Source organism: Ruegeria sp. CDSA034 (assembly GCF_059612275.1).
Genome location: NZ_JBXWQH010000006.1, coordinates 1 through 111,869, shown reverse-complemented (window position 1 = coordinate 111,869; position 111,869 = coordinate 1). Strand labels below are relative to the sequence as shown.

At 56.4% G+C, this 111,869-nt stretch carries 110 protein-coding genes, 2 tRNA genes and 1 pseudogene (1 of these 113 running past the window's edge); 74 read left to right on the top strand and 39 right to left on the bottom strand.

What is annotated here, in order from left to right:
- Positions 1-402, bottom strand: the 5' end (the start) of a protein-coding gene (locus tag AC2FLJ_RS12395; RefSeq protein WP_496698840.1) for an MORN repeat-containing protein. 1,056 nt of this gene lie to the left of the window's left edge; only the first 402 of its 1,458 coding nucleotides appear in the window; the start codon lies at positions 400-402; its stop codon lies beyond the left edge, outside the window.
- 147 nt (positions 403-549) lie between these two features.
- On the opposite strand from AC2FLJ_RS12395, the gene AC2FLJ_RS12390 reads away from it, so the two are divergent.
- The 3 genes from AC2FLJ_RS12390 to AC2FLJ_RS12380 all read left to right on the top strand — a co-directional run bounded on the left by AC2FLJ_RS12390 (position 550) and on the right by AC2FLJ_RS12380 (position 4,260).
- Positions 550-2,208 (top strand): NAD+ synthase, encoded by a 1,659-nt coding sequence (locus AC2FLJ_RS12390; protein WP_496698842.1) that lies wholly within the window; start codon positions 550-552, stop codon positions 2,206-2,208.
- Positions 2,209-2,543: 335 nt separating this feature from the next.
- Positions 2,544-2,777 (top strand): hypothetical protein, encoded by a 234-nt coding sequence (locus AC2FLJ_RS12385; RefSeq protein ID WP_282120158.1) that lies wholly within the window; start codon positions 2,544-2,546, stop codon positions 2,775-2,777.
- Between the two features lie 154 nt (positions 2,778-2,931).
- A complete protein-coding gene (locus AC2FLJ_RS12380) occupies positions 2,932-4,260 on the top strand; it encodes an NAD(P)/FAD-dependent oxidoreductase (RefSeq protein ID WP_496706050.1) in 1,329 nt (442 codons plus the stop codon).
- Positions 4,261-4,264: 4 nt separating this feature from the next.
- Here the strand turns inward: AC2FLJ_RS12380 and AC2FLJ_RS12375 are convergent, their stop codons facing one another.
- Complete coding sequence (locus AC2FLJ_RS12375) at positions 4,265-5,197, bottom strand: MBL fold metallo-hydrolase (RefSeq protein ID WP_496698848.1); 933 nt, start codon at positions 5,195-5,197, stop codon at positions 4,265-4,267.
- Between the two features lie 117 nt (positions 5,198-5,314).
- On the opposite strand from AC2FLJ_RS12375, the gene AC2FLJ_RS12370 reads away from it, so the two are divergent.
- Positions 5,315-5,749 (top strand): DUF1801 domain-containing protein, encoded by a 435-nt coding sequence (locus AC2FLJ_RS12370; protein ID WP_496706048.1) that lies wholly within the window; start codon positions 5,315-5,317, stop codon positions 5,747-5,749.
- 60 nt (positions 5,750-5,809) lie between these two features.
- Positions 5,810-7,135 (top strand): glutamate--tRNA ligase, encoded by a 1,326-nt coding sequence (gene gltX / locus AC2FLJ_RS12365; RefSeq protein ID WP_496706046.1) that lies wholly within the window; start codon positions 5,810-5,812, stop codon positions 7,133-7,135.
- A gap of 51 nt (positions 7,136-7,186) precedes the next feature.
- Here the strand turns inward: gltX and AC2FLJ_RS12360 are convergent, their stop codons facing one another.
- A complete protein-coding gene (locus AC2FLJ_RS12360; RefSeq protein WP_496706044.1) occupies positions 7,187-7,756 on the bottom strand; it encodes a gamma-glutamylcyclotransferase family protein in 570 nt (189 codons plus the stop codon).
- A 95-nt stretch (positions 7,757-7,851) separates the two neighbouring features.
- Here AC2FLJ_RS12360 and AC2FLJ_RS12355 point away from each other — a divergent pair, with 95 nt between their 5' ends.
- On the top strand, positions 7,852-8,304 hold the full coding sequence (locus AC2FLJ_RS12355; RefSeq protein WP_282169762.1) for an RrF2 family transcriptional regulator: 453 nt from the start codon (positions 7,852-7,854) through the stop codon (positions 8,302-8,304).
- Here the strand turns inward: AC2FLJ_RS12355 and AC2FLJ_RS12350 are convergent.
- Positions 8,301-10,829: an ABC transporter permease gene (locus tag AC2FLJ_RS12350; protein WP_496706042.1), complete on the bottom strand. Its 2,529-nt coding sequence runs from the start codon at positions 10,827-10,829 to the stop codon at positions 8,301-8,303. The genes AC2FLJ_RS12355 and AC2FLJ_RS12350 overlap by 4 nt on opposite strands.
- The gene (locus AC2FLJ_RS12345; RefSeq protein ID WP_496706040.1) at positions 10,826-11,521 is read right to left on the bottom strand and encodes an ABC transporter ATP-binding protein; all 696 of its coding nucleotides are present in this window, start codon (positions 11,519-11,521) and stop codon (positions 10,826-10,828) included. The genes AC2FLJ_RS12350 and AC2FLJ_RS12345 overlap by 4 nt, the downstream gene beginning before the upstream one ends.
- 51 nt (positions 11,522-11,572) lie before the next feature.
- Here AC2FLJ_RS12345 and AC2FLJ_RS12340 point away from each other — a divergent pair, with 51 nt between their 5' ends.
- Both AC2FLJ_RS12340 and AC2FLJ_RS12335 read left to right on the top strand, forming a co-directional pair.
- Positions 11,573-12,214, top strand: coding sequence for an arylesterase (locus AC2FLJ_RS12340; protein WP_496706038.1), 642 nt, complete (start codon positions 11,573-11,575; stop codon positions 12,212-12,214).
- A 4-nt stretch (positions 12,215-12,218) separates the two neighbouring features.
- The gene (locus AC2FLJ_RS12335; RefSeq protein ID WP_282169759.1) at positions 12,219-12,833 is read left to right on the top strand and encodes an SOS response-associated peptidase; all 615 of its coding nucleotides are present in this window, start codon (positions 12,219-12,221) and stop codon (positions 12,831-12,833) included.
- Between the two features lie 5 nt (positions 12,834-12,838).
- On the opposite strand, the gene AC2FLJ_RS12330 is transcribed toward AC2FLJ_RS12335, so the two are convergent.
- A complete protein-coding gene (locus AC2FLJ_RS12330) occupies positions 12,839-13,399 on the bottom strand; it encodes a L,D-transpeptidase (protein WP_282169758.1) in 561 nt (186 codons plus the stop codon).
- 178 nt (positions 13,400-13,577) lie between these two features.
- Positions 13,578-13,784: a cold-shock protein gene (locus AC2FLJ_RS12325; RefSeq protein WP_282169757.1), complete on the bottom strand. Its 207-nt coding sequence runs from the start codon at positions 13,782-13,784 to the stop codon at positions 13,578-13,580.
- 326 nt (positions 13,785-14,110) lie between these two features.
- Here AC2FLJ_RS12325 and AC2FLJ_RS12320 point away from each other — a divergent pair, with 326 nt between their 5' ends.
- Entirely contained in the window at positions 14,111-14,572 is a 462-nt protein-coding gene (locus AC2FLJ_RS12320; RefSeq protein WP_432653523.1) for an REP-associated tyrosine transposase, read from the top strand.
- Between the two features lie 479 nt (positions 14,573-15,051).
- Positions 15,052-15,258, top strand: a complete 207-nt coding sequence (locus AC2FLJ_RS12315) for a hypothetical protein (protein WP_282169756.1) — start codon at positions 15,052-15,054, stop codon at positions 15,256-15,258.
- A gap of 240 nt (positions 15,259-15,498) precedes the next feature.
- Here the strand turns inward: AC2FLJ_RS12315 and ettA are convergent, their stop codons facing one another.
- Entirely contained in the window at positions 15,499-17,154 is a 1,656-nt protein-coding gene (gene ettA, locus AC2FLJ_RS12310; RefSeq protein WP_496706035.1) for an energy-dependent translational throttle protein EttA, read from the bottom strand.
- Between the two features lie 217 nt (positions 17,155-17,371).
- Between ettA and AC2FLJ_RS12305 the strand changes: the two genes are divergently transcribed.
- From AC2FLJ_RS12305 to dacB, 4 genes are all read left to right on the top strand, one after another.
- Complete coding sequence (locus tag AC2FLJ_RS12305; protein ID WP_496706033.1) at positions 17,372-17,950, top strand: hypothetical protein; 579 nt, start codon at positions 17,372-17,374, stop codon at positions 17,948-17,950.
- A 12-nt stretch (positions 17,951-17,962) separates the two neighbouring features.
- Positions 17,963-18,430, top strand: coding sequence for an MOSC domain-containing protein (locus tag AC2FLJ_RS12300; RefSeq protein ID WP_496706031.1), 468 nt, complete (start codon positions 17,963-17,965; stop codon positions 18,428-18,430).
- Positions 18,431-18,462: 32 nt separating this feature from the next.
- On the top strand, positions 18,463-19,083 hold the full coding sequence (locus tag AC2FLJ_RS12295) for a nicotinate-nucleotide adenylyltransferase (protein WP_496706029.1): 621 nt from the start codon (positions 18,463-18,465) through the stop codon (positions 19,081-19,083).
- 65 nt (positions 19,084-19,148) lie between these two features.
- Complete coding sequence (dacB, locus tag AC2FLJ_RS12290; protein WP_496706027.1) at positions 19,149-20,627, top strand: D-alanyl-D-alanine carboxypeptidase/D-alanyl-D-alanine endopeptidase; 1,479 nt, start codon at positions 19,149-19,151, stop codon at positions 20,625-20,627.
- A gap of 2 nt (positions 20,628-20,629) precedes the next feature.
- On the opposite strand, the gene AC2FLJ_RS12285 is transcribed toward dacB, so the two are convergent.
- Complete coding sequence (locus AC2FLJ_RS12285; RefSeq protein WP_058273455.1) at positions 20,630-21,052, bottom strand: tellurite resistance TerB family protein; 423 nt, start codon at positions 21,050-21,052, stop codon at positions 20,630-20,632.
- An 81-nt stretch (positions 21,053-21,133) separates the two neighbouring features.
- A complete protein-coding gene (locus AC2FLJ_RS12280) occupies positions 21,134-21,601 on the bottom strand; it encodes an Lrp/AsnC family transcriptional regulator (protein ID WP_496706025.1) in 468 nt (155 codons plus the stop codon).
- A gap of 108 nt (positions 21,602-21,709) precedes the next feature.
- Between AC2FLJ_RS12280 and phhA the strand changes: the two genes are divergently transcribed.
- The 5 genes from phhA to AC2FLJ_RS12255 all read left to right on the top strand — a co-directional run bounded on the left by phhA (position 21,710) and on the right by AC2FLJ_RS12255 (position 27,441).
- Entirely contained in the window at positions 21,710-22,510 is an 801-nt protein-coding gene (gene phhA, locus AC2FLJ_RS12275; RefSeq protein WP_496706023.1) for a phenylalanine 4-monooxygenase, read from the top strand.
- Between the two features lie 7 nt (positions 22,511-22,517).
- Entirely contained in the window at positions 22,518-22,871 is a 354-nt protein-coding gene (locus AC2FLJ_RS12270) for a 4a-hydroxytetrahydrobiopterin dehydratase (RefSeq protein ID WP_496698874.1), read from the top strand.
- 121 nt (positions 22,872-22,992) lie between these two features.
- A complete protein-coding gene (locus AC2FLJ_RS12265; protein WP_496698875.1) occupies positions 22,993-24,567 on the top strand; it encodes a lysine--tRNA ligase in 1,575 nt (524 codons plus the stop codon).
- 48 nt (positions 24,568-24,615) lie between these two features.
- Entirely contained in the window at positions 24,616-25,017 is a 402-nt protein-coding gene (locus AC2FLJ_RS12260; protein WP_282169750.1) for a DUF4864 domain-containing protein, read from the top strand.
- A 135-nt stretch (positions 25,018-25,152) separates the two neighbouring features.
- Positions 25,153-27,441, top strand: a complete 2,289-nt coding sequence (locus AC2FLJ_RS12255) for a glycosyl hydrolase family 28-related protein (protein ID WP_496706021.1) — start codon at positions 25,153-25,155, stop codon at positions 27,439-27,441.
- Between the two features lie 21 nt (positions 27,442-27,462).
- Here the strand turns inward: AC2FLJ_RS12255 and AC2FLJ_RS12250 are convergent, their stop codons facing one another.
- Positions 27,463-28,146: a hypothetical protein gene (locus AC2FLJ_RS12250; RefSeq protein WP_496698878.1), complete on the bottom strand. Its 684-nt coding sequence runs from the start codon at positions 28,144-28,146 to the stop codon at positions 27,463-27,465.
- A gap of 122 nt (positions 28,147-28,268) precedes the next feature.
- On the opposite strand from AC2FLJ_RS12250, the gene AC2FLJ_RS12245 reads away from it, so the two are divergent.
- Both AC2FLJ_RS12245 and AC2FLJ_RS12240 read left to right on the top strand, forming a co-directional pair.
- Positions 28,269-28,595, top strand: a complete 327-nt coding sequence (locus AC2FLJ_RS12245; RefSeq protein WP_058273448.1) for an antibiotic biosynthesis monooxygenase family protein — start codon at positions 28,269-28,271, stop codon at positions 28,593-28,595.
- Positions 28,596-28,660: 65 nt separating this feature from the next.
- Positions 28,661-29,068: a universal stress protein gene (locus tag AC2FLJ_RS12240; RefSeq protein ID WP_108860159.1), complete on the top strand. Its 408-nt coding sequence runs from the start codon at positions 28,661-28,663 to the stop codon at positions 29,066-29,068.
- On the opposite strand, the gene AC2FLJ_RS12235 is transcribed toward AC2FLJ_RS12240, so the two are convergent.
- Entirely contained in the window at positions 29,053-29,556 is a 504-nt protein-coding gene (locus AC2FLJ_RS12235; protein ID WP_496698880.1) for a HugZ family pyridoxamine 5'-phosphate oxidase, read from the bottom strand. The genes AC2FLJ_RS12240 and AC2FLJ_RS12235 overlap by 16 nt on opposite strands.
- Positions 29,557-29,786: 230 nt before the next feature.
- Between AC2FLJ_RS12235 and AC2FLJ_RS12230 the strand changes: the two genes are divergently transcribed.
- From AC2FLJ_RS12230 to AC2FLJ_RS12220, 3 genes are all read left to right on the top strand, one after another.
- Complete coding sequence (locus tag AC2FLJ_RS12230) at positions 29,787-30,101, top strand: excalibur calcium-binding domain-containing protein (RefSeq protein WP_370737422.1); 315 nt, start codon at positions 29,787-29,789, stop codon at positions 30,099-30,101.
- Positions 30,102-30,198: 97 nt separating this feature from the next.
- Positions 30,199-30,489, top strand: coding sequence for a hypothetical protein (locus AC2FLJ_RS12225; protein WP_058273445.1), 291 nt, complete (start codon positions 30,199-30,201; stop codon positions 30,487-30,489).
- A gap of 50 nt (positions 30,490-30,539) precedes the next feature.
- A complete protein-coding gene (locus tag AC2FLJ_RS12220; protein ID WP_496706018.1) occupies positions 30,540-30,893 on the top strand; it encodes an MmcQ/YjbR family DNA-binding protein in 354 nt (117 codons plus the stop codon).
- On the opposite strand, the gene AC2FLJ_RS12215 is transcribed toward AC2FLJ_RS12220, so the two are convergent.
- The 4 genes from AC2FLJ_RS12215 to AC2FLJ_RS12200 all read right to left on the bottom strand — a co-directional run bounded on the left by AC2FLJ_RS12215 (position 30,890) and on the right by AC2FLJ_RS12200 (position 35,646).
- Positions 30,890-31,597: an ORF6N domain-containing protein gene (locus AC2FLJ_RS12215; RefSeq protein ID WP_496706016.1), complete on the bottom strand. Its 708-nt coding sequence runs from the start codon at positions 31,595-31,597 to the stop codon at positions 30,890-30,892. The genes AC2FLJ_RS12220 and AC2FLJ_RS12215 overlap by 4 nt on opposite strands.
- A 203-nt stretch (positions 31,598-31,800) precedes the next feature.
- Positions 31,801-32,721, bottom strand: a complete 921-nt coding sequence (locus AC2FLJ_RS12210; protein WP_496706014.1) for a methyltransferase domain-containing protein — start codon at positions 32,719-32,721, stop codon at positions 31,801-31,803.
- 175 nt (positions 32,722-32,896) lie between these two features.
- Complete coding sequence (gene uvrB / locus AC2FLJ_RS12205; protein WP_496706012.1) at positions 32,897-35,086, bottom strand: excinuclease ABC subunit UvrB; 2,190 nt, start codon at positions 35,084-35,086, stop codon at positions 32,897-32,899.
- An 80-nt stretch (positions 35,087-35,166) separates the two neighbouring features.
- The gene (locus AC2FLJ_RS12200; RefSeq protein ID WP_108860189.1) at positions 35,167-35,646 is read right to left on the bottom strand and encodes an SRPBCC family protein; all 480 of its coding nucleotides are present in this window, start codon (positions 35,644-35,646) and stop codon (positions 35,167-35,169) included.
- A 154-nt stretch (positions 35,647-35,800) separates the two neighbouring features.
- Between AC2FLJ_RS12200 and AC2FLJ_RS12195 the strand changes: the two genes are divergently transcribed.
- The 4 genes from AC2FLJ_RS12195 (at position 35,801) to AC2FLJ_RS12180 (ending at position 38,365) form a co-directional block, all read left to right on the top strand.
- The gene (locus tag AC2FLJ_RS12195; RefSeq protein WP_109312827.1) at positions 35,801-36,112 is read left to right on the top strand and encodes an ETC complex I subunit; all 312 of its coding nucleotides are present in this window, start codon (positions 35,801-35,803) and stop codon (positions 36,110-36,112) included.
- Entirely contained in the window at positions 36,113-36,589 is a 477-nt protein-coding gene (locus AC2FLJ_RS12190) for a GNAT family N-acetyltransferase (RefSeq protein ID WP_282120187.1), read from the top strand.
- 21 nt (positions 36,590-36,610) lie between these two features.
- Positions 36,611-36,687 (top strand) — tRNA-Arg (locus AC2FLJ_RS12185).
- A 238-nt stretch (positions 36,688-36,925) separates the two neighbouring features.
- Complete coding sequence (locus AC2FLJ_RS12180; protein ID WP_496706010.1) at positions 36,926-38,365, top strand: CAP domain-containing protein; 1,440 nt, start codon at positions 36,926-36,928, stop codon at positions 38,363-38,365.
- A 464-nt stretch (positions 38,366-38,829) separates the two neighbouring features.
- Here the strand turns inward: AC2FLJ_RS12180 and xylB are convergent, their stop codons facing one another.
- Complete coding sequence (gene xylB, locus AC2FLJ_RS12175) at positions 38,830-40,266, bottom strand: xylulokinase (RefSeq protein WP_496698895.1); 1,437 nt, start codon at positions 40,264-40,266, stop codon at positions 38,830-38,832.
- A 120-nt stretch (positions 40,267-40,386) separates the two neighbouring features.
- On the opposite strand from xylB, the gene AC2FLJ_RS12170 reads away from it, so the two are divergent.
- The 7 genes from AC2FLJ_RS12170 (at position 40,387) to AC2FLJ_RS12140 (ending at position 47,923) form a co-directional block, all read left to right on the top strand.
- Entirely contained in the window at positions 40,387-41,412 is a 1,026-nt protein-coding gene (locus AC2FLJ_RS12170) for a LacI family DNA-binding transcriptional regulator (protein WP_282120190.1), read from the top strand.
- Between the two features lie 94 nt (positions 41,413-41,506).
- Entirely contained in the window at positions 41,507-42,808 is a 1,302-nt protein-coding gene (locus AC2FLJ_RS12165) for an ABC transporter substrate-binding protein (RefSeq protein ID WP_282120191.1), read from the top strand.
- Positions 42,809-42,915: 107 nt separating this feature from the next.
- Positions 42,916-43,782, top strand: a complete 867-nt coding sequence (locus tag AC2FLJ_RS12160) for a carbohydrate ABC transporter permease (protein WP_109310933.1) — start codon at positions 42,916-42,918, stop codon at positions 43,780-43,782.
- A gap of 12 nt (positions 43,783-43,794) precedes the next feature.
- On the top strand, positions 43,795-44,625 hold the full coding sequence (locus AC2FLJ_RS12155; protein WP_109310934.1) for a carbohydrate ABC transporter permease: 831 nt from the start codon (positions 43,795-43,797) through the stop codon (positions 44,623-44,625).
- Between the two features lie 12 nt (positions 44,626-44,637).
- Complete coding sequence (locus AC2FLJ_RS12150; protein WP_108859808.1) at positions 44,638-45,642, top strand: ABC transporter ATP-binding protein; 1,005 nt, start codon at positions 44,638-44,640, stop codon at positions 45,640-45,642.
- Complete coding sequence (locus tag AC2FLJ_RS12145) at positions 45,639-46,412, top strand: L-iditol 2-dehydrogenase (RefSeq protein ID WP_496706006.1); 774 nt, start codon at positions 45,639-45,641, stop codon at positions 46,410-46,412. The genes AC2FLJ_RS12150 and AC2FLJ_RS12145 overlap by 4 nt, the downstream gene beginning before the upstream one ends.
- A complete protein-coding gene (locus tag AC2FLJ_RS12140) occupies positions 46,412-47,923 on the top strand; it encodes a mannitol dehydrogenase family protein (RefSeq protein ID WP_496706004.1) in 1,512 nt (503 codons plus the stop codon). The genes AC2FLJ_RS12145 and AC2FLJ_RS12140 overlap by 1 nt, the downstream gene beginning before the upstream one ends.
- 228 nt (positions 47,924-48,151) lie before the next feature.
- Here the strand turns inward: AC2FLJ_RS12140 and AC2FLJ_RS12135 are convergent, their stop codons facing one another.
- The gene (locus AC2FLJ_RS12135; protein ID WP_496706002.1) at positions 48,152-49,747 is read right to left on the bottom strand and encodes a GMC family oxidoreductase; all 1,596 of its coding nucleotides are present in this window, start codon (positions 49,745-49,747) and stop codon (positions 48,152-48,154) included.
- Between the two features lie 109 nt (positions 49,748-49,856).
- Between AC2FLJ_RS12135 and AC2FLJ_RS12130 the strand changes: the two genes are divergently transcribed.
- From AC2FLJ_RS12130 to AC2FLJ_RS12115, 4 genes are all read left to right on the top strand, one after another.
- A complete protein-coding gene (locus AC2FLJ_RS12130) occupies positions 49,857-51,095 on the top strand; it encodes a TRAP transporter substrate-binding protein (protein ID WP_058273422.1) in 1,239 nt (412 codons plus the stop codon).
- Positions 51,096-51,160: 65 nt separating this feature from the next.
- Entirely contained in the window at positions 51,161-51,826 is a 666-nt protein-coding gene (locus AC2FLJ_RS12125; protein WP_058276699.1) for a TRAP transporter small permease, read from the top strand.
- Positions 51,826-53,184 carry a TRAP transporter large permease gene (locus AC2FLJ_RS12120; protein WP_058276698.1) on the top strand — a complete coding sequence of 453 codons (1,359 nt, stop codon included), beginning with the start codon at positions 51,826-51,828 and terminating at the stop codon, positions 53,182-53,184. The genes AC2FLJ_RS12125 and AC2FLJ_RS12120 overlap by 1 nt, the downstream gene beginning before the upstream one ends.
- 11 nt (positions 53,185-53,195) lie before the next feature.
- Positions 53,196-53,975 (top strand): IclR family transcriptional regulator, encoded by a 780-nt coding sequence (locus AC2FLJ_RS12115; protein ID WP_496705998.1) that lies wholly within the window; start codon positions 53,196-53,198, stop codon positions 53,973-53,975.
- Between the two features lie 123 nt (positions 53,976-54,098).
- On the opposite strand, the pseudogene AC2FLJ_RS12110 reads toward AC2FLJ_RS12115, so the two are convergent.
- A pseudogene (locus AC2FLJ_RS12110) lies at positions 54,099-54,254 on the bottom strand (IS5/IS1182 family transposase); the annotation flags it as partial.
- Between the two features lie 140 nt (positions 54,255-54,394).
- Complete coding sequence (locus tag AC2FLJ_RS12105) at positions 54,395-55,270, bottom strand: LysR family transcriptional regulator (RefSeq protein ID WP_496705996.1); 876 nt, start codon at positions 55,268-55,270, stop codon at positions 54,395-54,397.
- Positions 55,271-55,382: 112 nt separating this feature from the next.
- Between AC2FLJ_RS12105 and AC2FLJ_RS12100 the strand changes: the two genes are divergently transcribed.
- The 3 genes from AC2FLJ_RS12100 (at position 55,383) to AC2FLJ_RS12090 (ending at position 58,360) form a co-directional block, all read left to right on the top strand.
- Complete coding sequence (locus AC2FLJ_RS12100; protein WP_282120198.1) at positions 55,383-56,369, top strand: NAD(P)-dependent oxidoreductase; 987 nt, start codon at positions 55,383-55,385, stop codon at positions 56,367-56,369.
- A gap of 15 nt (positions 56,370-56,384) precedes the next feature.
- Positions 56,385-57,221, top strand: coding sequence for a 3-methyl-2-oxobutanoate hydroxymethyltransferase (locus tag AC2FLJ_RS12095; protein WP_496705994.1), 837 nt, complete (start codon positions 56,385-56,387; stop codon positions 57,219-57,221).
- A gap of 161 nt (positions 57,222-57,382) precedes the next feature.
- Positions 57,383-58,360: a sterol desaturase family protein gene (locus AC2FLJ_RS12090; RefSeq protein WP_496698911.1), complete on the top strand. Its 978-nt coding sequence runs from the start codon at positions 57,383-57,385 to the stop codon at positions 58,358-58,360.
- 110 nt (positions 58,361-58,470) lie between these two features.
- Here the strand turns inward: AC2FLJ_RS12090 and AC2FLJ_RS12085 are convergent, their stop codons facing one another.
- Together AC2FLJ_RS12085 and AC2FLJ_RS12080 are read right to left on the bottom strand one after the other, a co-directional pair.
- Positions 58,471-59,343 carry an amidohydrolase family protein gene (locus AC2FLJ_RS12085; RefSeq protein ID WP_496698913.1) on the bottom strand — a complete coding sequence of 291 codons (873 nt, stop codon included), beginning with the start codon at positions 59,341-59,343 and terminating at the stop codon, positions 58,471-58,473.
- Positions 59,340-60,353: a nuclear transport factor 2 family protein gene (locus AC2FLJ_RS12080; protein ID WP_496698915.1), complete on the bottom strand. Its 1,014-nt coding sequence runs from the start codon at positions 60,351-60,353 to the stop codon at positions 59,340-59,342. The genes AC2FLJ_RS12085 and AC2FLJ_RS12080 overlap by 4 nt, the downstream gene beginning before the upstream one ends.
- Before the next feature lie 152 nt (positions 60,354-60,505).
- Here AC2FLJ_RS12080 and AC2FLJ_RS12075 point away from each other — a divergent pair, with 152 nt between their 5' ends.
- From AC2FLJ_RS12075 to AC2FLJ_RS12005, 15 genes are all read left to right on the top strand, one after another.
- The gene (locus AC2FLJ_RS12075) at positions 60,506-61,579 is read left to right on the top strand and encodes an ABC transporter ATP-binding protein (protein WP_282120203.1); all 1,074 of its coding nucleotides are present in this window, start codon (positions 60,506-60,508) and stop codon (positions 61,577-61,579) included.
- 48 nt (positions 61,580-61,627) lie between these two features.
- On the top strand, positions 61,628-62,839 hold the full coding sequence (locus AC2FLJ_RS12070; protein ID WP_496698917.1) for an ABC transporter substrate-binding protein: 1,212 nt from the start codon (positions 61,628-61,630) through the stop codon (positions 62,837-62,839).
- A 66-nt stretch (positions 62,840-62,905) separates the two neighbouring features.
- Positions 62,906-63,928, top strand: coding sequence for a carbohydrate ABC transporter permease (locus AC2FLJ_RS12065; protein WP_496698919.1), 1,023 nt, complete (start codon positions 62,906-62,908; stop codon positions 63,926-63,928).
- Position 63,929: 1 nt separating this feature from the next.
- The gene (locus AC2FLJ_RS12060) at positions 63,930-65,084 is read left to right on the top strand and encodes a carbohydrate ABC transporter permease (protein WP_109312349.1); all 1,155 of its coding nucleotides are present in this window, start codon (positions 63,930-63,932) and stop codon (positions 65,082-65,084) included.
- Between the two features lie 127 nt (positions 65,085-65,211).
- A complete protein-coding gene (locus AC2FLJ_RS12055) occupies positions 65,212-65,742 on the top strand; it encodes an ester cyclase (protein WP_496698921.1) in 531 nt (176 codons plus the stop codon).
- An 11-nt stretch (positions 65,743-65,753) separates the two neighbouring features.
- Positions 65,754-67,085, top strand: coding sequence for a histidinol dehydrogenase (gene hisD, locus AC2FLJ_RS12050; protein ID WP_496698923.1), 1,332 nt, complete (start codon positions 65,754-65,756; stop codon positions 67,083-67,085).
- The gene (locus AC2FLJ_RS12045; protein WP_496698925.1) at positions 67,082-68,134 is read left to right on the top strand and encodes an ester cyclase; all 1,053 of its coding nucleotides are present in this window, start codon (positions 67,082-67,084) and stop codon (positions 68,132-68,134) included. Before hisD ends, AC2FLJ_RS12045 begins: the two co-directional genes overlap by 4 nt.
- Positions 68,134-68,898: an SDR family NAD(P)-dependent oxidoreductase gene (locus AC2FLJ_RS12040; RefSeq protein WP_496698927.1), complete on the top strand. Its 765-nt coding sequence runs from the start codon at positions 68,134-68,136 to the stop codon at positions 68,896-68,898. The genes AC2FLJ_RS12045 and AC2FLJ_RS12040 overlap by 1 nt, the downstream gene beginning before the upstream one ends.
- Entirely contained in the window at positions 68,898-69,941 is a 1,044-nt protein-coding gene (locus AC2FLJ_RS12035; RefSeq protein WP_282120208.1) for a LacI family DNA-binding transcriptional regulator, read from the top strand. The genes AC2FLJ_RS12040 and AC2FLJ_RS12035 overlap by 1 nt, the downstream gene beginning before the upstream one ends.
- Positions 69,938-70,927: a nuclear transport factor 2 family protein gene (locus AC2FLJ_RS12030; RefSeq protein WP_496705989.1), complete on the top strand. Its 990-nt coding sequence runs from the start codon at positions 69,938-69,940 to the stop codon at positions 70,925-70,927. The genes AC2FLJ_RS12035 and AC2FLJ_RS12030 overlap by 4 nt, the downstream gene beginning before the upstream one ends.
- A 192-nt stretch (positions 70,928-71,119) precedes the next feature.
- A complete protein-coding gene (locus AC2FLJ_RS12025; RefSeq protein ID WP_496705987.1) occupies positions 71,120-72,085 on the top strand; it encodes a cupin domain-containing protein in 966 nt (321 codons plus the stop codon).
- Entirely contained in the window at positions 72,082-72,684 is a 603-nt protein-coding gene (locus AC2FLJ_RS12020) for a class I SAM-dependent DNA methyltransferase (RefSeq protein WP_496705985.1), read from the top strand. The genes AC2FLJ_RS12025 and AC2FLJ_RS12020 overlap by 4 nt, the downstream gene beginning before the upstream one ends.
- A 10-nt stretch (positions 72,685-72,694) precedes the next feature.
- Complete coding sequence (locus AC2FLJ_RS12015; protein ID WP_496705983.1) at positions 72,695-73,819, top strand: cobalamin-independent methionine synthase II family protein; 1,125 nt, start codon at positions 72,695-72,697, stop codon at positions 73,817-73,819.
- Complete coding sequence (locus tag AC2FLJ_RS12010) at positions 73,816-74,511, top strand: alpha/beta fold hydrolase (RefSeq protein WP_496705981.1); 696 nt, start codon at positions 73,816-73,818, stop codon at positions 74,509-74,511. Before AC2FLJ_RS12015 ends, AC2FLJ_RS12010 begins: the two co-directional genes overlap by 4 nt.
- Positions 74,508-75,203: an RraA family protein gene (locus AC2FLJ_RS12005; protein WP_472722927.1), complete on the top strand. Its 696-nt coding sequence runs from the start codon at positions 74,508-74,510 to the stop codon at positions 75,201-75,203. Before AC2FLJ_RS12010 ends, AC2FLJ_RS12005 begins: the two co-directional genes overlap by 4 nt.
- A 34-nt stretch (positions 75,204-75,237) precedes the next feature.
- Here the strand turns inward: AC2FLJ_RS12005 and AC2FLJ_RS12000 are convergent, their stop codons facing one another.
- Entirely contained in the window at positions 75,238-76,380 is a 1,143-nt protein-coding gene (locus AC2FLJ_RS12000) for an adenylate/guanylate cyclase domain-containing protein (protein WP_496705979.1), read from the bottom strand.
- Between the two features lie 312 nt (positions 76,381-76,692).
- Positions 76,693-77,562: a LysR family transcriptional regulator gene (locus AC2FLJ_RS11995; protein WP_496698940.1), complete on the bottom strand. Its 870-nt coding sequence runs from the start codon at positions 77,560-77,562 to the stop codon at positions 76,693-76,695.
- Positions 77,563-77,681: 119 nt separating this feature from the next.
- On the opposite strand from AC2FLJ_RS11995, the gene AC2FLJ_RS11990 reads away from it, so the two are divergent.
- From AC2FLJ_RS11990 to AC2FLJ_RS11980, 3 genes are read left to right on the top strand one after another with little or no spacing between them, the layout of a single operon-like run.
- A complete protein-coding gene (locus AC2FLJ_RS11990) occupies positions 77,682-78,548 on the top strand; it encodes a HalD/BesD family halogenase (protein WP_496705977.1) in 867 nt (288 codons plus the stop codon).
- A gap of 11 nt (positions 78,549-78,559) precedes the next feature.
- Positions 78,560-79,108, top strand: coding sequence for an isochorismatase family protein (locus tag AC2FLJ_RS11985; RefSeq protein ID WP_282169715.1), 549 nt, complete (start codon positions 78,560-78,562; stop codon positions 79,106-79,108).
- Positions 79,109-79,138: 30 nt separating this feature from the next.
- Positions 79,139-80,050, top strand: coding sequence for an NAD(P)-dependent oxidoreductase (locus AC2FLJ_RS11980; RefSeq protein WP_496705975.1), 912 nt, complete (start codon positions 79,139-79,141; stop codon positions 80,048-80,050).
- Positions 80,051-80,170: 120 nt separating this feature from the next.
- Here AC2FLJ_RS11980 and AC2FLJ_RS11975 read toward each other — a convergent pair whose 3' ends face one another.
- Positions 80,171-80,647, bottom strand: coding sequence for an Lrp/AsnC family transcriptional regulator (locus AC2FLJ_RS11975; RefSeq protein ID WP_496705973.1), 477 nt, complete (start codon positions 80,645-80,647; stop codon positions 80,171-80,173).
- Between the two features lie 87 nt (positions 80,648-80,734).
- Between AC2FLJ_RS11975 and AC2FLJ_RS11970 the strand changes: the two genes are divergently transcribed.
- The 4 genes from AC2FLJ_RS11970 to AC2FLJ_RS11955 all read left to right on the top strand — a co-directional run bounded on the left by AC2FLJ_RS11970 (position 80,735) and on the right by AC2FLJ_RS11955 (position 84,744).
- Positions 80,735-81,745, top strand: coding sequence for a pyridoxal-phosphate dependent enzyme (locus AC2FLJ_RS11970; protein WP_496705971.1), 1,011 nt, complete (start codon positions 80,735-80,737; stop codon positions 81,743-81,745).
- Complete coding sequence (locus AC2FLJ_RS11965; protein WP_496705969.1) at positions 81,738-82,862, top strand: M20 aminoacylase family protein; 1,125 nt, start codon at positions 81,738-81,740, stop codon at positions 82,860-82,862. The genes AC2FLJ_RS11970 and AC2FLJ_RS11965 overlap by 8 nt, the downstream gene beginning before the upstream one ends.
- Before the next feature lie 473 nt (positions 82,863-83,335).
- Positions 83,336-83,812, top strand: a complete 477-nt coding sequence (locus tag AC2FLJ_RS11960) for a hypothetical protein (protein ID WP_058273394.1) — start codon at positions 83,336-83,338, stop codon at positions 83,810-83,812.
- The gene (locus tag AC2FLJ_RS11955; RefSeq protein WP_496705967.1) at positions 83,809-84,744 is read left to right on the top strand and encodes a polyprenyl synthetase family protein; all 936 of its coding nucleotides are present in this window, start codon (positions 83,809-83,811) and stop codon (positions 84,742-84,744) included. Before AC2FLJ_RS11960 ends, AC2FLJ_RS11955 begins: the two co-directional genes overlap by 4 nt.
- On the opposite strand, the gene AC2FLJ_RS11950 is transcribed toward AC2FLJ_RS11955, so the two are convergent.
- From AC2FLJ_RS11950 to AC2FLJ_RS11940, 3 genes are all read right to left on the bottom strand, one after another.
- Entirely contained in the window at positions 84,745-88,026 is a 3,282-nt protein-coding gene (locus AC2FLJ_RS11950; RefSeq protein ID WP_496705965.1) for an adenylate/guanylate cyclase domain-containing protein, read from the bottom strand.
- Between the two features lie 33 nt (positions 88,027-88,059).
- Entirely contained in the window at positions 88,060-89,847 is a 1,788-nt protein-coding gene (locus AC2FLJ_RS11945; RefSeq protein ID WP_496705963.1) for an FAD-dependent oxidoreductase, read from the bottom strand.
- Positions 89,848-90,460: 613 nt separating this feature from the next.
- Positions 90,461-91,465 carry an AraC family transcriptional regulator gene (locus tag AC2FLJ_RS11940; RefSeq protein ID WP_496705961.1) on the bottom strand — a complete coding sequence of 335 codons (1,005 nt, stop codon included), beginning with the start codon at positions 91,463-91,465 and terminating at the stop codon, positions 90,461-90,463.
- Between AC2FLJ_RS11940 and AC2FLJ_RS11935 the strand changes: the two genes are divergently transcribed.
- The 4 genes from AC2FLJ_RS11935 to AC2FLJ_RS11920 all read left to right on the top strand — a co-directional run bounded on the left by AC2FLJ_RS11935 (position 91,455) and on the right by AC2FLJ_RS11920 (position 96,891).
- On the top strand, positions 91,455-93,005 hold the full coding sequence (locus AC2FLJ_RS11935) for an amidohydrolase family protein (RefSeq protein WP_496705959.1): 1,551 nt from the start codon (positions 91,455-91,457) through the stop codon (positions 93,003-93,005). The two genes, AC2FLJ_RS11940 and AC2FLJ_RS11935, sit on opposite strands and share 11 nt — an antisense overlap.
- Positions 93,006-93,031: 26 nt before the next feature.
- Positions 93,032-93,796 (top strand): DUF3299 domain-containing protein, encoded by a 765-nt coding sequence (locus AC2FLJ_RS11930; protein ID WP_496705957.1) that lies wholly within the window; start codon positions 93,032-93,034, stop codon positions 93,794-93,796.
- Entirely contained in the window at positions 93,793-94,971 is a 1,179-nt protein-coding gene (locus tag AC2FLJ_RS11925) for a carbohydrate porin (protein WP_496698957.1), read from the top strand. The genes AC2FLJ_RS11930 and AC2FLJ_RS11925 overlap by 4 nt, the downstream gene beginning before the upstream one ends.
- A 69-nt stretch (positions 94,972-95,040) precedes the next feature.
- Positions 95,041-96,891 carry an amidohydrolase family protein gene (locus AC2FLJ_RS11920; RefSeq protein WP_496698959.1) on the top strand — a complete coding sequence of 617 codons (1,851 nt, stop codon included), beginning with the start codon at positions 95,041-95,043 and terminating at the stop codon, positions 96,889-96,891.
- A 134-nt stretch (positions 96,892-97,025) separates the two neighbouring features.
- Here the strand turns inward: AC2FLJ_RS11920 and AC2FLJ_RS11915 are convergent.
- Positions 97,026-97,101, bottom strand: a tRNA-Val gene (locus AC2FLJ_RS11915).
- Positions 97,102-97,363: 262 nt separating this feature from the next.
- Between AC2FLJ_RS11915 and modA the strand changes: the two genes are divergently transcribed.
- Genes modA through modC form a run of 3 tightly spaced genes read left to right on the top strand, consistent with a single transcriptional unit; the run spans position 97,364 to position 99,928 of the window.
- Positions 97,364-98,137, top strand: coding sequence for a molybdate ABC transporter substrate-binding protein (gene modA, locus AC2FLJ_RS11910; RefSeq protein WP_432653452.1), 774 nt, complete (start codon positions 97,364-97,366; stop codon positions 98,135-98,137).
- A gap of 4 nt (positions 98,138-98,141) precedes the next feature.
- A complete protein-coding gene (gene modB, locus AC2FLJ_RS11905) occupies positions 98,142-98,834 on the top strand; it encodes a molybdate ABC transporter permease subunit (protein ID WP_058278495.1) in 693 nt (230 codons plus the stop codon).
- Entirely contained in the window at positions 98,831-99,928 is a 1,098-nt protein-coding gene (gene modC, locus AC2FLJ_RS11900) for a molybdenum ABC transporter ATP-binding protein (protein WP_496705954.1), read from the top strand. The genes modB and modC overlap by 4 nt, the downstream gene beginning before the upstream one ends.
- Here modC and AC2FLJ_RS11895 read toward each other — a convergent pair.
- On the bottom strand, positions 99,925-100,830 hold the full coding sequence (locus AC2FLJ_RS11895) for a Hint domain-containing protein (RefSeq protein WP_496698963.1): 906 nt from the start codon (positions 100,828-100,830) through the stop codon (positions 99,925-99,927). The two genes, modC and AC2FLJ_RS11895, sit on opposite strands and share 4 nt — an antisense overlap.
- Before the next feature lies 1 nt (position 100,831).
- Complete coding sequence (locus tag AC2FLJ_RS11890; RefSeq protein ID WP_496698965.1) at positions 100,832-101,344, bottom strand: toxin-activating lysine-acyltransferase; 513 nt, start codon at positions 101,342-101,344, stop codon at positions 100,832-100,834.
- A gap of 294 nt (positions 101,345-101,638) precedes the next feature.
- Between AC2FLJ_RS11890 and AC2FLJ_RS11885 the strand changes: the two genes are divergently transcribed.
- Positions 101,639-101,935: a hypothetical protein gene (locus tag AC2FLJ_RS11885; protein WP_496698967.1), complete on the top strand. Its 297-nt coding sequence runs from the start codon at positions 101,639-101,641 to the stop codon at positions 101,933-101,935.
- A gap of 4 nt (positions 101,936-101,939) precedes the next feature.
- On the opposite strand, the gene hemF is transcribed toward AC2FLJ_RS11885, so the two are convergent.
- From hemF to clpS, 4 genes are read right to left on the bottom strand one after another with little or no spacing between them, the layout of a single operon-like run.
- On the bottom strand, positions 101,940-102,824 hold the full coding sequence (hemF, locus tag AC2FLJ_RS11880; protein ID WP_496698969.1) for an oxygen-dependent coproporphyrinogen oxidase: 885 nt from the start codon (positions 102,822-102,824) through the stop codon (positions 101,940-101,942).
- A 5-nt stretch (positions 102,825-102,829) separates the two neighbouring features.
- Entirely contained in the window at positions 102,830-103,630 is an 801-nt protein-coding gene (locus tag AC2FLJ_RS11875; protein ID WP_058271963.1) for an SDR family NAD(P)-dependent oxidoreductase, read from the bottom strand.
- 37 nt (positions 103,631-103,667) lie between these two features.
- Positions 103,668-104,633 carry a class I SAM-dependent methyltransferase gene (locus tag AC2FLJ_RS11870; protein WP_282169698.1) on the bottom strand — a complete coding sequence of 322 codons (966 nt, stop codon included), beginning with the start codon at positions 104,631-104,633 and terminating at the stop codon, positions 103,668-103,670.
- Positions 104,634-104,665: 32 nt separating this feature from the next.
- Entirely contained in the window at positions 104,666-105,007 is a 342-nt protein-coding gene (gene clpS, locus AC2FLJ_RS11865; RefSeq protein WP_496705951.1) for an ATP-dependent Clp protease adapter ClpS, read from the bottom strand.
- A 91-nt stretch (positions 105,008-105,098) separates the two neighbouring features.
- Here clpS and AC2FLJ_RS11860 point away from each other — a divergent pair, with 91 nt between their 5' ends.
- Positions 105,099-105,800 carry an HAD family hydrolase gene (locus AC2FLJ_RS11860; RefSeq protein ID WP_108862207.1) on the top strand — a complete coding sequence of 234 codons (702 nt, stop codon included), beginning with the start codon at positions 105,099-105,101 and terminating at the stop codon, positions 105,798-105,800.
- Positions 105,801-106,081: 281 nt separating this feature from the next.
- Positions 106,082-107,467: a D-alanyl-D-alanine carboxypeptidase family protein gene (locus AC2FLJ_RS11855; RefSeq protein WP_058271959.1), complete on the top strand. Its 1,386-nt coding sequence runs from the start codon at positions 106,082-106,084 to the stop codon at positions 107,465-107,467.
- A gap of 59 nt (positions 107,468-107,526) precedes the next feature.
- Here the strand turns inward: AC2FLJ_RS11855 and AC2FLJ_RS11850 are convergent, their stop codons facing one another.
- From AC2FLJ_RS11850 to AC2FLJ_RS11835, 4 genes are all read right to left on the bottom strand, one after another.
- Complete coding sequence (locus AC2FLJ_RS11850; protein WP_496698973.1) at positions 107,527-108,774, bottom strand: hypothetical protein; 1,248 nt, start codon at positions 108,772-108,774, stop codon at positions 107,527-107,529.
- Between the two features lie 145 nt (positions 108,775-108,919).
- The gene (locus tag AC2FLJ_RS11845; protein WP_496705948.1) at positions 108,920-109,681 is read right to left on the bottom strand and encodes a LamB/YcsF family protein; all 762 of its coding nucleotides are present in this window, start codon (positions 109,679-109,681) and stop codon (positions 108,920-108,922) included.
- Positions 109,682-109,693: 12 nt separating this feature from the next.
- A complete protein-coding gene (locus AC2FLJ_RS11840) occupies positions 109,694-110,692 on the bottom strand; it encodes a 5-oxoprolinase subunit C family protein (RefSeq protein WP_496698977.1) in 999 nt (332 codons plus the stop codon).
- Positions 110,689-111,444, bottom strand: a complete 756-nt coding sequence (locus AC2FLJ_RS11835) for a 5-oxoprolinase subunit B family protein (protein ID WP_496698979.1) — start codon at positions 111,442-111,444, stop codon at positions 110,689-110,691. The genes AC2FLJ_RS11840 and AC2FLJ_RS11835 overlap by 4 nt, the downstream gene beginning before the upstream one ends.
- Between the last annotated feature and the right edge of the window lie 425 nt (positions 111,445-111,869).

Below are 111,869 nucleotides of genomic sequence, written 5' to 3'. Positions count from 1 at the left end.
GAAGCTGCCCTCGTAACGGACGCCGTTGGTGTATTTTGCAATTCCGGTTCCGTTGATTGACCCTTCGGCCCAGTCCCCCTCATAGCTGCCGCCGTCGGGGTAGATGATCTTGCCCTGCCCCTCGGGTTGCCCCTTCGCGAACATCCCCTCATAGACCGAGCCGTTGACATAGCGCGCTATGCCATTGCCCTGAATTTCGCCTTCGACCCATTCGCCGACATATTCGAACCCGTTCGGCAGGCGGTAAGTGCCCTCGCCGTGTCGCAGGCCGTTCAGGAAAGTGCCCTCGTACACGCCGCCAACATCATCATCCGCAACGATAACCTGTCCGTCCTGCGCGAAGGCGGATGTAGCCAGCAAAGCCATCGCCGTGGCGGCCAAAGAAATGCGGATAGCGTTCATGGTTTTTCCTGCCTTGCCCGGTTGTCACGTTTTAAAGCAAAACTAAGATACCCGTGCGGACAGAGCAACGTGTTTTGCCGCATTTGACTTTCACTCGCGGTGCGATCTGCTAAATGGCATTAGGACTGACGAGGGCAAGAGGGCAGCATGGCCAACCGTTTCCGCATTACTCTGGCACAACTCAATCCCGTTGTTGGGGACATCCAAGGCAATTTGGACAAGGCGCTTGCGGCGTGGGAGCAGGGGCGCGAAGCTGGTGCCGACCTTGTGGCTTTCCCCGAAATGTTCATTACCGGTTACAACACTCAGGATCTGGTGATGAAGCCAGTGTTCCATCAAGCGGCCATGGCGGCGGTTCAGTCGCTGGCTGCGCAATGTGCCGATGGACCCGCCATAGCAATTGGTGGTCCGTGGACGGAAGACGGTAAGCTTTTCAACGCCTACCTGATCCTCAAGGGCGGTCGCATCGGCACCAAGGTGCTGAAACATCACTTGCCGAATGAAACCGTGTTCGACGAGGTGCGCCTGTACGACGCGGGCCCGTTGGGGGGGCCGTACTCGGTTGGCAACTCGCGGATCGGTAGCCCGATTTGCGAAGACAGCTGGCACCCGGATGTTTCGGAAACACTGGAAGAGACCGGGGCCGAGTTTCTGCTGATCCCCAATGGTTCACCTTACTTCCGCAACAAATATGATGTGCGCCTGAACCATATGGTCGCCCGTGTGGTCGAGACCGGTTTACCGCTGATCTATCTGAACATGGTGGGCGGTCAGGACGATCAGGTCTTTGATGGCGCGACTTTCGGCCTTAACCCGGGCGGAGAACTGGCTTTTCGAATGCCGGTCTTCGATGAGGCCGTAACACATGTCGATTTGGAGCGCGGTGATGAGGGTTGGCGTATTTTGCCTGCTGAAGTTGTGCCGCAGCCGGATGAATGGGAGCAGGACTATCGTGCCATGGTCCAATCCCTGCGCGATTACATGGGCAAGACCGGGTTCAAAAAGGCGTTGTTGGGGCTGTCGGGTGGAGTGGACTCTGCGTTGGTCGCGGCAATTGCTGTTGATGCAATCGGCGCGGAAAACGTCCGTTGCGTGATGCTGCCGTCGGAATACACCAGCCAGGCCTCGCTAGATGACGCTGAAGCCGTCGCCAAGGCGCTGGGCGTGCATTACGACTATGTTCCGATCTCGGACAGTCGGGCGGCGGTGACAGACACTCTGGCCCCGTTGTTTGCGGGCCGCGAGGCGGATTTGACTGAGGAAAACGTCCAATCCCGCCTGCGCGGTTTGCTGCTGATGGCGATCTCGAACAAGTTTGGCGAACTGCTGCTGACCACGGGCAACAAGTCCGAGGTGGCTGTGGGTTACGCGACCATCTATGGCGACATGAATGGCGGTTATAACCCGATCAAGGATCTGTATAAAACGCGCGTGTTCGAAACATGCCGCTGGCGCAATGCCAATCACCGTGACTGGATGATGGGCCCCGAAGGTGAGGTGATCCGACCGTCGGTCATTGATAAACCCCCCAGTGCTGAGCTGCGCGAAGACCAGAAAGACAGTGACAGCCTGCCGGACTACCCGGAACTGGACGCGATCCTAGAAATCCTGGTCGACCGCGATGGCTCGATCGCTGATTGCGAAGCAGCAGGATTCGAAGCAGATGTCGCCCGTCGCGTAGAGCATCTGATCTATATCAGCGAATATAAGCGGTTTCAGTCCGCACCAGGTACGCGCTTGACCAAGCGAGCCTTCTGGCTGGACCGCAGATACCCGATTGTGAATCGTTGGCGTGAACGGTCTTGAGCTGAAACCACGCGTATTTTTTTAAGTCTCCGATCGTTTCCAAAAAGGGTGCTTGAGGGCGCGCTTTTATTCATTGTCCCTGTGGTGGGGACAGTGCATATCTAGATTCGGCTTAGGCCGTTTAACGCGCTTGAAATCAGGACATTTTTCTGACACATTTTAGCTTAATTGCCGCCTCATGTGGGGCAGATGCGGCGCATTCTTAAGTGGCTCGATGTTTATGATCGAGTTTTGTTTGTTACGCATCGTGAATTGCGTGTCTGTGTTAACGATTTGGTGTGAAAATGCGTGAGCAATACGATAGACCACTCCACTCGCCACCTCCGTGGCGTTCGATGGAAACCAAGGGTCATGAACTAGACGAAGATCAGGTTGATTCTGCCATTGCCGACCTTTTGGGGGCTGAGATGTCGTCAGAGCAAAAATCGGAACCAGCGGAATCTGTGGCCTCTTCGGTTCTGCCTGAACTGCCTTCACAAGAAAGCATGGGCGAAGATTTGGCCGGCAACGATGCCGGATTGACAGCCACATTGCGTCAGAAGTGGGCTGAACTCTGCGGCGCGGCTTAACGGCCTGGACCTGTTGAATCCAACAGTGCCAGAGATCAATCTGGCACTATAACCACAGCTTGTGAAAATTGTGATCCATGCATCAGGCGGTATGTTGCCTATTGCCTGATACCGCGCATTCATTGCAGTCCGAGCAATGAAGTAAGAGCGGCGGATGCCCGGTCCAAAACCAACTCCTGTAGAACCTGATCTGCATCTGCCCAAGTCTGTTGACGTTGTGGTCATAGGCGGCGGAATCATCGGCGCATCAACAGCTTTAGAGCTGTCAGAGCGGGGCGCGTCAGTCTTGCTGTGCGAAAAAGGCCATATTGCGGGCGAACAAAGTTCGCGAAACTGGGGATGGGTGCGTTTGGGGCTGCGGGACCCTCGGGAAATCCCGCTCATGCTAGAAGCGCAGCAGATCTGGCAGGATCTGGATCAACGCACAGGGCGCCAAACCGGATTTGCGCGTTCCGGCATCCTTTTTGGCGCCTCGGGGAAGCGGGATCATGCAAATCTTGAACGCTGGATGCGCCATGTTGAAGGTCTGCACACTGGCGCTGAGATGGTTTCGGGTGCTGAACTGGATGGCTTGCTGCCCTACAATCAATCGGGGTTGAAAGTTGCCCTGCACATGCCATGGGATGGACGGGCTGAACCGCAATGGGCCGCCCCTGCGATCGCTGAAGCCGCACGAGACAAAGGGGCGTGCCTGATGACCAACTGCGCAGTGCGCAGCGTTGATGTCGAGAACGGTTATGTCTCAGGTGTGTTTACCGAACGTGGTCGGGTGGCTTGTGCACGGGTGGTTCTTGCCGGAGGCGCGTGGTCGCGGCTGTTTGCGGGCAATGCGGGGATTGACCTGCCACAGCTTAAGGTTCTCAACACGGTCCTACGCACTTCACTGGTGAATGGGCCGGAAACAGCAATATGGTCAGATGACTTCGCGATGCGAAAAAGGGCCGATGGCGGTTATACAATTGCATCCGGGCACGAGAATACGGTTGATATTGTCCCGGATAGTTTTCGGCTTGCGCTGCAGTTTGTTCCGGCGTTCCGACAGGAATGGCGATCCTTGCGTTTCAGGCTGTCCAAACGCTGGGCGGCAGAGGCCGGTGAGGACCGAACATGGTTGCACACCGACGTCACGCCATTCGAACATTGCCGTGTGCTGGATCCTGAGCCCTCGGCCAAGGTCCTGAGGCGGACATGGGCGCGCGCGCGCAAAGGGTTCCCGGTGCTGGAGCAAGCAGAGATCGTTCAAAGCTGGGCAGGTTTGATCGACGTCACCCCGGACGCCATTCCGGTAATATCTTCAGTCGATACCATGCCAGGGATGTTCATCGCCACGGGGTTTTCAGGTCATGGATTTGGGATCGGCCCCGGAGCGGGGCGTTTAATGGCCGATCTGGTTTGTGAAACCACGCCATGCGTTGATCCGGCCGCCTTTCGCCTGTCCCGATTTACGGATGGTTCAAAGGTGCGGCCGGACCCGGGATACTAGGGTACTATCCCATCATCTGGTAGCTGACCGGCACAAAGCGGAACCCGTCGCCACGTGGTTCAACGAAGCCAGCTGCCGGGAATGGCATGTGATAGCCGATCATCGGAACCTTGTCGGCGGCCAGCATGCCCAGCACGTCGCGGCGCGATGCCGTGGCGGCTGCTTTGTCCATGTCAAAACGGACTTCCCATTCCGGATGGGCAAAGGACCAGACATAGTGGTTTGCCAGATCGGCGGTCAGAACCAGACGCTGCCCATTGCTTTCTAGATGATACACCGTGTGGCCAGGTGTATGGCCATAAGCTGCAACAGCGGTGATACCCGACGAGACTTCGCCGCCATTTTCAACAAAGGTCATCTTCTCGGCCAAAGGTGTGACCTTGGCCGCGACCAGATCTCCGACACGATTGCCCGCGTCCTGCGCCGCCCAGAAGTCATATTCCGGAGAGGAGGTAACATAGCGCGCGTTCGGGAAGGTTGGCGCGTCATTGGTTGTCATGCCGCCGATATGATCGGGGTGCATATGGGTGATGACGACGACATTGATTTGATCCGGGGTAACACCCGCATCAGCTAGTGCCGCTTGAATACCACCTTGTCCCAGCCCTGTGTCGAACAAGACCAACTCCGACCCGGTATTGACCAAAGTCGGGGTAAAGAAGAATTGCGCGACATCTGGTGAGATGAAATTGTCTGCTGAGACTTTCGCGAAGTCTTCATCTGACGCTCCGCCGCCAAAGATTTCTTGGGCGCCATCGCGCGGCAGGCTGCCATCCAGCAATGTCGTTACGGTAAAATCGCCCAACGCAAAGGATTTGGCGACGGTTGAATTTGCCTTGGTCTCGGCCCCAGCCGCCAGAACCGGCGCTGCAGCTGCGGCAAAGGGCAAAGCTGCCGCGGTTCCTAGTGCCGCGCGGCGGGTCAATTTGATGGTCATATTGGTTCTCCCTGTCAGAACAGCATTCAGTGAGTTTAGGTCGGCGCGAGTCTCTTGCCAGTGTATACCCTTTTCAAATGGGCTGCGTGGATGAACATTACGTGTTAATTTTTGTTTATGGCGCGATCTGAAAACAAAACCGTTCCCACAGGTCAAAGTGTCGAGGGCTTTTTGGCGGCTGTTCAACCGGCGAAGAAGGCAGATGATGCGCGGGCGTTGGATGCCCTCTTTCGGGACGCGACCGGGTTTGAACCCGTTATGTGGGGGGCGTCGATTGTGGGCTATGGTCGTTACCATTATCGCTACAAATCCGGGCGCGAAGGAGAGTTTCTGGCAACCGGGTTTTCCCCGCGCAAAACGGCTTTGTCGATCTACATCATGCCCGGCTACGCGGATTTCGGGGATATTCTGTCACGACTTGGTAAACACAAACTGGGCAAGTCCTGTCTCTATGTGAACAAGTTGGCGGATATTGACACGAATGTTCTGTCTGAACTGATCTGCGCCGGGTTAAAGGACTTGGATCGGCACTGGCCGGTCCAGCCGACCTGAACGCCTTTGCTGGACAATTGGCCAATCCTGTGACAAGAGCCGCGCCAACAGGAGACACCTATGACAACCACCCGTTTTGCCCCGTCGCCCACCGGTTACATCCACGTGGGCAACCTGCGCACCGCCCTGATGAACTATCTGATCGCCCGCAAGGCCGGCGGCACGTTCATCTTGCGGATCGACGACACCGATCCTGAGCGGTCGAAAGAAGAATATGTCGACGCCATCAAACAGGACATGGAGTGGCTGGGCCTGCATTGGGACCGGGTTGAACGTCAGTCGGATCGTCTGGACCGTTATGCCGAAGCTGCAGATAAACTGCGCGAGATGGGGCGGTTCTATGAGGCGTTCGAGACGCCCACCGAGCTGGACCTGAAGCGCAAGAAGCAACTGAACATGGGCAAGCCGCCGGTTTACGATCGCGCTGCGCTGAACCTCAGCGATGCTGAGAAAGAGGCGCTGCGGGCCGAGCGTGGCAGCGGCGTCTGGCGCTTCAAGCTGGATCATGAGCGGATCGAGTGGAATGACGGCATTCTGGGCGACATCTCGATCGATGCGGCATCCGTGTCCGATCCGGTTCTGATCCGGGGCGATGGTCAGGTTCTCTATACGATTGCGTCGGTGGTGGATGACACAGAAATGGGCGTCACCAATGTGGTACGCGGCTCGGACCATGTGACCAACACCGCGACCCAGATTCAGATCATCGAGGCGCTGGGCGGTACCTGCCCGCGCTTTGCGCATCACTCGTTGTTGACCGGCCCTCAAGGAGAGGCCCTGTCAAAACGGTTGGGCACGCTTGCCCTGCGTGATCTGCGTGAACAGGGCGTGCAGCCGATGGCGTTGCTGAGCCTGATGGCGCGTCTTGGATCGTCTGATCCGGTTGAGCTGCGCTCGGAAATGGCGGAACTGATTGAAGGCTTCGATGTGAACCGTTTTGGGGCCGCGCCAACCAAGTTCGATGTGCAGGACCTGTTCCCGCTGACGGCAAAGCATCTGCAGTCCCTGCCTTTGGCCGACGTGGCCGAGGCTGTGGCTGATGCTGGTGTTCCTGCCGATCTGGCCGAACCCTTCTGGGCGATGGCACGCGAGAACATCACCACTTTGGCTGATCTCAAGGGCTGGTGGGAGCTGTGTCGCGATGGGGCTGAGCCGCTGATCGCGGATGAGGACCGTGAGTTTATCGCCGAGGCTATGGCGCTGCTGCCTGAAGGTTCGTTCGATGGCGAAACCTGGGGCAAATGGACCAGCACGGTTAAAGAAGCGACCGGCCGTAAGGGCAAAGGGCTGTTCATGCCGCTGCGCAAGGCGCTGACCGGCATGGAGCGGGGGCCTGAGATGGCCACTCTGTTGCCACTTCTGCAGGTGATCCGCGCAAAAGCTTGAACGTATTGTAGAGAATGAGGAAAGGCGGGGTCATTCGATCCCGCCTTTTTTCTATGCGTTCTGCACAATCCGGGCTGAGAGACGGCTGAGACGATCATCCACGAATTCGGTCTCAACCGATTTCAACTGTTGATGGCGCGGGTATCGGGGCTCGGCCCGGTCGTTCAGGATTGGCGCATCCCATCCATCTGTGGTGGCAAAGAAACGATCTGCGCCGTCTTCACCAAATGCGCGCAGGTATCCCTGCACGACCACATCAATGTAACTCAGTAGCAATGGGTGGTGATTGCTTGGAGCATTGTGCCGGTCAAGAGGCACAGCGTAGACGGCAATCTCGACCTCATGCTTTACCGGGTGCGTGACGGATTGTGTGGCGGGAATTCGTTTATAGGCCCATTCCCGTTTGTCTAGGGCGATCCAATCATTTTTCGGCACATGCGCAATCATGCCTTCGATTTCGGACGCAGGGTCCGAAACTGCCGTCAGAAAGGCGACCGGTCGCAGGTCAGTGTGTCGCCACGCGCGCCGCCAGCCTTTTAGCCGGGCAGGATGCGGATCGGGAAAGTCGTGCGTCGAAAGGTTCACAAGGCTGCCGTAGCCAAAGAAATAGGGATCTGCCATGGGCCTGTGCGTCCTTTCCTGACGATTGATGTATGTCAAACCGCTTTTATGCCGGACATGCAATAAGTCTGCATCTTGAAACTTGGGAGGTCACGATGCGGATAACCAAACGGACGAACATTGCGGTACGGCTGCTGATGTATTGTGCAGCTCATCAGGATAGGCTGGTTACCAAGTCCGAGATTGCCGAAGTCTGCAATATTTCCGAGAACCATCTTGCGCAGGTCATCAATCAGCTAAGCCAGTTGGACTATCTTAGCACCCAACGCGGTCGTAACGGTGGTATGGTTCTGGCGCGTTCGGCCGAACAGATCCGGATCGGATCGGTGTTTCGTGATGTCGAAGGCAACCTGCCGCTGGCCGAGTGTTTTGCGGATGCCGACAACACCTGCCCATTGACGGATGCATGTCGATTGCGGATGGCGCTTCAGGACGCGGCTGAGGTCTTCTATGCCTCACTGGACGAGATCACGCTCGACGCCCTGATCTGCGACAACGATCCTTTGCTGCAGATCCTGCAACCGGTTGCCTGCGCGCGCGCCGGTTAATCGCTGGCACGCAGGATGCGGGCAGGGCGGACGGCCAGGGGACGCAGGGCAAAGATCAGCCCCGCGCCAAGCGTCACGATGATGCCCGCCAGAACAATTCCGATTGCGGACGGCCAGATCACCGAGAATTTCGTGTCGAAAATATAGGTGGCAACGGCCCACCCACCTAGGATGCCGGTCAGTAGCGCAACGCCACCAGCAGCCGCGCCCAACAGCGCGGCGCGCAGGGCAAAGCTGAACAGGATGCGCCGCCGGTCCGCGCCCAGTGTTTTGAGGATGGCGGCCTCATATCGGCGCGCGGGTTCCCCGGCCGCGGCAGCACCGATGAGGACCAAGAAGCCGGTCAGCAGAGAAATACCCGCGCCATAAGACGTGGCTGCTGCGATGCCCGCCAGCAGGCCCGAGACGCGGTCAATCGCATCGCGCACCCGGATCGCCGTTATGTTGGGGAACTTCCCGGCCAAATCGCGCAGAATTGCAGTTTCGGCCTTTTCTTCGGCATAGACCGTCGCGATGAAACTGTGCGGGGCACCTGCAAGGGCCGATGGGTTCATGGACATGATAAAGCCCATACCTGCGTTTGAAAAATCAACCTCGCGCGTTGATGTAAGTTCTGCGGTAATGTCCCGGCCCAAAATATTCACGGTCAATTGGTCGCCGAGTTTAAGGCCCATTTCTTCCGCCTCCTCGGCTGCGAAACTCACCTGCGGGGTACCGGTATAGTCTTCGGCCCACCATTCGCCCGAGGTTATGCGCGCGTTATCAGGTGGCCGGACGGAATAGGTGATGCCCCGGTCGCCATCCAGTACCCAATGATCGCCTGCCACTTCGCGGGCGGGCTTGTCGTTGATCTGCGTTATGATCCCGCGCAGCATCGGTGCGCTTTCGATCCGGCTGACGCCGGGGTCGGTGGTTAACCTGTCGTTAAAACCCGGCATTTGGTCCTTCTGGATGTCGACGAAAAAGTAAGACGGGGCAACGTCCGGCAAGTTGCCGGAAATTGCATTGCGCAAGGTGCCGTCGATCTGCCCAACGGCCGCCAGAACCGAAAGCCCAAGACCCAGAGACAGTACAACGGATGCAGCGCCCTCGCGAGGGTCGGAAATGGCCGACAAGGCCCACCGAAGGGCCGGACGCCCGCGCGCTGATGGGGCGCTAAGCCGAGCCAGCCGGCGCACCGCATAGGCCGCAGCGGACAGCAGCAGCAACGCGCCCACCAACCCTCCGGCGGTCCAGAACGTCAGGCGCGCCGAGCCGCTGAACCAGGCAGCTGACGCGATCAGCAGCGCGAGGCCGGAACCAGTTGCGATGAGGTATACCCCTCGTGGAACCGCACGTGCCGAGGTCAGAGCATCCCGAAACAGGGTCGCTGCGCGGACGTCTTCGGTGCGGGCAAGGGGCCAGAGCGTGAACAGAAAGGCCGTCAGTAAACCGTACAACGCTGCTTCGGCAAGCGGTGCCGGATAAAATGAGAAAACCGCGGGTACAGGCAACCGGGCTTCAATCAAGGGGGCCAGCAGCAGCGGCAGCAACCCGCCCAAGGCAAGGCCCAGCAAGATCCCGATCCCCGACAGGACACCGATCTGGATCATATAAGTTTGGAAAATTGTCGCCCTGTCAGCGCCCAGAGTGCGCAATGTCGCGATAGTCTCGGTCTTTTGCGACAGATAGGCGCGCACAGCCGCCGATACTCCGATACCGCCGACTGCAAGGCCCGACAACCCGACCAGAACCAGAAATGCGCTGAGCCGCCCGACAAACTCGGCAATCCCCGGCGCACCGTTGCGCGCGTCGGTCCAGCGCATACCGGTACCCTCAAAGTTCTGACGCGCTTCTACCGCTAGATATTGCAGCTCGGTTCCTGATGGCAGGGCTAGGCGGTATTTGGTGGAAAACAGGGTTCCCGGTGCCAACAGGCCGGATGCTTGCAAGTCTTCGGTCCGCACCAGCGTGCGAGGGCCCAGACCAAAGCCATCTGCCGCCCCGTCCGGTTCATGGATCAATGCGGCGGTCAGGATGAATTCTTGCGTCCCCAGTGCAAAGCGATCTCCGACGGAAAGACCCAACCGGTCAATTAGCGACGGATCCATAACTGCGCCCGGAAGTCCTTGATGCGTCCCTAAAGCCGCCGGCAGGGGCAGTACAGGCTGCAAAACTGGAGATCCCAATAACGGGTACGTGTCGTCGACCGATTTGACCTGTGTCAGCGCGCGTTGCGTTTCAGCGCCCTGATCAGCAACAGCCATAGAGCGAAAATCGACCACTTCAGAGACAGCTGTCCCGGTCTGGTCCATCCAGGCGCGTTCGTCATCTGTGGCAAATCGGTAGGTGAATTCCAGTTGCGCATCCCCGCCCAACAGGGCCGCGCCTTCTTCGGCCAATCCAGCTTGGATCGCGTGGCGCACCGATCCAACTGCTGCGATTGCGGCGACACCCAGCGCAAGACACGCGAGGAAAACGCGAAACCCATGCAGCCCGCCCCGAAGTTCACGGCGTGCCAGACGCCCGGCCAGCCGAAAGCTCATTCCGCAGCCTTTTGCTGGCTGTCTTCCGAAATTCGCCCGTCGCGCAAGCGTACAACCCGATCGCACTTGCGCGCCAGACTATGACTGTGGGTTACAAGCACCAGAGTGGCGCCGTGTTTGTCGCGCAGGCCGAACAATAAATCGACGATAGCCGCGCCGTTCGTTTCGTCCAGATTTCCTGTCGGTTCATCCGCCAGCAAAATTTGCGGACGCGGCGCGGCGGCCCGGGCCAGCGCAACGCGTTGTTGTTCGCCGCCCGACAATTGCGCCGGATAATGATCGCGGCGGTGCGACAGGCCAACCGCGTCAAGTTCTGCCGCAGCGCGTTGAAACGCATCCTTGTGTCCGGCCAATTCCAGCGGCGTGGCCACATTTTCCAGGGCGGTCATTGTTGGGATCAGATGAAAGTTCTGAAAGACGACCCCCATCGCATTGCGTCTGAAACGGGCCAGAGAATCCTCATCCATGCCAGTCAGATCCTGGCCAAGGGCTGTGATCTTGCCCGCGCTTGCCTGTTCCAACCCGCCCATCAGCATCAACAGCGAGGATTTGCCGGACCCGGACGGTCCGACAAGCCCAAGCGTTTCGCCTTTGGCGACGGTCAGGGTAATATCGTGCAGGATATTGACCCGGCCGGCATTGCCATCCAGCGACAAAGCGGCATTTTGGAGCGAAAGAACTGGTGTCGTCATAAGTACGTCCAAAAGGAGACGGTCATTTTGGGATATGGAGTTGTTCAAAAAATGCGCAAGGCTCTGATGGCTTTACTGTTTGCGTGTTGCGGCTTTGCCGCCACAGCGGAACCGTTGGTCATCGCGGCCCTCGGGGACTCGCTGACACAAGGATACGGGCTGCCGGAACAGGACGGGTTCGTACCACAGTTGGATCAATGGCTGAAGGATCAGGGCGCAGACGTGCAATTGATCAATGCCGGAGTTTCCGGGGATACGACAGCTGGCGGCGCGGCCCGTGTGGATTGGACGCTTACACCTGACGTGGACGCGATGATCGTAGCGCTGGGCGGCAACGATCTGCTGCGCGGTATCGACCCGGCTGTCTCGCGCGCGAACCTTGAGACAATCGTAACCTCCGCCCGGGCGGCGGAGGTAGAGGTTTTGCTGATCGGAATGCAGGCACCGGGGAATTACGGGGTCGATTACAAGCAGGCCTTTGACGCGATGTACCCGGATCTGGCCAAGGCATATCAACTTGTGTTTGCAGAAAGTTTTTTTGAAGGGTTGCAGCCAAACAGCGACCCGAACGCAGTCCGGCAGTTCATGCAACCGGATGGAATTCACCCCAACAAAGAAGGCGTGACGCGGATCGTAGCAGCGCTTGGGCCTTATGTGTTGGAGTTGGTCGAAACCTCGGCCAAGCAGGATTGAGAAGATGCCCGGGCGATTTTTTCTGACACGGCCAATGTCTGAGGTCGCGCAGGCACTGAACGTCCGATGTGATGTGGACCTGCAGCCGCCGCGAAAAAACATTCAACCGGGTCAGGAATTGATCGTCCTGACTGCCCACGGCCTGACACCCATGCGATGGGGCATGATCCCGGTTGGGCGCGTCAATGCGCGCGGTCGGCCTGTGATGGAAACTATAATCAACGCCCGGTCCGAAACCGTCTTTGACAAAACCGCCTTCGACGGCGTTGGCCGGGCCGTGGTTCCGGTGGACGGGTGGTACGAGTGGACGGGTGAAAAACGTCGAAAAACCGCATGGCGCATCACCTCAGCGAACGGTTCACCTCTGTTCTTCGCTGCGATCACCGACAGTTGGCAGGCTCCGGGCGGTCTGCGGGTTGACCAGTTTGCAGCTGTGACCTGCCCACCTAATGCTGATCTGGAGCCGATACACCATCGAATGGGCGTCCTGCTGGACCCTGCCGACATTCAGACGTGGGTTACAGGAACCGAGGACGACGCCAAGGCGCTGGCGCAGCCTTGGCCTGACGGGTTGTTGCAGATCGAAGAGGCGACGGACGTCGACTGGTCCGGGCCGTGACTGCCTCAGACCACCGTGACCACAGTTCCGACCGGTACACGCTCATACAAGTCGATGACATGGGCGTTCAGCATCCGAATGCATCCGTTTGAGGCCGCGCGCCCGATGGTTTGCGGCTGCGTCGTGCCGTGGATACGGAAATAGGTGTCGACCCCATTCTGAAACAGGTAGAGCGCGCGTGCCCCCAGAGGGTTACCATCACCGCCCGGTTGAACATAATCATTGTCCTTGAATTTAGCGTAAGTCAGCGGTTCACGTTCGATCATCTCGTTCGTGGGGCGCCAAGTCGGCCACTCTTTCTTGACGTCGATCGTGGCTGTGCCGGTGAATTCCAGACCTGCCTTGCCAACGCCGCACCCATAGCGGATCGCCTTGCGCGGTTCTGTGATGAGATACAGGTAGAAGGACCGTGGCGCGACCAGAAGCTGCCCCGGCAGAAATTGTTTCTTGACCCGAACGAACTGGGGCATGGGGTCGTATTCAACGGCTTTCTTCTTGGCCGAAGCAATACCGGGTGTCAGGCCAGCGGCAGCAGATGCTGCAAGGAAAGTGCGACGTGTGAACATATCGGTTCTCTTAAGGACAACAGGAAAATCGTAAACCAGTGTCGGAATGATAACCGATCTGGTCAATCATCTGCCAAGAGTAACCGTATTGTGATGTAATCGCAGAGACACACTTATGTTGCAGTTTTGTCCCGCGTGATGTGAAAAGGGCAGAGGTGACCTCTGCCCTTTCATGGCCTTAGACCAGTGCGATATCGTCGGCGCTTTCGCGGCCGTCACGACCAGCGCGCAGCTCGTACGTGACTTTCTGGTTGTCGGCCAGACCGGTCAGGCCCGAACGCTCGACAGCCGAGATGTGAACGAAGATGTCTTTGCCGCCATCTTCAGGTGCGATAAAGCCAAAACCTTTGGTGGTGTTGAACCATTTTACGGTGCCTGTGGGCATATCCGTTGTCTCCTGTTTAGTGCTGCCCACGGAGTTGCGGCAGCCCGGCGTCGTTGTCTGTATCGATAGACTGAGCGCCGGAAACGGTGACAGTGGGTCGAAATAGAAAAACGTAAGCCCCATTGATATGGCATCGGGGTGGGCGTGTGACAAGGGATTTTGTGCGTTTCGTACAAGGGTTTGAGGGCCAGTTTCCCGATTTGCACAAGAATCCGCCGACGGGTTTGGTTATTGGCTCAGCGGCCATTGATAAGGTAAAGCTATGCGATCGGGGCGCTGGATGGGCATTTAGAAACCTTTGACCAAGCCTGTGATCAGGTTGCGGCATGACGAGTTACTGCCGCATCCGAATGCCCGGAGCCAGGTACTTTCCCACCGTGTCTCTGGCTGATCGGTCATCGGAGCAGTTAGTGCACGAGGTGGCACATTTGCGGGCGGCCGTTCTGGTGTGGCGCGTTTGTTGTGTCGCCGGATCATCTGCAGCGGTTTGGACCTTAGCGCCAGGAGATGCCGATTATTCCACACGGTGGCGGTTAATAAAAAGTCGGTTTGTGTGGGGCGTCGGCGCGTTCGGTCCGCGGAGTGGGTCGAAAGTTGTCAAACAGGAACGTGGGATTTGGCAACGCAGGTTTTGGGAGCACTGGATCCGTGATGGACGAGATTATCGCAATCACATGGCATATTGCTGGGTTAATCCCGTCAAACACGGATTCGTAAACCATCCAACCCATTGGCCATGTTCGCCGATGTACCGCGATATTCGTGCGGGTCGGGTTGATCTGGAATGAAGAGGCTGCGTCACCAAAAGGAAGCTTGGGGGACCGTAGGGTCGGTGAATTCACCCATCCTTTTTATAGTTGGGTTCTTTAAAACTGAGGAATGAAAGTTGCGAGCACCCATCCCGCGCTGCCGAAAAACCTCAGTTTAGAATCCAGACAATCCGCAAAAGAAGCACCCAAAACTATCAGCAATAAATAGTGTCGTAACGTCACAATTGGGGCAGTGGCATGAGCTTTAGCTCGCAAAGCCGCATCACAAAATGACTTTTTGACGGGCTATTCAAAAATGATGCGGAGCGCGGTTTTCTTCCCCGTTGGCGCTTGATCTTTCTTTCATATGTACGCTGCACCGCTGCGGGTGGCCACTCACGGAAACACGGTCCTTGAGCCGACGTCCACCGCACGCTCGGATCGGCCCGCAGCGGAACATTGCAACGAATATTCAGTTTCAAACAATTTCGAGAAACCCAACACGCACGGGGAAAGATATGTTTTTCAAGTCGATCCTAGACCATATTTTCAAGTCAGCGGAGCAGGCAAATTCGATGCCCAAAGAGCTTGCCGGGAAAACGCAAATTGCAAATTCTGGAGCGGTTAACAAAAAAGAACTGACTGTGCTTTTTGGAGATGTTCTGAACGAGAAACAGGTTGGGATTGGTGAAAACCAACAGCCAGTCGGCCAGTCGCGAAAGTAACTGATTTCCGCCGGCTGTTGTAAGGCACAGATCGAGAATGCGCGGACAACCTGACTTATGTTGTGAGAGGCTGAACTCTGACCGGCTGCTTGAGGCTCACAAGTGGTCTGGAGAAGCTGAGAAAGATAGCAGCACGCACCGGTCAAACCGTATTACCGATATCTACGCTGCTACTCACTCCAAACAGGCTATTTGAGGCCCGGAATCACATCCGTTGGTTCCAGGCTTCAAACAAAGTTTTTACCGCGCAAACTTCTTATGCTTCAACCGCTTGGGCTCCAGCGCGTCCGGTCCCAGGCGGCGCTTTTTGTCCTCTTCGTAGTCTTCGAAGTTGCCCTCGAACCATTCCACATGGGCATCGCCCTCGAACGCCAGAATATGCGTACAAATACGGTCCAGGAAAAAGCGGTCGTGTGAGATGACGACGGCGCAGCCGGCGAAATCGACCAACGCGTCTTCTAGCGCGCGCAGGGTTTCGACGTCCAGATCGTTGGTGGGTTCGTCGAGCAGCAGGACGTTGCCGCCCTCTTTCAGAAGACGGGCCATGTGGACGCGGTTGCGCTCACCACCTGACAGAAGCGAGACCTTTTTCTGCTGGTCGCCGCCCTTGAAGTTGAAGGACGAGCAATAGGCGCGGGAATTGACCTGTGCGTCGCCCAGCTGGATGATCTCGGCGCCGCCGGTGATCGCCTCCCACACGGTGTCGTTGTCTTTCAGGTCGTCGCGGGACTGGTCGACATAAGACAGTTCGACCGTGTCGCCCAGAGTGATGGTGCCGCTGTCGGGCTGTTCCTGACCGGTGAGCATCTTGAACAGCGTCGATTTACCGGCACCGTTGGGGCCGATGACGCCGACGATGCCGCCAGGGGGCAGGGCAAAATCGAGGTTTTCGATCAGTTGCTTGTCGCCCATGTGCTTGGCCAAACCCTCAACCTCGATCACCTTGCCGCCAAGGCGCTGGCCGTTGGGAATGACGATCTGGGCGCGGGTCAGCTTTTCGCGCTCGGACTGGTCTGCCAGCTCGTTATAGGCGTTGATCCGGGCCTTGGATTTGGCCTGACGGGCCTTCTGGCCCTGACGCATCCAGTCCAGTTCACGCTGCAGGGTTTTCTGCTTGGACTTGTCCTCGCGGGCTTCCTGCTCCAGCCGTTTGGCCTTTTGTTCCAGCCATGCGGAATAGTTGCCCTCGTAAGGCAGACCCCGACCACGGTCGAGTTCAAGGATCCAGCCGGTGATGCTGTCCAGGAAATAGCGGTCGTGGGTGACGATTAGGATGGTGCCCTTGTAGTCGATCAGGTGTTGTTGCAGCCAGGCGATGGTTTCGGCGTCCAGGTGGTTGGTCGGTTCATCGAGCAGCAGCATGTCGGGGGCCTGCAGCAGCAGTTTGCAGAGCGCGACGCGGCGTTTCTCACCGCCCGAAAGGTTGGCGATGTTGGCGTCGTCGGCCGGGCAGCGCAGCGCCTCCATCGAGACGTCGATCTGGCTGTCGAGGTCCCACAGGTTCCGGCTGTCGATCTCGTCCTGCAGCTTCGCCATCTCATCAGCGGTTTCGTCGCTGTAGTTCATCGCCAGTTCGTTATAGCGATCAAGGATCGCCTTCTTTTCGGCCACGCCCAGCATGACGTTTTCACGAACGCTGAGGGTTTCATCCAGTTTCGGTTCCTGCGGCAGATAGCCGACCTTGGCACCCTCTGCGGCCCAGGCCTCGCCGGTGAAGTCCTTGTCGAGGCCCGCCATGATCTTCATCAGCGTCGATTTACCGGCGCCGTTGACGCCGACAACACCGATTTTCACACCGGGCAGAAAGCTCAGGTGGATGTTTTCAAAGCACTTTTTGCCACCGGGATAGGTCTTGGAGACACCCTGCATGTGGTAGACATATTGATAGGCGGCCATGTCGCGTCCTCTGGGTCGGGGAAATCAAGTTGGGCGGTGTGATAGCGGATGGTTGGGATGGGGGCAATCATGAACAATCAGGCCGGATGAAGCCGTCTGCACAGTTTGCAGGGACGTAGTGCCCAGTGGTTAAAACCAGCGGGTTCCGGGTGCTGGGGATTTCCTCTGTAAGGATTGCTGTATACACACAACCCAAACGGGAGATTGGTAAAAGAAGATGAGCAGTTATGTGATAATTTCGATGGCTTTTTTTGCTTTCGGCGCGATCAGTTCAATGGCGGCTCGTGCTGAAAATTTGACGGACTGTAAGGCGTACAAAGACGCAACTTATTGCTCAACATACAATGTGGCGCAGATGTCGACGTCTCAAATCGAAGGGGGTGATTTTGCTTCTGCAGGTATTTTGACTATGCTTAGTGTTTCGAATGCGTCAGATCACGATATCAGGTACTATGTTACCTTTAAGTTCATTCAATCACTTGCAAATATCGAGGAAAAGTTCGCACTGACCGAAGACTACCGACAGCTCAAAAAGTCACTTTTGCACCAGATGCTTAAATATGTAGCCTTGACTGGTGATGAGATCAGAGCTCAAGTCTATTTGGCATACTTGGAATTTTTCATCGAACCGAAGTTGGAATTGCCAAAGAGCGTTAATTATCCTCAGATTGAATGGAAGCAGCAGTCAGCGGATTCCAAGCTTCATATTAAGTGTATTATCGAAAGCGATGTTCCGTTTTTGCCGCTGAAAGAGATTGCTGAATCCGCCGAATTCAAAACATGTATGAACGGATAAACCGGAGGTTATTTGTCCCTGAGTGTATTGATATCCAACTGGTGCAAACCTGGCCGTATTGACTGGATCGGTCTGCGACCTGAGCGTCGTGCGGAGATGGTCGCGGTTAAGGAAGGCATGATCTCCACCAATGGGCTTGAAGGCGACCGGGGCCGCGCAGGCAAGCGGGCGGTGACGCTGATCCAGCAGGAGCATCTGGCGGCGATTGGGTCATATCTTGGGCAGGGGCCGGTTACTCCGAACATCCTGCGTCGCAATCTGGTGGTGTCAGGGATCAATCTGGCGGCGCTCAAGGGGCTTGAGGTGCAGGTAGGCGAGGCCGTTCTGCGTTTTACCGTTATCTGCGCGCCGTGCAGCCGGATGGAGGAGGCGCTGGGCAAAGGCGGCTATTCCGCCGTGCGGGGGCATGGTGGGTGGTGCGCCGAGGTGGTGCGGCCGGGGCGGGTCACGTTGGGCGGTGAGGTTCAACCGGTTGATTGACAACGTTGTCCAGTTCTGAACATCAGCAAGGCATGGATCGTTTTAGTATTCCATACGCGCGACCCGGGCAGGTCATCGGGCTGTTCGGAGGGTCGTTTGACCCGCCGCACCAGGGGCATGTGCATGTCACGCTTGAGGCGATGAAGGCGTTTGGACTGGATCGGGTGTGGTGGCTGGTGTCTCCGGGCAACCCTTTGAAGGCGCGGGGGCCTGCGCCGCTTGCGCAGCGAATGGCGGCGGCGCGCGGGCTGATGCAACACCCTGGGGTCGAAGTGACGGATATCGAGGCGCTCACCAGGACGCGCGCAACAGCGGATACGTTGGCCGAACTGCGGCGTCTTTATCCCAAAGTGCGGTTTGTCTGGATCATGGGCGCCGATAATCTGGCGCAGTTCCATAGGTGGAAAGATTGGCGGCTGATCATGGACAGCGTGCCTGTGGGTGTGATTGCGCGCCCCGGCGACCGGATTTCTGCGCGAATGTCCCCTGCTGCGCGGCTTTACGCCAAGTACCGCATAGATGGGCAGGCGCGGCGTCTGCTGGGGCGCGCCGATGCGCCCGCGTGGTGTTTCGTGAACGTACCGATGGTCGATGTAAGTTCCAGCCAAATCCGGGAGCGCGGTGGTTGGGGCGCTGAGGTGTTGCCGGAATAGCCCCATGCGCGCATAATCCATATCTGTTGTTGTGCGTATTTAATCTGTGAGATTTTATTCGACTTATGACTGATCGATTTTCTCGACGTGGATTTTTAGCAGGGCTGGGGGCAGCTTTGATCCCTTCTGCTGTGCAGGCCGAGGCGCCTTTGGTCTCGTTGCGCCCTCAATTGCGCGGCGACGTACCGACCGGAGTCGAGCGGCTTGTCCAAGCGGCCGGGTTGCGTGGTGAGGTGGTGTTCGCGGTGGCGGATGCAACAACGGGCACGCAGCTGGAAGAGTTCAGTGGCGATCAGGGGCTGCCGCCGGCAAGCGTGGCCAAGGCGCTGACAGCTCTTTATGCGTTGGATGTCATGGGATCCGACTACCGGTTCGAGACCGCCCTGATGGCGGATGGACCGATCGAAAATGGTATCCTGAAAGGTGACTTGATCCTTGTGGGAGGTGGCGACCCGCTGCTGGACACCGATGCGTTGGCCAATATGGCGGCGAATTTGCGTGAGGCTGGGATTTCCGAGGTTCAGGGTGCGTTCAAGGTTTATGAGGGGGCGCTGCCCTATGTGTTCAGCATTGACCCGGGGCAGCCGGATCATCTGGGCTATAGCCCTTCCATCAGTGGCATATCGTTGAATTTCAACCGGGTTCACTTTGAGTGGAAACGTGATGGTACCCGCTATGACGTGTCCATGGATGCGCGCAGCGCGCGGTACAAACCGTCAGTCGATGTGGCCTCTATGCAGATTGAGAAACGAAAAGCGCCGATCTACACCTATGAATCCAGCGCACGGCAAGACCGCTGGACCGTGGCGCAAGGGGCACTTGGCACTGGTGGGGCGCGGTGGTTGCCAGTGCGTAAGCCTGCGCTTTATGCGGGGGATGTGTTCAGGACGCTGGCGCGTGCGAATGGGATCCAGTTGGGTCGCGTTCAAGTCATGCGCGAAGCACCGAAGGGAACCCTGCTTGTGGTGCATCACAGTGATCCGCTGGACAGTATCTTGCGCGGCATGTTGAAGTATTCGACCAACCTGACGGCTGAGATGGTCGGTATGGCTGCCTCGCGAGCGCGCGGTGCAAATCTGCAAACCTTGGCGGATTCTGCGGCCGAGATGAACCGTTGGGCAACCGAGACATATGGCGTGACGGGGATCGCAATGGTGGACCACTCGGGTCTAAGCGATGCGTCCCGAATGGCACCGGGCGCTTTGGTGACAGCACTGGTCGCGGCGAAACAAGCGGACGCATTGAAACCATTGCTAAAAAAATTCACCCTTGCGGACAGTCAGGGGCGGCCGGTCAAAGATCACCCAATCAAGGTCGATGCCAAGACCGGTACGCTGAATTTTGTTTCTGGTCTTGGCGGCTTCATCACAACGCCGGACGGCTCCGAATTGGCCTTTGCCATTTTCACCGCCGATGTCAACCATCGGGCCACGATCCCGCGCGCGCAGCGCGAACGACCGCAAGGCGCGCGAAGCTGGAACAATCGCTCGCGCAAACTCCAACGCGCTCTGATCGAGCGCTGGGGGTCTATGGCCGGAAGCTAAGATCAGGTGGTGTGACGTGCCCGCGCGCCGCGTTCGATCGCGGCGGCATGCAGGCGATCAATGCTCAGCTCGTAACGAATTTCTTCAAGCAGGCGCAGCTCGGATTCCGCCAGCGAGCCGTCGGCGGCGGCCACATCACAGGCCAGTGCATAGGCGGTTTCGTTCAGCCGTTCGGGCAGATTGTCGCGGATCAGGCCGAACAGCGCATCCAGCCCGTCTTCTTGTTCAAACAGGTCAAACACAGTTTGCGAAACGCGGCGGGTTCGGTCGATGTCATACTCGGCAAAAACCGGCAGCATATTGACCGCGCCTTCGATCTTGACCAGCTCAGCGGTGCGGATGGTCTCATCAGACGCAGAGATCGCAACCATGATCGCAACAAGGCAATCCTGTGGGGACATTGGATGGGGTACTTGTTCGGTCATGGTGTCGTCCTGATTAGGCTTTCTGCGTCAGCACGATAGGTGGGCAAGCGGGCAGGTTCAACGGGTTTCGCTTCGGCGAGGCTAGAGAATGGGCAAAGGACCGCGCGTTTTGGTTTGCCGCAGTACAAAATTGCTGCGTGTGTCGCGCACAAGGCCGGATTTCAATAGTCGCTGCATAATGAAGTGCTCAAGTTCCTCTGGGGTTTTGGCGTAGACTTTCAGAATGAAATCATGATCTCCGGTGATCGAGGCACACTCGACGATCTGAGGTTCGGTTTCAATCAGGCGCAGGAACGCATTGATGCTGTCCTCTTGATGTTCGCGCAAAGCCACGTGGACATAGGCGATGGCGTTCAGCCCAACGGATTTGGCGCGCACCTGCGCTGTGTAGCCAGAGATTATATCAGTGGCCTCAAGGTCGCGCACTCGCCGCCAGCACTGCGACGCGGATAGCCCTGTGCGATTTGCTAGGTCCTGCATGGACTGGCGGCCATCCATTTGAAGCTCTTGCAAAATGGCGATGTCGGCAACTTGAAGCGTTTGTTTCATAAAAAATCACTCCGCGATATGTATTTGCCAAAACTTTCAGATTTATCTGCGACTATAAACCAATTTTCTCAATCCAAGGGGGTAAACTCTTCACAAGGAGAAAAAGTGATGCCCAAGTCGACCAAATATATCGCCAAGATCGCCGATGCGCGCGGCCATATCTCGTACACGTCAGAAGAGGATGCTGTTTGGGCCGACCTCTACGCGGCGCAAGAGGAAAACGTTCAGCGCTATATGGCGCGGGACTACTTGGACGGGCTGCAGCGGCTGGACCTGCCAAAAGCCACCGTGCCGTCCTGCGCCGATATCTCTGAGCGGCTTTTGGATATGACCGGCTGGCGGGTGCAACCGGTGCCTGCGCTGATCGGGTTCAAGACTTTTTTTGGCATGTTGGCGGACCGGGTGTTTCCCGCGGCATCCTTTATCCGGTCGCGCGAGGATTTCGACTATATCGAAGAACCGGACATTTTTCATGAGATTTTCGGCCATACACCTCTGCTGAGCGATCCCCGCTTTGCAGCCTTTAGCCACGCCATCGGAAAAGCCGGGGTTCAGGCCGGTGAGAAAGACTACTCATGGCTCATCCGACTATATTGGTTCTCGATCGAGTTCGGGTTGCGCCTTCAGGATGGTAACATCAAGGCGCTTGGATCCGGACTTGCGTCTTCGCCGACCGAGCTTGTCTATGCTGTCGAGAGTGACATCCCCGACCGGGACCGGTTCGATGTCATGACGATTCTGCGTACCCCCTATCGGATCGACATGCACCAGATGGGCTATTTCGTGCTAGACTCGCCCGAGGAGTTGTTCGCAGCCGCCGATCGTGACCTGTTGGCGGATGTGCGCAGGGCACAAACCCTTGGGTTGCTGCCGAACAAGTTTCCGGAAAAAGTAACCGCAGCGGAGTGAACGGATCATGTCTTCAACAGGAGAAACCTGCAGCCTATCGGACCGTACCTGCGTTCCTTGTTCCGGCGGCGTCCCGGCTTTAACGCGCGATGAGGCTGACAACCACATGGTCGAGCTTTCCGATGATTGGCATTTGGATGCAGGTGCAAAGATGCTGAGCAGGCATTTCAAGTTCAAGGGTTTTGCCAAAGCAACGTATCTAGCAAATCTTTGTGCGTGGTTGGCTGATCAGCAAGGGCATCATCCTGATGTCAGCTTCGGTTGGGGATATGTGGACGTCAAACTGACGACCCATGAAATCGGTGGACTGAGTGAGAACGACTTTATCTGGGCTGCGAAACTGGATCAGTTGACCGCTTAAATCGGCCTTTCCATCAGGAATAACAGCGCGCTTTATTGACTCATGCTGCACCGGCACAATAGGAGGGGTCGGTCGGTTGCATGGGGCGACTGGCACTGTTTTTCCCGATGGAGCAAATCTGATGTCTGAACTGCGTGAAACCGCAATGTCGTCCAAGGCCTGGCCTTTCGAAGAGGCGCGCCGGTTGCTCAAACGCTATCAGAAAGGGGCTCCGGAAAAGGGATACGTTCTGTTTGAAACAGGTTATGGCCCTTCGGGTCTGCCGCATATCGGCACGTTTGGCGAAGTTGCGCGGACCACGATGGTCAAACGTGCATTCGAGGCGCTGTCGGACATCCCGACCAAACTGATCTGTTTCTCGGATGATTTGGACGGCATGCGCAAGGTGCCAACCAATGTGCCAAACCCAGAGATTCTAGAACAGCACTTGCAGCGTCCATTGACCTCGGTGCCGGATCCGTTTGGCACGCATGACAGCTTTGGCGAACATAACAACGCGATGCTGCGAAGGTTCCTTGATACCTTTGGGTTCGAGTATGAGTTCTACTCGGCCAAGGAATTCTACGAATCCGGACGGTTTGACGAGATCCTGAAGCGTGCGGTTGAGCGTTATGACGAGATCATGGCGATCATGCTCAAAAGCCTGCGTGACGAACGTAAGCAGACCTATTCGATCTTCCTGCCACTGCACCCCGAAAGCGGGCGGGTCATGTATGTGCCGATGAAAAAGGTCTGTGCAGAGACCTACACCGTGACCTTTGACGATGAAACGGGCAAGGAATGGACCGTTCCGGTCACAGGCGGCCACGTCAAGCTGCAGTGGAAACCGGATTTCGGCGCGCGCTGGGCTGCTTTGGGTGTCGATTTTGAGATGTACGGCAAGGAACACGCCACGAACGAAAAGATATACGACGCGATCTGTCGTGCGCTGGGTGGCCGCGCGCCCGAGCATTTCTCATATGAGCTGTTCCTGGACGAAAACGGTCAGAAGATTTCCAAATCTTCGGGCAATGGTGTGTCGATCGACGAATGGCTGACCTATGCGCCGACCGAAAGCCTGACTTACTTCATGTATCAAAAGCCCAAGACGGCCAAGCGTATGCATTTTGATGTGATCCCGAAGGCATATGATGAATATCATCAGCAATTGCGAGCGTATCCTGGGCAGGATCTGAAGGCACAGCTGAACAATCCCGTCTGGCACATTCACGGCGGGAACGTTCCGGAATCCACCCTGATCGTGCCATTCGCGATGCTGCTGAACCTTGCGTCTGTGTCCGGGGCCGAGGACAAAGAGGCGCTGTGGGGCTTTATCCGTCGCTATGCGCCCGAAGCCACGCCCGACACCCATCCTGATCTGGATCAGGCTGCGGGCTTTGCCGTGCGTTACTTCAACGATTTTGTCAAACCCACCCGCCAGCACCGCGCGCCGACCGATCAGGAACGCGAAGCGCTGGAGGCTTTGAAAGCCGCGCTTGAGGCCTATGATGGCCCGGTCGAGGACGAGGCGCTGCAGTCGGTGGTTTATTCCGTCGGGCGGGAACGGTTCGACCCGATGCGCGGTTGGTTCACTGCGCTTTATGAGGTGCTGCTGGGTGCCTCGCAGGGTCCACGCTTTGGCGGGTTTATCGCCCTTTACGGCGTGCCCGAAACCATCGCACTGATCGACAAGGCTTTGGTCGGGGATCTGGCCTGATTTGACCTGAAACCGCATGGGGCTACTCTTTCAACAGGAGGTGGCCCCATGCGTCGTTTACTACTTGCTGTATCACTCAGTGCCGGACTGGCCTCGGGCGCGTTTGCCCAAAATGCCGAGATTGAGGCAAATATTGCGGCGCAAATACAGGCGTTTAAGGCAGATGACTTTGTCAGGGCCTTTACCTTTGCAAGTCCCAACATCCAGAACTTTTTTGGGACGCCCGAGAACTTCGGAGCCATGGTCCGCAATGGCTATCCCATGGTTTGGAGACCTGCTGATGTTCGCTTTCTGGAGCTGCGAGAGGTTGCTGGTGCATTGTGGCAGAAGGTCATGATCACGGATAGCAACGGGCAAGTGCACGTTTTGGACTATCAGATGGTCCAGCAAGAAAACGGCTGGAAGATCAATGGTGTGCAGCTTCTGGGAAATTCAGATCCGGCTGCATGACGCAACACCACCGTTACGGTGACATGAGCGGCGGTTAATCCCTATTCGGTACTCAGGCTTTTGCGTTCGGGCAGCCCCGGACACTGGGTTTGTGCGCGTGGTGACCTACTGCGCGCGATTGGGAAAGGGATCTCTATGAACAAGGCAATCACCGACGGCATCGTCTTCATGCCGCCTGCTTTCGCGAATGGTCTGAGCGTCTGGTCCAGAGGCGACGGGACACCAGGTTCGCCAACCTATGACGGCGCACCGAACGGGGCATTTGTTCCGGCGGATCCGGATTTTGGCGGTTGTCTGGAAATCCTGAAGGTGCAGGCCACGCAACAGCTTCGCTATATGGGACAGACGCCCCTGATCCCGGGATGCTATTTGCAAATCAAGGCGCGGGTCAAAGCTATCAGCGGTCCCTTGCCGCAGGTTCGTATTGCGGCTTGGGCGGGCGGGGCCGGGGACCAGCATGTAACCGGTGTGGTCGATCAGGGGCCGGTCGCGCAGCTTTCGGGTTACGGCACCGTGCATGAAATCACGGCCATCGTTGGCAATGGCAAACGCTCCGGTGTTGATATGCCTTGGGGCGTCGCGGCACTTTATGGGCATTTTGGTTTGAACATTGACGGAGCAAACGGTTCGGTCATTCGGGTTGATGATATCGAGATCACCGATGTCACCAGCATTTTTCTGCGCGAGATGATCAGCACTGTCGACGTGCGTGACTATGGTGCAATCGGCGATGGCGTCGTCGACGATTCCGTAGCGTTCGAAGCAGCGGACCAGGCCGCTGGCGGTCGCAGGATTTATGTCCCGAAAGGCACTTATTTGCTGGCGCAGAACACGTCGATGTCGTCCGAGATGGATTTCGAGGGCACAATCATCATGCCCGACGACAAGATGTTGTTGCTGACAAAGAATTTCGACCTTCCGGCTTACATCGCAGCATTCGGGGACGAGGAGCTGGCGTTCAAAAAAGCGTTTCAGGCGTTGTTGAACAATTCGGATCATGAATCGCTCGACATGGGCGGGCGCAAAATCTCGGTCACAGCGCCAATTGACATGGCCGCTGCCGTTCCGAACCGGCAGGGCGGTTTTTCGACCCGGCGCATCATCCGTAACGGGCAGTTCGATGTCAAAAGCAGCTCGGCCTGGGATACCGAAACCTTCACCTCGGTCGCAACCTACAACCCGGCGGATTCGACCAAGCTGACTAATGTGAAGAACATCGCCAACATTCCGGTTGGCGCGCTGGTGCAGGGCAATGGTGTTGGGCGCGAAATCTATGTGCGCTCCAAGGATGTCGGTGCCGGAGAGATCAGGCTGAATGACCCGCTCTATGATGCGGCGGGGACGCAAACCTTCACGTTTCAGTCGTTCAAATACCTGTTGGATTTCAGCGGTTTCAGTACGTTGCGCAAATTTGGCATGGAAGAGATCGAATTTCAGTGCAACGGTCGCAGCAGCGCAATCCGGCTTGCGCCGTCCGGCAGTACTTTTGCGGTGACGAATTGCTTTATCAGCCGGCCCAAAGATCGCGGCATCAGCTCGCACGGAACCGGATGTCAGGGGATGTTGATCGACAATTGCCAGTTCCTGTCGACCGAAGAATCCTTCAACGTGTCTGACCGCAAATCCATCGCGTTGAATGCCAATGCAAACGATATCAAACTACGGCACAATCGCGCCGTGCGGTTCCTGCATTTTGCTGTGTTGGCCGGATCCAACAACCTGATCTTAGGCAACCACTTTTTCCAGGGTGACAGCATCCCGCAGGGTATCCGCAGCGCCGGGTTGATCATGACCGGGACCTATAACAGCTCGACCATTTCCGAGAATTATGTCGATAACTGCTTTGTCGAATGGACCAATGAACGGGATGCAAACCCGGTCTACACGAGCGGGTATTCCTTCAGTTCGATGACCATTTCGGACAACATCTTTTATGCCAGCGAAGTCGCACCGTGGTTCAGTCAGATTGTCATTCGCCCTCATGGAGCCGGGCACTATTTGAACGGAGTGGTCGTGACCGGGAACAAATTCCGTTCAAGCAGTGGTCGCATCGACCGGGCCGACCGGGTAGATACTAGTTTTGCCGATCTGAACCATTCGGCGCATCTGAACGTGATTTTCGAAGACAACACGTTCAATGGCATCAACGCAAAGGTGGAAAACCCGTTGCGGATCCGACGCTCGCAACAATCGGCATCCTCGGTTTGGACCATTCCTTCTGACGGCCGGTTGCCCTTTGGCGGCAAGGCCCGCGGGTGCGATGCGGTTACGGTGTTGGGGCCGCTCAGAAATGCGGGCGGGCAGATCGTTCACGCCACGCCCTATGTCGAGCTAGAGCAGGGCGCAAATCAAGACACTATCCAACTACGTTGGCCTTTGCCTGCCAGCGGATCGGTGTCGGCCATCATGCGTATGGAATACTAAGCGGCGCGTGCAACAGGCGTTCTAGAACGTATTCCAGATTGCCAACCTGATGCCCGTATTCTTGCGGGCATCATTGCGCTCCAAGCCCAGAACCCATGTGGTGGGGCTGCCCTTGGTGCGGATCATGATCGAGGGCCTGATCCTCCAGTGCAGAGGGTGGTCGCTTTGGTAAGCGGTTTCGATCTGCAGCAGGGGGTTAATAAGGCGCGGGGATGACAGGCCTGCAGTAAGGTCCAACTTGCGATATACCGCATCATGCGTTCGAAATTCCACCGCAGCGTCAATTGCGATCCAGCCATTGCCCCAGCCGGTTTGAAACCCCTTGCCGTACGAGAGCGTGGCTTTGTACAAGGCCCAGGCTCGCATCTGGCGATGATGGGCACCGATTGCAATCTCGGCAGCAAAGCGCCCTGCCTGTTCGAATTCGGCGACAGGCAAGCGGGCAAACACCAGAGCATGCCCATAAATGTCGCGGTGCTCTTCAACGTCCAGGCCAAGTGTTAGCTTCTCTCGCAACCCGTACTCGGCATAAAATGACCCTTTGTAGTCGTATCCGTAATCCGGTTCCTTAAACGCCGTTACGGCAGTCGATACAAAAGATGCGCTCTTATCCCGCAACCAAGCACCAGACCAGGCTGGCGAGGCTGCCAAGAGCAAAATCAGAAGGATCGACACCCGGCGCATGCGCGCAGCATCTGTCAGCATGGTTAACGGATCGTTACGATTTGGCCCAAATCTGCAGGAACTTCATGCCGCTGAATGGCAAAGGAAACACAAGACCTTTTTAAAACCTATGTTAGGTTTGAAACAGATAGAGGAGAATCCAGATGCCGAAGATTGCCAAAGACACCAGCGTCCAGACAGTTATCACGACCTTTGAAATGACGCCCGGCACCTGCCAGGACCTGCTGGAAGCTCTGACGGATGCTTATGCGGAATTCATCTCAAAACAGCCCGGATTTGTCGCCGCGGGACTGCACGTGAATGACGCGCAGACGCGGATCGCCAACTATTCGCAATGGGAACGCCGCGAGGATTTTCTGGCTATGCTGCGCACCACGGAAATGCGCAACCGCAATCGGCAGATTAACGAGCTGTGCAAAAGTTTTGAGCCGGTGATGTATGAGGTGGCCGGGACCTTTGGTGGAGCCTGATCTGAATCAATGCCTAACAGCCTGAGATGGTGCAGGGTTCAGGCGTGAAAACGGAGGTGCGCGTCATGTATCACAATATTCTTGTCCCCATTTCCTTTGATGCCGAAAGGGATATCTCTGGGCCGTTGAAGCTGGCCGAAATACTGGCGACATCGGATGCACAGGTCACGTTGCTGCACGTGGTCGAGCATATTCCAAGCTACGCCATTTCTTACATGCCGCCCGAGTATCTGGCCGAAGCTCGCAAGGCGCTGCAGATGGAACTGGACGCGCTTGCGGAAAAACTGCCCAACGCCAAAGGTGTTCTGGTCGAGGGTCATTCGGGGCGGACAATTCTTGACTGGGCAGTCGAACATAAGCCTGACCTGATCATCATGGCATCTCACCGTCCGGGGATGCAGGATCTGTTGCTGGGTTCTACGACCAACCACGTCGTGCGCCATGCGGCCTGCGCCGTTCATGTGGTGCGCTGATCGGGCCAAATGTCGGTTGGGGCAAGGCGCCATGCCTTGCCAAAGCCGCCGTTCAAAACTGCATCGGAAATGGTGAACGTGACGAACCCGAAATCGGTGAAGTCCGCATAGAGCTTGGCCTTGGGGCGAAGGCTCAGATAACGCGCGCGCAGCGCGGTGTGTTTCTCTGTCTCTCTGACGACGAACTGCGCGTTGGCATGCAGCGTCAACCTTGGGTGTGTCAACGGATCGCCTTTATCACCGGGTTCACCAATCAACAGGGCGCAGGCCGGATTGGTGGTCAGTGCCCGGGTGTGGTCGGCCAGGGTTGAGATCAACGTGACCGGATGCCCCTGACCATCCGTTGCTAGTGCCACGCGCGACACAGAAGGAAACGCACTATCTGGGCGCAGCACGGCCAGCGCGCCGAACGGCGCGTTTTCGATCAGGTTGCGGGCCATTTGGCAGGCTGTGTCATCAACCGGGCGGTACGGATCGGTGTTGGTCATTGGTGTCTCAGCCTTGGGCGTTCATTCGGGTGCAACATTATCCGTATTGCGACCTGTGCGCGAGGGGTCGTACAGGTCTCGATTTTGCCGCAAAGCCGGTTTAAGTCTCCGATATGGTTCTCAATGATTCCGAGCAGGGCTCGAATAAGAAAAACCAAAGAGCCGCAGCGCGGCATCGGCGCGCGGATGCGCTGCGCAGACGAGCGTTGTCGCCTGTACGCATCATTTTCATGATCCTCATGTTGCCCGCCACCACCGCGGCGATCGCGGTGGGTGTCTTTTTGCGAACATCCGAATTCGAAAGTCCCGATGCCCTTTTGCATTTGGTAGCGTTGGCTGGTTGTCAGGCCGCCGAAGCGCTTGTACCCGGGCCGTACTGGGACGGTGAGCCGGGATATCACGCGCGCAACGATACGGATGGAGATGGTGTTGCCTGCGGGGCGACGGCTCCTCAGTTCGCAACTCCCCAACCGGCTGCGGACCCTCAACCAGCTGCGGCGGCGCCTCAGCGGCAGGTGGGTACGGCCAAGTTCGTCCGGCCCTGATCACCTCGACCCGAAACATTCAAATCTATGCTATAGTACACGTGACGCGCCAATTCGGCCGTCAGTGGGGGATTTCGCCCTGAAAGGGAGAAAAGTCATGTTTGCACGTATTACGCAGTTCAAAATGAAGCCTGGCATGCGGGATGCTGCCGAGGCCAAAATGAATGAACTGAAAGACCAGATTATGGGCATGGAAGGTATGCACAGCTTTACCAATGTCATGAACGAGGACGGCACCGGATTTGTCGTCGCAGTTGTCCAAAGCGAGGAAACATCAAACGCAAACGCATCCAAAGTGGCCAAGCTTTGGGGCCATTTCGCCGAATTTCTGGAAGGCCCGCCATCCCCTGCGGGGTTTGATGTGGTGGTTCACTGGGACAAGGGATAAAACCTCGCCCAGCGCTTGCCAAACCACACCCAATCGCCAAAATTGGGCTGATGACCCGCGATGAATTCAACAGCTTTTGTGCCAACCTCAAAGCCACCAGCCATGTGGTGCAATGGGGCAATGCGGATGTATGGAAAGTAGGCGGCAAGGTTTTTGCGCTCTGTGGCTGGAACGACGGCAAGGATGCTTTCACTTTCAAAGCGACCGATCTGGCTTTTGAGGTGCTGGGCAGCGAACCCGGCATCCGCCCAGCGCCTTATCTGGCGTCACGGGGCATGAAATGGCTGCAGGTCTATGACGAACGCGGCATGAGCGATGAGTCGCTGCGCGAGCATATCGTGACGTCCTACGAGTTGGTCGTGGCCAAGCTGACCAAGAAATTACGGGCGGAATTGGGCCTTTAGCCCTTCATCGCCTGCAGCAATTCCAGCAGTTGTTTCCGGTCGCCGTCATCCGTGTAATCGCCGGTGGCCAGACGCTCGGCAATGCGCAGGCGCAGGCGTTCCTGCTGGGTGCGCACCTCTTCGCCGGCGGTCTCAGCCAGAGTTTTCATGATCATCGCCACCGCTTGTTGCCGCTTGGTGGTGGGGTTGGCGATATAGTCGACGAGGCTCTGTTGCCCGGAATCGAGGATGTTTTCGGCCAGATCACGCAGTTGATCGCCATTGGGCAGCAGCGGGGCAGGGGCGTCCTCGGGCGGCAAGATTTCCGGTACGCTGCGCGGGGTCTCGGCCAGCGCATTTGCGCCGTCGACAAAGGCCTCGGTGATCATCCTTGTGATCTTGATGGCGCGCGGGTCCTTGAACAGAGCCGAGGCGATGGCCACGCCGTAATCCGTATAGACCCACGGGTTGACCCGCCGCCCACCGCGGCCTTTGGGTTTTGAGATCACATTCTGTGATTGCAAATCGGCGACCTCGGCATCGGACAGCTGAAAGCGGTAACCCTCGAACAGGTCCTTGTTGCGCGACACGGCCTGATTGAAGGCGCTGACGGATTTTCCGTAGAACTGCGCCAGATCCTCGGCCAGCACCACGCGAGTGCCGCGCACCCGGTGAATGGCGCTTTGGACTTCATGAGTGCTGGGCAGGATATTGGGTTTCGTCATGGCAACCGTTTGGAATCACAATTTGTGATTTCAAACGTGGAGGAGTGTGCGCTGGGCTGCAAGTTTGAAGTGTGGGACGTTGGGCATCAGCGATACCAATGTGAGCAAACCGCGTCGATTCTTGGAGAGGTTACGGATGGGCGCCCAAAAAGAGACGGGCGGGGTTTGGGGTAGGATGGCGTTTTACCCCATTGCGTCAAAACTCAGGTTCGCTTGAGTTCCTTTGTTACACGTACGTTGATTCCCGTCGCATCCTTCGTTTCCGATCGGTCATGGCTGAATTCGTCCACGATGGCCTCGCAACCGAAAGCACCAAAATCTACAACTTGGCTGGTTTCTCTGTTCCACACTCGAAGCTTGGAAGCATCGTGTTTTTCGATGTTCCACTGGTGAAAACCCAAATAGTCTTGTGCCACCGCTTCATTTATAAAATGCTGGAAACACGCTGTGCCACCGGCCTTCAGAGCACTGCAAATCTGTTCGAATGCCTGCACTGGAGCGAAACCGTGGTCAATTGAGTTTTGCGCAAGTATGAAATCGAACCGCTCTTCCCCAAACAATTCAGCTGTTTTCTCAGCTACACCAAAAACAAGATCATACCCGCGTTCAATACCATAGAGGTCCATCAGAACATTATAAGCCCGTGCCAGCGGGTCCACGGCCATAACGTTCAATTTTTTATCGCCGTGAAGTCGACCAATCGCAGGTTTGAGAGCGCAACCAATATCCAGAATTTCGAATTGGCCGTCGGCGTTCTTTGGCAATACATCTTCGTATTGAAATGGGAATTCCAACAGAAACGCTTTACGGTACCGCTCGCGGTCGGAGCCGGTTAGGTTCTCGGACATATTATCCCACCAGAACCGTAGTTCGTCTTCAACCCCAGAGGTCCAGTCCTTTGCGTCAATTCCGTGACTGCCGCATTCCTCCAGCACGCTCAGAGTGAGCCCCTTAAGCGAGGTCAGCACCAAGCGTTCGCAAGACCTATACCAGTCATTTCTCGAACGGTAAGTTTCGAGCTCATCAGCAGCGGCTAAAGATACAGAAAGCTTCCTATCCAACTTGATCAATTGGTAATCACGAGAGCGGAGTACTTTGTTTAGCTCCTGACGAAAACTACCCATTCAAATCCCTTTACTCTGCCCTGTCGCCCGCAATCCAAGACTTTCTACACCCATCCGGCGGATGTCGCATAGCAACCGTTGAATGCCTTTGGCCGGGCTTTTATTATAATAGCCTAAAAGCTCAAGCCAGGTGACTTGAGGCTGAATCCCAAGGGATTCCTATTTTCTTCGGCCGCTAATTCCGCTTCCTTCTCTTCACATTCCCGCCCCTTTGTCCCGGCCTGCCAGCAGTTGAGCGCCCGCGCGATTTCACCGCATCCTCCGAGGCTTTCTCGACCGCCCATTGCCGCGCCATGGGGTCGTCGGCGATGGCGAGGTCGACCGCTTCCAGACGTTTGATCTCATCCCGGATATTGGCGGCCTCTTCGAATTCCAGGTTCTCTGCGGCCTTGCGCATCTTGTCGCGCAGACCGTCCAGATGGGCCTCGAGGTTGGCGCCGTGCATCGGTTTGTCGATGGTGGCGGTGACGCGGTTCATGTCGACGTCGCCCTGATAGAGACCGGCCAGAACGTCCTCGACATTCTTTTTCACCGTCGCAGGCGTGATGCCGTTTTCCTCGTTATAGGCGATCTGTCTTGCGCGGCGGCGGTTGGTTTCGTTCAGGGCGCGCTCCATACTGCCGGTGACCTTGTCGGCATACATGATCACACGGCCATCGGCGTTCCGCGCGGCGCGACCGATGGTTTGAACCAGTGAGGTTTCGGATCGCAGGAAGCCTTCCTTGTCCGCGTCCAGAATGGCGACCAGCCCGCATTCGGGGATATCGAGCCCCTCGCGCAGCAGGTTGATGCCGATCAGCACGTCGAACGCCCCCAGACGCAGGTCGCGCAGGATTTCGATACGTTCCAGCGTGTCGATATCCGAGTGCATGTAGCGGACCTTGATGCCCTGTTCGTGCATGTATTCGGTCAGATCCTCGGCCATGCGTTTGGTCAGGGTGGTGACCAGCGTGCGATAGCCATCGGCGGCGACCTTGCGCACCTCGTCCAGCAGATCGTCGACCTGCATGCCGACAGGGCGGATTTCGACCTCGGGGTCCAAGAGCCCGGTGGGGCGGATCACCTGTTCGGTGAAGACACCGCCGGTCTGTTCGATCTCCCACTTCGCAGGCGTCGCCGAGACAAAGACGGATTGCGGGCGCATGGCGTCCCATTCCTCGAACTTCAGGGGGCGGTTGTCCATGCAGGACGGCAGGCGGAACCCGTGTTCGGCCAGCGTGAATTTGCGCCGATAGTCGCCCCGGTACATGCCGCCGATCTGCGGCACGCTGACATGGGATTCATCGGCGAAGACGATGGCGTTGTCGGGGATGAATTCGAACAGGGTCGGGGGTGGTTCCCCCGGTGCGCGGCCGGTCAGATAGCGGGAATAGTTTTCGATCCCGTTGCACACGCCCGTCGCCTCAAGCATTTCCAGATCGAAATTGGTACGCTGTTCCAAGCGCTGCGCTTCCAGCAATTTGCCCTCGCCGACCAGTTGATCCAGCCGGATGCGCAGTTCCTTTTTGATGCCGATGATCGCCTGCTGCATCGTTGGTTTCGGTGTTACGTAGTGTGAATTCGCATAGACCCGCACCTGATCCATCGACGCGGCGCGTTCGCCGGTCAGCGGGTCGAATTCGGTAATAGTTTCCAACTCCTCACCAAAGAACGAAAACTTCCACGCCCGGTCCTCAAGGTGAGCAGGCCAGATTTCCAGTGAATCGCCCCGAACCCGGAACGAACCGCGCTGAAACGCCTGATCATTGCGGCGGTATTGCTGGGCGACCAGATCGGCCATGATCTGACGCTGGTCGTATTCGTTGCCGACCTTCAGATCCTGCGTCATCGCTCCGTAAGTTTCGACCGAGCCGATACCGTAGATGCACGAGACCGAGGCCACGATGATCACGTCATCGCGTTCCAGCAGCGCGCGGGTGGCCGAGTGGCGCATCCGGTCGATCTGTTCGTTGATCTGGGATTCTTTCTCGATATAGGTATCCGACCGCGCGACATAGGCCTCGGGCTGGTAATAGTCGTAGTAGGAGACGAAGTATTCGACCGAGTTTTCCGGGAAGAAGCCTTTGAATTCGCCATAAAGCTGGGCCGCCAGCGTCTTGTTGGGCGCAAGGATGATCGCAGGGCGTTGGGTTTCTTCGATCACTTTGGCCATAGTGAACGTCTTACCGGTCCCCGTCGCGCCCAGCAGAACCTGTTCTCTTTCGCCGTCAAAGATACCGCTGGTCAGTTCCTTGATCGCAGTTGGCTGATCACCAGCAGGCGCAAACTCGGTATGCATGACGAACTGCTTGCCGCCTTCGAGTTTCAGGCGCGCGCGAACGTCATCAGCGGTCAGCTGTGTCTTGTCGGAATGGGCATAGGGCATAGGCAGGCTCCGGGTCAGGCCCTTACATTTGTTCTTATTTTGTCCAACTGCAAGGCCTGATCCGGTTCAGAAACTCAGTTTCAGTAATAGGCATACTGTGCGTCGGGGATTTGAACCGATTGCACCTTGTCGGCCAGCGCTTTCAGATTGCTCTCCAGAACCCGGCCCATCATCGCCTTCATCAGCGTTTGACCCATCAGCCAGCCCAGCGGGCCATATTTCATCTGGTAATCCATGCTCCAGACGACTCGCGAATGGCCATTCGCGAGGGGTTCGATGGTGATGGCCGCATGTGCTTGGGTCAAAGGCATCGCCGGCATCTCTGACAAGCGTACGCGATAGCCTTTGTTGACTTGCCAATCGGTCACTTCCTCGACCAGCGAGGTGCCGTTTTCAAAGTGGCAACGCCGTTTCGACCCGACGCCGTCTTGCCCAGTCGTCAGCGCATCCACCGAGGCGACTTGTGGCGCGAATTCGTCGATATGCATGAAACGGCTTAGAATGGCCCAAAGGGATTCGGGCCGGGCGTCGATTTCCAGGCTTTTTCTGTGGTGGATCATGTCGGTGTCCTCTTGATGGCCTTGCACGATTTATAAAAGGCCCTGATGACAGTTTCTGACATCAGGGCGTGACCAGCCGCGACAATTCCCATCTTGTCCCAGCCTGTACTCTGACGCATAAACAATCTCAGCCAAGTGAGGACGGAGGGGCGACATGCGCGCACGGATTTACAAGCCTGCCAGGAACGCAATGACTTCGGGGATGGCCAAGACCCGCAAGTGGGTTCTGGAATACGCGCCCGCGTCGTCGCGTGAGGTTGATCCGCTGATGGGCTGGACATCTTCCGACGATACGCAAACTCAAGTGCGCCTGAAGTTTGACACCAAAGAAGAGGCCCTGGATTATGCCAAAGACAATGGCATCGAAGTCCAGGTTAGCGAACCGCACAAACGCAAACCCAACCTGCGTTCGCGCGGCTATGGTGAGAATTTCGCCACCGATCGGCGCGCGCCCTGGACCCACTAAATGATCGAAATCCATGAGGCAGATCCGACCTCGGACGCGTTGCGTCCATTAATCGAGGCGCATTTCGCCCATGGCGAAGCTGCAGGACCTGCGGAAAGCAACCATACAATGGATGCCCAGGCTTTGGCTGCCGAGGGCATCAGGTTCTGGGCCATGTTTGAGGACGGACAACCCGTCGGCTGCGGAGCGTTAAAGGCGTTGCCGGACGGAACGGCCGAGGTGAAGTCAGTTCACATCATCTCGAAGGTGCGTGGACGCGGTCTGGCGCGTCAGATGATGAACCACCTGACAGATGAGGCTGGCATCCAAGGGGTGGCGGCTTTGGTTCTGGAAACAGGTGCGGAACATCTGCCGGAATATGCGGCCGCCCGTAAGCTATATGAACGGCTTGGGTATTCCTATTGCGGTCCGATTTTTGGATATGAAGACGACCCGAACAGCGCCTTTATGCGCTTGGCTCTTGAACCCCGGAAGTAAAAACAGCAAGAAGGGCCCAGCGGTCCCGTAGCTCAACTGGATAGAGCAGCTGACTTCTAATCAGCAGGTTGAGGGTTCGAGTCCTTCCGGGATCGCCAACTACTCCAAACCACAATGCGTAGATTACCTATTTTAGCCGCCTATGGTGGGCCGCGGTTTATGCAAATTTGGGTAGATGTTGCTTCTAGGGATGAGTCGTACGCAAAATATTGCCGCCCCTACTACTTTGTCGAGCGAATCTCTGCCGTTTAAAGCCTTCACGCGATTTTGGACTGCAGTTTGCACTGATCTGAACAAGTTTGACTGCAACACATGCGAACAATCGGAGGATGGACGATGTCGCAGGCCAGCACGCTTGAGCGTGAAATGCTTAATTTGATCAATGCAGAACGTACGTCGCGTGGCCTTGATCCTGTTCAACTTGAACTCCGCCTGAACGCTTCGGCTGAAGAGCATAGCCAGTGGATGCTGGGATCCGGTAATTTCTCTCATACTGGTGAGGGTGGAAGCTCGGCTACCCAGCGCATGCGCGACGCGGGTTTTGTATTGTCCGGATCATGGGCGACGGCCGAGAACATAGCCTGGCAAAGCCAGGGCGGTGAGCCGGGATATTCGGACGATGTCGTCGATTTGCACAATGCACTTATGAACAGCCCTGACCACCGCGCCAACATTCTAAATCCAAACTTGGCTTACATCGGTATCGGAATTGAGATTGGTACATTTGGTGGCATTCCTGCCGTCATTGTGACCCAGAATTTTGCCCGCACCACGGCGAGTGTACAGTTGGACACTGGCGCCGGTTCGGATGCCGGTGGTTCTGATACGCCAGCCGATCCGGTACCGGTCGTTCCCGATCCGGGCGAACCGGCAGATCCGGTTTCGACATCCTCGCAAGAGAATCTGTCTTTTGGCGACGCGGACACCCTCAGAGTGACGCCGGAAGAATTGGATCAAAGTGTTATCAGCGGGTTTGGAGTGGGCAAGTCCCTCGTCATCGAAGGTGTCGAGCTTAGTCGGTCCAACATTCGCTTGACTGAAAATTCGAACGTTGAATTCGATGTTGATGGTGACGGTAGGACGGATCTGACGATTTCGCTGGACGGCGGGCAGTCGGGCGGCGACTTTTTTGCCGTCACCAAGGATGGAAATACCATGGTCAGCTATGCTAAATTTCTGCCTGACCTTGCGCCTGGGGTCCGCGTTGATAGCAGCGTGATCAACGGCATTGTGAACAAATCCTTTCTCGAAGGCGATGGCACGACCGATTTTCGGATACAGATGGTCAACCTCGGAACCGCTGACTTTAACAATGTCCTTGGCGTTTATGATATTCTAAGTAACGGCGAAATTGCGAATGTGCGCCTGCTGTTTGAAAACACCAATGAAGCGAATGGCGCGGTAGAGCTAAGTAATTTGGCGGACGGAAACCGTCTTGGGTTCTTTATTGTTCAGGATAGTGCGGATTGGGCCCAGACCCTTTCAGACAGCGACAATCTAGGTTTTGTTGCCAGCAATGGTGGCATGGCAGACGTGGACGACGAATTTGATTTCGTTTTAACGGTGAATGGGAACTCTGCTGGCGTCACCACGTTTCACGCTGAAAAGGCGGCCTTGAACAGTGACAATCAGCAACACGCGCTGTCCGGTATCGTGTCGGGCGGCCAGGCAATGACCATCGGTTTCGAGGATTTGACGGGTGGGGGCGATTCCGACTTTGAGGATGTCGTATTCAACGTAACCAGGCTTGAGGACGACGCGTTCTTGATGGTCTAAGTCTGTTTGCCGTGTGCTGCTGACAAACGTATTGAAAGTCTGCGCGCCCTACTTTCGATAACAAAGGTAAGTGTCAGACGTCGATGATATCGCCCTTTCTGCGTTCTCCTTGAATGCGCCGTAGGATTGATGCCTGCGCGCTACGGGCGCAACAACTGCCGTTGGACATTTCACGGTTTGATGCCACTCCTTTGGTAGCGTTCATTGCAGCAAGGCGCACGCACTTGGGAATTGAAACGGGCGGAGGCTTTCCGAGCAGATGCTGTGCGGATTGCCCTGACTAAAGCGGTGGGTCTGGTGAACCGATGCTGCGATAGTGGCGAGTGCCTATTGGGCCTTGAAAGCAGTGTTCAAAACTAGGGTTTGCAAGCAAGAGCTTTCCATGATCCGCGGTAAAGAATGACCGGTAACCTTAGTTAACGTTCTGCTTGGCATCATGGCCACGGAAAACGACTGTATATAGGTCAGTCTACTACCTTCACTGCGGTGTAGAGTCGGCGAAACAGCCTCAGTCTGTCGTGCAGCGCACCGGGACTAGCGGGTTCAAACCTGTCTTTTGTCTGGGGCTGAACTGCCAGATCGGCAATACTAATGGTACCAACTCCACAGGCGGCCAAAAGGGCTGCGCCATAGGCGGGGCCAGAATCCGATCCTTCTGAGCGTACCACCGGCTTTCCTGTCACCGATGCAATCAGGCCCAACAAGAGGTCCGATTGACTGCCGCCGCCGATGGCCGCTAATTCCGGTAGATTTTCTACAGTGTCTCCGAAGCTCTGCGCGGCATCGGCAAAACAAAAAGCAATTGCCTCGACCACGGAACGGCAGAGATCCGCGCGCGTTGTCGAATCCTCAAGACCAAAGAAACAGGCACGAATATGCGGATCCCCGAGGGGGCTGCGTTCACCCGTCAAATACGGCAGGAAAATCGGCCCGCGATCACCGCTGACCGTTTCGGCAAGCGCAACAACTTCGGCAGCGGACAGCTCCAATTGACCACCAATCCACGAAATCGGCCTTGCGCCGTTCAGCATAGCGGCCATTTGATACCAACGGTCGGGCAATGTGTGCGCAAAAGCATGCACATAGCGTTCAGGATTGGGCTTGAACCGACGGTCCGCCACGAACAACTGGCCGGACGTCCCCAGTGAAATGAACCCACGTCCCGGTTCGGTGGCGCCCAAAGATACCGCCCCGGTTGCCGCGTCTCCGCCTCCGGCAACGACGGGCACGCCGGGTTTCAGCCCGGTTTCAGCTGCGGCTTGCGCCGTCACGGTTCCGACGACGACGTGACCGTCGAAAACCTGCGGCAGCCAATCAGGCGCGACATCTGTGGCTTCGGCAACTCCGACATGCCATTTTCGCGATGCCTGATCGAGCCACATTGTACCGGCTGCATCGGACGTGTCGGTTGCCAACTCTCCATGCAGGCATAACCCGATGTAATCTTTGGACAGCAGGATATGAGCAAGTCGGGCATAGTGTGCCGGCTCATGTTGTTTCAACCAGGCGATTTTGGGTGCCGTGAAACCCGGCAAAGGGAGGACGCCAGCGATATGACCAATCTGCGGCTGGGCTTCGCGCAGTTCATCGCATTCACGTACCGCTCTGCTGTCATTCCACAGGATCGCCGGACGGATCGGGCGCAGATCGCGATCCAGCAAAACTGCCCCATGCATCTGACCGGACAACCCGATGGCCTGCACCTCAGACAGCGTGACTTGTTTTGCAAGTTGGCTCAATGCATCGCGCGTCGCCTGCCACCAAATATCCGGGTGCTGCTCTGACCAACCAGGCTGCGGCGAGGAAGTCTTTATGTCTATTGAAGACGTTGCAAGAATTCGATCGGTATCCGCACAGACAAGTTTGACCGCTGACGTTCCGATATCAATCCCGAGAAACATTCAATCCCCTTGCCCGCAGAAACGCCCGGACCTTGCATGGCTATTGATTTTTTAGCGCGCGCAAAGAATATGTAAAAATATGATAAGATCAAGGCGGCTCAGATCCGCAGGCAGACTGACATGACCAAAATAAAGAATATGGAAGAGTTCGCAGCCCTCAGTGGCATCTCGCGGCCTACGGTATCCAAGTACTTTCACGATCCCGACAGCGTTCGCCCGACAACACGGGCCCGTATCGAAGAGGCGCTGGAGCGGTTCGACTATCGCCCCAATATTTATGCGGTGAACCAGAACCGGAAACTGACCAAGAATATCGGCATCGTCGTGCCCTATCTGGCTGATCCGTTCTTTGCCGAAATCGCGCGCTATTTGGAACAAAGCTGTATCGCGGCGGGGTATCGTCCATCCCTCTTTAGCTCTCATGGTGAACAAAAACTGGAAAACGACATTCTGGACGGGCTGCAATCCATGAAGCCTGCCGGGGTTTTGTTGGCGCCATTGGGACGGACCTCAGACCAATCAGTGATCGAGAGGTTCTGCGCGAATGTGCCGACTGTTTTGTTCGACAGTAACCTAGAGGGTCTGGGTGCCGCGTTTATCGGGTCGGACAATTTCAGCTTTGTGTCGCAAACCGTGGAATACATGATCCGGACGGGCGAGCCCCCGTCATTCTTCGAAATGCGAACGCCTGCAAACCCGAACGCCAATAAACGCCGAAAAGCCTATGTTGAAGTCATGGAGCGTCTCGGGTTCGAGCCGCATATCATCAGAGTCGACGGTAAGGGCTGGGCGTTTGAAGAAATCGGTCACAAGGGTGCGCTGAAAGTTCTGGCGGAAAATGAGCTGCGAACAAACTCGGTCCTGTGCAGCAATGACCGGCTGGCAATCGGTTTTCTGGCGGCTTGCTACGAACAAGGGATTCGGGTCGGAAGACGGGACGATTGCGCGCTGCGTCTGGCTTCAAATGACGATCATCCCTTCGCAAAATTTACGTGCCCCTCTCTGACCACGGCTGCGCATGACTATGACAATGTGGCCGGGCGCAGCGTCGAAACTCTGTTCGAACTCATTGAAAGTGGAGGGAAATTTGAAACACGGTCGGAAACGTTGTTCCCTGCAAGGCTGGTTTTGAGGGATTCCGCGTAATCCTAAAATTTAACGCGCGTAAAGTTTTCATTGACGCCGCGACAATTTTTACATTACGTTCTCTGTACGACATCCAAGCTCAGGGAGGACAGGGATGTATTTGAGAAACGCACTTCGTGCGGCGACTGCAATGACACTCGTCGCGACGGCAGCAGCTCATGCGGATACCTTAACAATAGCGACCGTGAACAACGGCGATATGATCCGGATGCAAGGCTATACTGATAAATTCACCGAGGCGACCGGCATTGACGTCGAATGGGTGACGTTGGAAGAAAACGTGCTGCGTCAGCGCGTAACTACCGACATCACGACCAAGGGCGGTACGTTCGACATCATGACAATCGGCATGTATGAAACGCCGATCTGGGGCGCAAATGGCTGGCTGGTGCCGCTGGATGGCCTGTCCGAAGAATACGACGTTGGTGACATTCTGCCCGCGATGGCAGGTGGGTTGAGCCATGACGGAACGCTTTTCGCGGCGCCGTTTTATGGTGAAAGCTCGATGATCATGTACCGCACTGACCTTATGGAAAAGGCGGGCATGGAAATGCCTGATGCGCCGACCTGGCAGTTCATCAAAGAGGCCGCCGCCGCGATGACCGACCGCGACGCCGAGATCAACGGCATCTGCCTTCGCGGCAAGGCTGGTTGGGGTGAAGGCGGAGCCTTTATCACTGCGATGTCCAATTCATTCGGTGCCCGCTGGTTCGACGAAGAATGGAAGCCTCAGTTCGATCAGCCCGAGTGGGCAGATACACTGAATTTCTACGTTGAAATGATGAACGAATCCGGTCCTGCCGGCTATGCCACCAATGGGTTTAACGAAAACCTGTCGCTGTTCCAGCAGGGCAAATGCGGCATGTGGATCGACGCGACAGTTGCGGCGTCTTTCGTGACCAACCCTGACGACTCTACGGTCGCGGATCACGTAGGATTTGCGCTGGCACCTGACACAGGATTGGGCAAGCGGTCCAACTGGCTTTGGGCGTGGGCACTGGCTATTCCTGCTGGCACACAGCAAGAAGATGCTGCCAAGCAATTCATCGAATGGGCGACCTCAAAGGACTACATTGAGCTAGTGGCCGAAAGCGAAGGATGGGCAAACGTTCCCCCGGGTGCGCGTACGTCTCTGTACGAGAATCCGGAATACCAAAAGGTTCCGTTCGCCAAGATGACACTGGACTCAATCCTGTCAGCTGATCCGAACAGCCCGACGGTGAAACCCGTCCCGTACGTTGGCATCCAGTTCGCCGCAATCCCGGAATTCGCAGGCATCGCCACACAGGTGAGCCAGGAGTTCTCGGCGGTATATGCCGGACAGCAAACGGTTGAGGAGGCACTTGCCAAAGCGCAGGCTTTCACAGCCGAAGAAATGGAAGCCGCCGGTTACTGAGGCATCCTCCCAACGGGTGGGCAGAGGTCTGCCCCCCGTTTCAACCCTTCCACAATTCGCGTTTTTCTCGCAGGCTGAGTTATGCCTGAACAGAGAGGGTTTGCCTAATGGCTACTCAACATTCCCGATCAGTTGCCCGCCTGATGATGGCACCAGCAGTGGTCCTGCTGCTTGGCTGGATGCTCGTGCCTCTGACGATGACGCTGTATTTTTCTTTCAAAAAATATCTGCCGCTGCGTGGAGGTGATCTAGGTTGGGTCGGGTTCGACAATTACGTTCGTTTCGTATCCTCCAGTTCCTTCTGGCCCGCGGTCCAAGCAACATTGGTAATCGTTGGCGGCGTGCTGGTGATTACGGTCATTCTGGGCATTCTGCTGGCCATGCTGCTGGATCAACCCATGTGGGGGCAGGGCGTTGTCCGCATCCTTGTGATCGCGCCATTCTTTGTCATGCCGACCGTATCAGCGCTGGTTTGGAAGAACATGTTCATGGACCCGGTGAACGGTTTGCTGGCCCATCTGTGGCGCTTTTTCGGGGCCGAGCCGATTTCGTGGCTGTCCGAGGCTTCGATGACCTCGATCGTTATGATCGTTTCCTGGCAGTGGCTGCCCTTTGCGACGCTGATCCTGCTGACCGCTATCCAGTCTCTGGACAGTGAACAGCTGGAAGCAGCCGAGATGGACGGTGCGCCGGTGCTTAAACGCTTTTATCACATCATCCTGCCGCATCTTGGTCGCGCCATTACGATTGTGATCCTGATTCAGACGATCTTTCTACTGTCGATCTTCGCCGAGATTTTCGTGACCACCGGCGGCGCCTTCGGCACCCGTACACTTACCTACTTGATCTTCCAGCGCGTGTTGGAAAGCCAGAACGTTGGCCTCGGATCAGCCGGTGGTGTCTATGCAATCATCCTGGCCAATATCGTTGCCATCTTCCTGATGCGCATCGTTGGCAAAAACCTGGACGCGTGAGGAGACAAAACCATGGCCCGCACCGTCACGACACAACGCAAAACACTAAACACCGCCCTTGCCTGGGCCGTAGGTCTGCTGATCTTTTTCCCGATCCTTTGGACGATCCTGACCAGCTTCAAGACCGAGGCACAGGCGATTGCAAGCCCACCGATCTTCCTCAACTTCGACTGGACGCTCGAAAACTACGCCATCGTGCAGGAACGCTCTGACTATATGCGGTTCCTGTGGAATTCAGTCATCATCGCAGGCGGATCAACACTTTTGGGTGTAATCGTCGCGATACCCGCAGCCTGGGCGATGGCGTTTGTTCCGTCCAGACGCACCAAGGACATTCTGTTGTGGATGCTGTCCACAAAGATGTTGCCCGCAGTTGGTGTTCTGTACCCGATTTACCTGCTGTTCATTCAGCTGGGATTGCTGGACAGTCGCGGCGGGCTGGTCGTGGTGCTGATGCTGATCAATCTGCCGATCATCGTCTGGATGCTCTACACCTATTTCCGCGAAATTCCGGGGGAAATCCTCGAAGCGGCACGAATGGACGGTGCGACGCTGAAAGAGGAAATCCTTTATATCCTAACGCCCATGGCCATCCCCGGCATCGCATCGACCGTTCTACTGAACTTCATCCTGGCCTGGAACGAGGCGTTCTGGACCCTAAACCTGACGGCCGTCGATGCGGCCCCGCTCACCGCATTTATCGCCAGCTATTCCAGCCCCGAAGGCTTGTTCTTTGCCAAGCTCAGCGCGGCCTCGACCATGGCGATTGCACCCATCCTGATCCTTGGCTGGTTCAGCCAGAAACAACTTGTCCGCGGCCTGACTTTCGGCGCTGTGAAATAAGGAAGACTTCGTATGGGACGTATACAACTCAAGTCCGTGACCAAAAGCTTCGGCGACGTAGAGGTCATTCCCCCGCTGGATCTGACCATCGAAGATGGCGAGTTCACCGTATTTGTCGGCCCCTCGGGTTGCGGCAAGTCCACTTTGCTGCGCCTGATTGCGGGACTGGAAGACATGACCTCTGGCTCCATCGACATTGACGGCGCCGACGCAACAGACGTGCCGCCTGCCAAACGCGGGCTGGCGATGGTGTTCCAATCCTACGCCTTGTATCCGCACATGACCGTTCGCAAGAACATCGCATTTCCGCTGCGCATGGCGAAACTGGATCAGGCTGAGATCGACAAGCGGGTTGAAGGTGCGGCGAGCGTTCTGAACCTGACCGACTACCTGGATCGTCGTCCCGGCCAACTGTCTGGCGGGCAACGTCAAAGGGTGGCCATCGGTCGGGCCATTGTACGCGAACCGGCTGCGTTCCTGTTTGATGAACCGCTGTCGAATCTGGACGCCGCCTTGCGCGTTGGCATGCGGCTGGAAATCAGCGAACTGCACGAACGTCTGGCGACTACGATGATCTACGTCACCCACGATCAGGTCGAAGCCATGACTATGGCCGACAAGATCGTTGTGCTTCAGGCAGGTGTGATCGAACAGGTTGGCAGCCCGTTGGAGCTGTACCGAACGCCGCGCAACTTGTTTGTTGCAGGCTTCATCGGTTCGCCCAAGATGAACTTCATCGAAGGCCCCGAAGCAGAAAAGCTCGGTGCCCAGACCATCGGAATTCGCCCTGAACACATTGCGGTGTCTGAATCTGAGGGAGACTGGTCCGGCGTCGTAAGTGTCTCTGAGCATCTTGGCTCGGACACGTTCTTCCACGTCCACGAAACAGGGTTGGCCGAGACCATCACCGTCCGAGCAGATGGCGAGGTCAGCTTTCGCCACGGCGACCGTATCCACCTGACGCCACGCTCGGATGCCATCCACCGGTTTGACGCGAAAGGTCTGCGGTTCGAATGACGCGTCTGACCGGAAAAACTGCCCTGATCACCGGGGCCGGGCGGGGCATCGGACTGGCGTTTGCCAAGGCTTATGTGGCTGAGGGCGCGCGCGTCGCCATCGCGGACATAGACGGGCAGCGTGCGCAGGGGGCAGCAACTGAGATCGGCGCAGCCGCGTTGGCCGTCGAGATGGATGTGACCAGCCAACAAAGCATAGAAGCCGCCGTTGCACGAACGGCTGAACATTTTGGCCCAATCGACATTCTGATCAACAACGCGGCCATCTTCTCCGCCGCTCCAATCGTTGAAATTGAGCGTGCTGACTACAATCGCGTTTTTGACATCAATGTTGCTGGCGCGCTGTTTACGATGCAGGCCGTTGCACGCCACATGATTGATCACGGAACCAAAGGTCGGATCATCAACATGGCATCGCAGGCAGGGCGTAGGGGCGAGCCGTTGGTTGCCGTGTACTGTGCCAGCAAAGCCGCGATCATATCCTTGACCCAATCGGCCGGGCTGAACCTGATCTCTCATGGGATCAACGTAAACGCCATTGCACCTGGTGTCGTCGATGGCGAGCACTGGGATGGTGTTGATACGTTTTTTGCGAAGCACGAAGGCAAACCACTGGGCCAGAAGAAACGCGAAGTGGCTGCAGCCGTTCCTTATGGTCGAATGGGTCGGGCCGAAGATCTGACCGGGATGGCAGTATTTCTGGCTTCTGAAGACGCAAAGTACATCGTCGCACAAACCTACAATGTCGATGGCGGAAACTGGATGAGCTGATGGACCCTGTGGCGAATGCAAAACCTTCGGTACGGCTACGGCGTGACAGTCTTTCAGACCTGCCAGAGATTGTCAGGACTCCGGCCTATGCGCGCTCTGACCTGACACCGGGCATTGTCCATATCGGACTTGGTAACTTTCATCGCGCACATCAGGCCTGGTATATTCACCAGTTGATGCAGCTGGGCCAAGCCCATGACTGGGCAATCATCGGGGCAGGTGTCCGAAGCTATGACACAAACATGCGAGAGCGACTGTTGGCCCAGGACTGCCTGACAACGCTGATCGAACTGGACCCAAAAGGAATGTCCGCCGAAGTGATTGGTCCGATGATCGACTACCTTCCAATCGAAGACAACAATGCTGCGCTTATCCGGACGATGGCGGACCCTGCCATACGAATTGTGTCGCTGACTGTAACTGAAGGTGGGTATTTCCCGGACGCCAACACTGATGCGTTCGATACGGATCACGCAGACATTCGGCACGATGCCGAAAACCCGAACCAGCCGCGCACGGCATTCGGTGCTATTGTCGCAGCGCTCAGGCAACGGCGTACAAATGGCTTGAAACCCTTTACTGCGCTCAGCTGCGATAATCTTCAGGGCAACGGTGGAATTCTGCGAACCTGCGTTGTTGGTTTGGCGCGTCTTTCCGACCCGGATCTGGCCGATTGGATCGATCAGAATGGAGCATTTCCGAACTCGATGGTGGACTGCATTGTTCCCGCAACGACCGAGGAGGTCGTAGCGCAATGCCGGGCACTGGGCGTCGACGACCGCGCACCGGTCACGCATGAGAACTTTCGCCAATGGGTGATTGAGGACAATTTCTGCGCTGAACGACCGCCCCTTGAGCAAGTTGGAGTAACACTGACGCAGGACGTCCACAGCTATGAAGCGATGAAACTGCGCATATTGAACGGCGGCCACCAACTGCTCGCAAATGTCGGGGAGATTCTGAATGTGCCCACGATTTCAGACTGCATGCAGGACCCGGACATCGTGGCGTTTTTCAGGAAAGTTCAGACGGAAGAAATTCTGCCTCAGGTCGAAGCCGTTCCCGGAACCACTGCCGCCGAATATCTTGGGTTGGTTGAGAGGCGATTTTCCAACACCACCATCCACGACACAACACGACGCGTGGCGTTCGATGGATCTTCACGACACCCGGGTTTCTTACTGCCGTCGCTGCGCGATGCACTTGCGTCCGGGTCGTCCGTAAATGGGCTTGCGCTGGCCGAAGCATTCTGGTGCCGGATGTGTGCAGGCATTCGCGAAGATGGTTCAGAAATTTCCCCAAACGATCCCCATTGGGAGCATTTGCAAAAAACCGCACTGGCTTCCAAGGTCAATCCGATTTTGTGGATCGAACAAAGCCAGTATTTTGGTGACTTAGGCCGCGACGCGCAGTTCACAGACGCTTTTTCCACCTGGCTGGCTGCGATTTGGCAACGTGGTTGCCGCGAGGCGATAGCTGACTTTACCGCTCTTGAGCCAAAGTCCCACTGATTCTGCGGTAGGCATGCTTCAAGCCAATCTCTGTGGTAGAGGCCAGTTTGCGCGAGGTTTAATGATGGCTGAAAAATAGGCACTCTTTGAGCGTTCTATTCTGGCTGTCCAAAGTGCGTAAGCGCCGTAGGCTATTGCCTTCGACATGCCCGTGAAACTTATGGAATCTGACCATCTTGTACAGGTCAGATCCAGGCACGGGTAAGGAAGGTCACAAAAAGTCCAAAATCACTTGTTTGCGCATAGCAACTCACTGGCTTTTTCACCGATCATGATTGCTGGAGCATTAGTGTTGCCGCTGACGATTTCCGGCATGATTGAACAGTCGGCAACGCGCAGATTTTCGATTCCTTTGACCTTCAGGTTTGGATCCACAACAGAGCTTTCCGAGGTACCCATCGCGCAGGTTCCTGTCGGGTGATAGATCGAGACGGAATTCGAGCGCGCCCAATCCAAAGTGCCTTCGTAGTCATCGCGGGACAGATCAGAGGTTGGTCGGAACTCTTCTGAAATCTTAGAAGCCAGTGGATTATGCCGGGCGATGTCCCGCGCGATGTTCACGCCGTCGACGATCGTTCTGCAATCAGTTTCCGTCGACAAATAGTTTGGAATGATCTTGACGTAACTGGCCGGATCGGGGCCATCCAGACGCAGTTCTCCGCGGCTTTCCGGCCTCAGCTGACAGACGGACATTGTGAAGGCAGAAAACGGGTGCACGCCCTCTCCGGGGCTGTCGGCAGACCAGGGTTGAACGTGGAATTGAATGTCAGGAGTCTGAACTTCGGGGCGGGTTTTCAGAAATCCGGTGGCCAGGCTGGCCGCCATTGTCATAGGTCCGGCCCGGAATAGCGCGTATTTCAGCGCGATCCGTGCCTGATTGAACAGGCTGCGCACTTCATCATTCAGCGTTGGCTCGTTGCATTTGAAGACCAGGCGTGCCTGCAAGTGATCCTGCAGCCCTTTGCCGACGCCGGGCAGCGAATGAACGGGTTCAATGCCGTTAGCCTTCAAGTGATCCGGGTCTCCGATGCCTGACAACATCAAAATCTGAGGTGAGTTGATGGCACCACCGGACAAGATGATTTCGCGGCGCACTTTGATCGACTTCACTTCACCCGATCGGTCGCGATAAAGAAGCCCGGTTGCTTTTTTGCCGTCCAGTTTGACCTTGGTTACCAATGCACGGGTGATGATGTTCAGGTTCGGCCTGTTCCTGATCGGTTTGAGGTATGCAACGGCCGCACTGCAACGACGACCATTCCGAGTGGTCAGCTGAAAGTAGCCAACGCCTTCCTGATCGGCCCCGTTGTAGTCAGGATTAAACGGGTAACCCGCCTCTTGGGCGGCGGCTACCCAGGCGTCACAGATCGGTCGCTGAATGCGCATGTTGGACACCGACAGCGGGCCGCCTGTACCATGAAATGCGTCTTCGCCGCGCTCTTGATCCTCGCTGCGTTTGAACAGAGGCAAGACGTCATCCCAACCCCAGCCGACGTTACCCATCTGACGCCAGCGGTCGTAGTCCTCTTTCTGACCACGAACATACAAAAGCCCGTTCAACGAGGAAGATCCGCCAAGGACCTTTCCGCGCGGCCAATCAATCGAACGTCCATTCAAACCTGGATCTGGTTCAGTGCGGTAACACCAATCCAATGAGGGGTTATGCATGGTTTTGAAGTATCCAACCGGTATGTGAATCCACGGGTTGGTGTCAGGTCCGCCAGCTTCCAACAATGCCACTGTTGTGCTGGGGTCAGCGCTTAGCCGATTGGCAATGACGCAGCCCGAAGAGCCTGCTCCGACGACTACATAATCCACCTCCATGACGGTCTCCTCCCAAGGTAACTGAAAAAAACACTATGCAAATTGCCGGAACTATACTAGCATTTTTTGATACAAAACGTCTCAATAATTGCGATCAGGGAGGTAAGCAATGGAGATCGGTAAGAAACTAAGCGGTGTCTCACGGCGGGATTTTTTTCGTGTGGCCGGGCGTTATGGCATGAGCTCAACGCTGCTGGCAGCGGGTGGCTTTGGCGGCGCGATGAGTTTGGCCAATTTGGCGCAAGCCGCAGAATCAACTTATGAAAAACGGTTTTCGAAAGAACCTAAACACACGCTGAAATTCGGTGCATCAGGTTTCAATACGCGCAACCTGCTGATCGAACGGGCAGGGGCCATCGAATTCGCCCGAGATCTGGAAGAACGCACTGACGGTGAGATTCGGATCGAGTTCATTGGCGACAACCAGATCTGCGGACAACTGAGCTGTGTTGAGAAGACTCAGCAGGGAATCGTCGACATCTATGCGGCGTCGACCCAGAACTCTGCGGGCGGTGCGCCATATCTGAACGTGCTGGACTATGCCTATATGTTCCCCAGCAGGGCGGCGCAGTATCATTTCTTCTACAGCCCCGACAGCCAGCGTATTCTGCGAGACCCCCTCGAAAAGCGCCACGGGCTGAAATTCCTGTTCACCCACTGTGAACTGCGCGGCCTGCAAATGGGCTCGACCTTCTCTGACAAGCCAACTGTCACCAAACTGGAAGAACTGTTCGGGACAAAGAACCGTGTGACAGGGACACAGCTTGGCCGGATCGCCATGCAGCTACTGAACCTGAACCCGGTGCCGGTGGCATGGGAAGAAACCCTGGACGCGCTCAAGACGGGCCTGATTGATGGGGCGGAAACTTGGGCATCAGCCGTTGCCTACGCAAACATGGCTCCGGTCGTCTCGCAATCCGTCAATCTCAAATTCTTCTGCGGTACTGAACATACGTCAATGTCGGCCAAAGTGTTTGACGGTCTTGGCGGTGAACTTCAGGACGCAGTAATGGAATCGTCCTATTTCACGCAGGCCCTTATTCAGGGTGCAAACGAAGCTGCACTGCTGAACACGGTTGGTTTCTCGGAACCACAGCTGCCCAACACCATCTTTGCGGAAAACGGTGTACGTGCAGCATTCCTGCCGGACGATCAGATCAAACTGGCCGAGGAAATGTGTGCGCCGAACTTTAATCCTGAACCCTGGGCGCAGTGGCGCGAGCGGCTGAACAAATGGGCCGGTGGTATCGACACCTATCAGGAAATCTACGACATCGCGCGGCAGATCCCAGCAGACACACTGCCCGAAAACGTTGAGCCCCGCCGTTGGTGGAAAGGCGCGGCCTGATCTAACATTTCGAACCGGCCCCTCGGGGCCGGTTTCTCTAAACACCGACTGGGAGGACGGGGTTCATGTCACTATGGGCAGATATCGGGGCAATTTTCAGCGCCTTGCTCACTCGCGATTCATTCGAAATCCAATCCGCATTGGAATCTGACGCCGCCTGGGTTGTCGGTACTGTTGCCGCCGCGCTCGGCGGTTTTCTTGTAATGCTGATCTATCGCAAAGTGCCCTTTGTTGAACGCCACTTCGAACGGTCGATCATGGTTTATTCCTACCTTGCCATTGCGCTGATCATCTTCTGGGGTGTTATTGACCGCTTTGTTTTTAACGACCAGGAACCTTGGTCCACCACCATTCCTCCGCTTCTGTTCATGATAATGGCCTGGTTTGGTGCGTCCTATAATGTCCGCCTGCGCACGCATCTTAGCTTCAGCGAGTTTCGCACCGCGATGCCGCGCGGCGGTCAACTGGCCTGTCTGTTTCTGGATGCCATTTTGTGGTTCATCTTTGCGGTCATCGTGATCGTGACCACAACACGCCTCGTTGCGCTGTCAGCCTCGAACTTTCAGATCGTGCTTGGGACAGACAACATCATGCAGTGGTGGTTTCTGTTGGCCGCGCCTGTGTCCTTCTTTTTGATGGTCGGTCGCGTGTTTCAAAACCTTGCTGACGATCTGCACAATTGGAAAACCGGAGAGCCGCTGATCAAGCAGGCCGTGATAGGGGCAGATTGATGACAGACGGAACTTTAGTTACACTTATTTCGCTGGGCGTGACGTTTCTGTTCATGTTGGGCGTGCCGGTGCTGCTGGTCATCGGATACTGGGTGATCGGATGCTCATTCGTTCTGGGGCTGACACTCGACAATATGGGTGCAGAGCTACTGAACGTGTTCAACAAAGGCTTCGCCTTGTTGGCGATGCCGCTGTTCATCCTGACCGGCGACCTGATCAACAAATCGGGGATCGCGCGGCGGTTGAGTGATTTTGCCTATTCCTGTTTAGGCTGGATACGCGGCGGGCTGGCTATGGCATCGCTTGGGGCGTGTGGATTGTTTGCCGCGATTTCCGGGTCGAACTCTGCAACGACCGCAACCATCGGTTCAATGCTGCACCCTGAGATGGTCAAAGGCGGCTATGACGAACGCTTTAGCGCGGCCACGGCCGCGGCGGGCGGTACGGTTGGGATCATCATTCCTCCATCCATCATCTTCATCGTCTACGGGTTCTTGATGAACCTGCCCATTTCCGAGCTGTTCGTCGCCGGTATCATACCTGGTGCGCTTATGGTTTTTGGTATGCAATTCGCATGCTGGATCATCTGTCGGATTAATGGGTGGGGGCACCTGATTCCGCTGCAACTGAACCGGATTCTCAAAACGGCATTTGGTGCGTGGCTCGGCTTTTTCGCCATCGGCCTCGTGCTATGGGGCATCTATACCGGCAAGTTCTCACCGACCGAGGCGGCGGGTGTAACCGTTGGTTTCTGTGTCATCGCGGGCTTGGTCAGCTATCCGATCAACCGGATCATGGGCGCGCGGGATAATATTTCGCCCACAGACAAAAGCTTTGCCGAAATGCTGGTTGTCGAAGGCTTCACAATCCCTGAGATCCCCTCGATCGTGATCCGCTCGGCTCAGATCACGGGTATCCTTGCGCCGCTGATTGCGATCTCGGTGGTCATGCAGCAAATTCTGTCGCTGCTTGGAGCACAACAAACGATCGGAGATTTCGTGACCTCAATGGGTGGGTATTACGCGGTTCTGTTCACATCGATGGTCATCGTCTTTTTCTCAGGCATGGTTCTGGAAAGCTTGCCGGTGACGATTATCCTAGCACCGATCCTAGCACCGATTGCTGCGTCCGTAGGGGTCGACCCGATCCATTTTTCGGTGATTTTCCTTGTAGGTGCCTCGATTGGGTTCATCACGCCACCATATGGTCTGAACCTTTATGTTGCGTCAGGTGTGACAGGTGTGCCGTACTTCCGGCTGCTGCGCTATACGGTGCCTTACCTTGTGGCGTTGCTGTCTGTGTGGATTTTGGTCTCTCTGGTGCCTGATCTGGCCTTGATCTTGTTGCCAAACAACTAGAGTTTAGCGGGATGGCAAACGCAGACACGCGAGAGAAAGAATCCCAAATCCCGACGAACCTGCGTTTGCTGTTGATCCTTGAAGAGGTTGCAAAGCGTGGGGTCGCAGTCAAACCGTCAGACCTGATTGAATCATTGGGTTTGGCGAAACCGACAGTACATCGTCTGCTTCTAACGGCTGAGGCCGAAGGGTTCCTACAACGTGATCTGGATGGACGATCCTATGGTCCCGGGCCACGATTGCGGCAGCTTTCGGTTAACACGGTCTCGTCGGAGCACCTTCGGACAGCCCGCCTTGCGATCCTGCGGGGCATCGCTGATGAAATTGGCGAGACCTGCAACCTCGCCATCCCGGATCGGGAGGGAATGATATATCTGGACCGGGTGGAAACGGAATGGCCCCTGAGGATTCAATTGCCGATTGGCACCCAGGTTCCGTTTCATTGCACGGCCAGCGGCAAGATGTACTTGTCCACGCTTCGTGAGAACACGTTGGACGGGTTTCTTTCCGCTCGTAAGCTGAACGCGAACACTAAGAAAACAATAACTGACCCAGAAGCTCTGCGCGCCGAAATCATGAACATCGCGCAAAGAGGGTATTCAACGGATGACGAAGAATTCATGCCCGGGATGACCGCCGTAGCTGTCCCTGTTCTGGATGGGCACGAAAGGCTTGTGGCTACGTTGTCTGTTCACGCGCCAACCCAGCGTCACGAATTGGACAGTTTGATGCAGTTCCTTTCGCTTTTGCAGTTTGGAGCGACCAAAATATCGGGATTGCTGACGTCATAGATAAGCGTCGGGACTTAGTCTTTCTGTGGGTCCCAATCTATACTGATTGTTGTTCTGTTCATCCCACCTTTGGCTCGACCAATCAGACGTCCACGCCCTCCCCTTTGGTCACTATTCCCCGGTTGGGTCAGAGTAGTTTCTTGGAAGCTGCTTTAGCGCATGACCCTTGGGGCAGATGCATTGAACGTTCTCAGCATCTCATTCGACGTCGGCTCGGGTTCATGTTCCGTCGTTGTACCCGGAATTGTAGAAGACTGGTATGTGCGGAGTGATCTGGCGCTTATTCCCAATATTCGCCGCGCTGAGGTCCGAATGCCGTCTAACGCGGAGGCTTTGCCGTTGAAGCTTCTACCTGTATTCCAAAAATATCAGAGCTGAACACGCACGAACACAACCCGTTTGGACGAAGAAGTTTTGGTTCACTTAAAGATGCCTTCCAGCCAAGCTTCAAAACGCTGTTTGGCCACTGCATCCGCTTTTGAGTTTTGCCCCGCAATCAAATAGTGGCTCTGTTCTATTGGAACGGCTTCACCAACTATGGCGACCTTTCTTCCGGTCTCAATGGCGGTTTTGGCAAACCTCTCGATAACGATCGCATTGCCGCCACCTGCAGCCACGATGTCCACCGCCGCAATGGTCGTGTCGACCACAAAGGTCGATGCGTACTGGATTTGTTGAACCCCGGTTGCGAAAAAATACCGTTCCCACATCTGTTGGAATCCCAGAATGTGAATGAGCGGCTGTTGTTGCAGATCTTCGGTGGAAGGGGCTTTCCCCCCAGAAATCGTGGGGGCAATTCGTACGATACGCTCAGTGGATATTTTCCGAGCTGGGATATCAGTCCACTCACCGCTGCCTACCCGCAACTCGACATCGACATTTTCACGGCCTGCGGATTCAGCCCAAATGTTCGAGACCAGCTTTATGGAAATATCGGGGTGGATCCGCAAAAACTCGGGCAACCTGTGAGCGAGAAACAAGGTCGCCGTGGATATTGGTGCACGCACGACTAGCTCGTGCTTCTGGTTTGATCCGAACAGACTGATCGTTGACAGATCGATGTCTCTTAGGGCTTGCCGCACAGAAAACGCGTATGCCTGGCCAACTTCGGTCAGGCTTAGGTTGCGTGCGGCGCGATAGAACAAGGGGCAGCCAAGTTGCGCTTCCAGCGAGCGGACATGCAGGCTAAGTGCCGATTGCGTGATACCCAGCTCTGCCGCGGCGGCAGTAAAGCTCAGATGCCGCGCGGCGCATTCAAAAGACCGAAGCCAGATAGGGTTAGGAGATTGCGGCATTCGTAGCACCAAAAATTTTCGCTGATACCTGCCGGTTTTATTCGTTTTACACAATGCCATCAACGTTTGTACTTTTTGCGAAGTAAAATCTTTGCCGATCATCCGGCGGGAAATGAAACAGGGAACCACTCGCATGAAAGTTGGATTTATTGGTCTTGGAAATGTCGGCGGGAAACTCAGTGGCAGTTTGCTGCGGAACGGCATTGATCTAACGGTGCATGACCTCAACACCGAACTTGTGGATGATTTCGTTTCGCGCGGGGCAACCAGGGGGGAGAGCCCGGCCCAACTGATGCGCGATTGCGATACGGTAATCACCTGTTTGCCATCGCCCGCTGCTTCTGATGCCGTCATGCAACAGATGCTGTCCGAGGTGAAGCCGGGCAAAATCTGGATGGAGATGTCCACCACTGACGAAGCCGAGGTCAAACGCTTGGGCGCAATGGTGATGGAGGCAGGAGGCGCAGCCGTGGATTGCCCGGTTTCGGGCGGATGCCACCGTGCGGCGACGGGCAATATCTCGATCTTTGCGGGCTGCGACCGTGCCACGTTTGACCGCATCGCGCCTTTCCTGAAAACCATGGGTCGACGCATTTTGCACACTGGCGATTTGGGCTCGGCTTCGGTTTTGAAAGTGGTGACGAACTATCTGGCCACGGCCAATCTTGTCACTTGCTGCGAAGCGCTTGTCACCGCCAAGGCGGCCGGTATGGACCTCAACACGACCTATGAGGCGATGAAGATTAGCTCCGGCACGTCATTCGTACATGAAACCGAAAGTCAGGTGATCCTGAACGGTAGCCGGGACATTTCTTTCACCATGGATCTGGTCAAAAAGGATGCCGGTCTGTTCCAGCAGGTGGCTGACCGTCACAATGTGCCGCTGGAAATCTCGCCTATGCTGGTTCAGATCTTTGAGGATGGCATCGAACGCTATGGCGAGCGTTGTTTTTCGCCCAACATCATCAAACGTCTGGAAGAGGCCACCGGTCTGGACATTCTCGCCCCCGGTTTCCCGCCGGAAATGACGGATGATGAGCCGGAAGAACCCGGTTACGAGGTGATCCCGCAAGGCTCTGAACGCAAAGCCGCTGAATAAAAAAGGACAGCGGTTTTGAAACGGATCTATACTTTTGGTGGGCATCCGGCGACGCGTAACTTGACGGTGGCGGATATCAAGGCAGGCAAGGGCAGGCGTAAATTCGTGCAGACGACCGCCGTGAGCCGCACCGAGGCTGCTGCGGCTCAGGCCGCGGGCATTGATCATCTATCAATCGTCGATCACGATCTGGCCGAAGTACGCGCCGGTGCGCCTGACACGTTCACCACTGCCGCGTTGATGGCCGGCGATTATGAGACCCACCAGGACATCCTGCGTGCCGGTATACGTGCGGCAACCGCCGGGGCAGACGCGGTTTACACATTGCGCAGTCTCAAAGCCGTGGAACTGCTGGCCGACGAAGGGTTGGCCGTTCAGGGTCATCTGGGCCTGGTGCCCCGCCTGTCCACCCAGATCGGCGGATTGCGTGCCTATGGGCGCACCGCTGATGGAGCAATACAACTGGCCGAGGATCTGCGACGGTTGGAAGACGCTGGTGCTTATGCAGTCGAGTTGGAATGTGTCGCCAACGAGGCGATTGCAGAGATCAGCCCGCGTACCGGACTGATCACCCACTCAATCGGTTCTGGCGGGGCTGCCGATGTGATCTTCCTTTTCCAGGAAGACGCTTGCGGCGACACCCCAAACCCTCCGCGACATGCCAAAGCCTTTGCCGATATGGCAGGTGCCCGTACAAAACTGGAGGCCGAAAGGATGAAGGGTTTGACCGCCTATCGTACCGCGGTTCTGGACGGTAGTTATCCCGACACTGCGACGAGCATCGGCATGAAGCCCGGTGAGCATGAAAAACTACGTGAAGCGCTGGACAAGCGCCGCCCGTTTCACGAGTAGGCCCCACGATGACTTGCCGTCCGTCACGGAAATACCCGTATGAGCCGCCTCCGGCCTCATCCTGATCAAAAAAGGTACATTTGCTCAGGAAAGGACACCCCGTGACGACTGCAGATACGAACGCTCGGAAAACAGCTCATACCTCCGAAGATCCCGCCCCCATGAGCCGCGAATGGCACTGGCACCCGGAACTTCCGGTAAAGCACGCCCCCTATTGGCACTGGCCACCCAAATTCGGCGTCATGGGGAAATGGGCCTGGCAGAACTGGCTGCAATTTTCGGATCGTTCGATCTATCTTGCGCTGGCTTTTCTGGTGGCGTTCTGGTTGCAGCCCGTCGGATCCGATCAGGCCATTTTTGCCATTGGCTGGATGTCATGGGTGTTCATTCGCAACTGGGTGTTGCTATTGGTCGTCGCCGGTGGGCTGCATATGTGGTTTTACGGTGTCGACGGGCAAGGTAAGTTGCTGAAATACGACCCCCGACCGTACATGAAGCGCAAGAATGCGCTGTATAAATTCGGCTATCAGACCTGGGACAACATCTACTACTCGATGGTCTTTGGTGCGACCATCTTGTCGATATTTGAATGCTTCCTGCGCTGGATGTACGCTAACAATTATATCGGCACGCTTAGCTTTGTTGCGCATCCTGTGTGGTTCATTCTGCTATTCCCGATATTGGCGCTTTGGCAAAGCTTTCACTTTTATGCCGTTCATCTATTTCTGCATCAGCCGTTCATATACAGGAACGTACACGCCGTGCACCACCGCAACGTCAACACCGGCCCCTGGTCCGGCATGTCGATGCATCCGGTCGAATCCTTCGGGTATCTCAGTGCTATTCTGATCGTGCTGATCTTACCCAGCCATCCCGTTCACATGATTTTCCCCGGCTACTGGCTGATGCTGGGCGCAGCGTCGTCTCACTCTGGATACGAAGCGATTTGGGCGCGCGATCGTCAGGCTTTGCTGATAGGTGCATTTTTCCACCAGCTTCATCATCGCTATTACGAGTGCAATTATGGCAATGCCGAAATGCCCTGGGATAAGTGGTTCGGAACATATCATGATGGTTCCGAGGACGCCACAAAGCGTACTCGGAACCGCAAGCGTGAAATGCACGCTCGCGGCAGATAACCAAAGCTCCAAATACTGAAGTTCGTTTGCAATGCGTTGGTCGGATTGGGCTAACTTTCGGGAACTTCCGTCGGGAAGACTTCGCTAAAATAGGACTAAAAAAATTGTCCCTATTCAAAGAGATAGAAGCGTTTTGCCGTGCCGTGGAACACATCGTCCTGGTTTGATGCCGGGACGAGTTCCTGGTGCCTGGAAACAACTTCTTTGTAAGTTGAACTGAGGCTGTCGACCGGAAAATTCGACCCGAACATGCAACGGTCGGCACCAAACTGTGACAGGCAGGTGGCAACGATTCGTGAGACGCTTTCGGCACTCCAGTTATGATCAAACATTCCGAGGCCGGAGAGTTTGCAACAGACTTGCGGGAGGGTTGATAACGTTTTTAACCCGTCCGCCCATCTCTGCAAGCCTTGTGCGGTTCGGTCGTGGGGGGACCCTGCATGGCAAAGAGCAATCCGGGTTTCTGAGGCCTGCGACAACACATCTGCGGTCATTTCCATTAACTCAGGCAGCAGTTGAAGATCGAAGGATAGCCCGCGTGAGCCCAGTTGTTTCAGACCAGCCAAGAACTTTGGATCTTCAAGCAGCGTGTTTGTGCCGGTGATTGCATCCTCGCCCGGAGCGCGGCCGATGATCTGACGAACGCCGCGTACAGACGGCAGGGTTTGGAGGCGGTCGAGTTGCTTGTCCAGATCATCAGCGGTCAAATCGCAGAAGGCCACTTGCACCAAGGGCCAGTCCGGGAACTGGTCCGCCACTGATTGCACCCATTGCGCTTCGGCCCAGGGGTCGGCCGCGCCCACCTGAATATGTACCGAAGCGCCGAAACACTCGGCTTCGGCGTCTGCGCGAAATTCCGGCAGCAAATAGTTTCGTTGGATGGGGGAGGGATCGCCAAAGAAACGAGCGACGCCCTTTTCCATGAGCCAGGGATAGGTCACGGCAGACAGGTCCCACAGGTGGTGATGCGCATCTATCCTCATGGCGTTTCGACCTCTGTGGTTCGGGCCAGAATGTCGACGCCTTGCCCATTCCAGAAGTGCAGCAAGTCGATGAAGACCCAGTTTTCCGCCAGTTTGTCACCCGCGCGGCGATAGATATCGATCACCCTGAATTCGCCGGGTTTACCAGTTGCGGGCATACCCATGAACCCGCCGGACGGAGTGGCCGTGAAATTGGGCCAGCCAAAGAACCCGCCATAATGCCCCTCGGCCATGCGGCAGACATGATTGGTTTTAGATCGGTCTGAGAAGGCGGCCCGGAACGGTCCAGAGTGTTGTTTTGCATAGCGTTCTATCGTGTAGGTCGCGCCGATCCCTTCGGGTCCCCACCAGATCATGTCTTGATGCCAGGTTTGGGCCAATTCATCCTCAAGCGACAACCCACTGTCCCATTGGCCGAGATCTGAGATCATCGCGTTGATGACCGCCAGGGTCTTTTCGCCTTCTTCAGCGGGTTGTGTGTTCAGCAGTAGGCCGTCATGGGTTCTTGGGCCGGGTTGCACCAAATGCGCCGCTGTTTGTGGAGGGAACGGATTCTGCCCGGCTTGCACCATCAGGTGCGGTATGTCGAAATACATCGCTGTTTCGACAATCCTGTCACCGGCGACCTTGTAGAACGCGCAATAGGGCAGGAATGCCAGCTTGCCAGTTGGGCGAATGCCCAGCCACGGACGGTCGAACAGCCCCATCAAATGCCCCATAGATACGACCCAAACGTGGGCCTCGTCCCGCAGCGAGTTTTGCCCCGCAAACAGGATATCTACACGGTTCTGCTGGCGGGTTAGGCTGCTCTTTAGTGGTTGCCAGAACTGCCGGGCAACCTGTTCGGCGCCATTGATTTCGTTGAATGGGTGAAAGCCGCGCCACTTCAGATCCGGGGCGCAGTATTGGCTCATTGCCTTCGGGATTTCTTGTTCTGTCGCGGAATCTAACGCGGTGTGAAACGCAGAGACGAGTTTTTTTTCTGTCTGAAAGGTCACGGTATTTGCCATTGTGATCAAAGTTTTACGAGAGGCACGAAGCCGGGTTGAGTCGGGTATTTGCGTCAGTTTTGCATACGTATGCAAAAAAGTCTTGCCTGAATTGACGTATGCGAATTACAGTTTTGCAAACGTATGCAAAATGATTCCTTGCAGGGGGCACCATGGCGGAAATTCAATTGCGGAACGTCGGCAAGCGATGGGGCTCATTCGTTGGGGTTCACAATTTCGACCTGACCATTGCTGATCGCGAGTTTCTGGTATTGCTCGGCCCCTCGGGCTGCGGCAAGACAACGACGATGCGCATGATCGCAGGTCTTGAGGACGTGACCGAGGGCGAAATCCTGGTCGACGGCAATGTAATCAACGATCTGGAGCCGAAGGACCGCGACGTTGCGATGGTGTTCCAGAGCTACGCGCTTTATCCCAACATGAACGTCTACGAGAACATCCGCTTTCCGCTGAAGGTGCGCGGCATCGACCCGTCGACCCACGACGAAAAGGTACGCCGCGCCAGCGCGATGGTCGAGCTGGACGATTTTCTGCATCGCAAACCCGCCGAGCTCTCAGGTGGTCAGCGACAGCGTGTGGCACTCGCCCGTGCCATTGTACGCGAACCAAATGTGTTCCTGATGGACGAACCGCTGTCGAATCTTGACGCCAAACTGCGGGTCTCCACCCGGGCGCAGATCAAGAACCTCAGTCACGAGCTGGCGGTGACGACGATCTATGTGACCCATGACCAGATCGAAGCGATGACACTGGCCGACCGCGTTGTGGTGATGAAACAGGGCGTGGTGCAGCAGGTTGGCAGCCCCACGGAAATCTATGACATGCCGGCAAACACGTTTGTGGCCAGCTTCATTGGTTCACCCGCGATGAATTTAATGGATGGCGACGTTTCAGGTGGAATGTTCCGTGCCGAACACGTCGAAATCCCAGTGGATGCCTCAGACGGTCCTATGACGCTGGGCTTCCGCGCCGAGGATGCCAGCCTTGCCGAAGGGCAGGGCCAGATCACAGCGCCGATCTACACGCTGGAATTGCTGGGCGACGCGACCATGATCTCGGTCCGGGTCGGCGGTGCTCTGGTATCGGTTAAAGCCGATAAAGCCTACCGCGCCGAGATTGGCGAGACAGTCTCGTTCTCGGTGCCGAAAGAAATCTGTCACCTCTTTGAAGCTGAAAGCGGTGCGCGGATTGGGGAACACCCCCACAAACAGCCCAAACGGGCTTAACACCGGTCCGGACGTCGACGACGGACCGATCCTGACAGGGAGAAACGCATGAAACTCAAGACGATCCTAATGGCAGGTGCCATGTCCATCGCTGCCACCGGCGCATGGTCGGAATGCGCCTTCGAAAACGACGTGCCACTAAAGTCGCTGTCCGCCGGGTTTGAAGCCTGGAAAGCGGTCACCGATGCGATGGCGGAATGCGGCAACTTCAGTGCTTCGCTGGACCAGGAATTCCGTGAAAAGCAACCCGAAGCCTTTGCGGCTGATCCCGCACTTTATCAGATCGGCGGTGTATCGAACGCAACACTGGTCCCCTTGCTGAACGCGGGCACGATCCGCCCTCTGGACGATCTGGTTGAAAAATATGGCCAGGATTTGCTGCCCAACCAGTTGATCAAGGTGGACGGACAAACCATGGCCATCGCGATGATGGTGAATGCGCAGCACCTGATGTATCGCGACGATGTTCTGGCTGAACTGGGCATCGAAGAGCCGAAGACTTATGGCGATGTTCTTTCCGCAGCTGCCAAGATCAAGGAAGCCGGCGTCATGGACTATCCCATTGGTGGGACGTTCAAGACCGGTTGGAACCTTGGTCAGGAGTTCGTCAACATGTATTTGGGCGAGGGCGGTTCGTTCTTTGGTGACGGCAACATGCCTGCAATCAATAACGAGCAAGGCGTAGCAGCGCTTGAGACATTGAAGGCCATGACCGAGTATATGGACCCGGAATACCTGGTCTCTGACTCGACCTATGTGCAGCAGCAGTTCCAGCAGGGCAAGATCGCGATGGCGAACCTGTGGGCCAGCCGTGCCGCTGCGATGAACGATGAGGCCGAAAGCCAGGTCGTTGGCAAAGTGACCATGGCCGCGGCTCCAATGGGATCGGCGGTTCCGGCGACCACAATCTGGTGGGACGGTATTGTTCTGGCTTCGAACATGAGCGACGAAGAAGCGGATGCTGCCTTCCGCGTCGCACTTGAGGGCATGGACACCGATACGGTCAGTGCGAACAACGATGTCGCAGTATGGCTGAGCACGGCCTATTCGGCAGGTCCTTTGGCTGCAGGTGCTGCAGCGTCTGCTGAAGGCGGTGCCAAGGCTTACCCGGCTTCCGGTCCTATGGGCATCATGCACACCTCGTTGGGTAACGGGCTGGCCGACTACCTGACCGGTGCCAAAGACGCGCAGACGACTCTGGCCGATATCGAGGCAGACTACGTCACTGCCGCGAAAGAAGCGGGTCTGATCAGCAACTGATCCTCCCTTGGGAGGGCTATGGCCCTCCCATCCCTTTCCCCCGAGAACCATTAGAAAGGCAGAGCCATGAATTTCCGGACATTTGCTGCTTTTGTCGGTCCCTCTGTCTTTATGATGCTTCTCTTCATCGCGTTCCCGCTGGTCAGCGTGTTCAAGCAGAGTTTCTATATCACCCAGCCGATCTATGAGACGGTTGAAAAAGAAACCTGTACCCCTGGTTTCCTGACCCAGACCTGTGTGACCGAAAAGGTGTCGCAGCCAAAGCTGGATGAGCATGGTGAGATCATCACGCAAACCCAGTATGTGGGGTTGCAAAGCTATCGCAATGTTCTGGAACCTGACCGCGCATGGCGCGCCATAAGTGACGGCAGCTGGCATGTGCTGTCGACGATCAATTTCTGGAAGGCCCTGCGGTTCACGCTGACGTTTACTTTGATCACCCTGCCGCTGGTGGTCGGTTGCGGGTTAGGGATCGCGATCCTGATAAACAATGCTGCGCGTTCTATCCGCGGTCCGGTGATATTCGTCTCTCTGCTGCCTTTTATCATCACTCCGGTGATCGGAGTGCTGTCAATCAATTGGCTGTTCCGCGGCGACGGTATCCTGACTGCGATGATGGAATGGTGGCTGAACCGTGACATAGCCCTGTTCGCGCAGGCTTGGACGATTGAAGTCCTGATGATGATCTACCGCGTCTGGCACGTGGCGCCCTTTGCGGCCATCATCTTTTACGCCGGTCTGCAAACGGTCAATCAGGACAGTCTGGAAAGCGCGATTATTGACGGGGCAACCCGCTGGCAGCGGCTGAAATACATCGTCATTCCGCATCTGATGCCGCTAATCATATTTGTATCGATGATCCACCTAATGGACAGCTACCGCGTGTTCGAAGAAATCGTTGGCTTCTCAAGCCAGGGCTATGTGATCTCGCTACAGTGGTTGACGTTTGACTACCTGACGCCGGATCAGGCAGGCAACCGGTCGATCAGCCGTGCCTCGGCCAACTCGATGCTGACCATGATTGGCGTTGTCATCCTGCTTATCCTTCCGCTGCGCCGCACATGGCGCGATCATAAAGGAGGTCACTGACATGTCCTCGCGCGCGCTTCGCCAACCGCTCAGCCTGCGGCTGACCTCGAACATCTTTCTGGCGCTTTGGTGCCTGATCGCGGCCTTCCCGATCTTCTGGATCGTAGTGATGAGCTTCAAATCGCCGGTCGATGCGTTCGACAGTAACGCGCTGAACGTGATTTTCGGCCCGGCCACACTGGGCGTCGGCAAGGGGCTGTCGCTGCTGGATATCATTCTGGGCGTGGCGGTGATCTGGGCAACGATAATCATCGCCACCAAAACACTGCCGTCGATGGTAAAATCTTACTCGAAACCCGGACAGGAATGGTTCGGCTGGGTCATTGGCGTACTGGTCGTTTTGGTGGGCTTTCTCGTGGTGTTCTTTGTCGTCCTGCCGGCCGTTCTAAACGTGCTCAACCCGTGGTTCGGGCCCTTGGGCCGGGACGTGCTTGGCCTGACCACCGAACACTACAAGACCGTCTGGATTGACCGGGGCTTTTCAAACAACTTCAAGAACTCCCTGATCGTGACAACAGGTGTGGTGACCGTGTCGCTGACCGTTGGGACGTTGGCGGGATATGGTCTGGCACGGTCTGGATCGACTTTGGCTTTCTGGATCCTAATTGTCGCCTTGGTGTTCCGGGCCCTGCCGCATTCGGTGCTGGTGGCTGGTTATCTGCCGGTTTTCATCAACTCGGCTGAATGGCTGGCCCCGATCCTGGGTGAAAATGCACCAACACTTTACGGCAAGCCATTTGCGGTGATTGCTGTTCTGGTTGCGATCAATCAGCCATTCACGATCTGGATGCTGCGTTCGTTCTTTCAGAATATCCCGGCAGAGCTGGATGAGGCCGCCCGCGTTGATGGTTGCAGCCATTTTCAGGCCTTCCGCCGTGTGATCATGCCGGTAATGTGGCCGGGGGTGATCACCACAGGCCTGTTCAGTTTCCTGCTGGCGTATAACGACTTTCTTGTCACTGCGTTGCTGCTGGACGCGCAGAACCAGACCATGGTTCCCGCCATTGTCGGCATGTTCAACCGCGAGACGACTACAACCGACCAAGTGGTCGCGGTTGCCGCCGCCGTGTCGATCACTGCGCCGCTGATCTTCCTTGTGCTGATCTTCCAGCGCCAGATCGTCAGCGGTCTGACAGCCGGAGCGGTCAAAGGCTGATGAGCAACCATGCACGCCATAACGCCATGTCGCGCCACCCGGCGCTGAACAGGATGCCGAGGGACTTTCTGAGTATCGGGGCTGTGATCCCCAAACTCTCTCTCTGGCAACCTGAAAGGACATAGACATGAAAGGTTCCCGTCCCGAACAAGCGGTTCTGACCCGCGACACGGACATGAGCAAAACCGAAGACACGCGCCGCGTGATCGAAACCATGGTGGATGGTCTGAACGATCACCGCATTGATGACATCGGAGAATTCTTCACCCAGGGCTTCCGCTGGATGGGCAATCAAGGCTGCGGCACCAAAACCGGGCTGAAAGAGTTTCAGGAAAACTGGCAGCGCCCGTTTCAGGCGGCGTTTTCGGACAAGACCTGCATCGATGAGGCCCGTCTATACATGGGCGAATGGGCAGCAGCCTTTGGTCGTCAGGAAGCAACCCATACGGGTGAGTTTCTGGGCATCGCCCCTACCGGCAAGCGGGTCGAGATCCGCTACATGGATTTTTGGAAAGTCGTTGACGGCAAGATCGTCGACAACTGGGTGAATGTCGATTTCGCACATGTCGCGGCGCAACTGGGCGTCGACCTGTTCAACGGCCAAGGCTGGGAAGCATTTGACCGGGGTGAGAAATGTCCACCCCGGCCGGAAAACTGAGGATTGGAAACATGGCAATCGAGTATCTTAAACGCGGCAAATCCGATGCGGACCGGGCGGAAGATGATGCCAAGACCCGCGCCGTGGTTGAGGCGACGCTGAAAGACATCGAAACCCGCGGTGATGCTGCGGTGCGTGAGTTGAGTGAGAAGTTCGACAACTACTCGCCAGCCTCGTTCCGCCTGAGCCAGAAGGAAATCGATGACTTGATCGGTCAACTGACCGATAGGGAACTGGCCGACATAAAATTCGCACAGGAACAGGTGCGCAACTTTGCGCAGGCTCAGCGGGATTCAATGCTGGACATCGAGGTTGAAACCCTGCCGGGCGTGATCCTTGGCCATAAGAACATCCCCGTACAATCGGTCGGGTGTTACGTCCCCGGCGGCAAGTTCCCAATGGTGGCGTCGGCCCATATGTCCGTGGCCACGGCCTCAGTTGCCGGTGTCCCTCGGATCATTGCCTGCACGCCTCCGTTCAAAGGCAAGCCGAACCCAGCAGTGATTGCGGCCATGCATTTGGGTGGCGCGCATGAGATCTACGTTATGGGTGGCATACAGGCCATTGGTGCGATGGCTTTGGGCACCGAGACGATTGATCCGGTTCACATGCTGGTTGGTCCCGGTAACGCCTTTGTCGCCGAAGCCAAGCGCCAGTTGTTCGGGCGCGTCGGCATTGATCTGTTTGCAGGTCCCACCGAAACCATGGTGATCGCGGACGAGACCGCAGCAGATGCCGAACTGTGCGCAACCGACCTGCTGGGGCAGGCCGAACACGGCTATAACAGCCCCTGTGTGCTGCTGACCAACTCTCACAAGCTTGCCAAAGAGACACTGTCCGAGGTGGACCGCCTTTTGGGCATCCTGCCGACTGCAGACACCGCGAAAGTGTCCTGGGATGAATATGGCGAGGTGATCGTCTGCGACACGTATGACGAGATGCTGCAAGTCGCAGATGACATCGCCTCGGAACATGTGCAGGTGATGACGGATCGTGACGACTGGTTCCTTGAGAATATGACCTGCTACGGCGCGTTGTTCCTTGGTCCGCGCACCAACGTGTCAAACGGGGACAAGGTGATTGGTACGAACCACACCCTGCCAACGAAGAAGGCCGGGCGTTATACTGGTGGGCTTTGGGTTGGGAAGTACCTGAAAACGCACAGTTATCAGAAAGTTCTGACCAACGAGGCGGCGACACTAATCGGCGAATACGGCTCGCGTCTGTGCATGTTGGAAGGTTTTGTTGGCCACGCAGAACAGTGCAACGTCCGCGTGCGTCGCTATGGTGGCATCAATGTGCCCTATGGCGAACCCGCGCCGTATCGGGATGCCGCTGAATGAGTGACAGGCATACACAGCATAAGGCCCTGATCGCTCCGCTTAGGGCCGCGATGTATGATTTTTCCGAGGCCGGTGTTCGCGCGGCACTGGCCGAGGTAACGGCCTCGGACGCCGTTTTCCACCTATGCCATCCCTTTGGCGACAGCATTGGCAGCGACGCTTTCTATGACCGCGCCTATAAAGACCTGTTGACGGCCTGGCCCGATCTGGAACGCCGCGACTACATTGTCATGGCCGGCCCGGATGAACATGGTTCGGACTGGGTCGGGTGCGGCGGCTACTACACGGGCACATTCACCGGCCCATGGCTGGACATCCCACCGACTGGTAATCAGGTTACTATGCGGTTCCACGAATTTTACCGTTTCGAAAACGGCAAAATCGCGGAAATACAGGCCCTTTGGGATATCCCCGAGGTGATGATGCAGGCAAATGCCTGGCCGATGGCACCCAGCCTTGGACGCGAATGGCATGTGCCGGGCCCGGCCACGCAGGACGGGTTCGTTCCCGGTCCGTATGATGAGGCAAAGGGCAAAGAGACCTGTCAGCACATCATCGATATGTTGGAGCACCTCAAGAAACACCCCAAACAGGGTGGCCCCGAGGTTATGGAGATGGAACGGTTCTGGCATCCGCGCATGAACTGGTACGGGCCGTCGGGCATTGGAACCGGGCGTGGCTATGCGGGCTTTCGCAATTGGCACCAAATTCCGTTCCTGAGCGGAATGCCGGATCGTGGGCAGTTCGTGGACGACATCACCTACCACTTTTTCGGTGATGGCGAATACGCGGCTGTGACCGGCTGGCCCAATATGATCCAGACCGTCACTGATGACGGTTGGATGGGCATTGCGCCCTCGGGCAAGAAAATCACCATGCGTAGCCTCGATTTCTGGCGGCTGGAAAACGGGCGCATTCGTGAAAACTGGGTGCTGGTCGATCTTCTGGATGCTTATCGCCAGCTAGGCGTTGACGTCTTCGCCCGTCTACGGGAATTCAACAAAGCGCGAAACATAGGGCGCATTGAAATACCGGATGGAATGAGCTGATGACTGAACTGCCACGCACCCCTTCGTTTTACCTGACAGGAAAGACCGCCCTGGTGACAGGTGCCTCTTCAGGCATCGGGCAGGGCTGTGCCGTGGCGCTGGCCGAGGCGGGCGCGCATGTCGTCTGTGCGGCCAGAGGCGAGGACCGGTTGAATGAGACGGTGGCTGCTCTGCAGGGGCAGGGCTGGTCAGCCGAAGCGCTTGTGCTGGACCAGGGCGATCTGGGAAAGCTGAAACAGCTTTTCGAAACGCGAAACTTCGAGGTCGTGGTGAACTCGGCCGGGGTCGCCCGTCATAGCCCCGCAATTGAAACGACACCCGAAGACTTCGATGTCGTTACCGGCGTCAACTTGCGTTCCGCCTACTTCCTTTCCGCCTATGCTGCGCGTGCCTTGATCGATGCTGGCAAGCCAGGGTCCATAATTCATATCTCCAGTCAAATGGGCCATGTGGGCGGCGTAGACAGGGCGCTTTACTGTGCAACCAAGCATGGGCTCGAAGGTATGGTCAAATCCATGGCCATCGAATGGGGCAAGCAGGGCATTCGGATCAACACGGTCTGCCCGACGTTCATTCGAACGCCGTTGACCCAGTCCACTTTCGACAACCCCGAACGCGCCGCGTGGATCATGGAGAAGATCAAGCTGGATCGCGTGGGCGAGGTCGAAGATATCATGGGCGCGGTACGCTACCTCGCCTCGGATGCCTCAGCGCTGGTTACGGGCACCTCGATGTTGATTGACGGAGGTTGGACAGCAGATTGATGGCCGAGAAAGTAACATCACTCCAGGTCGCGCAACTTGCCGGTGTCAGCCAATCCGCCGTCAGCCGCGTCTTCACGCCGGGCGCTTCGGTCAGCAAGAAGACGGAAGAAAAGGTGCGCAAAGCCGCGACCGAGCTTGGCTATCGCCCCAATGTGTTGGCGCGCGCGATGGTGTCGGGCAAAAGCCGCATCATCGGTTTGGTCGTCGCCTATCTGGACAACTATTTCTATCCCGAAGCGCTTGAGAAGTTGTCGAACGAGTTGCAGGAGCAGGGGTATCACGTCCTGATCTTCATGGCCTCCAGAACGGCCGGAAACATTGACGACGTTATGGAGGAAATTCTTGATTATCAGGTTGATGGCGTGATCCTGGCCTCGGTCGCGATGTCGTCCGATATCGCAACACGGTGCCAACAAGCTGGTGTGCCGGTCGTGCTGTTCAACCGTAGTCAGGATATCGACGGGATCACCTCGGTGACCTCTGATAATTACTCCGGCGGTCGCAAGGTCGCTGAATTCTTTGTTGCCGCAGGCCACAGTCGCATCGCTTACATTGCCGGTTGGCAGGGTGCCTCAACCCAGCGAGACCGCGAGGCCGGTTTTCGCGCCGCACTCGGTGATGCAGGTCAGGATTTGTACGCCTACGAAATCGGAGAGTTCCTGACCGAAAATGCGCGATTGGCCGCGCGCCGCATGTTTGACGTTGAACCGCAAAAACGACCCGACGCGGTGTTCGTCGCCAATGACCATATGGCGCTTGCCGTGATGGACGTCGTTCGGTTTGAACTCGGAATGCGTATACCAGAAGACGTTTCTATCGTTGGATACGATGACGTACCGCAGGCCGGATGGCTTGCCTATAACCTCACCACCATTCGTCAACGCGCCAACCTGATGGTTGCGGAAACCGTTGATGCCTTGTTGGACCATATTGAAAACCCGGCAGTTGCCGCAGCCCGCAAGGTCGCGATTGATGGGCCGTTGATCGTGCGTACTTCGGCACGGCTGCCCAAAGGCTGGACCCCGCAAAGGATGAAAACATGAAAGGCTTTGATCCCAAGTTCCGGGATTTTCCCGACTATATCATCGGAATTACCAAAGAGATCTGGGAAGACCGGGGCATCGCAACCCTGCACGAATATTACAGCGAAGATATCGTCGTTCGTTCACCCGGTTCGGTGGTTGTGGGAAATCAGAATGTGATCGGCGCCACGATGGCGACCCTGGCCGAGTTTCCGGATCGGCAGTTGATGGGTGAAGATGTGATCTGGTCGGGCACGCCGGAAGAGGGCATGCTCAGCTCTCACCGCATCCTGTCTACTGCCACGCATCTGGCCGAAGGGGTTTACGGCAAACCTACGGGTACGAAACTTTGCTATCGGATTCTGGCCGACTGCCACGCCATCGACAACCAGATTAACGACGAATGGTTGATCCGCGATCAGGGCGCGATTGTGCGGCAGATGGGCTGGGACCCAAAGGAATACGCCGCTGATCTGATTGCGCGCGAGGGCGGTAAGGACAGCTGCACCAAGCCTCTGACCCCCGAAATCGACCAGCCCGGCCCCTACAAGGGTCGCGGCAATGATAATGAGTGGGGGCAGCGATATGCTGATATCCTGACCCGGATCATGAGTGCCGATATGGGCACAATCGCGGCTGAATATGACCGTGCGGTGCAGTCTGAGTATGTGGGCGGCGTCACGGGGCACGGCCGGGATGCCGTCGACCGGTTCTGGATGGGGCTGCGGGCGAGTTTCCCGAATGCTGAATTCAAGATTGAACACCAGATCGGGCGCGACGACCCGGATATGCCGCCGCGATCAGCAATTCGCTGGAGCCTTTGGGGCAAGCATGACGGCTGGGGCATGTTCGGGGCGCCGACAGGGGCACAGGTTTATGTCCTCGGGATCAGTCACGCCGAGTTTGGCGCGTTGATTGCGGGGCAGCCGCAGCTGCGCCGTGAATATACTCTGTTCGATGAAACCTCGGTCTGGAAACAGATCCTGTTGCAGAGCGGAGAGGTCTGAGTGGCCCGCCCGGTCGCATATCGTATCCTTGCAGGTGGTCTGTGTGAAACCGGAGCCCGTCGACGTTTCCATATGTTCCGTCAAAGCCTGCGGGCGCGGCGACTGAATCTGCGCCCGCCAGGGGAGTGAGCGCCTGTGCCGCCTGAGCACACGAGCTTGCATTCCTGAAAACAAAATATCGGATCATACATCATGACCAAATCAGCCATCACTTCCCGCATTGTCCGCTACGGCGAGCTTCAACCCTGTAAAACCGCGTTTATCGATGCCCATACGCCGGGCAGCGATCAGAAAGAGAATTTCACGATCATCGGCGGTGGCGTCTCGGAATCTCCGGATCAGCACGTGCACATCACCGACAAGATCGGCTTCAACATAGGTGCCGCGGGTCAGCCGCCGAAATGCCGGAACTCATTGCACAGCCACACAACGGCCGAGGTTTTCTTTGTTGCCAAAGGACGCTGGCGCTTTTTCTGGGGCCGTTATGGCACCGCCGGTGAGTTCATCGCCGAGGAGGGCGATATTTTCAACATCCCGACCGGCATCTTCCGTGGTTTCGAAAATGTTGGCCAAGACTACGGTATGATCATGGCAATCTTGGGCGGAGACGACGCGGGCGGAGGCGTCACTTGGGCCCCTCAGGTCATCGAAGATGCGCAGGCGCATGGTCTGATGCTGGGCGACAATGGCGTTCTGTATGACACCAAGAAAGGGCAGGAGCTGCCTCATAATGTGCACCCTATGCCCTTGCTGACCGAAGAGCAGTTGAAGGGCTATCCTGAGGTTCCGGTTGAGGATGTCGTCGGCAAATATGTTGCACGGTATTGGGATTTGATGGCGTTGTCGGCCAATAAGCCTGCGCAGGTGATTGGTGAGAGCGGGCTGATCAAGGATAAGCCGGGTTTTTCGGTAGACTTCCTTGGCCGGGGGTCCTCTGTGACCGAACCGATTGCGGCGGATAAACCTGTGGTTCTGATGCCAGCCAGCGGTCACTGGCATATCTCGATCGACGGGCACGAAACCACAATTTCGACAGGTGACACGGCTCTGGTTCTGCCCGGTGAATCCTATAGCGTTCATCCATCAATGACCGGGCAGGCGGGCCTGTACCGGATCACTGCAACCGATGAACCGGCAGGAGCGACCTGGACAGGATGAGCGCAGACCCGAACGACACCCAAGCCATATATGAGCGGCAAGCCACAGAGTATGACAAGCGCCGCTCAAAAGCCCTTTTCGAGGCGCGCTGGCTGGCGCGCTTCACGGCCAGCCTCAAACCGGGTGACCACGTACTGGATCTGGGCTGTGGCACAGGCGATCCCATTGCGCGCTGGTTTATGGCCGAAGGGTTTGATGTCACGGGTGTCGATTTTTCCGCAGCCATGCTGAACATCGCCAAAGAACGCTGGCCGGACGGGGATTGGCGGAAAGCTGACATGCGGGATTTTGAGCTGGATCAGCAATTCGATGGGATCATCGCCTGGAACAGTTTCTTTCACCTGACATCAGATGAGCAGAAGGGCTGCATCACCCGCATGGCGCGTCATTTACATAACGGTGGAATGCTGATGTTGACCGTGGGTCCACGCGAAGGAGAAGTTAGCGGCACAGTGGGGTCAGAGCTTGTCTATCACGCCTCGTTGTCCCCGGCCGGTTATGCATCGTGCCTAGAAGAGAACGGGCTGCAATTGACCGGCTTTTTGGCCGAAGATCCTGAAACCCAAAGCCATACTGTGCTGATGGCACGAAAACTGTAAGGAGGTCTTTATGGCCGTAAAAACCACACATGTTGGGTCTTTGCCCCGAACACAGGACGTCGTGGATCTTATCTTTGCCAGGGAAAACGGTGAACCATATGAAGCAGCCGCGTTTGACGCGTGTATGACCGCCGCAGTCTCTGAAACGGTGCGCAAACAGGTCGAAGCTGGCGTTGATATAGCCAGTGACGGAGAGACTTCGAAGATATCTTATGCGACTTATGTCAAGGACCGCTACACCGGGTTTTCCGGTGACAGCCCTCGAAACGCGCCTGCAGATTTGAAGATGTTTCCCGGCTTTCTGCAGCGGCTGGCCAATGACGGCGGCACGCCGCAATACGCCCGACCAATGTGCACCGGAGAAGTGCGATCAAAAGGGCAGGGTGAGTTAGAGAAGGACATCGCCAACCTCAAGGCGGCTATGACGCAGCATGGGGTCGAGCGCGGTTTCATGAATGCCGCGTCCCCGGGTGTGATCTCACTGTTTTTGCAGAACGATTTCTACACCACGCGTGAGGCATATCTGGCGGCGCTGGCCGATGCCATGAAAGAGGAATACGAGACCATCGTGGCCGCTGGTCTGGATCTGCAACTGGATTGTCCTGATCTGGCCTTATCGCGCCATATGCTGTTCACCGACCTTTCGGACGACGCGTTCATCAAAATCGCCGATATGCATGTTGAGGCGCTGAACCACGCGCTTCAGAACGTCCCACAGGATCGCGTACGGGTGCATATCTGCTGGGGCAACTATGAGGGTCCGCATTGCTGTGACATTGCGATGGACAAGGTATTCAGTACCCTGATGGCAACCAAATCGCGCTATATCCTGTTTGAGACTTCGAACCCGCGTCACGCCCACGAGTGGACCGTGTTCCGCGACCGCAAATCTGAGATACCCGATGACAAGGTTCTGGTCCCCGGTGTGGTCGACACCACCACCAATTTCGTCGAGCACCCCGAGCTTGTGGCCCAACGGATCGAACGTTTCACAGCAATCGTCGGCGCGGACCGGGTGATAGCAGGCAGCGATTGCGGCTTTGGCACTTTTGCGGGCTTCGGCGCGGTTGACCCTCAGATCGCCTACGCCAAGTTGGCCGCGCTATCAGAGGGGGCCAAGCTGGCCTCAGCATGATACCCGTGATTTTCTTGCCGGGCATGATGTGTGACGCCCGCCTTTTTGGCCCGCAAATCGACGCACTGTCAGGCAGGATGCCTGTGATGACATTCCCGTTGTCGCGACACGACAGCGTGCAAGCCATGGCAGATGACATTCTGCAAAATGCGCCGGCTGAATTCGCGCTGGCAGGATTGTCGATGGGCGGTATCGTGGCAATGGAAGTATTGCGTCAGGCCACGGAACGTGTTTCGCGCCTGGCTTTGCTCGACACAAATCCACTGGCTGAAAAGCCAGAGGTCAAAGCCCGCCGCGCGCCCCAGACGGCAGCCGTTCGCGACGGCAAGCTGAGGTCGGTGATGCGGGACGAGATGAAGCCCAGTTACCTGTCGGACGGGCCCAACCGGGGGGCTATCCTGGATCTGTGCATGGCAATGGCCACCGACTTGGGCCCTGACGTATTCTTGCGCCAATCGCAGGCTTTGATGGATCGCCCGGACCAAAGCGTGACGCTGACAGCTTTCACGGGAAAGGCTTTGGTTCTGTGTGGGCAAGAAGATCGGCTGTGCCCCGTGGAGCGCCACCAGATGATGCACGATCTATTGCCAGACAGCACGCTGGAGATCATCGAAGGTGCAGGGCATCTGCCGACATTGGAACAACCCCAAAAAACCACAGCGGCTTTGGTCCGTTGGTTGGAGGACACATGACGCCATCCCTTTTGTCCCTGCTTCGCAAGGTCGATACCCCCACCGTCTGCAATGCCATTGAGGTGGCGCAAGGCAAGCGCGGGTTCGATGATTTCACGCGCGGAACCATGCTGTGTTCAGCGCCTGAGGAACCTCCGATCGTCGGCTATGCCCGTACGGCAAAAATCGCGGCAGTCAATCCACCGACCGAACCGCCTGACGTCATCAAGACCCGGCGCATGGCCTACTACAAATACATGGCCGAAGCGGTCAATCCGTGCGTCGCGGTGATCGAGGATATGGATTATCCGGATTGCATCGGAGCCTATTGGGGTGAAATCAATACATCCGTCCACAAGGGTTTTGGTATGTCCGGTGTCGTAACCAATGGCGTCATGCGTGATCTGGGAGACTTACCCAAGGGGTTCCCAGTCGTCGCCGGTTCCGTCGGGCCAAGCCACGGTTTCGTCCACGTCCGCGAGATTGATACACCGGTTTCCGTTTTTGGCCTGACAGTTAATCCTGGCGAATTGGTGCACGCCGACCGTCATGGCGCGTTGGTTGTACCCGATGATGTCGTCGACCAGTTAGAAGCAGCAATCCAAAAGCTATTGGTGACAGAACGCATCGTCTTGGATGCAGCCAGTCAGCCAGGGTTTGATTTTGACGCTTTTGAGACCGCTTGGGCGGCCTTTGAAAAAGCCAGGGTCTGATTATAGGGGCAGACATTCCGCATGCCGCCGCGCCTCAGAGCTTCTGCTCGACGAGGGCGAACAGCTCAATTGGATGCGCAACGCCACGAATGTCGTGAAACCCGCAAGAAGCAAACAGATCATCCGAAGCGCCAGCAACGACTGACGTTGCCAAAACTCTTCGGCCAATAGATTTTGTCAAACCCTCAATTCGGCTGGCGACGTTCACCGCGCCACCAAGTACAGTAAAATCCAGTCTTCCGGGGCTGCCGATGTTGCCATAACTGACTTGCCCTGCGTTGATCCCGATACCAACGTCTAGAGCCGGTTTTCCGGCTTCCGCGCGACTGCAGTTGACGGCGGTCAGACCAGCCAAAACACTTTGCGCTGCATACGCAGCTTTGCGACATCGGTCAGCGCGATCAGCTTGCGTGGCGATGGTGAAAATCGACAGAATACCGTCACCCATAAATTTAAGAACATCGCCTCCATTCTCTTCCACTGACTGAACAACTAGATCGAAGTATCCGCTCAGCGCGTCAAAAACTTCCTCTTCAGGTGCGCTGTCCGATAGCGCCGTAAAGCCGCGCAAATCTGAGAACATGACCACGGCCTCAAGCGTTGTACGTTCCCCTCGTTTGATGCGCCCGTTCCAAACGCTGTCCGAGGGCCCATCGCCAAGGTAGGTTCGCAGAAGGCCTTTGGACGATTTGCGCATTGTGACAGGTTCCAAAGCCGAAGACAGCGCGGGCAGCGCGTCCTCGATCAATTTCAGATGCAGTGGCGAGAACCCTTCTGGTGCTTGGGTAACAAATGTGCAGCCGTGTAGTGATCTGTCGCCGTAATAAAGCAGGGTGGCATAATAGTCGGTGCCGCCCTGCTCGGCGAAGTCCAGGTAGGATGAATGCTCTGTCTTTGAATCCAGCTGGCGTAGACATTTGTGAAGTGGCTTTCGGTGTTCCAGAATATACTCAAATGAGCTTCCTACGTACCCGTCGGTCAACATCGTCTCATGTGTGACGTCATAGCTTTCGGTTCCATCAGGTGTCCAAACCACACCCCAAGCAATGAGTAAGGGATTGGCGAAGCGCTGGCCAATATTGACCCGCCAGAGCGGGACACCCGCCTTTATTAAGGAGGAGCAGAAATGCGACACCACTTTCACGGGATCGCCTGATTGGCGCCCTTCAGTGATCATCCAGTTTGTCAGTTGGGCTACGGAGTCCATTATTTCAAACTAGTCGCTAGGGCTGGATGCACAAAGGAAATTGGGCCTGTGATGGGCCGATTTGAACCAAATGAAGCCCGCGCATGATGCCAGGCGCGTTTAGGCTTGGCGCAAATTCAGGAGGCGATCCATCGAAGATCTCAAACCACAAACAGCTTGTTTTGCACGACCTGGCCCCAGATTGGGCTACCCGCTTCAAGCGCCTTGCCAAGGACGGCTTGGCAAGGCCGTGGTCATGTCCCGCTTGATCCCCAGGATGCATTCGCGTTTTAAGGGCGGTCGTCAAAAACGGGTTTGTAGCCACTCGCAAAAAGCGGTCGAAACGTGTGATCCCGCCGTACCTGTTTTGTGTTGCAAGACGTAGTGAGCCTGGCCTGTATCAACGGGGGCACCGACAATTCTGATCTGGCGGCCGCTTGCGATGGCCTGCTGCGCGAACCGGTTGATCATAATGGTGCAGCCGCTTTCCGCAGCCACCAATTCGCAGGCGGCAACCGAGGTATCGACGATAAGGCGCGGGGATACATCTGCGTTGGGCAGACCACGGGCCGACAGATACCGCGCCCAATGATCGTCAAACCCCAGAACGTGGATGGCAGCGTGGGCCAGCAGATCCTCGGGTGTTTTGATCATTGGCGCGGTGCGCACACCGCAAACCGGAACGATGAACTCATCGGAAAGCTTGACCATGCGCGTGTCGGAATGGGTTTGCGGAGCCAACTGGATGTCAACGTCCACGGGATGCCCTTCCTGGCCGCTCTGCCACAGAGAGGTGACAAGTTTGATCCCGATACCGGGATGGGCTGTCTGAAAGGTTGCAAGTTGCGGCGCCAGCCAAATGATCATGGCCGCCGACGCCCGCACTACGATCGTCGTCTCCAAGGCAGGCCCAAACAGCCCGTTTGTGGAAAATGCGATGTGCTCCAGTGAATCCCGGACCGATATCAAATAGGCCCGGCCGATTTCCGTCAGTTGCAGGCTTTTGGCCTTGCGAATGAACAGTTTCTGCCCCAGCTGACCTTCCAGCGCCTTCATGTGCTGACTGACAGCCGTTTGTGTCAGCCCCAGCTCTCGGCTGGCGGCGGTAAAGCTTAAATGACGTGCGGCGGCCTCGAAAGTGCGAAGCCAGTTCAGGTTGAGATTGCTTTTCATTGCCCATTCATAAGTTTTTTATGTGCATGGACGCAAATTGTTTCATTTTCCTTCATTTCGGTCGGCAGTTAGACAAAAGCAACTGACGACGAAGTCGACCAGACAAAAGGGAGCGATCTATGCCGGAGATCAATCTAGATGCAGCCACCGACATGGTTTTGAGCCTTGTAGATCTGGAGCGCTATCCCATTGCGGATCTGGAAAGTGCCGAAGGCGCTGCGTTTCTCAAGGCCTGTCAGGACCAGATGGAGGAACATGGCTGGTGCAATCTGGATGGGTTTATCCGTCCCGAGGCACTGGCAGCTCTGGCCGATGAATCCAACGCCTTGCTACCCACCGCTGACGTACTGACCATCAAACGCAACATCTATCAGGGCGCAATTGACCCGTCGCTGCCCAAGGATGATCCGCGTCGTAAGGAATATACGCATGTGGCGACGCAATTGGCGGATGATCAGCTGCCGAATGAAACGCTTATTCAGCGGCTTTATCAGTCGCCGCGTTTGACGGACTTTGTGCGCCGCGTCCAAAAGAAAGAGGTGCTGCATCGCTGCGCTGATGAGTTTCAAGCGCTGAATGTCGTCGCCCTGCATCCAGGAAGCTGGCACGCCTGGCATTATGATACGACGGAATGCACCGTGACGCTGTTGTTGCAGGCCGCTGAAACCGGGGGTGATTTTGCCTTCTTGCCGAACTCGCGCACCGACGAAACCGAGGACCGCGAGGCGGTGGATCGTTTGCTTGCTGGCGATATGTCCCATGCACAGAAGTTTGACCGGGGCGCCGGTACTTTTACCCTGTTTCGCGGTGGCTATTCATTGCACGGGGTGACAGAGGTCGAAGGGTCGACCCCTCGTGTCACCGCGATCATGACCTATGACGAACAGGAAGGCCGCGTGATCAGCGACGAAATCAACATCCGGATCTATGGTGATCGTGTCAAAAATATCCTCGCGGAACGCGCAGCCGCCACTATCAACGCATAAAGGACCACGCCATGAAAACTGCTCTACTCGTCATTGATGTGCAAATGGCGCTGGCCCATGAGGATGCCGCCGGTGCCGTGCGATCTTGCCCCGAGGCAGGCGACAATATTGGCCGACTTCTCAGCCGGTTTCGCGCGCAAGGTGACAAGATCGTCCATGTGCACCACCACGGGCTTGACCCGGATGATCCATTTCATGCGGACGCACCTGGCGCGGCTGTTCAACCCTTTGCAGCACCGCAGGGGGACGAGCCGGTGATCATCAAATACGTCTCCAGCGCGTTTGCCGGAACTTCGCTCGAGGCCGATCTGCGCGCCGACAATATTGAGCGTGTGGTCATCTGCGGGGCCACGGCCAATCACTGCGCCGAGTCCGCCGCGCGCTCTGCAAGCAGTCTGGGCTTTGAGATGGTCTATGCCTCAGATGCCGTCTGGGCTTATGACGCGACCGGGCCGGACGGGGTGACCCACAGCGCCGAACAGATCCATTCCGTCACGCTTGCCAATCTGCAGGGTGAGTTTGGTGAGGTATGTTCGACCGACACCATCCTGAATGCCTAAGCAATATAACTAACCCCGAGGACGGCGAAGATGCGCATTGGATTTATTGGGCTTGGCACCATGGGCGGCCCGGCGGCCCTGAATCTGATCAAGGGCGGGCATGACCTGACGGTCTGCGACCTTGATCGGAACCGGGCAGAAGAGCACCTGGCGCTTGGGGCGAAGTGGGCAGAGACCCCTGCGGCAGCCGCGCAAGCGGCGGACATCGTGTTCACCATGGTCTTTGGACCAAAACAAATCGAACAAGTGGCAGGTGGCGACGATGGGCTGCGATCCGCCATGTCCGCGGGGCAGGTTTGGGTGGATATGACAACAAACAAACCCGCCTTTGTGCGCGAGCTTGCCGCCACCTTTGCTGAAAACGGTGTACAGTTGATTGATGCGCCGGTCACAGGTGCCGTCGATGGTGCACGCACCGGCAACATGCCCCAATTTGCAGGTGGGGACGAAGCGACCGTCGCGCGTATTCGCCCCGTGATGGAACTGATGGGTCCGCTTCATTACATGGGCTCCAGCGGCAGCGGGTCCGTGACGAAACTGGCCAGCAATCAGCTTTGGGCCATCCACGCGACAGCCATGGGTGAAGCACTTGTCATGGCGGTGAAATCAGGTGTCGATCTGTCACGAGCCTGGGACGCGCTTAAGATCGGGGCCAGCGAAAGCTGGTGCATGCATCACGACGCCCCGTCCGTTTTTGCCGGACATTATGATCCGTCTTTCACACTGGACTTGTGCCAAAAGGATCTGGGCCTGATCGTTGAGGCCTGCGACGACGCCGGCACCGCCGCCCCTGCCACACGGCTGGTATGCACGCAGTTCGAAGCGGCCCGCGAAAAATACGGGGGCGACAAGGGCGAATTGCATGTGGTGAAGCTTGAAGAAGACAATGCTGGCGTGTCACTTCGCCTTGACGGGGATTGGATCCCGCACTGGGAAATATAACGAGGGGCCCAGTCTGGGCCCTAACCCCAAGGTCCTGCGACGCTGGCTAATAAGCGCATCCGCGGCCCAGCATTCGAAGGGCCGCTTTGAAGCGGTAGCTGACGCAAATGTTGATTCTTATTATTCTAACCCAACACCCTGAACAGGAATGCCCAAACCGACTTTCTTTCTCCCCATGACAACAGATGTACGAAAGCGACGGACGTTTGAGTTGTCGAAGAACAGTCGCTTCGTGAGTTCCTGAAAATCATCCATATCCTTTGCTGTGCAGACCAGACAGAAGTCGGCGTCTCCGGTGATGTAATAGCACTGCTGTACCATAGGCTCTGATTGCGCCTGACGTGAGAATGCGTCGATCTGATCCTGACGCTCGCGTTCCAATTCGACCATGACAATGAAGCTCATCGCGACACCTAGCTTTTTGGGATCAACGATCGCGACTTCTGAAAGAATTGCGCCCGAGGTTCTGAGCGCCTTTAACCGCCGCTGAACGGAGGCCACGGACAAGCCCGTCTCGGACGCAAGCGCTTCGAGGCCTATCTTGGCGTCGGTTTGCATCAACTGAAGCAGATTTCGGTCGTGCTGATCAAGTTTCATGCGAATTTCCCTTGGTGTGAGAAAATTTCCCGAAAATTAGGGAGAATTGACCATAATAGATCATCTGTCGCGTGTACAACTTTCTGTATGAAAAATCCAACGATACTCGATGTTGCAAAACCGCTGGCTCTGCTGGCTGCATGTCCCGCCTATAGACCAAGTCCGTTGGAGACGCGCAGTCTCCAAGACAGACCTATTCTGATCAAGGATGAAACCAACAGGATGGGATTGGGCGCTTTCAAAGCGCTCGGAGGCGTTTACGCTGTTGCCAAGCTGATAGAAGCGCGCGTCGGCCGCCCTTTGGAAGCAAACGCCTATTTGGATGATTCCGTAAAAACCATCGCACGCACGATGACTTTTGTCTGTGCCAGTGCAGGTAATCATGGCATGGCCGTGGCGGCCGGAGCGCGGTTGTTTGGCGCAAAGGCCCGCATTCACCTTGCCGAAACAGTGCCAGAGGATTTTGCAATTCGCCTGCGGGACAAAGGCGCGGAAGTTGTCCGATCGGGTGACGATTATGAGGCGAGCGTTGCGGCAGCCATAGCCGACGCCGAGGCGTCCGGGGCAATCCACCTCGCCGATGGATCTTGGCCTGGATATACCGAACCTCCGAGGTTGGTAATGGAAGGCTATACCGTCATCGCCGAAGAAATGCGGACAGAGTTGGAAAGCTCCGGAAATTGGCCAAGCCACGTTTACTTGCAGGCAGGCGTTGGTGGTCTGGCTGCGGGGATCGCTTACATGATCCGGTCCACCTGGGCGGTTCAGCCAAAGATCATAGTGGTCGAACCTGATGCGGCCCCTTGCCTTGCCGAAAGCGCCCGGGCGGGACAGATCGTAACGGTTGAGGGCCCGGTTTCCAATATGGGGCGTCTGGATTGCAAAACGCCTTCTATGCTGGCTTTCGAAATTCTGGAACGGTGCGCCGATGACTGGGTTACGGTCACTGACCTGCAGGCCGTGGACGCTGTAAAACATGCGCGCGATCTGGGCTTTTCCACCACGCCGTCAGGCGCAGCGGGGCTTGCAGCCTTGTTGACGGACGAGGCCAAATTGCCATTGATCGTGCTGTCCGAAGGGGCCGTTCCCGATGCTTGATCTCGTTGCGTTTCGCCGTGATCTGCATGCCCACCCGGAAACAGGCTTCGACCTTGACCGGACGTCGGATCTGATCGCGGCGGAGTTGGAACGCGCGGGACTTGAGGTCACCCGGGGTGTGGGCAGCGCGGGAATTGTGGCCACCTTGCGCCGTGGTCCGGACGAAACCGCAATCGGTTTTCGAGCCGACATGGACGCGCTGCCGATACAAGAGGCCACCAACTTGCCGTACCGCTCGGGAACGGAAGGCAAGTTTCATGGATGTGGCCACGATGGCCATAGCACCATGCTGCTGGGTGCCGCGCTGGAGCTTTCGGCGGACCCGTCTTTTGACCGCACCATTCACTTCATCTTTCAGCCGGACGAAGAGAACGGAAATGGGGCCGCCGCGATGATCGCGGACGGATTGTTCGAACGTTTCCCGATGGTCGCGATCTTCGGCCTTCACAACATGCCCGGAATGGAGCTTGGTCACTTTGCCACGCAAAGGGGCTCATTCTGCGCGTTCGAGGATAATTTTGAGATACGCGTTCAGGGTCAGGGCGGGCACGCGTCGATGCCGGAAAAAGGCGTTGATCCGATTGTGACTGGGGCCGCAATTGTGCAGCAGTTGCAATCGATCGTCTCTCGCTCGGTTCCAGCGAGCGAGCATGCAGTGGTTTCCGTAACGGAGTTCCTGACAGACGGCGCGCGCAACATTCTGCCTAGCAACGTAACTCTACGGGGGGATTGCCGGGGCTTTTCCAGAGATGTGTCCGAGAATATCGAGCGAAGAATGCGCGCCATAGTCGCCGGTGTATGTGCAGGACAAGGCGCTGAGGCGGAGGTTGATTACTCAACTTCCTTCCGGCCATTGGTGAACGATGCCAGAGCCACAGACATGATCGCGGATGCTGCTCGTGATGTTGGCCGCGTTGATGCTGAGTATGGTCGGGTAGGATTCTCTGAAGATTTTGCAGAGTTTCTTGCGCACCGCCCCGGGGCCTTCATCCTGATGGGCAACGGATTGGAAGGGAACAATTCGATGCCGCTTCATAACCCGTCGTATGATTTTAACGACGAGGCGATCAGACATGGGATTGCGTTTTGGACCAGCACAGCGCGGCGGGAATTTTGATGGCAAGCGATGCCTGAATAAGCCCAAATAGCGAGCAGTTTATCCACCCCGCAGTTCCCAGTCGAACCTTCGGTCGATCCCATGCCGCGAATGTTTTCTTTGCTGGGCCATTTTATCTGGTGACCACCGCCAGGGCCGCATCGAGACCCAGAAACATTGCGTGACGCAGTTGGCGCAAAGCCTCATGGTCACGAACTTCAACCCGGCGATCGCGGCAAATCTGTTTCGTATCGCCGTCCTCGCCATATGAACCAAAACCCACGGGGCGGGTGCTTTTTTCTTATGCAGACGGCAGATTCCCAAGGTTAATAGATGGTTAACATATCTCGGTACTTGATTGCGCGGCGATCTTCTTGTTTTACTGAAAATCAAATCAACCCATGCCCAAACGCGGTGTGAATATACAGTGAAAATCGGTAGCAAAACACTGAATCTACAAAACTTTATGACGATGGGGGCAATGGAGTAGCAAGATGGATCAAGACGACGGATCATCACGCAATGAGTTTGGGAACCCTGGCTCGATTGACGATATGGTGGCGATGTATCTGGAAGCGCTTGAGGGTGTTCTGGGGTCGCTGCGGGACTACAGCGAAAAGGGTGCACGGGTCGAGCCCGATGTGATGTTTCTGCTTGCGCAGGCGCAAGCCCGGTGGCTCAGTTCAGCTTTGCGGTATTGGCAGCAGATTGCGACCATCGTCTCGACCCAAGGGACAGACGCGATCGAAGCAACCATACCCAGCGCAGATGGCCCGTCAGTGGAAGCCAGACAACTGATCGTGTTGGACAAGGCCCGTGCGGTGTTGCGCGAAATATCGGATCTGTCGCTGAGCGAGGCAAAACTGTTGCAACGTGATCTTATGGAAATCGAGGCTGAGCTTCGTAAGTCAGTCGGCCCCGAGGGTGACGACCGGGAAGGCCCCCATCGCTATGCAAAATCCAAACCATGAATAACGAAGGTGCCCGCGCCGACTGGGTAATACCGGAACTGGGATTTGAATCTGAGACGGAACGGCTTCGCACAGCCATCGGCACGTGGGTTGACTCCACACCCGAAGAGATGCGGCCGCAGTTGGAAGAACAGTTTCTGGCCGGCTCAAAGTATTTTCGCCCATTGACCATCTTTGCCTGTCAGACGGCTGTCGGCAGCGAGGAGATCACGGATGAAACCATACAGGCAGCCGTAACGCTTGAGCTGTTTCATAACATGACGCTGGTTGTAGACGACATTCTGGACCAGTCGGACGAACGGCGCGGCAAACCGACCATGCACACGGCCTTTGGGCAACTTGCGGCGCTGATGACGTCCGGGTTCATGGTTGCTGAAGGCTATCGGATGATGGCGACCGAGCCGCAGGTGGTCGGGTTGTTGTCTGAGCTGATGTCCCGGCTTGGCGCGGCCGAGATTGCGCAGTGGAACAGCCGCACGATGCCGCGAGGGGTCGAGGATTGGCGCAAGCTGGCGCAGGAAGACACCGGTTCGATGTTCGAGGTCGCTGCTTGTCTCGGCGACCGTAGCGAGGGGTTGCGCCATTTCGGTGGTCTGCTGGGCACCCTCTATCACGCCTGCGATGACGTGTCCGACGTGCGTGGAACCGAAGCCCTAGGTGGCGGCGGTGAAGAGGACATTCGCGACGGGATTCTAACCCTGCCGGCTGCGATAGCTGTACGCGAACCTGCAATTGCCGAGATGTTCCGCGATCCGAACCCCGGCAATTACGACGCGCTGGCCGAGGCCTTTCGCGCCGCTTTGCCAGAAGCCGAGGCCGAACTGGACCGGATCGCCGCCAGCGCAATAGCCGAGGCCAGACGATTTGCCCGGAACCCCAAAAAGCTGATCACACTTGTGGATCGCACACGCGCTTTGGGCGAAGCCCGCTGATCACAAATAGGCGCGCGCTGCCTTCAGATACTGGCTGTCGAACCCTTCCTCGAACTGCGCCACCAGCGGTTCGATAAGCGTGCGTTGTTCGTCTTTGGTGGGCAGCAAAGACGCCAACCCAAGCGCGGCGCGCAGTTGCCATGCCAAAGCTGACCGGTTTTGGGCTGCGTCGAAAGCAGCGCGATAGTGCTGCTCGGCGCTGCTAGTATCGCCACGCTTCTGTGCCAATTCCCCTTTGACTAGGCTCAGGTCCAGTACGTGGTTCAATTCGCCCCCAACCTGCAGTGGTTGGTCAAGATCGTCTAGAACCCGGGCGGCATCCTCGATCCGGTCCTGTGCCAACAGCAGGCGTGCGTGATTGGCTTCAAAGCAGACGCGGTGGTAATGGACCCCGGCATTCTTGCAGGCGGCAACGGCCGTGGCCGTGATCTTTTCGGCCTCATCCAGTTGACCGAGTTGCGCCATTGCCCGGGCGCGCCAGAAGGAAGCCCAGACCCCCAAGAACCTGTACCCATACTCTCCGGCAACCGCGCTGCATTCTTCGGTCAGGCCCATGACCTGTTCCCAGTCACCGTTCCAGTCATGGATGCGGATCACCCCGTTCGAAAGAGCATAGACAAGCGAATAGGGGTCAGGCAGCGACCGGGTGTAATTTAGGATGTCGTTCCCGACCTTCACCGCTTGATCCGGTCGACCCAGGGACCAGAGCGCTGCCGCCCGGAAGCACTCTGAAATCACCTTGGGTTCTGCGGCCGACAGGCGTGGCCCCGGCTGGTCCCATATGCCCTCATCATAGAGCTGTAGAACACGTTCGCCATAGCGCACCGACTCGGCGTAATCGCCGCGGTTGAAATGCGACCAAGTCTGCATCGAGGCGGAATAGACTTCATAGCGGGTATTGCCGCTGCGCGTCGCCTCGTCAGCAAGCGCCGCAAAGGTATCATGCCCTGAGCTTACGTCGCCACGCATGGTTTCGAAGGCCCCGATCCCGTATAGAACTGCGACGCGCAGGTCTGGATCGTCAACATCCAGAAATAGCTCGCGGGCGCGCTCAAATGCGGTCTGCGCCTGTGGCGAGGCGTAGCTGGTCGCCGCAAAATGCACCACGCCAATGGTCGACTGCAGTTGCAGCTCCAGCTTTGCGCGATCAGTCAGGTCATCGACCTCTCCAACATATTCCAAACCATTGCTGAGTTGAGCGAGCGCTTCTTTCATCGAAGCCCGGCCCCACGCGGATTTACCTGCCGTCAGCCAATAGGGGACTGACCGGTCACCAAGTCCGGCGGCAACAAAGTGGTTTGCCACCTGTTCCGGACCGGACTTGCAACGTTCAGGGAATTTTTCTTCCAGCGTTTCGGCAATCTTTCCATGTAATTGCTGCCGCCGCCGCCGCAATATAGATCGATACGCAGCCTCCTGAATCAAGGCATGGCGGAACATCAGGCTTTGGCCGGTTTGGTCCGGGTATGCGAGGTCTGCGTCACCCAGTTGCAAAAGCGAGTCCGAGAGCTCGGGCAGCGGAGTTCCGGTCACCTGAGACAGCAGGTCGACATCGAATTCCCGGCCGATCACGGCGCCGATTTGGGCGTATTCACGGACCGCTCCCAACTTGTCGAGGCGCGCCATCAAACTGTCTTGCAAGGTTTCAGGCACCAAATCCGCGCTGTTTCTGGATTCTATGGCAGAGCGGGTCAGTTCTTCGGCGAAAAGCGGTACGCCATCCGACCGTTCCAGCAATTGCTGGCGCTGTTCGGCCGAAAAGGCATCCGAGCCTGTCATACTGTCCAGCAGCTCTTCGACTTCGGCAGGCTTGAGGCGCGCCAGTTCGCAGGTTTCCAGGTGATCCACCTGCCAGTCATGAGTAAATTCCGGCCTGCAGGTCACAAGCAGCAGGATCTGGCAATCGGCGAGTTTGGCCGCAAATTTGGTCAACAAATCCAGCGATGTAGGGTCGATCCAGTGCAAGTCTTCAAAATGCACCAACAATGGTGCCCGCTTGGACAGAACGATGACCTGTTCGATCAGCATGTCGATCGTGCGGGTCTTTTGCAACTCGGGCGAAAGGTTCAGCGGCGGATACCTGTCACAGGGCAGCGAAAACAAAGACGCCATCAGCGCGCGGGCTTCGTTCAGATCGTCTTCGGCAACGACCAGTTTTTCCAGCTTGTCCAGTCGGGCTTCGCTGTCATCGTCTTCCTTGAACCCGAGCACGGTTTCGATCTGACGGCGGATAGGGTACATGGCCGTGTTCTCAAAATAGGGTGCGGATTGCAGGTGAAGAACGGTGGCACCTTCGCCTTTGGCCTGATCCACCACCTCATATGTGAGGCGGCTTTTGCCGATGCCAGCCTCACCTGAGACAAGGCAAACACTCCCCTTCTTAGATTTGGCGTCCTCCCAGGCCGACATCAGGCGCGTTCGTTCCGGCGTGCGCCCGACCAGAGGCGTAAGCTGCCGCCGTGCCGATGTAACTGCGAACCGGTCCTGGCGCTGAGCTGTGGATATGACACGCCACGCCACCTGGCCGGGCTCAAACCCCTTCAGATGGATGTTTTCCAGCGCCTCATAGACGAACATATCTCCCAACAGAGACTGAGTTCTTTTTCCAATGACAATTTGACCCGGCTTTGCCAGACCCTGCAATCTGGCTGCAAGGTTGGGCGTATCGCCGGCCACTGCTGAGGTTGAATTTACCCCGTTCTGGTCAAGATCACCGGCCACAACCAACCCGGTTGCAATGCCAATGCGCACCTGTAGGCGTTCACCGGCTGCAGTATCCAACGCGGCGACGGCCTCGACAATTTCCAAAGCCGCGCGGCACGCGCGTTCTGCCGCGTCCTCCTGCGCAACCGGGTAGCCAAAATAGACCACAACGCCGTCGCCAAGGTATTGGGCCACGTGCCCTCTGGCCTCTTTAACCAATTGCGAGACCGTATCCTGATACAGCGCCATGAGGTCGCGATAGTCTTCGGGATCAAGCCGCGCCGACAGGGCGGTCGAGCCGACCAGATCGCAAAACATAATGGTGAGGTGTCGCCGTTCGGCGCTTTCCTCGCCCGTCATGGCACCGCTGGGTCTGGGCTGCGCCGCATCCGGTTTCAGCGCGGTGATTGCCTTGCTGATCTTGAGTCGATGACCCAGCACCGTGACACCCATTTCTCTGAGATGGTCGCCGGTCACATCTTCAAGAATGTCCAGGTCGATACCGTTCTCATCAAACAGTTCGGTGTATTGTGGCAGGCCAATTTCGTTCAGCCATGCCGCAATCGATTTAGTAGTCATCAGTCGTCTCTTACTCGTGCGAGGTATTCTTGGTTACTTTTTACGGGGCTTGCCGTCTTCTGTATAGTTCCAGAACATTGGACCCAGGCCCAAAGTCTTTTCGTTCCACTTACTTGCAGGCAGCCAATCCGTAAACAGTGAACCAAGGTCCTCGGGATTCGGTGTGAATTTCGACTTCGGGAACTTGAAGTCTTTTGGTGGCCATAGCTTGTTGATCCCCAGGGCTTTGTCCGCAAGCGTCCATGCTTTTGCACTGGCGGCATAAGGCGCCCAGGCAATCTTGAGCGTCTGAAACATCTGGCTGGGATAGAATTCGGGTGTGATCACTTCCACTGGTTTACCCGCATCGCCTTTGTCTGGTTCTCTCTGCGCGGCCTGACGTACGCCTTCGGCCGCGATCAACCCAGTTGCACAAGCGCCTTCGACAGTCGAGACATCCGCGAAATTCCTGACGTAAGTCCCGGCAAGAAACAGGTTCTCGAACTTGGTGTTGACCTCGGGGCGATGTTCCCAGCTGCCGGTGAGATTGGCGAAAAGCTCTTCGCCAGTATTTGTATCGACCGAAGTCTGGAACAGATCGATATCCGCCTCGGTTATCTCTAACTTGGCAGTGATTTCTCGCAGAATATAGTCGATTGCGGTTTTGGGATTTTTGAGATCTAGAATGAGGTTCTGGTTTTCGTCCCGGCGTTCGGGTTTTACAGACAGAAGCGATTTGAAATCCGAAACTGTCACATAAAGGAAGGTGTTTTTGAGGCCCCACGTCGCCGAGTAGTTGAGGAACGTCATCTCATAGGGTGTATCCATGAACACCACCACATCCGAAGGGATGCCGGGCAGTTTCCGCTTGAGATAAAGCTCGACCGACGCCATCGGCTCGGCCTCCAGGTATCTCAGCTGCCCAAGATCCGGATCGGCGTTGTAGAGATCATCAGTTACCATTGAGGCCATCGCACCGGGGGTGATGCTGATGATCACATTCTCATCGCTGACATCCACTTCGATGTCTTTCTTTGCGATCCCCCATTTGGGGTTAACTGATGGCGATTTGGTTACCTTGTCAAACACCAGCCGTTCGATCCGAGTGCCGTCTGCGTTGGGATGCACTTCGCGAATTCGGTGGCGGTACTTGAGCTCAAACCGGTCTCCGAACTGATCGAGCTTTTTGTGGAAGGGATCAATCAGAGTTTCTTTCTTGGACCCATCAAACAGCCAAAGCTGCGGAACCGGAACGCGGTTGCCGTACTTCAGGAAGGTTTTGTAGCTGCGCGCCGAAGCTTGCCAGCTGTCAATCGCCCACACGGTTTGCCAGATCTTCTCATGAAGCTTCGCCACAACATCAGTGCAATAGGGCCGCCCGCGCAGCCAGCCGTTGAACGACATCCGGTCAAGCTTGTCATCTTCACTGTCCGGGATCGAAAGCAGATCGACCATCGAATACATGAACAGGAAGAGTTCAGCAGGCGGCGCTGCGCCACCGGTGAGGTTGCGGTAAAAATCCTGAATGCCGCCGGGGTTCACCATTTCGGGCATGTTGTCGAGATCACCGTCATAGAGGAACTTGAAGGCTTCGCGTGGTGTGAAGTTGTCTTCAATTCCCAGGTCTTCTGCGACCGACCAGAAGTTGTAATACCAATTGCACAGCATGTGATAGCTGTGCTCGCGCGGATAATCGCCGTGGTCGTGCTCTTTATGGGACCGCAACATTCCACCAATGAAATTGTCCTGCTCATACAGCGTGACGTGGTATCCCCGCTCCAACAAACGAAGAGCCGCGGTGAGCCCGGCGATCCCGGCCCCGACGATAGTTACCTTATGCATGCTCACTCCCTCGGTTTTCTGCGTCACAAGCCTGCAATCCCAAACCGGCGCCGTCAAAACTTATCTAAGGTTACGCTGCTTGGGGCATCAAAGGAAACTATTTCAGAGTGTTGCAGGAAAATGATCCGCAGGACGAAGGAGAGCGGTTTTACAATTTCGCAAGACCACACGGCGCGCGCAACGGGCAAACCTCTCACGAAGCCCTTTGATACATGTTGCAGCAATCCGAAAAGTGTCCCGCGGGTCCTGACCCTGGTCTGCGTAGGCCGGGCGTTTTGGGATTGTTGCCATGGCCCAAATCTCCTGTGTCGGAGACATCTTTTTCGTTTCAGGGCAGCCAAGGCGTAGCTGACGCAGTTTCACGCGCAGCACAACACTAGGTGCCAGTCGCGTAGGTCCTTGGTACATTGTAGGGAGAGAATGGTGGGTGATGAGAGACTCGAACTCCCGACATCTTCGGTGTAAGCGAGGCGCTGCATGCACCGCCGCAGGGGCAATGGGTCAATTGTCCCTCTGTGATCCTTAGATAGGGGCTCCAAAAAGTGTGTTGCAAATCCTTGTCGGCCCGCACTTGGTGTGTAGTGGATAAGCAGTCCAAGTATTCGCAACGTAACTATACGCCGAGGCGGAAATTGGTCGGTGTCATTCCGGTTTGACCTCGGAAAAAGCGAGTGAAATGGGACTTGTCGGAATAGCCGAGCATCAGACCAATCTCTGCAATTGTCATCTGGTCTTCTTTGAGGTGCTCCTTGGCGACATCGACACGCAGCCGTTTGGTTTCACGGGGTAGAGTTGTGCCTTGTTGCTGAAGCGCTTTCAGAAACCGTTCCGGGCGTATTCCCAGCATTCCAGCCACCATCTCTGGCCCCAAATTGGTTTCATCTAGCTTGTCCCGTAAGACAGAGCGCAAAGCTGCCACCACGGTTACTTCTTCCTCTTGTTGAGGTGAAGCTATGGGCTTGGCAGAGCCCTCAGAGACATGGTGCAAAAACAACCATCCCACAGGAAAACTAATTTGCATTCCGGGATCAGTCCCAAGGCCAACCTCGATCCCTTTATAGTCGATAGGCAGCCCATTGATGTATCTGCTTTCCCATCGCACACGCGAAGAATCCCAGGAATCTCCGACGACGGTCTGCAATAGGCGTACATAGATTGCGGCACCAAAACCGGTCACCTGAATGGGTGGGACAGTTGGTTCCTGTTGCCTCTCGATACGATAAGTCGCTTTGTCTGCTTCAATGACGAGGCTGTGCCGCACAGAATTGGACTCCTGCGGTACGAGCCCAACAAAGCGGGTAAAAAACTCGTATAGCGTTTTTGTAGATTGCAAGGCTTGAGCGAAGGGTGGCCATCCTTGTAGGTCAAACGCCTCACCTACATTCAGTCCTAGGTATCGATCCCCTGATACTTCTGAGAAGGCATTGACCAAACCGTATACCAGCTCTGAGTGAACGAACACGGATGGGTCAGACAACAGTTCGGCTTTCAATCCGACCTGGTCCAATGCTGGTTGCGGATTGATCTTGCGTTCGGTGAGATATTGCAAAAACGGAGCAGCTAAGGAGAGGCGAATAAAGCCCTCGCTATGCTCTTGAGAGGTGGAGTTGAAAGGCAAGTTCGTCACCCTTGTGATGATTGGTAGTTTTGATTGGTGGCCACTTTTACGATTACATTCGAACACGCCAATTCAAAAGTGGCAACCGAGGCAAGGTTTTCCGGACTACAGTTGGCAAAACATGAATATGAAGGGAGTACTTATGTCCGGTCTACGAATGTCGCTTTGCTCGACGGTAATTGTCGCTGCAGGTCTTGCTTTTTCAGCGTCCGCGCAGGCTCAGGATCAAGAAGAACCCCAAACGTTGTTTACCAACGTGCACATCTTCGATGGCGTGAATGAACAGCGTATCGAGAATGCCAGCGTATTGGTCGAGGGCAATCTGATTAAGGCCGTATCAACCGACGCAATCGTTGCCCCCGACGCTACGGTCATTGACGGAGAAGGGAGGACACTGACCCCCGGCTTCATCGAAAATCACGCACACCTGATGCTGCCAGGACCCACGTTGCCCGCAATGGAAGCCAACAGCACTTGGGAAGACCTCGCGATTCACGGCACTCAAATGGCTGAGATGTACTTAATGCAAGGCTTTACCACCGTAAGAGATGCAGGTGGCGCTAATGGAGGTCTTCGCCGCGCAATCGACACCGGGACCATTGCCGGGCCGCGTTTCTACCCTGCGGCTGCTTTTCTAAGTACGCGTGGTGGCCATGCTGATTTCGCCAACTTTACGGCGCCTGTTGGCCAGTCTTCGAACTTCAGCCGTCTGAATATGGCCCAAGAAGTCGACAGCGTCTCTGACATGTACAAGTTTGCTCGTAACAACTTCCGGATGGGAGCAACACAACTGAAGTACATGCAATCAGGCGGTGTAGTTTCAGTGTTTGACCCGTGGCAGTTATTGGCAGGATCGACGGCAGAGTTAGAAGCGGCCGTGCAGGTTGCCAACGAATACGAAAGCTACGTCATGGCCCATTCCTACCGCAAGGAAACGATCATGGCGGCACTGAATGCTGGTGTGCGATCAATTGAACACGGGTTCATGTTTGATTGTGAAATATCAGCGCTGATGGAAGAGAAAGGAGCCTACATCACGACCAATCTCACCGCATTTGATCCAAATCTCTTCGATATTCCTGCCATTCGAGATGTCCCAGCCAGCTTACGAAAGGCACAGTCAGCTACGCAGGCTTTTGGCGACTACATAAAAAACATGAATGAGTGCCCAGCTAAAAGAGGGTTTCACACGGATTGCGTAGGTTCTGTAGCCGCCTGCAATATTCAAATTGCCTATGAAAAACATCTCAATAATGAGTTCTTTGGCTCTCACGCCTCGTTGGTCGCAATGACATCTACTGGCGGTGAAATCGCCGCTTTGTCCGGACCATTCATGAACCCCTATCCCGAGGGCAATCTGGGTGTGATTGAGGAAGGAGCCTATGCGGACATCCTGCTGATCGACGGTAACCCACTAGAAGACTTCTCAGTTGTGGGAACTGGTGATCAGTGGTTTGGTGCCGATCCGAGACCGGAAAGCCCTGAAACGATCCGGCTGATAATGAAGGACGGTGTGATATACAAAAATACACTGAATTGACTCCAAAACTCGACCGGAGAGTATTCATGTTCTTTTGGTTTCGCTCCATCTTGCTCGCGGGTTTGGTCTGTTACGGTCATTCCGCCATGGCAACGCCAGGAACAGCGCTGGACTGGGTCGATCTTCCAGACCCATCTGTGCAGGTATATGAAGATCCCTATCGGGACCTAAGCCCCGAACAGTTCGACGACGTCCTTTTCGTTGTGCGGATGCGTGGCAGACTGCAGCAAGACGCTGGCAGCGCGGAAGAAAGACTGAAATGGCAGGAGCTTCTGACCGAAACCGAGGATGCCTTGGCGGGAGTTGACGTTGATGTCGATTGGTTGCTCGATCAAAGAGAGATTGTGAAAGAACGGCGAAGAAAGGCAGGAACAAACGGAAATCCAAAATTCGACGGTCAAACAATCACACTCGCGGGCTTTGCCATTCCTGCTCCGGGTGATCCGGACGGTCAGTCTGTGGCATATTTGGTGCCAGAACGAGGGATGTGCAGTCACATGCCGCCACCTCCGCCCAACCAGATGATACGTGTGCGGCTGAATGGCGACTGGGCGCCCAGCTATTACCACGAACCCGTTCGGCTGACGGGCACGCTGACTATCGATCCTTCTGTTCAGAATATGATGGTTGTGGACGGCCTCGTGCCTATGAAAGCGACTTTCCAGTTAGAGACGGAACGTGTCGAAACTCTGGAAACTGAAGCACACGGGCTGGAATGGAAGCAACGTGCTGCTGATCGCATCCGAGCGGCGGGCCATCGCAAGACCGGCGGGGCAAAGGCGTCTGAATGATAAGATTTCTCGTTGTCGCACTGAGTATTGTCTTTGCTGGCGCAGCGTCGGCTCAGGGACTATCCGGGCCATCTTCGGTTGAAGCTGATCTAAAGCCCGGAGATGGGCTAACCGATCCGCAATACCGTTCCGATTTTCCACGCAATATCGCTCCGGGTTGGTTTCAGTGGAAAGATCGACTGGCTGAGGGAGGGTTTCGGTTCAACGTGGACTATTTGGCGTTGGGCCAAACCACGAACGCGAATCTGGGGGAGGGCGAAGCTTCCAGTGGAATTGCGCGGTTCTATGGCAGTTGGCAGGCGACTGAACGGGGGTCTCTGACATTCAAGATCGAAGACCGGCACAGTTATACCAATGTTGCCCCGCAATTCCTTGGGCTAGATGGTGGAGCCCTTTCGATCACAGGGACGGCCTTCAACGATAATGGTTTACTGCTGACCAACCTGTTCTGGACCCAAAGGGCCGAGAACGGCGCGTGGACGCTGCAAGTCGGGCAGATTGATGTAACAGACTTTGTGGATATCTATGGGTTGGTCAGCCCTTACAGTGGTTTCCAAAACCTGTCTTTTAATACCAATCCGACAATTAACACGCCCAACCAAGGTCTTGGCATTGCCGGTGGGGTAAAGCTGAGCGAAAACTTCTACGCTGTTGCGAGCGTCTCAGACGCAAACGCCGACCCGTCTGATCCAAACTTTGATGTGTTTAGCGACGGCAATCTCTTTAAATCGCTCGAACTCGGCTACACCTCCGGGTTTGACCGCATCTATTTCGACAATATCCATCTGACCCTCTGGCATGCGGATGCGGCCGACGATGGCAGCCGCCCTGAAGACTATGGGGCTGCATTTTCAGCGGCATGGTTTGTTGGCAATAAATGGATGCCATTCTTTCGGGCAGGGGCCTCAAAAGGAACAGCGGCGCTTTACGATCGGTCCATCTCTGCAGGTTTGGGATATTACGGTCGCAATACTGATCTGGCCGGGCTGGGCCTGAACTGGGCTGAGGCAAGAGGTATAGACGGTGACCAATTCACGCTCGAAGCATTCTACCGTTTTTCAATCTCGCCCGGACTGCAGATCACGCCGTCACTGCAGTTCATTTCTGACCCGCTGCAGGACCCCACTCAGGACCGTATTACGCTGTTCGGCCTAAGAACCCGGATCGTTTTCTAGTGTGAGTCGAAAGCAGACGCCAAAAACAACAAAACACTCAGTTTTGTCGACAAAAGAGAGGATCTATCCATGCGTACCTTGTTTCTGGCATGCACGTTGTCTGTGTGTTCGACTTTGTGTTTCGCGCAGACTTACGACGTTGTCATTCTCAACGGTCGGGTAATGGACCCGGAAACCGGGTTCGATCAGATCGCTAACGTGGGAATAAGCAACGGCTGGATCACTGCAATTACTGACGAAGAAATTAATGGTAGCGAGTCCATCGACGCAACAGGGCACGTTGTTGCCCCCGGGTTTATCGATCTCGAGCAGCACGGGCTGGACCCTTGGGGTATCAAGGTAAACCTTCGTGATGGCGTGACGACTCAAATGGATTTTGAGGTTGGGGCAGCGAACATCGACGAATGGTATAGTGCGCGCGAAGGCGCAACACAGGCAAACTATGGCACGGTCGTTGGGCAAGAATTCGCACGGATGCGGGTTCATGACGGCCTCGTGCTTGAAGGTGGGGATATAGACTTCCGGAACTTCTTCGCACTGCGGGCACAATCCGTGGAAGATGGCGTCGAGGGGTGGTCTTCTGTTCCAAGCAACCGCGAGCAGATGAACGAAATCACTGCCCAGTTGGATGAGGGACTACGTCTTGGAGCACTCGGTGTGGGATCGACCATCGGCTACGCCCGCGAAGGTATTACCACCTATGAGATGTTCGAAGCGCAGCGGGCTGCGGCGCGTTACGGTAGACTGACTTCCGTCCATCACCGATTTCATCCCAGTGCTTCTACACCGACAGAAACACAGACGGGTGTAAATGAAATCTTGGTCAACGCGATGGTGCTTGGCGCACCGCTCCACATACACCATGACAATGACTATGGCTGGTGGGAAAATCAGGAAAAACTCCAAATGGCCCGCGATCAAGGCTACAATGTCTGGTCCAGTTACTATCCTTGGACCGCCGGATCGGGAAACTACGGAGCCTCGATCATCGCCCCTGAAAATTGGGAAGGTTCGATGGGGTACAAATACGAAGACACCATCTTTGACCCCCAGCTCGATCGCTTCGTGACAAAAGACGAGTTTTTGAGCTTCGCTGAGAATGAACCGGGACGGACGGCAATTGTTTTTAGCCCGCCAAGGGAGCAATGGCTGAATGATTGGATCACCATCGCAGGCTATGGTATCTCGGGCGACGGTATGGCCGGGCTGGATATCGAGGGCAATCTGATGAGTTGGGATGCCCCCTATGAAGACTATGCGGGGCATCCTCGGTCAGCAGGCAGCCACGCGCTTGTCTTGAGACTGGCGCGCGAAGCGAATGTGCCGCTTATGCTCACACTCACTCAGCTAAGTTACATCCATGCGAAGCGATTAGGTGACACGGGCTTGCGGGCAATGCAGGTGCGTGGGCGAATGCAAGAAGGCATGGTCGCGGACATCACGATTTTTGATCCGGAGACTGTGACCGAAAAGGCGAACTATACTCTCGGTCAGCAAGGTCTTCCGTCGGAAGGCATTCCGTATGTGCTCGTTAACGGATCCCTTGTTGTTAAGAACAGTGAAGTGCAGCGAGATGTTTATGCCGGACAGCCGATCCGGTTTCCAGTCGAGGAGAGCGTGCGTTTCGTTCCGGCTGGTCGCGAGCAGATCATGGGTATTCTCACACCGGATACCGGCACGGCCCGTCCAACGCTGCTCGATGATATTACAAATAGTGAAGCCAGTGTCGCACCTTTTGCTACACCAACCAATCAGATTGCATCGATAGAGCCCACCGACCCCTTTGATTGGTTTACGCCTCGCAACGGCCGAGATGACGGCGCCCTTTTCTTTTGCGTTGTGCATGCTCGCTTTGAGGACCGCGCAACAGCAAAACGTGATTATGCGAAGGCTATGTTGTCTAAAGCTGGGGGGCAATAAACTCGAGCCAATAGAGAAACACAGAGCAAACTACCTACCAGAATGCAAAGACGATGCGCAGCGAACACAGTTCCACGGGTGGCACAGCAAAAGGTGCTATTCGCGTAAGACTTTGATACATTGCGAGGAAAGGATGGTGGGTGATGAGAGACTCGAACTCCCGACATCTTCGGTGTAAACGAAGCGCTCTACCAACTGAGCTAATCACCCGTGACGGTGCATTTAGCTAAGCCTGCGCCCGGGTGCAAGAGGGTCTGGCAGAATTTCTTTCCCAGAATCTGATTTGTTAGCCACTGACAATTCAATCGGGCGGGAAATTCGCCGTGCCTCGTGTTGCGGGGTCGTTTCGATTGTGAGGGGCCTGTCGTTTTGCGTTCTACGTCGTGGGCGATTGCAAAGGCGCTTGCGTGTCACCTGCCGCCTCAGATATCCCCAAAGGAACTGCAACTTTCCAGGCGGGAGAAAACCGATCCTGTCCCACGCGCGCCGAGTTCTGATTGCGGCCCTGGTTCTGGGCGCTTTGACGCTGGCCCCGCTTCGCGCGGGGGCAGAGGGGACTTTGGTGTTTGCTGCGGCCAGCCTCAAGACTGCGCTTGATGAGGTGGCATCTGAATTTGAGCAGGAAACTGGGCAGGGCATAACTGTATCTTACGCGGCCTCGTCCGTTCTGGCGCGCCAGATTCAGTTGGGTGCCCCGGCAGACCTGTTCATTTCCGCCAACGTTGATTGGATGAATGTGCTGCAAGATCAGGGCCTAATTGACCCCACAACTCGTGTAGATTTGCTGGGCAATGGCCTGGTTCTGGTCGCTGGGAGCGAAGGGGCTGACATTGGCGAAATGCGGCCCGGGGTCGCTTTGGGCTCCGCACTGGACGGTGGATATCTGGCCATGGCGCTGGTTGATGCCGTGCCGGCTGGGATCTACGGAAAGGCGGCGTTGGAAAGCCTGGGGCTGTGGCAGGGCATTCAGGGTCAGATCGCCCAGACGGATAGCGTGCGCGCAGCCCTTGCACTTGTTGCCACAGGTGCTGCCCCAATGGGGATCGTTTACCGATCCGACGCGCAGGTCGAGGGACGGGTTCGTGTCATCGCCGAATTTTCGCCCGACCTGCATCCGCCCATCATCTACCCGGCGGCTCTGACGGCTGCCGGTGCTGAATCCGCGCGGGTGTTTCTGAATCACCTGCAATCTCAGGCCGCGCGGGCTGTTTTTGAAAAGCAGGGTTTCACCCTGCCGAACGGATAGCGGTATGGGGTGGTTGGGACCTGCAGAGCTTGAGGCGCTGAAGTTGTCGCTACGTGTGTCGTTTTGGGCAACACTGGTGACATTGCCGTTGGGCATATTCGTTGCCTACGCGCTGGCACGTTGGCGGTTTCCGGGTCGGCAGGTCTTGAATGGGCTGGTGCATCTGCCGTTGATCCTGCCGCCGGTGGTGACCGGCTATCTGCTTCTTCTGACATTTGGAATTCAGGGGCCGCTGGGCAAGTTGCTGGCAGAGATCGGAATTGTCGTGGCGTTTCGTTGGACCGGGGCTGCCCTTGCCGCGGGTATCATGGCATTTCCGCTGATGGTGAGGGCCATACGCCTGTCGATCGAAGCTGTGGACCCCAAACTGGAACAGGCCGGGGCCACACTGGGTGCATCACGTCTGTTTGTGTTTGCCACGGTGACCCTTCCGATGATCCTGCCCGGCGTCATCGCCGGTGCAATACTGGCCTTTGCCAAAGCGATGGGAGAGTTCGGGGCAACGATTACCTTTGTGTCGAACATCCCCGGTCAGACGCAAACCCTGCCGTCAGCGGTCTATGCCTTCCTGCAAGTTCCGGGTGGCGAAGCTGCGGCCACCCGTTTGGTGGTGATCTCGATCGTGGTTGCCATGAGCGCGCTGCTGTTGTCCGAGTTCATTGGGCGGCGCGTTGCGGCGCGGGTGGCCGGATCATGAGCCTGTCCGTTCGCCTGCAGCACGATCTGCCTGACCTCAAGCTGGATCTGAGTTTTGATGCCCCACCCGGTGTGACGGTTCTGTTTGGGCGGTCCGGGTCTGGAAAGACAACCATCGTAAATGCAGTCGCCGGTTTGGTGAAACCCATGGCCGGTCGGGTTGCTGTAGACGAGTGGGAGCTATTTGACACCGCGCAAGGCCTTTGGTTGCCGCCGCACAAAAGGCGGCTGGGCTATATCTTTCAGGAAGGTCGTCTTTTCCCACATCTCACTGTGCGCCAGAACCTGTTCTACGGAAAATGGTTCGCGCCCAAGGGTGCGCGCCGCGAAAGCCCGGACAAAGTGATCGAAATGCTGGGGATCGGGCACCTGTTGAACCGGCGCCCCTCGGGGTTGTCCGGCGGGGAAAAGCAGCGCGTTGCCATTGGCCGCGCTCTTCTGGCCAGTCCACGGTTGATCCTTGCGGATGAGCCTCTGGCCGCATTGGACGACGCGCGAAAGGCTGAGATATTGCCTTATTTTGAACGGCTGCGGGATGAGGTTTCAGTACCAATTTTGTACGTCACACACTCGGCCGCGGAAGTTGCGCGTTTGGCGACGTCGGTTGTCGCGTTGCAAGAGGGCAAGGTCCTGCGGCATGGCCCTGCCTCCGAAGTATTAGCCGATCCGTCAGTCGCACCGGCTGGTGTGCGGGCTGTCGGTGCAGTGTTGCAGGTTCGGGTCGTCAAACATCATTCGGACGGGCTGACTGAGTTGGACGCAGGCGGGTCGTCTTTGTTTCTGCCCCGGGTACCCCTGCAAATTGCGGAAGAACTGCGAATCCGCATTCCCGCGCAAGAGGTTATTCTGTCCAGCAAACGCCCCGAGGGTCTTTCGGCTTTAAATGTTCTGGAAGGTACGGTCGACACGATCCGCGCGGGCGAAGGGCCGGGTGCTATTGTGTCCGTAAGAACACCCGCGGGTTCTGTTTTGGCCCGGGTTACTCGCCGTTCCGTCGAAGCGTTGGGATTGGAACCGGGCAAACCCTGTTTTGCGGTCATCAAAACGGTCGCACTGGCACCGCAAGACGTGGGTGGGCACTTGCGCGGGGTCTAAGCCAGCGCGCGGGCTTCGAATTCTCGCAGGATCAGGCGGGCTGCTCGGCCGAATCCTAGCCCATTCGGCATGGCTGTGTCCGGGAAAATGGCGGCGAGCTCCTGCAATGCGTCCGAGGACAGAGTGTACAGGGATTCTTCGCCGAGATAGAGGCTTTCAGCCAGTGCGCCCTCGGCTGTCAGTATTTCGTGGCTATCCAGCAGGATGTGAAAATACTCGACCGGGTCATCCGAGGTGTCAATCGCGATACCTGGCCAGGAACAAAGGTGCTTGGCCGCAACCAGCGCGTCGGGCGCGCCGAACAAAAGCTCGACCTTTGGTCCGCTGACCAGAATGCGGTGTTGCTGTGATACCAGCAGATCGCGTTCGGGCCGTCCTGCGCCAAGGCTGCCAGCTTTGATCCGAACCGGGCGCATGGCCGGATTGTCTCGCAATCGGTCCGGCGATAAGGCGCTGCTTTCCACCCACCGGATCGGTTGCAGCCCGCGATCTACAGTCATCACATTGTCGCCAACGCTCAGGGTTTCTATCATTCGACTGCCACTTTCGGCCTGGATCAACGTGCCCGCAGTAAAGCACACGCCTTCAAGAGTGATGGTGATAACCTGGGTCAGGTTGTAGGGAGCGATATTCAGGGAACTGTCAATTTCAAGCCCGGTGACTTGCACGGTGAAGGTATCGGTGACGATATCTCCAAACGGGATATCGTCAAAATCGCTTTGGTTGACCGTATAGGTCCACTCGCCGGTATTGGGATCAATGGATGCGACACCCAGCAACGGTTGTTGAGATATGGTCCAGTTTTGCGACAGCGGAAAGCCGTCCAGACCCAAATCTCCGGTTGCCACATTTGGAGGGTCTCCGGTTACAAAGCCAGTTGTTGTCCCTACTATCGATACCATTTCAAGACCTCTCCATTTTCAGGACCTCACGAAATTCTTTCTTCCGGTAAACCTTCATGTGTACGTCCCCCGCGTCGTCGCGGGTCCACTCCACGATGCGATTTCGGGTCAGGTCGCTGTCCATCCGATTGGTTCGGACCCGAGGGTGGGGGATTTCTTTTTTCAGTATTTCGACGATCTGGTTGGTCTGTCCAAACGGGGCCACAAGGTCGACGATCCAGAAGGACGTGCCGCTGGCAAAGTCCGTATCTTTCAGCGGTTTTTCCTGAATGGCGTACCGACGCTCGGCTTCGGGGCTGAGGCCGGCGAAGGTCACAAACCCGCGTGGGAAACCGTTCTGCCGGAAAATGTGGTACTGGTTCAGCCGAAAAGGCGTTTCAAAAGCATAGAGCACCTGCCCGAGGGTGCGCGGCCTGTGTGTATTGGTCAGCGATGCAAGATAGAACATGGCGCCGAAATCCGCGTATTTTTCGGACGGGATATCAAACCAGTCATTTGGAAACGCTTTGCTCAAAACAAACCCCAGCCAATATATGCCTTGATCCTAATTGCTTATAATCAAAAATGATACTGATTTGCCTGTATGTGCTGTGTCGGGGTCCTGTCGGCCGAATTCCCGAAAATGGTGCCGCTTTACTCGGACCACGTGTCCGGTATGATCTTGAATAAGTGTTTCGAAACAGGAATTGCCATTATGCGAGTTTTGAAAATAGCGGCCCTGGCAACATTTGCGGTGTCGCCTTTATTTGCACAGGGAATTGGGATCGGAATCGGCGCTTACCCGGGTTTTAAAACCACAGTCACTCCTATGAACAACGGTGTTTACGAGGTCGCCGTCAGTGGGTCTTCGGCCCCGGTCGCGTATTGGTGCGGGATAGGCGACTTTGCTATTCGCAGCCTGAGAACAAAAGCAACCCAGCGTATCTATATAGTTCGGGCCTACGAAAAAGGCGTGCGCACGGTGCAGTTTTCACTCACCCCACCCGATGGTGTCGATACCACGCCGGGATATTCGATTACCGTAAAACGTGTGGGTGAGAACATGTCGGCGGGGTCCGCGCAGGGCTATTGCTTTGACAACTTCCTGGATTTTGGGTTCCGCTAATCTATCAGGCCCATTTTGCCATTGGAGGAAGGCTCATCAACACCGCATCCGGGTCATGGCCGGTTTCCAGCCCGAATTTTGTGCCCCGGTCGTAGACGAGGTTGTATTCGGCATAAAGGCCCCGATGCACCAGTTGCGTGTCTTTGGCCGCTTCGTCAAAACCCTGGACTCGGCGCTTTTCCACCAATGGCAGGAAAGCAGGCAGGAACGCGCGACCGATATCCTGGGTCAGCGCGAAATCTGCGGCCCAGTCTCCGGTGCAATAGTCATCCATGAATATCCCGCCTACGCCTCGGGCGCGCTTGCGGTGAGGGATATAGAAATACTCATCAGCCCAGTCTTTCAGGCGAGGGTAATGGCCGGGACCATGTGGATCCAGATGCGCCTTTTGGGTGGCATGAAAATGCGCTGTGTCCTCATCATATTCGATGCAGGGATTCAGGTCCGAACCGCCGCCGAACCACCATGCGTGCGGGGTCCAGAACATGCGGGTGTTCATATGAACGGCCGGTACATGCGGGTTTTGCATATGCGCGACCAGAGAAATTCCCGACGCCCAGAAACGCGGATCTTCGGCCATCCCCGGAATCCCCTTACGCGCCGCCATGGCCTGTTGCGCTCGCGCACCCAAAGTGCCGTATACGGTCGAGACATTGACGCCGACCTTTTCAAAGACTCGCCCGCCACGCATCACGGACATCAACCCGCCGCCCGCATCGCTGCCGTCCTCGGATTGGCGTTTGGTTTCCTTGACCTCGAACCGGCCAGGTGCTGCGTCTGCAAAAGGGCCAGAGTTGTGGGTGTCTTCAAGTGCCTCAAACGCGGCGACAATCTCATCGCGCAATTGGCGGAACCACGCGGCGGCGGTTGATTTTTCGGTATCGAACATAGGGATTAATGAGCCGGGGCTGCGACGGGGTCCAGCAAGGTGCGGCCGCCATCAATTGTCAGAATTTGTCCGGTGATGAAGCCGGCTGCATCCGAGGCCAGGAACTGTGCCGTTTCGGTCAGTTCGTTCGGGGCTGCGATCCGGGCCAAGGGCGTATGTCTCTCGATATCGTTGCGAAAATCCCGATTTTCCTTGAGCGTGGACTGCAGCGAGGCGCTCATGACCGATCCCAGCGCGATGGAATTAACGCGGATCCGTTTCGGGGCAAGGGCAACGGCCAATGAACGTGTCATTTGATCCAACGCGGCGGTGGATACGGAATATGCCATCAGATCAGGGTGGGTGCGTCGCGCCGCGATTGAAGACAGGTTGATGATCGACCCGGCGGGGCCTTCGTCAGTGTCACCTGCTTGTTTTATCATGCGTTTGGCGACCGCCTGGCTTAGGCGCAGCGAGGGCATCAGGTTCTGATTGAGCAGCATGCGTACGGAATCGTCGTCCGCGTCCAGTGGATCGGACGGGATCACCTGGCGCGCGCCATTGATCAGGATGTCCACCTGATCAAACGCATCAAGCGTGGCAGACAGCAGGTTCGCGATGGTCAGCTTTTCCCGCAGGTCGCCAGCAAAAAACCGGATGTTGCTGTCATCGGCCTGTTCGCCAAGCTCGTCGGACAGCCGTTTTTCGTCCATGTCGGCGAACATGACATTGGCCCCGGCATCCGCAAAGTGGCGCCCGATGGCCAGTCCGACACCATTGGCGCTGCCTGTGACAATGGCGGTCTTGCCGGCTATGGAAAAGGACATGCGTTGTCTCCTGATTTGCGGCAGAGGTTAACCGGGATCACCGTCGAGGGCGAGAGGCGTGAAACACCTTGAACCGATTGTCGCCGGACACCTCTTGAACCTGTACGAAATTCTCGGCCAGCGTGACCTCGTAGGGCAGGTGGCGATTTGCGACCATCCACAGATTGCCGCTCCGGGTCAGGTTTCGAGCTGCGGATTTGATAAAGCCCTGACCCAGCTCAGGGTCGGCGGCGCGCGATGTGTGGAACGGAGGGTTCATGATCACCGTGTCCAACGGTTCTGGCGCGTTCCACGCGACGGCGTCGGCCCAGTGGAACTGCGCGCAGGTCTTGGCCAAATTGACGCGTGCGCAGGTAAGGGCGATCTGGTCAGCCTCGACAAGATGTAACGCGCGCGGATTGGCGGCCTTTAGCACACCGGCTGCGAGATACCCCCAGCCAGCGCCCAAATCAGCGATCCTTGCACCCAGCTTTTCGGGTAATGCGCCCAGCAGCAGGGCCGAGGCAGGGTCAATCCCATCAGCCGAGAACACACCGGGCGCGGTCTGAAAGCCATCGACTGTCTGATTGTTCGGGGCGGCCCAGTCGGCAAAAGCCTCGGGTGCGGATTGGAACCAGAAGATCTTGCCATGCGCCTTGGCGATGGGCCCTTCGACGTCAACGCGTTTGCGGATGTCTTTCAGCAGACTATCGACGCCGTCGGTTTTGGCACCGTCTATGACAATCAGTCCGCTGGCCCGCTGACAGGCCTGATGCACCATGCTGCGCGCCAACGCCTTGGCGCGGGGCATGATCACGATGGCATCCTGGCAAGGGTCGTGGGCTTCCGGGACGGCGGCAAAGCCCTGTCCGGCAAAGTGGTCGTGAAACGGTTTGAATGGCTGCACAACCTGCGTTTCACGCGGCAGGGCCGACAGATCGCTGTCGGATGTCGGTCCAAGCACGCTGAGTGGTTGCGACAGCTCAAGGCCGCTTTGCATGGCAAGATCAAGACGAGGGGACATCGGCAAATATGAGAGAGAAGGCTAAGGTGGCCTTACTCTTCCCGTTCCATTGTGCATTGCAGGGGGTGCTGGTGCCTGCGGGCAAAGTCCATGACCTGGCCCACTTTGGTTTCGGCGATCTCATGGCTGAACACGCCAACCACGGCGACGCCTTTCTTGTGGACGATCAACATGATTTCAAACGCCTCGGCATGGGTCATGCCAAAGAAACGCTCCAGCACATGCACCACGAATTCCATCGGCGTGTAGTCGTCGTTTAGCAGCAGTACTTTGTACAACGGCGGACGCTTGGTCTTAGGGCGCGTCTGCACCAACAGCGACGGATCATCGTCGTTGTCCGGTTGGTCAGACATCATCCATTTGTGTCCAGTCATTGCGCCTTTGTCCGATTCAGGCTTCGGTTTGTCTGATCGGTTATATAACGTGCATGGGGCCAGAGAAAAGAGCCAGCAGGACGTAATCGAAATGGAAAAAGCGCTGACCACAATTGGGTTCGACGCCGACGACACGCTTTGGCACAACGAGCGGTTTTTTAAACTGACGCAGACCCATTTCACGGAATTGCTGGCCGATCACGCTGATCGCGATCACCTGTTGGATCGGCTGCTTGCTGCGGAAAAACGCAATATCCGGCACTACGGCTACGGAATCAAAGGCTTCACCCTGTCGATGATCGAAACCGCAATCGAAGTGACCGACGACCGTGTTCCAGCCTCGGTTATCCGCCAGTTGGTCGAAGCGGGGCAGGACATGCTGGCCCACCCGATCGAGCTTTTGCCCCACGCGCGCGAGGCCATCGAAGCGGTGACTGATACGCATAAGGTGATTCTGATCACCAAGGGCGACCTGATCGATCAAGAGAGAAAGCTGGCGCAATCCGGTCTGGGAGAGTTGTTCGACGAGGTCGAAATCGTGTCCGAAAAGTCAGCACAAACCTACCGCGATATCTTTGCGCGGCATGGTGACGGGCCCGAATCTGCAATGATGGTAGGCAATTCGATGCGGTCCGATGTCGTTGCCCCAATTCAGGCCGGGTGTTGGGGCGTCTATGTGCCCCATGGGTTGGTTTGGGAGATCGAAAAGGCCGAAACCCCTGCGGGCAATCCGCGCTATCGCGAGATGCGGGATTTGGGCGAACTTGCCGATCTGGTTCAGCGCCTAAGTTGATGTTGCCAATTGGTCTCAGTTTTCAAAAAACGGGGCGGGAATTACGCTAAGGCGTTCAATTTGCGTGGATGTGGTAGGTTGCGGGCTGCGCGCGTCTACATGTAGTGCCGATTCGGACGCTTAACAAAACAGCGAATTTGCACGCTTTCGGTTTATTTCATTGGGTCTCTGTGTTAGCCTTGTAGGCAATAAAAAATAATTAACGCTGACCGGGAAAACCCGGCGGCCTGAGGTAGACAGAGGCAAAGATCGTGCAGGTTCGGCGGACAGTTCCGGCCCGGATGGGCTTATTTCTTATAGCATTCTTGTGGCTGCTCTCCTTCGCGCCGTTGCAGGGATTTGCGGCACCATATGCGGCGATGGTCATCGACGCCCGGACAGGCGAGGTTCTGCATTCGCGCAATGCTGACACCCGACTGCATCCGGCCTCTCTGACCAAGATGATGACACTCTACATTGCATTCGAGGCGGTGCGGAATGGTGAGATCACCTTGGACACGCCCGTTCGGATTACAAAAAAGGCCTCTTCTGAACCCCCCTCGAAGCTGGGTCTTCGCACCGGACAAACCATTGCGTTCCGATATCTGATCCGGGCGGCTGCCGTGAAGTCCGCCAATGATGCGGCCACGGCGATTGGCATCGCGATCAGTGGATCCGAAGCAGCATTCGCCCGTCGCATGACGCGCACGGCCAAGGCCATGGGTATGAGCCGCACAACGTTCAAGAACGCACATGGCCTGACGGAATCAGGTCATTTGTCGACCGCGCGGGATATGACCACGTTGGGTCGCCACCTGCTTTATGATTATCCGCAGTATTACAACCTGTTCTCACGTCAATCCACGCATGCGGGGATCAAGACGGTTCCAAACACGAACCGTCGCCTGTTGGCGGCCTATAAAGGCGCGGACGGGATCAAGACCGGATACACGCGGGCTGCGGGCTTTAACCTGGTTGCATCGGCCAAGCGCAAGGACGAACGCATCATAGCAACTGTCTTTGGCGGTAAATCCGGCGCATCGCGGAACGCCAAAGTGGCCGAATTGCTGGATATGGGCTTCCGCCGCGCCCCCTCGCGCGCCCCGATCCGCAAGCCGGCGCGCCCGACCTATGCCGGAAACGCAGGATTGGGAGCGACAGTCGCGGCCCTGACTATCGCGCCAAAATCCAGTCTGCGCCCCGTTCTGCGCCCCGGACCGGGTGCCGCAGTTCAGGTTGCTGGCGCTGTGGCTGAGACGGCTGCCAAAAATGGCACGCGCATCAAGGATGGTATCGCCGCAGCAATCGCGGCCGCCGACATTCAGCCCTCTGGTGATGGTGACGCACCCCGTCCCGCTGCGCGCCCGGCTGACCTGGTACTGGCCTCGACCGATCCGGCAGTGCAGCCCGAACCCGAGCAAGAGATCGTGACCCGACTGTCAACATCGGGCGGACGGCTATGGGGCGTGAACGTTGGCCGTTACACCACCCGATATGAGGCGGAAAAGATTTTGCTGAAAACGGCCCTGTCGGAAATGACCACTCTGGAAGGCACGCTGCGCAAGGTGAACCAAAGCTCGCGCGGCTTCGACGCGACATTTCAGGGCATGACCCGCGAACAGGCCGATCTGGCCTGCCGCCGGTTGCAGGCCCGGAATGTGACTTGTTTCATGATCGGGCCGTCATAAGGCCCGACATACTCTCCTGAATGGATCTGGGCTGCGAGGAAACTCGCAGCCTTTTTTTGTCAGTCGAAGACGTGGCCGTGTTCGTATTGTTCATCCTGACCCGCCGCAGCGGTCAGGGCGGCAACGTTATCCTTGGTAAAGAACCCGTCATAGTGGTGGCAACGTTCGATATACTCGGTGATCAACAGCGTGTACTTCGAATGCTTTGAGAAGATCTGTTTGAGGTTCGGATCATCCTTACACTCGCCCACCACATGGGCCAGGAACGGCACCCCTTCATCCTTGAGTGTGTTGACCACAAAATCGACGTTCTTTTCACCCGCGCCGTGGTCGCCGTCATGAATCTCGATTGCCATGTGGTGCAGGCGACGGCCAAAGTTCCGAACGAAATCCTCGGTTGGCATCGGCAGCTGTTCAAAGGAATTGACGAAGGAGGGCGTGTTGTTTGCGGTGAAGACCTTGGCGGGGGATTTCTTGTCATCGTCGACATTCGCGTTCCGGTTCACGTTGGTCGAGGAATTCATCTCAAAGATGTTGTACGCGCCCCAAAAGTAATAGGGCACCATGGTCAGAAACTCGAGGATGGCGTCCTCACGCTCGCCGGCTAGAATGCGTGTTGCAAGGTGGTCGACCCCCAGCATCAAAGGCGCGATTTTGCTGTCGACCCCGAATGCCGCCGCCTGATCCAGCCGCGCCTGTTCGTCATTGCTCAGCAATATCCGGTCACCCAGACCAAGGCTGTCGGTGTCGTTGAAATCCAGGGATGAGTAGCCAACCCTGTTACAGGTGAAATCGGACGGCGACGTAAATCTGAACCCGTCCGAAGTGTAGAACGGGTTTTCGGTGTCTCCCTTGTACTCAAACCTGATGTTCTGATCTTCAAGCGTTTTGGTCAGGGTCTTGAGGTCCGTGGCGCCATAAACCTCTCCGACATAGCGGGTCTGGGGGGTGTTGCGGGCCAGCGGGTACATACGGTTGATGCGCGGAATAAAGTCTTCGAATGTCGGGCTTAGTGGCGCCATGACGATAATCGCAGGATAGTCGGAGTGCGAATGCAACACCGCAAATTTGTGCGTCTGACCCAGATAGCTGGCCGTATGTCGGTAGGGTGTCATGACATAAAGCTCGATCAGCGTGTCGAACATCGCGTCCGGTTCGACCTGAATGACGATCGCCTGCATCGCCCCGACCTGATCAGCCACGCCCGAGCTTTTGCGGCGTTCGTAGATCATCGGCAAATATTGGTGAAAGAACTCTGAGTTCTTTTTGTCGCCGCGCGGTTCGTAATTCATCAGATCGAAAGACATTGGCCAACCTCCTTGCCTATACCGGTTCGGCATGGCGTTGCTTGGAATTGTGGTATTCAGAACATGCACTTGTCGGGCATGCTAGGGTCTGTATTCCATACAGGCAACAGTCAGAGGATAGATCGTCAGGCTTACGCCCTTCTTTCTATCGCATGAATTTTGTCACATCGACCCCGCCGTCGATCAGGGATGTGCGAACCGAACGGGCGATTTGTACTGCGGTTGGGCCATCGCCATGCAAGCAGATCGTGTCGATGGATGTCTCTAGCCGCTGGCCGCTTTCGGTGATGATGGCACCTTCGCGCACCATGTTCAGGATGCGCGGTCCAGCAATTTCGGGGTCATGAATAACCGCGCCGGGCATGCTGCGGTCGACAAGGGTTCCGTCGTCGTTATAGGCCCGGTCCGCAAAGATCTCGCCGACCCACTTGCACCCCAGTTCGCGCACGGCTTCTTCTTGTTTGGTAACGGCCAAAACCATGATGATGATGTCCGGATCGACATCCAGCGCGCCCTGATAACAGGCTCGGGCCATGTCGATATCGACCGAGCACATGTTGGCCAACGCCCCGTGCAGTTTCAGGTGCCGCACTTCGGTGCCAACGGCCTTGGCCATTCCGATTGCCGCCCCCAGTTGATACCGAACCAAATTGCGCAGGCTGGCATGGGGCACTTTCATGTTGCGGCGGCCAAATCCTTGGAGATCGGGGAAGCCGGGATGCGCGCCGATCCCAACGCCGTTTTCGGCGGCCAAGGTCATCGTCTTGGCCATCACATCCGGGTCACCGGCGTGAAAACCGCAGGCGATATTGGCGGATGTGATGATTTTCAGAAGACTTTCATCATCGCCCATATTCCATGGGCCATAGCTTTCGCCCATATCGGCATTCAGATCGACGCTTGGCATGGGTGATACTCCTTAGTCGGTGGCAGAGATCATTCCGCCGATCAATTGGTAGGACAAGAGGTCCGGGATGTCATGCGGATCGCGGACCAGCGGTTCGACCCGCATAGGTAGCCGGGCAAGTTCGGCTTTGTGGGCGGTTTGCAGGGCTGTGGCCTCGTCCAGTGACACGAATTCGAACTTGATCTGCCCACCCGCCGGGGTTTGTGCCGCGCGCGGTAGGTCACAGGGTAGAACCGTCGCGATACGGGGATAACCTCCGGTGGTCTGACATTCAGGCAACAGGATAAATGGGCTGCCTGTTCCGGTCATCTGTATGTCACCGGGGGTAATGACCTCGGACAGAATGTTCAGCTGACCCTGGGCCGCGAAACCTTCGCCCTCGCTATCCAACTGCATCCCCATTCGGTTGGCCCGACTGCCACGCCGAAACTCGGATTGCACAAAGCGGTCCAACGTTTCCTGATCAAACAGGGGAGTCTGAAAGCTGGCGATCACGCGTAGAACGCCACCCGAGAAGCGATCATCCGGGTTGAGTTTCATGCCCGTCACGCCTGATCCGTCGGCGACAGGCAATGTATCTCCGGTCTGAATGGTGCTTCCGATCTTGGCGGTCAAATGCGCTGAGCGTGATCCCAGAAAGGCTTCGGACGCGATCCCACCGCTGACATGCAGGTAGCCATAGGTCCCGCGCGTCGCAGCACCAATCACCAGCCGCTGCCCGGCTTCCATCTGGTGCGACGCATTCCAGACCACAGGTGCGCCATCAATGCTGGCTTGCATCGGAGCACCTGTCAGAGCGATGCCGAGAGATTGCGCTGCCTCGAACTCGCCACCCATTCCAGCCATTTCCAAAGCGGCAAGTCCCGGGCTTTGACGCAGCAACGCTGCGCCCTCGTGCAGGGCCAGTTGGTCGGCGGCGCCGGATCGGGACAGCCCCTGATCCAGATACCCGACACGACCCTGGTCTTGTATGGTGCAGGCCGGGCCAATGCGATGAACAATCAGACTCATCCCGCGATCTCCTCGCAGGTGGCCCCGCCTGAGCCGTCCGAGTTGTTGGCGCGGATGGTTTCCAGTTCGTCGCGCGAAACGGACAGGAACTGCATTTCATCCCCTGGCTTCAACGCAAAGCTCTGCGGTGCGTCAGGGCGAAAGCAGCGAAATGCGGTTTGGCCCACGTGCCGCCAACCGGTCGGAGTGGGGCCCGAGAACAGTACGAATTGGGAAATTGCCATTACCAAGGCCCCCTCTGGGACCATAGGAGTCAGTTCCTTCAGACGTGGAATATTAAACTCAGGACCAAGCGGACCAAGATACGGCTGCCCCGGTGCAAAGCCAATGGTTAATACGCGTACCTTTGTGTCGCTCAGCCGCCGAACGGCTTCCATGGAATCCAACCCCGCCGCCGACGCTGCCTCGTCCAGTTGCGGAGCAAGCTTGCCCCCATAAACTGTGGGGACCCGCCACAACCTGCGACCGACAGGCAGTGGTGCCTCAAACCAATTTTGCTGGGCAAGTAGGTGTCGCACTTTATCCTGGATTTCAGTGCGAGGCAGTTTGTCGGGATCGAACCTCAGATAGGCCGATGCAAGGGATGCAGAGGTTTCGACAACACCGTCCCAGGATGCCGCGTCGATTGCGCCCCTAAAGGCCAGCGCCGCCCGGTTCGAGGGTTCGGCCATGGCATCGGCAAAGGAAACAAGAAGGCCGTCATAGCCTACGGTATTTATGCGTGGAAACATGTCGGCTGTATCGGTGGTCATTTCACGGCTAACCCGGGCATCTTACAGAGGCGACCACACATCATCCCGGGCCAATGCGCAAGCCCGGCGTAGGTAGACACGCGCGGATTCCATACCTGAATTGAGTACTAGCACCGTTTTTTAGGCCGGTTCCGACTCATTGAATCGCTTCCGACTCGATTGAGTCTTGTGGTGTGATGGGGCGCCCTGTCTATATATAGGGGTACGATTACTGGAGGCGCAGGCAGGTGTAGGTCCGACTTGTATCTCAACTGATGAGATCGCCGTTCGAAGGGGTGTATGATACAACTTAAGATATTGATAAAAAACAAATAAGTAGAAAAATGGAAAAAATTCGCCCAGGAGGTCATTTTCTGCTTGCGGACTTATGCGGTTATACTTAGAACCCCCTTCACCGGCGCTGCTGAGGCGGCGCTGACGGGTCG

Excerpts from the sequence above, each read along its gene's own strand:
- AC2FLJ_RS11975 (WP_496705973.1), bottom strand. The coding sequence starts at position 80,647 with ATGAAACTTGATCAGCACGACCGAAATCTGCTTCAGTTGATGCAAACC.
- AC2FLJ_RS12360 (WP_496706044.1), bottom strand. The coding sequence starts at position 7,756 with ATGGCAGATCCCTATTTCTTTGGCTACGGCAGCCTTGTGAACCTTTCG.
- AC2FLJ_RS12080 (WP_496698915.1), bottom strand. The coding sequence starts at position 60,353 with ATGGCAAATACCGTGACCTTTCAGACAGAAAAAAAACTCGTCTCTGCG.
- AC2FLJ_RS12045 (WP_496698925.1), top strand. The coding sequence starts at position 67,082 with ATGAGTGACAGGCATACACAGCATAAGGCCCTGATCGCTCCGCTTAGG.
- AC2FLJ_RS11990 (WP_496705977.1), top strand. The coding sequence starts at position 77,682 with ATGCCGGAGATCAATCTAGATGCAGCCACCGACATGGTTTTGAGCCTT.
- uvrB (WP_496706012.1), bottom strand. The coding sequence starts at position 35,086 with ATGCCCTATGCCCATTCCGACAAGACACAGCTGACCGCTGATGACGTT.
- AC2FLJ_RS12010 (WP_496705981.1), top strand. The coding sequence starts at position 73,816 with ATGATACCCGTGATTTTCTTGCCGGGCATGATGTGTGACGCCCGCCTT.
- AC2FLJ_RS12130 (WP_058273422.1), top strand. The coding sequence starts at position 49,857 with ATGGAGATCGGTAAGAAACTAAGCGGTGTCTCACGGCGGGATTTTTTT.
- AC2FLJ_RS12295 (WP_496706029.1), top strand. The coding sequence starts at position 18,463 with ATGGATCGTTTTAGTATTCCATACGCGCGACCCGGGCAGGTCATCGGG.
- AC2FLJ_RS12140 (WP_496706004.1), top strand. The coding sequence starts at position 46,412 with ATGGACCCTGTGGCGAATGCAAAACCTTCGGTACGGCTACGGCGTGAC.
- AC2FLJ_RS11895 (WP_496698963.1), bottom strand. The coding sequence starts at position 100,830 with ATGGTATCGATAGTAGGGACAACAACTGGCTTTGTAACCGGAGACCCT.
- AC2FLJ_RS12285 (WP_058273455.1), bottom strand. The coding sequence starts at position 21,052 with ATGACCGAACAAGTACCCCATCCAATGTCCCCACAGGATTGCCTTGTT.
- AC2FLJ_RS12315 (WP_282169756.1), top strand. The coding sequence starts at position 15,052 with ATGTTTTTCAAGTCGATCCTAGACCATATTTTCAAGTCAGCGGAGCAG.
- AC2FLJ_RS12280 (WP_496706025.1), bottom strand. The coding sequence starts at position 21,601 with ATGAAACAAACGCTTCAAGTTGCCGACATCGCCATTTTGCAAGAGCTT.
- AC2FLJ_RS12375 (WP_496698848.1), bottom strand. The coding sequence starts at position 5,197 with ATGACCATCAAATTGACCCGCCGCGCGGCACTAGGAACCGCGGCAGCT.
- AC2FLJ_RS12235 (WP_496698880.1), bottom strand. The coding sequence starts at position 29,556 with ATGACCAACACCGATCCGTACCGCCCGGTTGATGACACAGCCTGCCAA.
- AC2FLJ_RS11965 (WP_496705969.1), top strand. The coding sequence starts at position 81,738 with ATGCTTGATCTCGTTGCGTTTCGCCGTGATCTGCATGCCCACCCGGAA.
- phhA (WP_496706023.1), top strand. The coding sequence starts at position 21,710 with ATGCCCAAGTCGACCAAATATATCGCCAAGATCGCCGATGCGCGCGGC.
- AC2FLJ_RS12385 (WP_282120158.1), top strand. The coding sequence starts at position 2,544 with ATGGAAACCAAGGGTCATGAACTAGACGAAGATCAGGTTGATTCTGCC.
- AC2FLJ_RS12270 (WP_496698874.1), top strand. The coding sequence starts at position 22,518 with ATGTCTTCAACAGGAGAAACCTGCAGCCTATCGGACCGTACCTGCGTT.
- AC2FLJ_RS12250 (WP_496698878.1), bottom strand. The coding sequence starts at position 28,146 with ATGCTGACAGATGCTGCGCGCATGCGCCGGGTGTCGATCCTTCTGATT.
- AC2FLJ_RS12390 (WP_496698842.1), top strand. The coding sequence starts at position 550 with ATGGCCAACCGTTTCCGCATTACTCTGGCACAACTCAATCCCGTTGTT.
- AC2FLJ_RS11855 (WP_058271959.1), top strand. The coding sequence starts at position 106,082 with ATGGGCTTATTTCTTATAGCATTCTTGTGGCTGCTCTCCTTCGCGCCG.
- AC2FLJ_RS12160 (WP_109310933.1), top strand. The coding sequence starts at position 42,916 with ATGGCTACTCAACATTCCCGATCAGTTGCCCGCCTGATGATGGCACCA.
- hisD (WP_496698923.1), top strand. The coding sequence starts at position 65,754 with ATGGCAATCGAGTATCTTAAACGCGGCAAATCCGATGCGGACCGGGCG.
- AC2FLJ_RS12065 (WP_496698919.1), top strand. The coding sequence starts at position 62,906 with ATGAATTTCCGGACATTTGCTGCTTTTGTCGGTCCCTCTGTCTTTATG.
- AC2FLJ_RS11870 (WP_282169698.1), bottom strand. The coding sequence starts at position 104,633 with ATGTCCCCTCGTCTTGATCTTGCCATGCAAAGCGGCCTTGAGCTGTCG.
- AC2FLJ_RS11850 (WP_496698973.1), bottom strand. The coding sequence starts at position 108,774 with ATGTCTTTCGATCTGATGAATTACGAACCGCGCGGCGACAAAAAGAAC.
- AC2FLJ_RS12320 (WP_432653523.1), top strand. The coding sequence starts at position 14,111 with ATGACGAGTTACTGCCGCATCCGAATGCCCGGAGCCAGGTACTTTCCC.
- AC2FLJ_RS12055 (WP_496698921.1), top strand. The coding sequence starts at position 65,212 with ATGAAAGGTTCCCGTCCCGAACAAGCGGTTCTGACCCGCGACACGGAC.
- AC2FLJ_RS11860 (WP_108862207.1), top strand. The coding sequence starts at position 105,099 with ATGGAAAAAGCGCTGACCACAATTGGGTTCGACGCCGACGACACGCTT.
- AC2FLJ_RS11885 (WP_496698967.1), top strand. The coding sequence starts at position 101,639 with ATGAACAACGGTGTTTACGAGGTCGCCGTCAGTGGGTCTTCGGCCCCG.
- AC2FLJ_RS12145 (WP_496706006.1), top strand. The coding sequence starts at position 45,639 with ATGACGCGTCTGACCGGAAAAACTGCCCTGATCACCGGGGCCGGGCGG.
- AC2FLJ_RS11845 (WP_496705948.1), bottom strand. The coding sequence starts at position 109,681 with ATGCCAAGCGTCGATCTGAATGCCGATATGGGCGAAAGCTATGGCCCA.
- AC2FLJ_RS12260 (WP_282169750.1), top strand. The coding sequence starts at position 24,616 with ATGCGTCGTTTACTACTTGCTGTATCACTCAGTGCCGGACTGGCCTCG.
- dacB (WP_496706027.1), top strand. The coding sequence starts at position 19,149 with ATGACTGATCGATTTTCTCGACGTGGATTTTTAGCAGGGCTGGGGGCA.
- AC2FLJ_RS11930 (WP_496705957.1), top strand. The coding sequence starts at position 93,032 with ATGTTCTTTTGGTTTCGCTCCATCTTGCTCGCGGGTTTGGTCTGTTAC.
- AC2FLJ_RS12105 (WP_496705996.1), bottom strand. The coding sequence starts at position 55,270 with ATGCCGCAATCTCCTAACCCTATCTGGCTTCGGTCTTTTGAATGCGCC.
- AC2FLJ_RS11945 (WP_496705963.1), bottom strand. The coding sequence starts at position 89,847 with ATGCATAAGGTAACTATCGTCGGGGCCGGGATCGCCGGGCTCACCGCG.
- AC2FLJ_RS11835 (WP_496698979.1), bottom strand. The coding sequence starts at position 111,444 with ATGACCACCGATACAGCCGACATGTTTCCACGCATAAATACCGTAGGC.
- AC2FLJ_RS12005 (WP_472722927.1), top strand. The coding sequence starts at position 74,508 with ATGACGCCATCCCTTTTGTCCCTGCTTCGCAAGGTCGATACCCCCACC.
- AC2FLJ_RS11995 (WP_496698940.1), bottom strand. The coding sequence starts at position 77,562 with ATGAAAAGCAATCTCAACCTGAACTGGCTTCGCACTTTCGAGGCCGCC.
- AC2FLJ_RS12305 (WP_496706033.1), top strand. The coding sequence starts at position 17,372 with ATGAGCAGTTATGTGATAATTTCGATGGCTTTTTTTGCTTTCGGCGCG.
- AC2FLJ_RS12090 (WP_496698911.1), top strand. The coding sequence starts at position 57,383 with ATGAGCCGCGAATGGCACTGGCACCCGGAACTTCCGGTAAAGCACGCC.
- AC2FLJ_RS11925 (WP_496698957.1), top strand. The coding sequence starts at position 93,793 with ATGATAAGATTTCTCGTTGTCGCACTGAGTATTGTCTTTGCTGGCGCA.
- AC2FLJ_RS11970 (WP_496705971.1), top strand. The coding sequence starts at position 80,735 with ATGAAAAATCCAACGATACTCGATGTTGCAAAACCGCTGGCTCTGCTG.
- AC2FLJ_RS11980 (WP_496705975.1), top strand. The coding sequence starts at position 79,139 with ATGCGCATTGGATTTATTGGGCTTGGCACCATGGGCGGCCCGGCGGCC.
- AC2FLJ_RS12230 (WP_370737422.1), top strand. The coding sequence starts at position 29,787 with ATGATCCTCATGTTGCCCGCCACCACCGCGGCGATCGCGGTGGGTGTC.
- AC2FLJ_RS11875 (WP_058271963.1), bottom strand. The coding sequence starts at position 103,630 with ATGTCCTTTTCCATAGCCGGCAAGACCGCCATTGTCACAGGCAGCGCC.
- AC2FLJ_RS12035 (WP_282120208.1), top strand. The coding sequence starts at position 68,898 with ATGGCCGAGAAAGTAACATCACTCCAGGTCGCGCAACTTGCCGGTGTC.
- AC2FLJ_RS12200 (WP_108860189.1), bottom strand. The coding sequence starts at position 35,646 with ATGATCCACCACAGAAAAAGCCTGGAAATCGACGCCCGGCCCGAATCC.
- AC2FLJ_RS12325 (WP_282169757.1), bottom strand. The coding sequence starts at position 13,784 with ATGCCCACAGGCACCGTAAAATGGTTCAACACCACCAAAGGTTTTGGC.
- gltX (WP_496706046.1), top strand. The coding sequence starts at position 5,810 with ATGACAACCACCCGTTTTGCCCCGTCGCCCACCGGTTACATCCACGTG.
- clpS (WP_496705951.1), bottom strand. The coding sequence starts at position 105,007 with ATGACTGGACACAAATGGATGATGTCTGACCAACCGGACAACGACGAT.
- AC2FLJ_RS12220 (WP_496706018.1), top strand. The coding sequence starts at position 30,540 with ATGACCCGCGATGAATTCAACAGCTTTTGTGCCAACCTCAAAGCCACC.
- AC2FLJ_RS11840 (WP_496698977.1), bottom strand. The coding sequence starts at position 110,692 with ATGAGTCTGATTGTTCATCGCATTGGCCCGGCCTGCACCATACAAGAC.
- AC2FLJ_RS12345 (WP_496706040.1), bottom strand. The coding sequence starts at position 11,521 with ATGACGACACCAGTTCTTTCGCTCCAAAATGCCGCTTTGTCGCTGGAT.
- ettA (WP_496706035.1), bottom strand. The coding sequence starts at position 17,154 with ATGGCCGCCTATCAATATGTCTACCACATGCAGGGTGTCTCCAAGACC.
- AC2FLJ_RS12165 (WP_282120191.1), top strand. The coding sequence starts at position 41,507 with ATGTATTTGAGAAACGCACTTCGTGCGGCGACTGCAATGACACTCGTC.
- AC2FLJ_RS12190 (WP_282120187.1), top strand. The coding sequence starts at position 36,113 with ATGATCGAAATCCATGAGGCAGATCCGACCTCGGACGCGTTGCGTCCA.
- modB (WP_058278495.1), top strand. The coding sequence starts at position 98,142 with ATGGGGTGGTTGGGACCTGCAGAGCTTGAGGCGCTGAAGTTGTCGCTA.
- AC2FLJ_RS12150 (WP_108859808.1), top strand. The coding sequence starts at position 44,638 with ATGGGACGTATACAACTCAAGTCCGTGACCAAAAGCTTCGGCGACGTA.
- AC2FLJ_RS12015 (WP_496705983.1), top strand. The coding sequence starts at position 72,695 with ATGGCCGTAAAAACCACACATGTTGGGTCTTTGCCCCGAACACAGGAC.
- AC2FLJ_RS12000 (WP_496705979.1), bottom strand. The coding sequence starts at position 76,380 with ATGATCACTGAAGGGCGCCAATCAGGCGATCCCGTGAAAGTGGTGTCG.
- AC2FLJ_RS12030 (WP_496705989.1), top strand. The coding sequence starts at position 69,938 with ATGAAAGGCTTTGATCCCAAGTTCCGGGATTTTCCCGACTATATCATC.
- AC2FLJ_RS12135 (WP_496706002.1), bottom strand. The coding sequence starts at position 49,747 with ATGGAGGTGGATTATGTAGTCGTCGGAGCAGGCTCTTCGGGCTGCGTC.
- AC2FLJ_RS12020 (WP_496705985.1), top strand. The coding sequence starts at position 72,082 with ATGAGCGCAGACCCGAACGACACCCAAGCCATATATGAGCGGCAAGCC.
- AC2FLJ_RS12170 (WP_282120190.1), top strand. The coding sequence starts at position 40,387 with ATGACCAAAATAAAGAATATGGAAGAGTTCGCAGCCCTCAGTGGCATC.
- AC2FLJ_RS12070 (WP_496698917.1), top strand. The coding sequence starts at position 61,628 with ATGAAACTCAAGACGATCCTAATGGCAGGTGCCATGTCCATCGCTGCC.
- AC2FLJ_RS12085 (WP_496698913.1), bottom strand. The coding sequence starts at position 59,343 with ATGAGGATAGATGCGCATCACCACCTGTGGGACCTGTCTGCCGTGACC.
- AC2FLJ_RS12210 (WP_496706014.1), bottom strand. The coding sequence starts at position 32,721 with ATGGGTAGTTTTCGTCAGGAGCTAAACAAAGTACTCCGCTCTCGTGAT.
- AC2FLJ_RS12240 (WP_108860159.1), top strand. The coding sequence starts at position 28,661 with ATGTATCACAATATTCTTGTCCCCATTTCCTTTGATGCCGAAAGGGAT.
- AC2FLJ_RS11950 (WP_496705965.1), bottom strand. The coding sequence starts at position 88,026 with ATGACTACTAAATCGATTGCGGCATGGCTGAACGAAATTGGCCTGCCA.
- AC2FLJ_RS12380 (WP_496706050.1), top strand. The coding sequence starts at position 2,932 with ATGCCCGGTCCAAAACCAACTCCTGTAGAACCTGATCTGCATCTGCCC.
- AC2FLJ_RS12350 (WP_496706042.1), bottom strand. The coding sequence starts at position 10,829 with ATGAGCTTTCGGCTGGCCGGGCGTCTGGCACGCCGTGAACTTCGGGGC.
- AC2FLJ_RS12060 (WP_109312349.1), top strand. The coding sequence starts at position 63,930 with ATGTCCTCGCGCGCGCTTCGCCAACCGCTCAGCCTGCGGCTGACCTCG.
- AC2FLJ_RS12075 (WP_282120203.1), top strand. The coding sequence starts at position 60,506 with ATGGCGGAAATTCAATTGCGGAACGTCGGCAAGCGATGGGGCTCATTC.
- AC2FLJ_RS12025 (WP_496705987.1), top strand. The coding sequence starts at position 71,120 with ATGACCAAATCAGCCATCACTTCCCGCATTGTCCGCTACGGCGAGCTT.
- xylB (WP_496698895.1), bottom strand. The coding sequence starts at position 40,266 with ATGTTTCTCGGGATTGATATCGGAACGTCAGCGGTCAAACTTGTCTGT.
- AC2FLJ_RS11960 (WP_058273394.1), top strand. The coding sequence starts at position 83,336 with ATGGATCAAGACGACGGATCATCACGCAATGAGTTTGGGAACCCTGGC.
- AC2FLJ_RS12125 (WP_058276699.1), top strand. The coding sequence starts at position 51,161 with ATGTCACTATGGGCAGATATCGGGGCAATTTTCAGCGCCTTGCTCACT.
- AC2FLJ_RS11920 (WP_496698959.1), top strand. The coding sequence starts at position 95,041 with ATGCGTACCTTGTTTCTGGCATGCACGTTGTCTGTGTGTTCGACTTTG.
- AC2FLJ_RS12120 (WP_058276698.1), top strand. The coding sequence starts at position 51,826 with ATGACAGACGGAACTTTAGTTACACTTATTTCGCTGGGCGTGACGTTT.
- AC2FLJ_RS12215 (WP_496706016.1), bottom strand. The coding sequence starts at position 31,597 with ATGACGAAACCCAATATCCTGCCCAGCACTCATGAAGTCCAAAGCGCC.
- AC2FLJ_RS12265 (WP_496698875.1), top strand. The coding sequence starts at position 22,993 with ATGTCTGAACTGCGTGAAACCGCAATGTCGTCCAAGGCCTGGCCTTTC.
- modC (WP_496705954.1), top strand. The coding sequence starts at position 98,831 with ATGAGCCTGTCCGTTCGCCTGCAGCACGATCTGCCTGACCTCAAGCTG.
- AC2FLJ_RS12100 (WP_282120198.1), top strand. The coding sequence starts at position 55,383 with ATGAAACAGGGAACCACTCGCATGAAAGTTGGATTTATTGGTCTTGGA.
- AC2FLJ_RS11955 (WP_496705967.1), top strand. The coding sequence starts at position 83,809 with ATGAATAACGAAGGTGCCCGCGCCGACTGGGTAATACCGGAACTGGGA.
- AC2FLJ_RS12155 (WP_109310934.1), top strand. The coding sequence starts at position 43,795 with ATGGCCCGCACCGTCACGACACAACGCAAAACACTAAACACCGCCCTT.
- AC2FLJ_RS12340 (WP_496706038.1), top strand. The coding sequence starts at position 11,573 with ATGCGCAAGGCTCTGATGGCTTTACTGTTTGCGTGTTGCGGCTTTGCC.
- AC2FLJ_RS12115 (WP_496705998.1), top strand. The coding sequence starts at position 53,196 with ATGGCAAACGCAGACACGCGAGAGAAAGAATCCCAAATCCCGACGAAC.
- AC2FLJ_RS12180 (WP_496706010.1), top strand. The coding sequence starts at position 36,926 with ATGTCGCAGGCCAGCACGCTTGAGCGTGAAATGCTTAATTTGATCAAT.
- AC2FLJ_RS12335 (WP_282169759.1), top strand. The coding sequence starts at position 12,219 with ATGCCCGGGCGATTTTTTCTGACACGGCCAATGTCTGAGGTCGCGCAG.
- AC2FLJ_RS12370 (WP_496706048.1), top strand. The coding sequence starts at position 5,315 with ATGGCGCGATCTGAAAACAAAACCGTTCCCACAGGTCAAAGTGTCGAG.
- AC2FLJ_RS11985 (WP_282169715.1), top strand. The coding sequence starts at position 78,560 with ATGAAAACTGCTCTACTCGTCATTGATGTGCAAATGGCGCTGGCCCAT.
- AC2FLJ_RS12355 (WP_282169762.1), top strand. The coding sequence starts at position 7,852 with ATGCGGATAACCAAACGGACGAACATTGCGGTACGGCTGCTGATGTAT.
- AC2FLJ_RS12255 (WP_496706021.1), top strand. The coding sequence starts at position 25,153 with ATGAACAAGGCAATCACCGACGGCATCGTCTTCATGCCGCCTGCTTTC.
- AC2FLJ_RS12330 (WP_282169758.1), bottom strand. The coding sequence starts at position 13,399 with ATGTTCACACGTCGCACTTTCCTTGCAGCATCTGCTGCCGCTGGCCTG.
- AC2FLJ_RS12245 (WP_058273448.1), top strand. The coding sequence starts at position 28,269 with ATGCCGAAGATTGCCAAAGACACCAGCGTCCAGACAGTTATCACGACC.
- AC2FLJ_RS12040 (WP_496698927.1), top strand. The coding sequence starts at position 68,134 with ATGACTGAACTGCCACGCACCCCTTCGTTTTACCTGACAGGAAAGACC.
- AC2FLJ_RS12225 (WP_058273445.1), top strand. The coding sequence starts at position 30,199 with ATGTTTGCACGTATTACGCAGTTCAAAATGAAGCCTGGCATGCGGGAT.
- AC2FLJ_RS12195 (WP_109312827.1), top strand. The coding sequence starts at position 35,801 with ATGCGCGCACGGATTTACAAGCCTGCCAGGAACGCAATGACTTCGGGG.
- hemF (WP_496698969.1), bottom strand. The coding sequence starts at position 102,824 with ATGTTCGATACCGAAAAATCAACCGCCGCCGCGTGGTTCCGCCAATTG.